This is a genomic window from Nocardia sp. NPDC004654 (assembly GCF_040609595.1).
Taxonomy (GTDB): Bacteria; Actinomycetota; Actinomycetes; order Mycobacteriales; family Mycobacteriaceae; genus Nocardia.
On record NZ_JBEXKI010000001.1, the window covers coordinates 946,813 to 1,058,690 of the forward strand.

Annotated in this window: 114 protein-coding genes (2 of these 114 only partly in view); 65 read left to right on the forward strand and 49 right to left on the reverse strand. The window is 68.1% G+C overall.

Annotation, left to right across the window (positions count from 1 at the left end):
• Together ABZV58_RS04280 and ABZV58_RS04285 are read right to left on the reverse strand one after the other, a co-directional pair.
• Positions 1-329 carry the 5' portion of an FAD-dependent oxidoreductase gene (locus tag ABZV58_RS04280; RefSeq protein WP_354998714.1) on the reverse strand. It extends 1,339 nt beyond the left edge of the window, so only the first 329 of its 1,668 coding nucleotides appear in the window; its start codon is at positions 327-329; the stop codon falls past the left edge of the window.
• A gap of 75 nt (positions 330-404) precedes the next feature.
• Positions 405-599, reverse strand: coding sequence for a hypothetical protein (locus ABZV58_RS04285; RefSeq protein WP_354998715.1), 195 nt, complete (start codon positions 597-599; stop codon positions 405-407).
• Positions 600-806: 207 nt separating this feature from the next.
• Between ABZV58_RS04285 and ABZV58_RS04290 the strand changes: the two genes are divergently transcribed.
• Complete coding sequence (locus ABZV58_RS04290) at positions 807-1,262, forward strand: SRPBCC family protein (RefSeq protein ID WP_354998716.1); 456 nt, start codon at positions 807-809, stop codon at positions 1,260-1,262.
• A 179-nt stretch (positions 1,263-1,441) separates the two neighbouring features.
• Here ABZV58_RS04290 and ABZV58_RS04295 read toward each other — a convergent pair whose 3' ends face one another.
• Positions 1,442-2,470, reverse strand: a complete 1,029-nt coding sequence (locus ABZV58_RS04295) for a beta-ketoacyl-ACP synthase III (protein WP_354998717.1) — start codon at positions 2,468-2,470, stop codon at positions 1,442-1,444.
• A 217-nt stretch (positions 2,471-2,687) separates the two neighbouring features.
• Between ABZV58_RS04295 and ABZV58_RS04300 the strand changes: the two genes are divergently transcribed.
• The 6 genes from ABZV58_RS04300 to ABZV58_RS04325 all read left to right on the forward strand — a co-directional run bounded on the left by ABZV58_RS04300 (position 2,688) and on the right by ABZV58_RS04325 (position 7,691).
• Entirely contained in the window at positions 2,688-2,960 is a 273-nt protein-coding gene (locus ABZV58_RS04300; RefSeq protein WP_067791145.1) for a GlsB/YeaQ/YmgE family stress response membrane protein, read from the forward strand.
• 99 nt (positions 2,961-3,059) lie between these two features.
• A complete protein-coding gene (locus tag ABZV58_RS04305) occupies positions 3,060-3,773 on the forward strand; it encodes a phosphatidylserine decarboxylase (protein ID WP_067791146.1) in 714 nt (237 codons plus the stop codon).
• Entirely contained in the window at positions 3,773-4,675 is a 903-nt protein-coding gene (locus tag ABZV58_RS04310; protein ID WP_354999029.1) for a phosphatidylcholine/phosphatidylserine synthase, read from the forward strand. Before ABZV58_RS04305 ends, ABZV58_RS04310 begins: the two co-directional genes overlap by 1 nt.
• A 67-nt stretch (positions 4,676-4,742) precedes the next feature.
• Entirely contained in the window at positions 4,743-5,624 is an 882-nt protein-coding gene (locus tag ABZV58_RS04315; RefSeq protein WP_354998718.1) for an RNA polymerase sigma-70 factor, read from the forward strand.
• Positions 5,625-5,720: 96 nt separating this feature from the next.
• Entirely contained in the window at positions 5,721-6,806 is a 1,086-nt protein-coding gene (locus tag ABZV58_RS04320; RefSeq protein WP_354998719.1) for an FAD-dependent oxidoreductase, read from the forward strand.
• A 147-nt stretch (positions 6,807-6,953) separates the two neighbouring features.
• Positions 6,954-7,691 carry a Clp protease N-terminal domain-containing protein gene (locus tag ABZV58_RS04325; RefSeq protein WP_354998720.1) on the forward strand — a complete coding sequence of 246 codons (738 nt, stop codon included), beginning with the start codon at positions 6,954-6,956 and terminating at the stop codon, positions 7,689-7,691.
• 245 nt (positions 7,692-7,936) lie between these two features.
• On the opposite strand, the gene ABZV58_RS04330 is transcribed toward ABZV58_RS04325, so the two are convergent.
• Entirely contained in the window at positions 7,937-8,611 is a 675-nt protein-coding gene (locus ABZV58_RS04330) for a suppressor of fused domain protein (protein ID WP_354998721.1), read from the reverse strand.
• Between the two features lie 144 nt (positions 8,612-8,755).
• On the opposite strand from ABZV58_RS04330, the gene ABZV58_RS04335 reads away from it, so the two are divergent.
• The 3 genes from ABZV58_RS04335 to ABZV58_RS04345 all read left to right on the forward strand — a co-directional run bounded on the left by ABZV58_RS04335 (position 8,756) and on the right by ABZV58_RS04345 (position 11,628).
• The gene (locus tag ABZV58_RS04335) at positions 8,756-9,058 is read left to right on the forward strand and encodes a hypothetical protein (RefSeq protein WP_141808449.1); all 303 of its coding nucleotides are present in this window, start codon (positions 8,756-8,758) and stop codon (positions 9,056-9,058) included.
• Between the two features lie 238 nt (positions 9,059-9,296).
• Entirely contained in the window at positions 9,297-10,922 is a 1,626-nt protein-coding gene (groL, locus tag ABZV58_RS04340; protein WP_354998722.1) for a chaperonin GroEL, read from the forward strand.
• Between the two features lie 109 nt (positions 10,923-11,031).
• Positions 11,032-11,628: a Uma2 family endonuclease gene (locus ABZV58_RS04345; RefSeq protein WP_354998723.1), complete on the forward strand. Its 597-nt coding sequence runs from the start codon at positions 11,032-11,034 to the stop codon at positions 11,626-11,628.
• Between the two features lie 99 nt (positions 11,629-11,727).
• Here the strand turns inward: ABZV58_RS04345 and ABZV58_RS04350 are convergent, their stop codons facing one another.
• The 3 genes from ABZV58_RS04350 to ABZV58_RS04360 form a co-directional block, all read right to left on the reverse strand.
• Entirely contained in the window at positions 11,728-12,537 is an 810-nt protein-coding gene (locus ABZV58_RS04350) for a DUF6585 family protein (protein WP_354998724.1), read from the reverse strand.
• Between the two features lie 105 nt (positions 12,538-12,642).
• A complete protein-coding gene (locus tag ABZV58_RS04355) occupies positions 12,643-13,332 on the reverse strand; it encodes a ZIP family metal transporter (RefSeq protein WP_354998725.1) in 690 nt (229 codons plus the stop codon).
• A gap of 84 nt (positions 13,333-13,416) precedes the next feature.
• The gene (locus tag ABZV58_RS04360; protein WP_354998726.1) at positions 13,417-14,391 is read right to left on the reverse strand and encodes a superoxide dismutase; all 975 of its coding nucleotides are present in this window, start codon (positions 14,389-14,391) and stop codon (positions 13,417-13,419) included.
• 109 nt (positions 14,392-14,500) lie between these two features.
• Here ABZV58_RS04360 and ABZV58_RS04365 point away from each other — a divergent pair, with 109 nt between their 5' ends.
• The 5 genes from ABZV58_RS04365 (at position 14,501) to ABZV58_RS04385 (ending at position 18,680) form a co-directional block, all read left to right on the forward strand.
• On the forward strand, positions 14,501-14,962 hold the full coding sequence (locus ABZV58_RS04365; protein WP_354998727.1) for a MarR family transcriptional regulator: 462 nt from the start codon (positions 14,501-14,503) through the stop codon (positions 14,960-14,962).
• 141 nt (positions 14,963-15,103) lie between these two features.
• On the forward strand, positions 15,104-15,979 hold the full coding sequence (locus tag ABZV58_RS04370; RefSeq protein WP_354998728.1) for a DMT family transporter: 876 nt from the start codon (positions 15,104-15,106) through the stop codon (positions 15,977-15,979).
• An 89-nt stretch (positions 15,980-16,068) separates the two neighbouring features.
• Entirely contained in the window at positions 16,069-16,863 is a 795-nt protein-coding gene (locus tag ABZV58_RS04375; protein ID WP_354998729.1) for an HAD-IIA family hydrolase, read from the forward strand.
• 278 nt (positions 16,864-17,141) lie between these two features.
• Positions 17,142-17,747: a TetR/AcrR family transcriptional regulator gene (locus ABZV58_RS04380; protein ID WP_354999030.1), complete on the forward strand. Its 606-nt coding sequence runs from the start codon at positions 17,142-17,144 to the stop codon at positions 17,745-17,747.
• A gap of 72 nt (positions 17,748-17,819) precedes the next feature.
• Positions 17,820-18,680 (forward strand): alpha/beta fold hydrolase, encoded by an 861-nt coding sequence (locus ABZV58_RS04385; RefSeq protein ID WP_354998730.1) that lies wholly within the window; start codon positions 17,820-17,822, stop codon positions 18,678-18,680.
• Positions 18,681-18,685: 5 nt separating this feature from the next.
• On the opposite strand, the gene ABZV58_RS04390 is transcribed toward ABZV58_RS04385, so the two are convergent.
• Positions 18,686-19,159, reverse strand: a complete 474-nt coding sequence (locus ABZV58_RS04390; protein ID WP_354998731.1) for a TetR family transcriptional regulator — start codon at positions 19,157-19,159, stop codon at positions 18,686-18,688.
• Between the two features lie 140 nt (positions 19,160-19,299).
• Here ABZV58_RS04390 and ABZV58_RS04395 point away from each other — a divergent pair, with 140 nt between their 5' ends.
• Positions 19,300-20,655, forward strand: a complete 1,356-nt coding sequence (locus ABZV58_RS04395) for a wax ester/triacylglycerol synthase family O-acyltransferase (protein ID WP_354998732.1) — start codon at positions 19,300-19,302, stop codon at positions 20,653-20,655.
• Between the two features lie 3 nt (positions 20,656-20,658).
• On the opposite strand, the gene ABZV58_RS04400 is transcribed toward ABZV58_RS04395, so the two are convergent.
• Both ABZV58_RS04400 and ABZV58_RS04405 read right to left on the reverse strand, forming a co-directional pair.
• A complete protein-coding gene (locus ABZV58_RS04400; protein ID WP_354998733.1) occupies positions 20,659-22,695 on the reverse strand; it encodes a prolyl oligopeptidase family serine peptidase in 2,037 nt (678 codons plus the stop codon).
• 140 nt (positions 22,696-22,835) lie between these two features.
• The gene (locus ABZV58_RS04405; RefSeq protein WP_354998734.1) at positions 22,836-23,381 is read right to left on the reverse strand and encodes a hypothetical protein; all 546 of its coding nucleotides are present in this window, start codon (positions 23,379-23,381) and stop codon (positions 22,836-22,838) included.
• A 156-nt stretch (positions 23,382-23,537) separates the two neighbouring features.
• Here ABZV58_RS04405 and ABZV58_RS04410 point away from each other — a divergent pair, with 156 nt between their 5' ends.
• Positions 23,538-24,512, forward strand: coding sequence for a membrane dipeptidase (locus tag ABZV58_RS04410; RefSeq protein WP_354998735.1), 975 nt, complete (start codon positions 23,538-23,540; stop codon positions 24,510-24,512).
• A gap of 1 nt (position 24,513) precedes the next feature.
• On the opposite strand, the gene ABZV58_RS04415 is transcribed toward ABZV58_RS04410, so the two are convergent.
• Together ABZV58_RS04415 and ABZV58_RS04420 are read right to left on the reverse strand one after the other, a co-directional pair.
• A complete protein-coding gene (locus ABZV58_RS04415) occupies positions 24,514-25,533 on the reverse strand; it encodes an NADP-dependent oxidoreductase (RefSeq protein ID WP_354999031.1) in 1,020 nt (339 codons plus the stop codon).
• 206 nt (positions 25,534-25,739) lie between these two features.
• Entirely contained in the window at positions 25,740-26,789 is a 1,050-nt protein-coding gene (locus ABZV58_RS04420) for an AraC family transcriptional regulator ligand-binding domain-containing protein (protein WP_354998736.1), read from the reverse strand.
• 271 nt (positions 26,790-27,060) lie between these two features.
• On the opposite strand from ABZV58_RS04420, the gene lpdA reads away from it, so the two are divergent.
• Together lpdA and ABZV58_RS04430 are read left to right on the forward strand one after the other, a co-directional pair.
• The gene (gene lpdA, locus ABZV58_RS04425) at positions 27,061-28,461 is read left to right on the forward strand and encodes a dihydrolipoyl dehydrogenase (protein ID WP_354998737.1); all 1,401 of its coding nucleotides are present in this window, start codon (positions 27,061-27,063) and stop codon (positions 28,459-28,461) included.
• Between the two features lie 66 nt (positions 28,462-28,527).
• Positions 28,528-29,226, forward strand: a complete 699-nt coding sequence (locus ABZV58_RS04430; protein ID WP_354998738.1) for a polysaccharide deacetylase family protein — start codon at positions 28,528-28,530, stop codon at positions 29,224-29,226.
• Here ABZV58_RS04430 and ABZV58_RS04435 read toward each other — a convergent pair.
• From ABZV58_RS04435 to ABZV58_RS04445, 3 genes are all read right to left on the reverse strand, one after another.
• Positions 29,173-29,814, reverse strand: a complete 642-nt coding sequence (locus ABZV58_RS04435; RefSeq protein WP_354998739.1) for a GrpB family protein — start codon at positions 29,812-29,814, stop codon at positions 29,173-29,175. The genes ABZV58_RS04430 and ABZV58_RS04435 overlap by 54 nt on opposite strands.
• 62 nt (positions 29,815-29,876) lie before the next feature.
• Positions 29,877-30,293: a PPOX class F420-dependent oxidoreductase gene (locus tag ABZV58_RS04440; RefSeq protein WP_354998740.1), complete on the reverse strand. Its 417-nt coding sequence runs from the start codon at positions 30,291-30,293 to the stop codon at positions 29,877-29,879.
• A gap of 38 nt (positions 30,294-30,331) precedes the next feature.
• A complete protein-coding gene (locus ABZV58_RS04445) occupies positions 30,332-30,727 on the reverse strand; it encodes a helix-turn-helix domain-containing protein (RefSeq protein WP_354998741.1) in 396 nt (131 codons plus the stop codon).
• 93 nt (positions 30,728-30,820) lie between these two features.
• On the opposite strand from ABZV58_RS04445, the gene ABZV58_RS04450 reads away from it, so the two are divergent.
• On the forward strand, positions 30,821-31,675 hold the full coding sequence (locus tag ABZV58_RS04450) for an NAD(P)H-binding protein (RefSeq protein WP_354998742.1): 855 nt from the start codon (positions 30,821-30,823) through the stop codon (positions 31,673-31,675).
• Positions 31,676-31,850: 175 nt separating this feature from the next.
• Here ABZV58_RS04450 and ABZV58_RS04455 read toward each other — a convergent pair whose 3' ends face one another.
• Both ABZV58_RS04455 and ABZV58_RS04460 read right to left on the reverse strand, forming a co-directional pair.
• Positions 31,851-32,228 carry a VOC family protein gene (locus tag ABZV58_RS04455; RefSeq protein WP_354998743.1) on the reverse strand — a complete coding sequence of 126 codons (378 nt, stop codon included), beginning with the start codon at positions 32,226-32,228 and terminating at the stop codon, positions 31,851-31,853.
• Between the two features lie 268 nt (positions 32,229-32,496).
• The gene (locus tag ABZV58_RS04460) at positions 32,497-33,042 is read right to left on the reverse strand and encodes a carboxymuconolactone decarboxylase family protein (protein WP_354998744.1); all 546 of its coding nucleotides are present in this window, start codon (positions 33,040-33,042) and stop codon (positions 32,497-32,499) included.
• Between the two features lie 152 nt (positions 33,043-33,194).
• On the opposite strand from ABZV58_RS04460, the gene ABZV58_RS04465 reads away from it, so the two are divergent.
• Positions 33,195-34,145 (forward strand): nuclease-related domain-containing protein, encoded by a 951-nt coding sequence (locus ABZV58_RS04465; RefSeq protein WP_354998745.1) that lies wholly within the window; start codon positions 33,195-33,197, stop codon positions 34,143-34,145.
• Between the two features lie 6 nt (positions 34,146-34,151).
• On the opposite strand, the gene urtE is transcribed toward ABZV58_RS04465, so the two are convergent.
• The 5 genes from urtE to urtA all read right to left on the reverse strand — a co-directional run bounded on the left by urtE (position 34,152) and on the right by urtA (position 39,084).
• A complete protein-coding gene (gene urtE / locus ABZV58_RS04470; protein ID WP_354998746.1) occupies positions 34,152-34,844 on the reverse strand; it encodes an urea ABC transporter ATP-binding subunit UrtE in 693 nt (230 codons plus the stop codon).
• Positions 34,837-35,688, reverse strand: a complete 852-nt coding sequence (urtD, locus tag ABZV58_RS04475) for an urea ABC transporter ATP-binding protein UrtD (RefSeq protein ID WP_354998747.1) — start codon at positions 35,686-35,688, stop codon at positions 34,837-34,839. The genes urtE and urtD overlap by 8 nt, the downstream gene beginning before the upstream one ends.
• Positions 35,685-36,854: an urea ABC transporter permease subunit UrtC gene (gene urtC / locus ABZV58_RS04480; RefSeq protein WP_354998748.1), complete on the reverse strand. Its 1,170-nt coding sequence runs from the start codon at positions 36,852-36,854 to the stop codon at positions 35,685-35,687. Before urtC ends, urtD begins: the two co-directional genes overlap by 4 nt.
• Positions 36,851-37,735, reverse strand: coding sequence for an urea ABC transporter permease subunit UrtB (urtB, locus tag ABZV58_RS04485; protein WP_354998749.1), 885 nt, complete (start codon positions 37,733-37,735; stop codon positions 36,851-36,853). Before urtB ends, urtC begins: the two co-directional genes overlap by 4 nt.
• 77 nt (positions 37,736-37,812) lie before the next feature.
• Complete coding sequence (gene urtA, locus ABZV58_RS04490; RefSeq protein WP_354998750.1) at positions 37,813-39,084, reverse strand: urea ABC transporter substrate-binding protein; 1,272 nt, start codon at positions 39,082-39,084, stop codon at positions 37,813-37,815.
• Between the two features lie 432 nt (positions 39,085-39,516).
• Between urtA and ABZV58_RS04495 the strand changes: the two genes are divergently transcribed.
• The gene (locus tag ABZV58_RS04495) at positions 39,517-41,346 is read left to right on the forward strand and encodes an acyl-CoA dehydrogenase (protein ID WP_354998751.1); all 1,830 of its coding nucleotides are present in this window, start codon (positions 39,517-39,519) and stop codon (positions 41,344-41,346) included.
• A gap of 65 nt (positions 41,347-41,411) precedes the next feature.
• On the opposite strand, the gene ramB is transcribed toward ABZV58_RS04495, so the two are convergent.
• Entirely contained in the window at positions 41,412-42,818 is a 1,407-nt protein-coding gene (gene ramB, locus ABZV58_RS04500) for an acetate metabolism transcriptional regulator RamB (RefSeq protein ID WP_354998752.1), read from the reverse strand.
• A 93-nt stretch (positions 42,819-42,911) separates the two neighbouring features.
• Here ramB and ABZV58_RS04505 point away from each other — a divergent pair, with 93 nt between their 5' ends.
• The 5 genes from ABZV58_RS04505 (at position 42,912) to ABZV58_RS04525 (ending at position 46,874) form a co-directional block, all read left to right on the forward strand.
• Positions 42,912-44,486: an ATP-dependent DNA ligase gene (locus ABZV58_RS04505; RefSeq protein ID WP_354998753.1), complete on the forward strand. Its 1,575-nt coding sequence runs from the start codon at positions 42,912-42,914 to the stop codon at positions 44,484-44,486.
• Between the two features lie 129 nt (positions 44,487-44,615).
• The gene (locus tag ABZV58_RS04510) at positions 44,616-45,920 is read left to right on the forward strand and encodes an inorganic phosphate transporter (RefSeq protein ID WP_354998754.1); all 1,305 of its coding nucleotides are present in this window, start codon (positions 44,616-44,618) and stop codon (positions 45,918-45,920) included.
• A gap of 10 nt (positions 45,921-45,930) precedes the next feature.
• Positions 45,931-46,215, forward strand: a complete 285-nt coding sequence (locus ABZV58_RS04515) for a hypothetical protein (protein ID WP_097245304.1) — start codon at positions 45,931-45,933, stop codon at positions 46,213-46,215.
• An 11-nt stretch (positions 46,216-46,226) separates the two neighbouring features.
• Positions 46,227-46,553: a DUF3349 domain-containing protein gene (locus ABZV58_RS04520; protein ID WP_354998755.1), complete on the forward strand. Its 327-nt coding sequence runs from the start codon at positions 46,227-46,229 to the stop codon at positions 46,551-46,553.
• A gap of 18 nt (positions 46,554-46,571) precedes the next feature.
• A complete protein-coding gene (locus ABZV58_RS04525) occupies positions 46,572-46,874 on the forward strand; it encodes a DUF3349 domain-containing protein (protein ID WP_354998756.1) in 303 nt (100 codons plus the stop codon).
• A 229-nt stretch (positions 46,875-47,103) separates the two neighbouring features.
• Here the strand turns inward: ABZV58_RS04525 and ABZV58_RS04530 are convergent, their stop codons facing one another.
• Entirely contained in the window at positions 47,104-47,322 is a 219-nt protein-coding gene (locus ABZV58_RS04530; protein ID WP_354998757.1) for a DUF397 domain-containing protein, read from the reverse strand.
• A gap of 9 nt (positions 47,323-47,331) precedes the next feature.
• Entirely contained in the window at positions 47,332-48,201 is an 870-nt protein-coding gene (locus ABZV58_RS04535; protein WP_354998758.1) for a helix-turn-helix transcriptional regulator, read from the reverse strand.
• Between the two features lie 191 nt (positions 48,202-48,392).
• Here ABZV58_RS04535 and ABZV58_RS04540 point away from each other — a divergent pair, with 191 nt between their 5' ends.
• Together ABZV58_RS04540 and ABZV58_RS04545 are read left to right on the forward strand one after the other, a co-directional pair.
• On the forward strand, positions 48,393-48,671 hold the full coding sequence (locus ABZV58_RS04540) for a hypothetical protein (protein ID WP_354998759.1): 279 nt from the start codon (positions 48,393-48,395) through the stop codon (positions 48,669-48,671).
• A 41-nt stretch (positions 48,672-48,712) separates the two neighbouring features.
• Positions 48,713-49,147 carry a DUF4254 domain-containing protein gene (locus ABZV58_RS04545; RefSeq protein WP_141808485.1) on the forward strand — a complete coding sequence of 145 codons (435 nt, stop codon included), beginning with the start codon at positions 48,713-48,715 and terminating at the stop codon, positions 49,145-49,147.
• Here ABZV58_RS04545 and ABZV58_RS04550 read toward each other — a convergent pair.
• The 5 genes from ABZV58_RS04550 to ABZV58_RS04570 form a co-directional block, all read right to left on the reverse strand.
• Positions 49,123-49,986: a class II fructose-bisphosphate aldolase gene (locus tag ABZV58_RS04550; protein ID WP_354998760.1), complete on the reverse strand. Its 864-nt coding sequence runs from the start codon at positions 49,984-49,986 to the stop codon at positions 49,123-49,125. The two genes, ABZV58_RS04545 and ABZV58_RS04550, sit on opposite strands and share 25 nt — an antisense overlap.
• 16 nt (positions 49,987-50,002) lie before the next feature.
• On the reverse strand, positions 50,003-50,965 hold the full coding sequence (locus tag ABZV58_RS04555) for a 1-phosphofructokinase (protein WP_354998761.1): 963 nt from the start codon (positions 50,963-50,965) through the stop codon (positions 50,003-50,005).
• On the reverse strand, positions 50,953-52,116 hold the full coding sequence (locus tag ABZV58_RS04560; protein WP_354998762.1) for an amidohydrolase family protein: 1,164 nt from the start codon (positions 52,114-52,116) through the stop codon (positions 50,953-50,955). The genes ABZV58_RS04555 and ABZV58_RS04560 overlap by 13 nt, the downstream gene beginning before the upstream one ends.
• A 220-nt stretch (positions 52,117-52,336) precedes the next feature.
• Positions 52,337-53,347, reverse strand: coding sequence for an ROK family protein (locus ABZV58_RS04565; protein ID WP_354998763.1), 1,011 nt, complete (start codon positions 53,345-53,347; stop codon positions 52,337-52,339).
• 85 nt (positions 53,348-53,432) lie between these two features.
• Positions 53,433-54,410, reverse strand: coding sequence for a sugar isomerase (locus ABZV58_RS04570; RefSeq protein WP_354998764.1), 978 nt, complete (start codon positions 54,408-54,410; stop codon positions 53,433-53,435).
• A gap of 90 nt (positions 54,411-54,500) precedes the next feature.
• Between ABZV58_RS04570 and ABZV58_RS04575 the strand changes: the two genes are divergently transcribed.
• From ABZV58_RS04575 to ABZV58_RS04595, 5 genes are all read left to right on the forward strand, one after another.
• The gene (locus tag ABZV58_RS04575; protein WP_354998765.1) at positions 54,501-55,751 is read left to right on the forward strand and encodes an extracellular solute-binding protein; all 1,251 of its coding nucleotides are present in this window, start codon (positions 54,501-54,503) and stop codon (positions 55,749-55,751) included.
• A 16-nt stretch (positions 55,752-55,767) separates the two neighbouring features.
• Complete coding sequence (locus ABZV58_RS04580; protein WP_354998766.1) at positions 55,768-56,634, forward strand: sugar ABC transporter permease; 867 nt, start codon at positions 55,768-55,770, stop codon at positions 56,632-56,634.
• Entirely contained in the window at positions 56,631-57,527 is an 897-nt protein-coding gene (locus ABZV58_RS04585; RefSeq protein WP_354998767.1) for a carbohydrate ABC transporter permease, read from the forward strand. The genes ABZV58_RS04580 and ABZV58_RS04585 overlap by 4 nt, the downstream gene beginning before the upstream one ends.
• Before the next feature lie 271 nt (positions 57,528-57,798).
• Positions 57,799-58,452: a TetR/AcrR family transcriptional regulator gene (locus tag ABZV58_RS04590; RefSeq protein ID WP_354998768.1), complete on the forward strand. Its 654-nt coding sequence runs from the start codon at positions 57,799-57,801 to the stop codon at positions 58,450-58,452.
• Between the two features lie 123 nt (positions 58,453-58,575).
• Complete coding sequence (locus tag ABZV58_RS04595; protein ID WP_354998769.1) at positions 58,576-59,367, forward strand: DeoR/GlpR family DNA-binding transcription regulator; 792 nt, start codon at positions 58,576-58,578, stop codon at positions 59,365-59,367.
• 102 nt (positions 59,368-59,469) lie between these two features.
• Here ABZV58_RS04595 and ABZV58_RS04600 read toward each other — a convergent pair whose 3' ends face one another.
• Complete coding sequence (locus ABZV58_RS04600) at positions 59,470-60,171, reverse strand: nicotinamide mononucleotide transporter family protein (protein ID WP_354999032.1); 702 nt, start codon at positions 60,169-60,171, stop codon at positions 59,470-59,472.
• A 215-nt stretch (positions 60,172-60,386) separates the two neighbouring features.
• Between ABZV58_RS04600 and ABZV58_RS04605 the strand changes: the two genes are divergently transcribed.
• From ABZV58_RS04605 to ABZV58_RS04620, 4 genes are all read left to right on the forward strand, one after another.
• Positions 60,387-61,226: an ABC transporter ATP-binding protein gene (locus ABZV58_RS04605; protein WP_354998770.1), complete on the forward strand. Its 840-nt coding sequence runs from the start codon at positions 60,387-60,389 to the stop codon at positions 61,224-61,226.
• Positions 61,223-61,969: an ABC transporter permease subunit gene (locus tag ABZV58_RS04610; protein WP_354998771.1), complete on the forward strand. Its 747-nt coding sequence runs from the start codon at positions 61,223-61,225 to the stop codon at positions 61,967-61,969. Before ABZV58_RS04605 ends, ABZV58_RS04610 begins: the two co-directional genes overlap by 4 nt.
• Positions 61,966-62,763, forward strand: a complete 798-nt coding sequence (locus tag ABZV58_RS04615; RefSeq protein ID WP_354998772.1) for an ABC transporter permease subunit — start codon at positions 61,966-61,968, stop codon at positions 62,761-62,763. Before ABZV58_RS04610 ends, ABZV58_RS04615 begins: the two co-directional genes overlap by 4 nt.
• A gap of 68 nt (positions 62,764-62,831) precedes the next feature.
• The gene (locus tag ABZV58_RS04620; RefSeq protein WP_354998773.1) at positions 62,832-63,926 is read left to right on the forward strand and encodes an ABC transporter substrate-binding protein; all 1,095 of its coding nucleotides are present in this window, start codon (positions 62,832-62,834) and stop codon (positions 63,924-63,926) included.
• 7 nt (positions 63,927-63,933) lie between these two features.
• Here the strand turns inward: ABZV58_RS04620 and ABZV58_RS04625 are convergent, their stop codons facing one another.
• Both ABZV58_RS04625 and ABZV58_RS04630 read right to left on the reverse strand, forming a co-directional pair.
• Positions 63,934-64,974 carry an XdhC family protein gene (locus ABZV58_RS04625; RefSeq protein ID WP_354998774.1) on the reverse strand — a complete coding sequence of 347 codons (1,041 nt, stop codon included), beginning with the start codon at positions 64,972-64,974 and terminating at the stop codon, positions 63,934-63,936.
• Positions 64,974-65,600, reverse strand: coding sequence for a nucleotidyltransferase family protein (locus tag ABZV58_RS04630; RefSeq protein WP_354998775.1), 627 nt, complete (start codon positions 65,598-65,600; stop codon positions 64,974-64,976). The genes ABZV58_RS04625 and ABZV58_RS04630 overlap by 1 nt, the downstream gene beginning before the upstream one ends.
• Before the next feature lie 194 nt (positions 65,601-65,794).
• On the opposite strand from ABZV58_RS04630, the gene uraD reads away from it, so the two are divergent.
• Genes uraD through ABZV58_RS04650 form a run of 4 tightly spaced genes read left to right on the forward strand, consistent with a single transcriptional unit; the run spans position 65,795 to position 68,881 of the window.
• Positions 65,795-66,301 (forward strand): 2-oxo-4-hydroxy-4-carboxy-5-ureidoimidazoline decarboxylase, encoded by a 507-nt coding sequence (uraD, locus tag ABZV58_RS04635; protein ID WP_354999033.1) that lies wholly within the window; start codon positions 65,795-65,797, stop codon positions 66,299-66,301.
• Entirely contained in the window at positions 66,298-66,615 is a 318-nt protein-coding gene (gene uraH / locus ABZV58_RS04640; RefSeq protein WP_354998776.1) for a hydroxyisourate hydrolase, read from the forward strand. Before uraD ends, uraH begins: the two co-directional genes overlap by 4 nt.
• A 2-nt stretch (positions 66,616-66,617) precedes the next feature.
• Positions 66,618-67,523 carry a factor-independent urate hydroxylase gene (pucL, locus tag ABZV58_RS04645; protein ID WP_354998777.1) on the forward strand — a complete coding sequence of 302 codons (906 nt, stop codon included), beginning with the start codon at positions 66,618-66,620 and terminating at the stop codon, positions 67,521-67,523.
• Complete coding sequence (locus tag ABZV58_RS04650; RefSeq protein WP_354998778.1) at positions 67,520-68,881, forward strand: 8-oxoguanine deaminase; 1,362 nt, start codon at positions 67,520-67,522, stop codon at positions 68,879-68,881. The genes pucL and ABZV58_RS04650 overlap by 4 nt, the downstream gene beginning before the upstream one ends.
• A gap of 45 nt (positions 68,882-68,926) precedes the next feature.
• Here ABZV58_RS04650 and ABZV58_RS04655 read toward each other — a convergent pair whose 3' ends face one another.
• Together ABZV58_RS04655 and ABZV58_RS04660 are read right to left on the reverse strand one after the other, a co-directional pair.
• Complete coding sequence (locus tag ABZV58_RS04655; protein WP_354998779.1) at positions 68,927-69,313, reverse strand: hypothetical protein; 387 nt, start codon at positions 69,311-69,313, stop codon at positions 68,927-68,929.
• A gap of 205 nt (positions 69,314-69,518) precedes the next feature.
• Complete coding sequence (locus tag ABZV58_RS04660; RefSeq protein WP_354998780.1) at positions 69,519-72,143, reverse strand: tetratricopeptide repeat protein; 2,625 nt, start codon at positions 72,141-72,143, stop codon at positions 69,519-69,521.
• Between the two features lie 273 nt (positions 72,144-72,416).
• Here ABZV58_RS04660 and ABZV58_RS04665 point away from each other — a divergent pair, with 273 nt between their 5' ends.
• From ABZV58_RS04665 to puuE, 5 genes are read left to right on the forward strand one after another with little or no spacing between them, the layout of a single operon-like run.
• Complete coding sequence (locus tag ABZV58_RS04665) at positions 72,417-73,274, forward strand: FAD binding domain-containing protein (RefSeq protein WP_354998781.1); 858 nt, start codon at positions 72,417-72,419, stop codon at positions 73,272-73,274.
• Positions 73,271-76,051, forward strand: coding sequence for a molybdopterin cofactor-binding domain-containing protein (locus tag ABZV58_RS04670; RefSeq protein ID WP_354998782.1), 2,781 nt, complete (start codon positions 73,271-73,273; stop codon positions 76,049-76,051). Before ABZV58_RS04665 ends, ABZV58_RS04670 begins: the two co-directional genes overlap by 4 nt.
• Before the next feature lie 44 nt (positions 76,052-76,095).
• Positions 76,096-77,301 (forward strand): aldolase/citrate lyase family protein, encoded by a 1,206-nt coding sequence (locus tag ABZV58_RS04675; RefSeq protein WP_354999034.1) that lies wholly within the window; start codon positions 76,096-76,098, stop codon positions 77,299-77,301.
• A gap of 60 nt (positions 77,302-77,361) precedes the next feature.
• A complete protein-coding gene (alc, locus tag ABZV58_RS04680; protein WP_354998783.1) occupies positions 77,362-78,333 on the forward strand; it encodes an allantoicase in 972 nt (323 codons plus the stop codon).
• Complete coding sequence (gene puuE, locus ABZV58_RS04685; protein ID WP_354998784.1) at positions 78,330-79,223, forward strand: allantoinase PuuE; 894 nt, start codon at positions 78,330-78,332, stop codon at positions 79,221-79,223. Before alc ends, puuE begins: the two co-directional genes overlap by 4 nt.
• Before the next feature lie 70 nt (positions 79,224-79,293).
• On the opposite strand, the gene ABZV58_RS04690 is transcribed toward puuE, so the two are convergent.
• Positions 79,294-80,184 carry a hypothetical protein gene (locus ABZV58_RS04690; RefSeq protein ID WP_354998785.1) on the reverse strand — a complete coding sequence of 297 codons (891 nt, stop codon included), beginning with the start codon at positions 80,182-80,184 and terminating at the stop codon, positions 79,294-79,296.
• 371 nt (positions 80,185-80,555) lie between these two features.
• Here ABZV58_RS04690 and ABZV58_RS04695 point away from each other — a divergent pair, with 371 nt between their 5' ends.
• The 8 genes from ABZV58_RS04695 to ABZV58_RS04730 all read left to right on the forward strand — a co-directional run bounded on the left by ABZV58_RS04695 (position 80,556) and on the right by ABZV58_RS04730 (position 89,802).
• Positions 80,556-80,723 (forward strand): hypothetical protein, encoded by a 168-nt coding sequence (locus tag ABZV58_RS04695; RefSeq protein WP_354998786.1) that lies wholly within the window; start codon positions 80,556-80,558, stop codon positions 80,721-80,723.
• A gap of 19 nt (positions 80,724-80,742) precedes the next feature.
• Positions 80,743-80,967, forward strand: coding sequence for a hypothetical protein (locus ABZV58_RS04700; protein ID WP_354998787.1), 225 nt, complete (start codon positions 80,743-80,745; stop codon positions 80,965-80,967).
• A 492-nt stretch (positions 80,968-81,459) separates the two neighbouring features.
• Positions 81,460-81,786 carry a type VII secretion target gene (locus ABZV58_RS04705; protein WP_354998788.1) on the forward strand — a complete coding sequence of 109 codons (327 nt, stop codon included), beginning with the start codon at positions 81,460-81,462 and terminating at the stop codon, positions 81,784-81,786.
• Positions 81,783-86,378 carry a DUF6531 domain-containing protein gene (locus ABZV58_RS04710; RefSeq protein WP_354998789.1) on the forward strand — a complete coding sequence of 1,532 codons (4,596 nt, stop codon included), beginning with the start codon at positions 81,783-81,785 and terminating at the stop codon, positions 86,376-86,378. The genes ABZV58_RS04705 and ABZV58_RS04710 overlap by 4 nt, the downstream gene beginning before the upstream one ends.
• Complete coding sequence (locus ABZV58_RS04715) at positions 86,379-86,852, forward strand: hypothetical protein (protein ID WP_354998790.1); 474 nt, start codon at positions 86,379-86,381, stop codon at positions 86,850-86,852.
• A gap of 260 nt (positions 86,853-87,112) precedes the next feature.
• Positions 87,113-88,306 carry a MaoC/PaaZ C-terminal domain-containing protein gene (locus ABZV58_RS04720; protein WP_354998791.1) on the forward strand — a complete coding sequence of 398 codons (1,194 nt, stop codon included), beginning with the start codon at positions 87,113-87,115 and terminating at the stop codon, positions 88,304-88,306.
• Between the two features lie 239 nt (positions 88,307-88,545).
• Positions 88,546-88,752, forward strand: a complete 207-nt coding sequence (locus ABZV58_RS04725; protein WP_354998792.1) for a hypothetical protein — start codon at positions 88,546-88,548, stop codon at positions 88,750-88,752.
• A 780-nt stretch (positions 88,753-89,532) separates the two neighbouring features.
• Entirely contained in the window at positions 89,533-89,802 is a 270-nt protein-coding gene (locus tag ABZV58_RS04730) for a hypothetical protein (protein WP_354998793.1), read from the forward strand.
• Between the two features lie 54 nt (positions 89,803-89,856).
• On the opposite strand, the gene ABZV58_RS04735 is transcribed toward ABZV58_RS04730, so the two are convergent.
• Positions 89,857-90,825 carry an Rpn family recombination-promoting nuclease/putative transposase gene (locus tag ABZV58_RS04735; protein WP_354998794.1) on the reverse strand — a complete coding sequence of 323 codons (969 nt, stop codon included), beginning with the start codon at positions 90,823-90,825 and terminating at the stop codon, positions 89,857-89,859.
• A gap of 177 nt (positions 90,826-91,002) precedes the next feature.
• Complete coding sequence (locus ABZV58_RS04740; protein ID WP_354998795.1) at positions 91,003-92,136, reverse strand: lipase family protein; 1,134 nt, start codon at positions 92,134-92,136, stop codon at positions 91,003-91,005.
• Positions 92,137-92,672: 536 nt separating this feature from the next.
• Here ABZV58_RS04740 and aceA point away from each other — a divergent pair.
• From aceA to ABZV58_RS04765, 5 genes are all read left to right on the forward strand, one after another.
• Positions 92,673-93,962, forward strand: a complete 1,290-nt coding sequence (gene aceA / locus ABZV58_RS04745) for an isocitrate lyase (protein WP_354998796.1) — start codon at positions 92,673-92,675, stop codon at positions 93,960-93,962.
• A gap of 156 nt (positions 93,963-94,118) precedes the next feature.
• Complete coding sequence (locus ABZV58_RS04750; protein ID WP_354998797.1) at positions 94,119-95,006, forward strand: 3-hydroxybutyryl-CoA dehydrogenase; 888 nt, start codon at positions 94,119-94,121, stop codon at positions 95,004-95,006.
• Between the two features lie 406 nt (positions 95,007-95,412).
• Entirely contained in the window at positions 95,413-97,716 is a 2,304-nt protein-coding gene (gene metE, locus ABZV58_RS04755; RefSeq protein ID WP_354998798.1) for a 5-methyltetrahydropteroyltriglutamate--homocysteine S-methyltransferase, read from the forward strand.
• 377 nt (positions 97,717-98,093) lie between these two features.
• Complete coding sequence (locus tag ABZV58_RS04760) at positions 98,094-98,519, forward strand: VOC family protein (protein WP_354998799.1); 426 nt, start codon at positions 98,094-98,096, stop codon at positions 98,517-98,519.
• Positions 98,519-99,091: a TetR/AcrR family transcriptional regulator gene (locus tag ABZV58_RS04765; protein WP_354998800.1), complete on the forward strand. Its 573-nt coding sequence runs from the start codon at positions 98,519-98,521 to the stop codon at positions 99,089-99,091. Before ABZV58_RS04760 ends, ABZV58_RS04765 begins: the two co-directional genes overlap by 1 nt.
• A gap of 177 nt (positions 99,092-99,268) precedes the next feature.
• Here ABZV58_RS04765 and ABZV58_RS04770 read toward each other — a convergent pair whose 3' ends face one another.
• Together ABZV58_RS04770 and ABZV58_RS04775 are read right to left on the reverse strand one after the other, a co-directional pair.
• Positions 99,269-100,480: an AI-2E family transporter gene (locus tag ABZV58_RS04770; protein WP_354998801.1), complete on the reverse strand. Its 1,212-nt coding sequence runs from the start codon at positions 100,478-100,480 to the stop codon at positions 99,269-99,271.
• Positions 100,481-100,762: 282 nt separating this feature from the next.
• The gene (locus ABZV58_RS04775; RefSeq protein WP_354998802.1) at positions 100,763-101,818 is read right to left on the reverse strand and encodes an NAD(P)-dependent alcohol dehydrogenase; all 1,056 of its coding nucleotides are present in this window, start codon (positions 101,816-101,818) and stop codon (positions 100,763-100,765) included.
• Between the two features lie 180 nt (positions 101,819-101,998).
• Here ABZV58_RS04775 and ABZV58_RS04780 point away from each other — a divergent pair, with 180 nt between their 5' ends.
• The gene (locus tag ABZV58_RS04780) at positions 101,999-103,099 is read left to right on the forward strand and encodes a trypsin-like peptidase domain-containing protein (RefSeq protein ID WP_354998803.1); all 1,101 of its coding nucleotides are present in this window, start codon (positions 101,999-102,001) and stop codon (positions 103,097-103,099) included.
• A gap of 6 nt (positions 103,100-103,105) precedes the next feature.
• Here the strand turns inward: ABZV58_RS04780 and ABZV58_RS04785 are convergent, their stop codons facing one another.
• The 3 genes from ABZV58_RS04785 to ABZV58_RS04795 form a co-directional block, all read right to left on the reverse strand.
• Positions 103,106-103,672 carry a vitamin K epoxide reductase family protein gene (locus tag ABZV58_RS04785; protein ID WP_354998804.1) on the reverse strand — a complete coding sequence of 189 codons (567 nt, stop codon included), beginning with the start codon at positions 103,670-103,672 and terminating at the stop codon, positions 103,106-103,108.
• Positions 103,669-104,418 carry a thioredoxin domain-containing protein gene (locus tag ABZV58_RS04790; RefSeq protein WP_354998805.1) on the reverse strand — a complete coding sequence of 250 codons (750 nt, stop codon included), beginning with the start codon at positions 104,416-104,418 and terminating at the stop codon, positions 103,669-103,671. The genes ABZV58_RS04785 and ABZV58_RS04790 overlap by 4 nt, the downstream gene beginning before the upstream one ends.
• A gap of 227 nt (positions 104,419-104,645) precedes the next feature.
• Positions 104,646-105,215, reverse strand: coding sequence for a TetR-like C-terminal domain-containing protein (locus ABZV58_RS04795; protein WP_354998806.1), 570 nt, complete (start codon positions 105,213-105,215; stop codon positions 104,646-104,648).
• Between the two features lie 95 nt (positions 105,216-105,310).
• Here ABZV58_RS04795 and ABZV58_RS04800 point away from each other — a divergent pair, with 95 nt between their 5' ends.
• Genes ABZV58_RS04800 through ABZV58_RS04810 form a run of 3 tightly spaced genes read left to right on the forward strand, consistent with a single transcriptional unit; the run spans position 105,311 to position 108,672 of the window.
• Positions 105,311-106,636, forward strand: a complete 1,326-nt coding sequence (locus ABZV58_RS04800) for a carboxylesterase family protein (RefSeq protein WP_354998807.1) — start codon at positions 105,311-105,313, stop codon at positions 106,634-106,636.
• Between the two features lie 23 nt (positions 106,637-106,659).
• A complete protein-coding gene (locus ABZV58_RS04805) occupies positions 106,660-107,793 on the forward strand; it encodes an NAD(P)/FAD-dependent oxidoreductase (protein ID WP_354998808.1) in 1,134 nt (377 codons plus the stop codon).
• A gap of 33 nt (positions 107,794-107,826) precedes the next feature.
• Entirely contained in the window at positions 107,827-108,672 is an 846-nt protein-coding gene (locus tag ABZV58_RS04810) for an alpha/beta hydrolase (protein ID WP_354998809.1), read from the forward strand.
• On the opposite strand, the gene ABZV58_RS04815 is transcribed toward ABZV58_RS04810, so the two are convergent.
• The 3 genes from ABZV58_RS04815 to ABZV58_RS04825 form a co-directional block, all read right to left on the reverse strand.
• Positions 108,643-109,086: a PIN domain-containing protein gene (locus ABZV58_RS04815; RefSeq protein WP_354998810.1), complete on the reverse strand. Its 444-nt coding sequence runs from the start codon at positions 109,084-109,086 to the stop codon at positions 108,643-108,645. The genes ABZV58_RS04810 and ABZV58_RS04815 overlap by 30 nt on opposite strands.
• On the reverse strand, positions 109,083-109,313 hold the full coding sequence (locus tag ABZV58_RS04820; protein ID WP_354998811.1) for a ribbon-helix-helix domain-containing protein: 231 nt from the start codon (positions 109,311-109,313) through the stop codon (positions 109,083-109,085). Before ABZV58_RS04820 ends, ABZV58_RS04815 begins: the two co-directional genes overlap by 4 nt.
• 99 nt (positions 109,314-109,412) lie before the next feature.
• Positions 109,413-110,192: a class I SAM-dependent methyltransferase gene (locus ABZV58_RS04825; RefSeq protein ID WP_354998812.1), complete on the reverse strand. Its 780-nt coding sequence runs from the start codon at positions 110,190-110,192 to the stop codon at positions 109,413-109,415.
• Positions 110,193-110,259: 67 nt separating this feature from the next.
• Between ABZV58_RS04825 and lexA the strand changes: the two genes are divergently transcribed.
• Positions 110,260-110,907 carry a transcriptional repressor LexA gene (lexA, locus tag ABZV58_RS04830; protein WP_354998813.1) on the forward strand — a complete coding sequence of 216 codons (648 nt, stop codon included), beginning with the start codon at positions 110,260-110,262 and terminating at the stop codon, positions 110,905-110,907.
• 73 nt (positions 110,908-110,980) lie between these two features.
• Here lexA and ABZV58_RS04835 read toward each other — a convergent pair whose 3' ends face one another.
• The 3 genes from ABZV58_RS04835 to ABZV58_RS04845 all read right to left on the reverse strand — a co-directional run.
• Positions 110,981-111,172 carry a hypothetical protein gene (locus ABZV58_RS04835; RefSeq protein ID WP_354998814.1) on the reverse strand — a complete coding sequence of 64 codons (192 nt, stop codon included), beginning with the start codon at positions 111,170-111,172 and terminating at the stop codon, positions 110,981-110,983.
• Positions 111,173-111,208: 36 nt separating this feature from the next.
• A complete protein-coding gene (locus tag ABZV58_RS04840) occupies positions 111,209-111,412 on the reverse strand; it encodes a hypothetical protein (protein WP_354998815.1) in 204 nt (67 codons plus the stop codon).
• A gap of 394 nt (positions 111,413-111,806) precedes the next feature.
• Positions 111,807-111,878: the final stretch of a polyphosphate kinase 2 family protein gene (locus ABZV58_RS04845; protein WP_354998816.1), read on the reverse strand. It continues 774 nt past the right edge of the window; the window shows 72 of its 846 coding nt (coding positions 775-846); its start codon lies off the right edge, out of view — the gene reads right to left on this strand; the stop codon is at positions 111,807-111,809.

A 111,878-nucleotide genomic window follows, 5' to 3' on the forward strand; every position in this document is an offset into this window, starting at 1 on the left:
ACGACGTTGATCGCGTCGATCGCGGCGTTGGTGTCAGCGTAGGCGGTCAGCAGGACGCGGCGCGCGTACGGGTGCAGATCCATGGCCTGCTCGAGGAATTCGATGCCGTCCATGCCGGGCATCCGGTAGTCGGCGATCAGCACGGCGACCGACTGGCCGCGCAATTTCATCTCACGCAGGGCTTCGAGCGCCTGCGGGCCGGATTCCGCGCGCAGAATCCGGTAGTCGGCGCCGTAGCGACGGCGCAGGTCGCGGACGACCGCCCGGGAGACGCCCGGATCGTCGTCGACGCTCAGGATTGCCGGTTTCGTAGCAGCGGGTGAAGTCACCCCAGAAGTATCTCGCCTCGGCGTCGGGTGTGTCGCCGAAGTTTCCCGTCCCCCTGATCACCCCCGAGGTGTGGGTCACACCCGGTGTTGGAGCACCATCTCGAGTTCGCTCGGCGTGAGCAGCCGCTCCAGCCGTTCCTCTTGGGCGAGCGCCTTCGCGGCTCGGCGCGGTATGGAACCGGGCGCCGCGGGCCCGTCGTCGGGTTCTAGCGAGGGAAGCAGTGGGACTTGGTCCGGCTGCCGACGATGAAGAAGCGAGCGAAGATTCACGGCCGATCACCTCACGCTGGACGGGAAAGTTGGTGGCTGTGCTTGTGCTTCGTCTATCCGCCATTGTGCGCGGCCCATTACGACGGGAGGTAACCAAAAAGCCAAAATGTGACACAGTTGTCTTCCAACGGCGCCCGTTTAGGATGTCTGTTACTCGTCGTACACATGTGTCCGGTTTGTCCGGACCGCGCAACACCGGAGGCAGCGTTGCCCAACCACCTCGAAGCGTCCGTCGACATCGCCGCACCGCCGGAGCGGGTGTGGCAGATCGTCTCGGACCTGAAGCGCATGCCCGAGTTCAGCCCGATGACGGTCCGGATGATTCCGCTCGGCACGCCCAAGGCGGGCACCTGGACGGTGAACTGGAACAAGGACGGCTGGAAGCGCTGGCCGACGACGTCCCGCATCGTGCGGTTCGAGCCGAACCAGGCCTTCGCCTTCCGGATGAACGAGAACTACACGGTCTGGAGCTACACCCTGGAGCCGACGGCGACCGGCACCCGGCTGGTGGAGCGGCGCGATGTGTCCAACGGCGTCGCCTGGGCGGTGCGCAAGGCCATCGACACCATGCTCGGCGGCGAGCAGGCGTTCGAGGCCAACCTGGTTCGGGGCATGAACGCGACGCTCGCCAAGATCAAGGCCACGGCCGAGGCGGGCGCCTGATCTTCGCTCGATCGGCGGGCGGCACACGAACGCCCTCGCCCCGAGCGGGACGAGGGCGTTGACGCTAGTCATCAGGCGCAGCCGGACGTAGTCCGCCGCGGAGGTGCGCACAGGCGAGGCTGCCGGACGGTAGCCCGCCCTCGGACCGCGCAGGGCCGGAGCGAGGGCGGAGGTACGCCTTACTTCCAGTTCGGCAGCGTGACGACCTGCGCCGCGTAGGAAAGCCCCGCGCCGAAGGCGATGAGCAGCGCGGTGTCACCCGGCTTCGACTCGCCGTTGCGCAGCAGCGCCTCCATCGCGAGCGGGATGGACGCGGCCGAGGTGTTGCCGGTCTCCTCGATGTCGTGCGCGAGCGCGCAGTTCTCCGGCAGCTTGAGCACGCGCGCCATGATCTCGATGATCCGTCCGTTGGCCTGGTGCGGGATCATCGCCTGCATGTCGTCGGTGGTGAGTCCGGCGCGGTCGATCGCGTCGCGGCACACCTTCTCCAGCGAGTGGGCGGCCCACCGGAAGACGGCGGTGCCCTCCATGGTCAGGTACGGCCGGACCGCGTCGAGGCCCTTCTCGTCGATCTCGGCGAAGTACTCCATCCAGTCCTTGTCCTGGCGGATCGCGTGGTGCTGGGTGCCGTCCGAGCCCCAGACGGTCGGGCCGATGCCCGGCTCCTCGGAGGGGCCGACCACCACGGCGCCCGCGCCGTCGGCGAACAGGAACGCCGTGGAGCGGTCGCTCATGTTGATCGTGTTGGTCAGTTTCTCCACACCGATCACCAGCACGTTCTTCGACGTGCCGCACCGCACGAGGTCCGACGCCAGCGCCAGCGCGTGACAGAACCCCGCGCAGCCCGCGGAGACGTCGAACGCGGCCACGCCGTTCATGCCCAGTTCGGTGGCGATACGCGGGGCGGCCGCGGGTGTCAGCAGCAGATGTGTCGACGTGGCGACGATGACGCAGTCGACCTCGTCGTAATCCACGCCCGACGCTGCCAGCGCGTTCTGCGCGGCGGCCACGCTCATGCTCTGGATCGTTTCGTCCTCGGAGGCGAAACGTCGGGTCTTGATGCCCGACCGGGTCTGGATCCACTCGTCACTGGAGTTGATCGGTCCCGCAACTTCGTCGTTGGTGACCACACGGGCCGGGCGATAGACGCCGAGCCCGAGGATCGCGGTGTGCTCAGCCCCGGTGGTCTGGGCGATTCGAGCAGACATGATGCGTCTCCTAATACCTGCGGCGCTGCAGCCGGGGATCCGGCGGAGCCTCGAACTCCTCATCGATGTGCCATGGCTACGAACTTAGACATGAGGCTCCCTCATATTACCCGAGGGTTGGCGCGCGAGTGCGTATTCTCACAATCGCCGGGTATATCGCCGAAAGCACGTCCTTCTACTGCTCGGCGTGCATCCCAACTAGTGATGCGAGGTCACCATGCTCGGTCTCGGGATTATCGGCTGGATCATCATCGGTGGTCTTGCCGGCTGGATCGCAAGCAAGATCATGAAAACAGACGCTCAACAGGGCATCCTGCTGAACATCGTCGTCGGCATCATCGGCGGTTTGCTCGGCGGTTTCCTGCTCAAGTTGCTCGGCGTCGACGTCGAGGGTGGCGGGCTGTGGTTCAGCTTCTTCACCTGCCTCGGGGGCGCGGTGATTCTGCTGTTCCTCGTCGGCCTGGTCACCGGCCGCCGGGCCTTGCGCTGACCGGACGAGTCACAGGCTCCTCCCGTAAGGTGTGATCGCTTGCGCCCGACCTATCGTTGAAGGGCGCAACCGAATGCATCCAGCACGAAAGAGGAGCCTGTGGCACGCCGTCCCACCCCGCCCGGCACGCCCGAAACCACCGGAGTCGGCCACGTCGTCGACTTGGTCAGGGCCGCCATTCCCCCGCTGCATCCCGCGGGTCTGCCCTTCGTCGCCGCGCCGCTCGCGGTCGCGGTGGTGGGCGGCAAGCGCAAATGGGTGCGCCGGACGGGTCTGGTCGCCGCGGCGGCCTGCGCCACCTTCTTCCGGCACCCGAAGCGTGTCCCGCCGAACCGGGCGGGCGCTGTGGTCGCCCCCGCCGACGGCGAGATCGCCTTGGTCGACACGGCCGCGCCGCCCGCGGAGCTCGGGCTCGGCGATCAGCCGCTGCCCCGGGTGAGCATCTTCCTCTCCGTGCTGGACGTGCACGTGCAGCGCACGCCGGTCTCCGGCACTGTCCGCGCAGTGCACCACCAGGCGGGTCAGTTCCGCTCGGCCGATCTGCCCGAAGCCAGCTCGGTCAACGAGCGCAACAGCATGCTGCTCGAGACCCCGGCGGGCAAGCAGCTCGTCGTGGTCCAGATCGCCGGTCTGCTTGCCCGGCGCATCGTGTGCGACGCGCAGGTCGGCGACGTGCTCACCATCGGTGACACCTACGGTTTGATTCGCTTCGGCTCCCGGGTCGACACCTACTTCCCCGCGGGCACCGAGCTGCTGGTGCAGCCGGGGCAGCGCACCATCGGCGGCGAGACCGTTCTGGCCGTGTTGTCATGATGGAAGCGGCTGTGCCCACCCAACGGCGCAGGCGCCGCAGCGTCCGGCTGCTTCCGAGCATCGTGACCATCCTGGCGCTGGCCTCGGGTCTGTCCGCGGTGAAGTTCGCGCTGGACGGCGAGCTCGATATCGCGCTGGCCATGGTCGGCGCCGCAGCGGTGCTCGACACCCTCGACGGCCGCTTGGCCAGGATGCTCGACGCCACCACCAAGATGGGCGCGGAGCTCGATTCGCTGTCCGACGCGATCTCTTTCGGCGTCGCGCCCGCGCTCGTGCTGTACATCGCGCTGCTCGACCAGAACAGCGCGGGCTGGATCGTCGCGCTGCTGTTCGCGGTGAGCATCGTGCTGCGCCTCGCCAGGTTCAACACGCTGATGGACGACGACACCAGGCCCGATTGGTCGCGTGAGTATTTCGTCGGCGTGCCCGCTCCGGCGGGCGCGCTGATCGCGCTCGTGCCGATCGGGCTGTACGTGCAGTTCGGTGACGGCTGGTGGGTCGGCTTCTACGAGGTCGCGGCCTGGACGGTGTTCGCGGCGGCGTTGTGCGTCAGCACGATTCCGACGCTGGCGATGAAGTCGGTGTCGGTGGCGCCGCAGGCGGCGGCCGGGCTGCTCGTGCTCGTCGCGGTGGCGGCGGCCCTGCTGGTGACCTACCCGATCGTGCTGCTGCTGATCCTCGTCGCGCTGTACCTGGGCCACATCCCGTTCGCCTGGCACTCGCAGCGCTGGGTGGCCGCGCGGCCGGAGACCTGGCAGCACAAGCCCGCCGAACGCCGGGCGCAGCGCCGGGCGCAACGGCGTCGTCCGGCGATCCCCTCCGGTTTCCGCGGTTCGACCGCGCGGCTTCGGCTGCGCAGGCCCGGCGGACGCCGGGAACAGGCCGACGACGTTCTGCGCTGACACAGGCACCGCGCGCTGGCCGAAGACTGACGGCGACGCGAGCGGCGAGCGCGGAGGAAGGTGAGGCGTGGAACCCGACGGACTGCGCGAATTCCAGGCGCATCGCCCGCGGTTGTTCGCGCTCGCCTACCGCATGCTCGGCTCGGCGACCGAGGCCGAGGACGCGGTGCAGGAGACCTTCCTGCGCTGGGACGGCACCGACCGGGCCACCATCCGCTCCGCGGAGGCCTGGCTCACCACCGCCGTCGTGAATCTCTGCCGCACCTGGCTGGTTTCGGCGCGGGCGCGGCGCGAGACCTACGTCGGCCCGTGGCTGCCCGAGCCCGTGCCCACCGCGGACGGCGAACTGGGTCCGCTGGAGACCGTCGAGGAACGCGAGTTGGTCTCGCTGGCGCTGCTCACCGCGCTGGAACGGCTGAATCCCGTGGAGCGCGCGGTCTTCGTGCTGCGCGAGGCGTTCGGGTACGCGCACCGCGAGATCGCCGACATGCTCGACCTCACCGAGTCGGCTTCCCAGCAGACCTACCGCAGGGCCGGTCAGCGCGTCCGCGACGGCCGGACCCGATTCGCGATCGAACCCGCCCACGCGCGAGCGCTGATCCAGCGTTTCCTGGACGCGGCGCGTTCCGGCGAGATCGATGAGCTAGGCCGGATGCTCGCCGCCGACGTCACCGCCACGGCGGACGGCGGCGGCCGGATCAACGCCGCGCGGCGGCCGGTGCACGGCGCCGACCGGGTCGCGCGCTACCTCGCCGGTCTGTTCCGCTGGGCGGTCCCCGGCATGGAGATCGGGATCGAAGAGGTCAACGGCGCACTGGCGGTGGTCGTGCGGGTCGCCGGAAATCCCATGCTGATGGTCGGTTTCGAGCTCGACGGCGAACTCGTCGGCGAGTTGTACCTCGTCGTCAATCCGGACAAGCTGGCCTACCTCGCCGCCGTTCGGGCGTAGCCGTTCTCCGGTGTGACGCGGCTCATGCCGCGGACTGTCAGGAAACGGGGGCCTATCCGGTCTGAGTGGTGTCGGCCTACGAGAGGAGCCACCATCATGACCGGGAATCAGCACATCGTCGTTCTGGGAGCCGGGTACGCGGGTCTTGCCGCGGCCAAGCGGCTGGCCGCGGCCGCCGGTGACGCGCGGGTCACGGTTGTCGACGCGCGCGCCGAGTTCGTGGAGCGGGTGCGGTTGCATCAGCAGGTCGCCGGGCAGCGGGTACGTCGCTGGGACTTGGCGGAACTCCTGGAGCGCAAGGGCATTCGATTCGTCCGGGCGCGGGCTACGGGCATCGACACGGTCGGCAAGCGGATCGAGCTGGATCGCGGTGCCGCCGCCGACTACGACATCCTGATCTACGCGTTGGGCAGTCTCGCCGATCCCGTCGGCGTCCCCGGCGCGGCGGAGTTCGCCAAGACCGTTGCCACGCCGGAGGATTCGGCATGGACCGCGAAGGGAACCGTCGCCGTCGTCGGCGCGGGCGCCACCGGCATCGAGCTGGCCGCGGAACTCGCCGAGTCCCAGCCGGATTCGCGCGTGCTGCTGCTCAGTCCCGACGAGCCCGGCGCTTGGCTCTCGGCGACTGCGGTCGCGCACATCCGGAAGGTGTTGGAGCGCTTGGGTGTCGAGATCCGCACGGACGCGAAGGTGGTCGAGGTGACCGCGGACGGGGTCCGGCTGGTGAACGGTGAATTCGTCGCCGCCGACACCACGGTCTGGACCACCGGGTTCGGCGTGCCCGATCTCGCCGCCCGCGCCGGTCTCGAAGTGGACGGTGCGGGCCGGGTGCTGACGGACGAGTCGCTGCGCTCGCTCTCGCATCCGGACATCTACGCCGCGGGCGACAGCGCGGTGGTCGCCGGCCCCGGCGGACGGTCGCTGCGGATGGCCTGCGCGACGGCGCTGCCGACCGGCAAGTACGCGGCCGACGTGGTCGCGGCGCGGATGCGCGGGCGGGACCCGCGTGACCTGCGGTTCCGTTACGTCTTGCAGTGCATCAGCCTGGGGCGGCGGGACGCGGTCGTCCAGTTCGTGCACGCCGACGACACACCGGCTCGGACCGTGCTGCGCGGTCGGCTCGGGGCGGGGGTGAAGGAGCTCATCGTGCGCGGCGCGGCGGCCGCCGCTGGGTTGCGGTAGCGGCCGCTGAGCCGGATTTGCGACGGCGCGGCCTGTGATCGCGTGCTGCCCGACCAGGCGGCGAGGCGGGGCGAGTAGCAGTAGAAGCCGGACCAAGATCGTCAACTAATGGTTGACGCAGAAGTATCGTCAACCTATGGTTGACGCATGACTTCTTCGATTCGTCTCGACGACCTCATCTCCGCCATAAAGAAGGCTCGGCCGGACAACGTGCTCGAACAGCTTTCCGACGCGGTCATCGCCGCCGGTCACCTCGGCGAAGTGGCCGATCACCTGATCGGCCACTTCGTGGACCAGGCTCGCCGCTCCGGCGCGTCCTGGACCGACATCGGCGCCAGCATGGGCGTCACCAAGCAGGCCGCGCAGAAGCGGTTCGTCGCGAAGGGGCCCGGCGATCCGGCCGACGCGGCCGCGATGGATCCGAACGCGGGATTCGCCAAGTTCACCCCCCGCGCCCGCGCGGCGGTGATGGCCTCCCAGCAGGCCGCGCTCACCGCGGGCAACAAGCTCATCGGGCTGCCTCATCTGGTGCTCGGGCTGCTGAGCGAGCCGGAAGGCCTTGCCGCCAAAGAGATGCTGACGGCGAAACTCGACCTGGAGGAGGTGCACGCCGCCGCGACCGCCGCGCTGCCGCCCGCCGAATCCGGCGACGAGGCGCCCACCGGTCTGGTGCCCTTCGATTCCGAGGCCAAGAAGGCGCTCGAGCTGACCTTCCGCGAGGCACTTCGCCTGGGGCACAACTACATCGGCACCGAGCACATCCTGCTCGCCATCCTCGAACAGGAGAACGGCGCCGGCCTGCTGACCGACCTCGGCATGGACAAGGCGAAAACCGAAGCGCACCTGGTGGAACTGCTTTCGGTGATCGCCGCGCAGAAGCCGTGAAGCCGGGGCGTCCCGGCGTCCGAATCGTGCTCGCCGCCCTCGTCGCCGTGGCGCTCCGCACGGTCGTGCCGAAGCGCGGTCCGTGTGCGGATCGAATGATTCTGTCGCTGAGAGCATTTCGGTACGCGTCTGCCGCTCGTGTGCGCCGCCGCCGCGTCGTCCGCGCGGCGGCCCGCCGTGGTCGGGACCTATGCCCGCCCATGCGCGACAGCGCCGCACGGGAGCGGGCCACCCGTCCGCGGGACCTACGCCCGCCCGCGCAACCCGCCGCCCCACCGCGGCCACTGCGCCTGCGGTTTGGGGGCGGCGATCAGCGATTGCCGGTCGATGTCGGTGACGAACAGCGGTAACCGCGGTGCGAGACCGTCCAGCAGCGCGAGCAGCTTCCCGCCCAGCGCGGCCTGGTACTCGGTCATCGTCAGACCCACGATCTGAAGGAAGGCGACCCGGCCGTTGGGGGTCGCGATGGTGCCGAGCTCCGGATCGGCGACGAAGCCGACGGCTTGGATCGCCGAATCCGGCCGGTCCGCGGCGAGGGAACCGTTGGCCTTGATGGTGTGGCCGGGCTCGAACCACTTGCCCGATTGGAAGACGTACCTGGCGAGGTTCTGCAAGAAGTGCGCGGGCCAGATCGGCGCCTGCGCCTCGGCGGGATCGCCCGCCAGCCGGAAGGTGAACTCGAACCCCCACCCGGAGACGTCCGGATCGTCCCATTCCTTCGTGCCGAGCTCGCTCATGCCGTACCCGACGTAGTGCCAATGCGGGACCGGATCGGTGCGCGGGTACGCGCTGACCCCCTCCAGCGGGTCCGGCCCGCCCAGTGACCAGGGGTGCCCGACCGTCCAGTGCACCGGTTGTAGCTCGCCGTACAGCTGTGCCAGGGCGCCATCGATCGCATCCCGGCCGGGTCCAACACTCACCCGGTCACTTTAGGGGGTCGGCGCAGAAGGAAATTCCCGCAGACTCCGCCCCCAGCCACCGATTGCCGGTGACGAGGCCGGGGTGCGATGTGCTGGTCGCTTGCTCTACCGGGGTGTGTCACCGCCGACCGCTAAGCTATAGCGATGGCGGATGAATCGACTGATACGGATTCCGACCTAGTCGCGGGCGAACGCCGCGCCGACTTGTTGCGCGCTCTGTCCTATGTGTCGACGGAATCCGGACCCGACGGCGAGTACATCGTGAACGGTGATCTTCCGCCCGAAGTGGCGCCACCGTTCATTCGGGCCGTCATGCGCATCGAGGCCGAACTGCTGCTGCACGACGCCGAGCTCGTCACCGTGGACAACGAGGAACCCAGGACACCGGAGGATCGTCGCACCGACGCGCTTGTCGCGCTGTTCCTGCGCATCGACGACCGGCACTGAGACGCGGACCGCGGAGCGCACCGGGAAGGCTCGGACCTTGCACTCGGCACCCTCGAGTGCTAGAAATGGCTTTGGCACTCTCGACCTGTGAGTGCCAGGGTCGGGACGGTGAGACCGGGTTTCATCGACACCCCCGGTCGTCCGTCGCGGGCACCGAACCTGGCCAGCGTAACTGGGGCGATCCAACCAGCGGTCGTCCTGTGTGTCAGCCATATACATGGAGGATCTCAACAACGCCATGGCCAAGACAATTGCGTACGACGAAGAGGCTCGCCGCGGCCTCGAGCGTGGTTTGAACAGCCTCGCCGACGCGGTCAAGGTGACGCTGGGCCCCAAGGGTCGCAACGTCGTCCTCGAGAAGAAGTGGGGCGCCCCCACGATCACCAACGATGGTGTTTCCATCGCCAAGGAGATCGAGCTGGAGGACCCGTACGAGAAGATCGGCGCCGAGCTGGTCAAGGAAGTCGCCAAGAAGACCGACGACGTCGCGGGCGACGGCACCACCACCGCCACCGTCCTGGCTCAGGCGCTGGTGCGCGAGGGCCTGCGCAACGTCGCGGCCGGCGCGAACCCGCTGGGTCTGAAGCGCGGCATCGAGAAGGCCGTCGAGGCCGTCACCGCCAAGCTGCTCGACACCGCCAAGGAGGTCGAGACCAAGGAGCAGATCGCTGCCACCGCCGGTATCTCGGCGGGCGACGCGTCCATCGGTGAGCTGATCGCCGAGGCCATGGACAAGGTCGGCAAGGAAGGCGTCATCACCGTCGAGGAGAGCAACACCTTCGGCCTCCAGCTGGAGCTGACCGAGGGTATGCGCTTCGACAAGGGCTACATCTCCGGTTACTTCGTGACCGACCCGGAGCGTCAGGAAGCGGTCCTCGAGGACCCGTACATCCTGCTGGTCGGCTCGAAGGTCTCGACCGTCAAGGACCTGCTGCCGCTGCTGGAGAAGGTCATCCAGGCCGGCAAGCCGCTGCTGATCATCGCCGAGGACGTCGAGGGCGAGGCCCTGTCGACCCTGGTGGTCAACAAGATCCGCGGCACCTTCAAGTCCGTCGCCGTCAAGGCCCCGGGCTTCGGTGACCGCCGCAAGGCCCAGCTCGCCGACATCGCCATCCTGACCGGTGGCGAGGTCATCAGCGAAGAGGTCGGCCTCTCGCTGGAGACCGCCGGTGTCGAGCTGCTCGGCCAGGCGCGCAAGGTCGTCGTCACCAAGGACGAGACCACCATCGTCGAGGGCGCGGGCGACGCGGAGGCCATCCAGGGCCGCGTGGCGCAGATCCGCACCGAGATCGAGAACTCCGACTCGGACTACGACCGTGAGAAGCTGCAGGAGCGTCTGGCCAAGCTGGCCGGCGGTGTCGCGGTGATCAAGGCGGGCGCGGCCACCGAGGTGGAACTCAAGGAGCGCAAGCACCGCATCGAGGACGCCGTCCGCAACGCGAAGGCTGCCGTCGAAGAGGGCATCGTCGCCGGTGGTGGCGTGGCCCTGCTGCAGTCGGCTCCGGCGCTGGACGCGCTGAACCTCACCGGTGACGAGGCCACCGGCGCGAACATCGTGCGCGTCGCGCTGTCGGCTCCGCTGAAGCAGATCGCCTTCAACGCCGGCCTCGAGCCCGGCGTGGTCGCCGAGAAGGTCTCGAACCTGCCCGCGGGTTCCGGCCTGAACGCCGACTCCGGCGAGTACGAGGACCTGCTGGCCGCCGGCGTCGCCGACCCGGTCAAGGTCACCCGCTCGGCCCTGCAGAACGCGGCCTCCATCGCGGCCCTGTTCCTGACCACCGAGGCCGTCGTCGCCGACAAGCCGGAGAAGGCCGCCGCTCCCGCCGGCGACCCGACCGGTGGCATGGGCGGCATGGACTTCTGATCCCCGGATCAGCGAGTTCCCGCTAGTCACGAAGGCCGGTCCACCCTCGGGTGGACCGGCCTTCCGCATAAGATCTGCGGTGCCGCCTGCTCGAGAGCGAGGGGACTCCATGACCACATTGCCCGCCTGGGCGAACGATCCGGAGATGCTGCTCATCACCGAGGACGGCTATGACGCGCTGCCCGACGAGGTGCAGAAGCAGATCGAAGTCATCGACGGACGAGTGATTCTCTGCCGCAGTGGAAGTTCCGAACACAACATAGTGGCCCGCAGGCTGGCCAATGCGTTCGAAGCGGCCCGTCCGCAGGAGCCGTGCATTCGCGTCGTCACCGATTTCGAGATGCACTACCAAAGAATTCGGCCGCATACGCCCGGGTTCTCGTTCCGTAGGCCTGATGTCGTGGTTCACCGACGCATCGAGCGGGGCCGCAAGCTGAGCACCGACAGTGTGCTGCTGGTCGTCGAGGTGGTCTCACCGGGCTCCGAGTACGTCGACACCGTCGACAAGCGCGCCGAATACGCGGCCGAGGGCATACCCGTCTACTTGGTCGTGCATCTCGACGACGAACTGCGGGTAAAGATCATCCAGGAATACCGCCTCGACTGGGCGAGCGCGGCCTACCGCCGCGCGGAGCCACACCAAGAGGTGCTCGTCCTGAACGAACCGTATCCCCTGAAGGTCGAGTTCAGCGCGCTCGACGTCTAGGACCGCCGTTGGGCGCTGTCGGTTCGTCCGGACGTCCGAGGGCACTGGCCGGACGGCACCCGACGGTACGTAAGCCGAGGGCACCCCGGGCAGCGCCTTTCAGGTGGTGGCGGGGAGGCGGAGGCGTTCGGCTAGTTCGTTGAAGATGTAGAAGTTGGGGATGGCGGCGACGGGGGTGAGGGAGATCCAGGTGCCGTCGACTTTGATGCGGACCAGTCCGCTGCGGGCATCGATGAGCTGGATGCGGTCCCAGGGATAGACCTGATTGCGGAAGCTCAGGGCGACCAAATCGAGGCCGATATCGCCGAAGTGGACGGTTTCGCCGTTATCGATTTTGAGGACCGCGCGCGGCAGTTGGGTGCCGGTGACGGCGGACTGGATCGCCCTGCCCCATTCGCGCGCGTCGGCGAACTCGGTGTCGTCGAAAGCCGCGTGCGCGCCGTTGGGTCCGCTCATCTCCAGCGAATACTCGACGCGCGAGGTGTTCTGGAACGGGATGACCTGCTGGCGCACTTCGGCGGTGTCCCAGCGGAATCCGGCGATCTGCTCACCGGATCGGTACACGGTCATGCCGTGGTCGAACAGATCGAGCCGCGCCGAGCGGTTCTGCTGGTTCTGCCGGCCGCGCACCGAGGCCAGCGTGGCGGGCAGCAGTGCGACGACGCCGACCGCGACCCCACCCGCGAAGGATCCGACCGCAGCGCAAATCACACCGACGGCCGCGAGTCCGCCCGCGACGATCCCGCACCCGCGCACGAAGGTGTCGCTCACCGGTGCGGGGAGAAATGTTTGGCGGTGTGTGCCGAGCTTTTCGTACTCGGCCATCAGGTGTATCAGCTGCGACAACGGTATGGCGCGCCGGACGCCGGTTCCGCCTTCACCGTCCTCCGGCATGCTCGGAGTGGTCAATAGTCCCTCCATGAGGCGGTTTTCATCCGCGCGAAGCGTATTCCACCGGACCGAATATCGCTACCGCAACCCCTGGTGAATTGGCGCGCCGGTGTCATCGCGTATTCACCCCGCCAGCACGAAGGCGACCAGAAAACCTGCCGCCGTGGCCATTCCGACCCACCAGCCGCCCTCCCGATAGGCCTCCGGCATGAGCGAATCGGCCAAAACCGCGATGGTCGCACCGCCCGCGAAAGCCTGCACGGTGCTGATATGGGTGTCGGAGAGATTGTCCGAGAGACTGTTTCCCAGCACCGTGACGAGCACGAGAACCGCGCCGGTCGCCGCCCACAGCCCGAACGCCCGAGCCTGTTCGAATCCGTGCTGGCTGCGCATGAGCGCCGCGCCGCCGATGGCTTCTGGCACGTTGCCGACGGCCACCGCGACCAGCAGCACCAGCCCGCCGCCCGAGGTCAGTGAGACGCCGAGCGCGGTGTTCTCCGGCACGCCGTCCAGGATGGTGCCGAGCATCAGCGCCCAACCGATGGCCGCCGCGCCCAATTTCGTCTCGATCAGATGGTTGGCGACCACGTAGACCCCGGCGCCCGCGAACAGCGCCGCCCCGGCGATCACCGCGCCCGCCTGGTGAAAGGCCGGTTCGAACAGTTCCGAGGACACCGCCGCGATCATGGTGCCCGCGCCGAACGCCATCAGCGACGCGAGCAGCGGCCTCGGCAGCGACCAGCGCAGCCCGATGGCCGCGCCGATCAGCAGCGGTACCGCGGTGCCGAGACCGTAGAGCAGTGCCTTCAGCATGCGCCTCACCATAAGCGAAATCGCCGCTTCGGCTTCGCGCCTGCGCCGTCCGAGCCAGTCGAGCGCCCGGACAAGGCAACTCGCTCAGATGCCGGCGACCGAGACGACGCGGAAGGCGCTCGGCGTGCCGGGACCCATCGGCCCGCCCTTGTCGAACTGCGAGGCGACCACCAGCGTGCGCTCGCCGTCGCGCACCAAAGTGGTTGGAATGCTCAATGTCTCGTCGGTGAGGCGTTCGTCGAGCCGCGCGGACGCACCGTCCTCGGTCAGCGTCCAGCGCGAGATCGTGTTGGTGGTGTTGTGGACCGCCCACAGCGTGTCGCCGCGCAGCTCGAGGCCGTCGCCGTTGGTCATATCGCCGCCGTGCAATTCGACTTTCCGGATCGGCGCGTCGGCGGTGAGGTCGACGCGATAGAGGTCGCCGCCGACCATGTCGACCACCAGCAGGTACCGCCCGGACGGGTCCGCGACCAGGCCGTTGAGGCTGAAACCCCCTGGTTCGCGCGGTTCGATGACGCCGCCGAGCTCGAATCGTGGTGTCAGCTCGCCGCGTCCGCCCTGCGCGGCGACTGCGCGCGCCTGCTCGGGAGTCACCCGGTAGACCACGGCGCGCACGCTGTCGGTGAGGTAGGCGGTGCCGTCCGGCGTGAGGACGACGTCGTTGACGAAGCGCGGTTCGGCGCCGGGCACGTCGAAGCGGGCGATCAGTGCGCGAGAGCCGGTGTCGTACACGGCGACTCCCGCGGTCGAGTCGGTCACCCACAGGCGGCCCGACCCGTCGACCTTCAATCCGTTCGCGGTTTTTCGCCCGTCGGCGCCCTCGGGCAGGAACACCTCGGCCCGCTCGGCGTCGGCCGTGGCGCGGTAGATCGCGCCGGTGCTGTAGGAGCCGACGTAGGTGTCGCCGGTGCGGGCGTCCAGTGCGATGCCCTCGGGATAGGCGCGCTCGCCTGGCAATTCGTAGGCGGTGGTCACCCGCGGTGCTTCGTCGGGCGAGCCGCAGGCCGTCAGCGCGGCGAGCGCGAGGAGGGCGATCGGAAGGGTGCGCGTGCGGGACATGCCAGAACCTTTCGAATGTATCCATATTGAAGAACGTCAACGAACGTAGATTAGAGTTCTAATATCCGTCAAGACTCGAACGATGTGACGAGCGGATACCATGCCAGGCATGACCCCTATGCCCGCCTCCGAACGCATCGGCTCCTATGTCAAGCGCGCGGAGCAGGCCCTGGCCACGGCGAAGAACGCCGCACTGAAGCCCGCGGGGGTCACCGTCGCCCAGTACTCCGCGCTGCTGTTCCTCGCCGAGAACCCAGGCATCTCGGCGGCGGCCTTGGCGCGACTCTGCGGCGTCACCCCGCCGACCATGAACACCGTGCTCGGCAACCTGCAGGAGCGCGGTCTCATCGAGCGAACCCCGCACGCCTGGCACAAGAACGTCCTGGAGACCCGCCTCACCGAGCTGGGCGAGTCGGTGATGAAGGACGCCGATGCCCGCGCGATCCGGGTCGAGCGTTCGGTGGCCGCCGCGTTCACCGCCGCCGAACGCGACACCCTCATCGATTTGCTGACCCGCTGCGCCGACGCCTTCGACGCGGCCCGCCCCGAGGACGCGCCCGCGCCGAAGTAGTCGTCGTGACGATGCCGACCTACCGGTGTCGGCGGGCCGATAGTGGGGTGCTGCTCGTCGACGCTCGCTTCCGTCCGCGGTGCAGCAAAGAGCGACGTGCGAACGGCCCGGCGCCGCGCCCGACGTCGGTAGTCTGCGGTGATGGCGCACCTGCATGCGATCGGATTCGCGCTGGTCGCCGCGCTGTGCATCGCGTTCAGCGCGGTGTCGCGGCAGCGGGAGGCGGCGCGGGTGCCGGACGGGGATCTCGGGCGTCTCGGCGCGATCGGCAGCCTGGTGCGTCGGCCGCTGTGGTGGCTCGGGACGGCGGTCGGCGCGGGCGGTTACGTTTTCCAGGCGATGGCGCTCGGTCGCGGATCGGTGCTTCTGGTGCAGTCGCTTCTGGTGAGTTCGCTGCTGTTCGCGTTGCCGCTGGCGGCGACGCTCGCCGGGCGCGTGATTCGGCGCTCGGAATGGTTGTGGGCTTTGGTGCTCAGCGTCGCCATCGTGGTGCTACTGGTCGTCGGCGATCCACGGCAAGGGAAACAGCATGCGGCAGGCTGGCATTGGGCGCTCACGGCCGCGATCGGGCTACCGCTTCTCGCGGCTTGTCTGCTCGGTGCGCGACGACGTCCGGGCGGGCGGCGGGCGCTGTTGCTCGGCATCGCGGCGGGCGCGCTGTTCGGCGTCGCGGCGGTGCTGACCAAAGGTCTGGTCGCGTTGGTCGGCGAAGGGCCCGCCGCGGTGTTCGGGTCCGCGGAGACCTACGCCCTCGTCGTGGTGGGTGGCGCCGCGGTGGTCCTCCAGCAGGACTCCTATCAGGCAGGGGCACTGCAAGCTTCGCTGCCCGCCGCAACGGTGACCGAACCCGTCGTCGCCGCGGCCCTCGGCATCCTGCTGCTGAACGAGTACTTCGACGTCGACGGCCCCCAGGTCGTCCTGCTGGCCCTCGCCCTGGCCGCGATGATCACCGCCACCCTCGCCCTGTCCCGCTCCGCCGCAATCGAACCCGTCCCAGACCCCGCCCCGATCCGCTGACTCGAGTTCAGGTGTCGGTCGTCCCGCCGTCAGCACCCCGTCCGCCCGTTCCGCGGGTATACCACCCACTCCAGCCGTAGGCTGAATTCATGTCACGCGGCGAGATCGAAGGCGTGCTCTACGACATCGACGGCGTACTGGTTACCTCCTGGCGCGCAATCGAGGGAGCGCGCGACGCCGTGCGTGAATTGCGCGAAAAGGGTTTGCGCCGAGCATTTCTCACCAACACCACATCGCGTACCTGCGCCGAGATCGGCAGTCGGTTGAAGTCGGCCGGATTCGAGATCAATACGGCGGAAATCGTCACGGCGGCCAGGCTGACCGCCGAATTCCTGCGGCGCCGCTATTCGGATGCCCGCGTCTGGGTGTTGAATCACGGCGACATCGAAGCGGATCTCGCCGGACTGGAACTGGTCGAGAAAGATCCCGACGTTGTCGTGATCGGCGGCGCGGGAACGGAATTCACGCACCGCGCGCTCAGCAGGGTGGTCGAGCTGATGCTGGACGGCGTGCCGGTCGTCGCGATGCAGGGCGGCCTCACCTGGGCCACCGACGACGGCCTGCGTATCGACGCGGGCGCGTATCTCCCTGGTCTCTCGGCGGCGGGCAACGCGGAGATCGAAGTGATCGGCAAACCCGCACCGACGGGGTTTCGCACCTGCGCGCAGCTCATGGGTCTGGAGCCCGCCGAGATCGTGATGGTCGGCGACGACCTGCATTCGGATGTGCTGGCCGCGCAAGCGGTCGGCATGACGGGTGTGCTCGTCCGCACCGGAAAGTTCCGGCCCGGCGTGCTCGCCGCCTCGGACCTCGCGCCGGACCACGTGATCGACTCCGTGGCCGCATTGCCGGAACTGCTGTCGACCAGCGGCGTCGCCGGGTGAAGATTGGGACCGGTCCGTTCGAAAAAAGTTCTACGAAATTCCTCCAAAAGCCTTCCGGCGCGGCGGATTGCTCGGTATCGTCCGTGTCGGCAAACAGCCAGTGACAATGGAGTTGCGATGGTCGGATCGGAGGAATGTTTGATCTAGCTACCAGGCTGCCAACTTTCGGCTAACGCGCGGTCGGTCGAAGGTTGAGACGAAGGGCCCGATCCATGACGAGGGGATCGGGCCCTTCGGTATTGTCTGCCCCAATGTCACAGGATGCGAATACGGGACGAATGTATGCCGGGCAACCCGTAGAGGACCGGCAACGCCAGCGGCGTGCGCGTTTTCTGGAATCGGGCCTGACGGTCTTTGCGCGCGACGGATACGCCAATAGTTCGGTGGGCGCCATCTGTAAAGACGCCGGGCTCTCCTCACGACAGTTCTACGAGGAGTTCACCGGGCGCGAGTCACTCCTACTCGAGCTCTACGAGCAAATCGACAAGGAGTCGCGCGAAGCGGTGACCGTCGCGCTCGACAAGAAGACCGACGCGTCCGCGCTGGAGCTCATCGACGCCGCGGTGCGCGCCTACGTCGAGTCCATCGGCGCCGATCCGCGCAAGGCACGCGTCGCGCTCGTCGAGGTGGTGGGCGCCGGGCCGAAGGTGGAGAAATTCCGCCTGGAGCTACGCCGCGTGTGGGGCTCGCTACTGGCGAGCGCCGCGGAGGACGCGGCCATGCACGGCGAAATCCCGCCGGGTGACTACGAAATGCGGGTGCTGGCGATCATCGGCGCGGTCAACTACGTGGTGGATTCGTGGAGCGGCTCGGATCCGCGCCCGCCGCTGGACGACGTGATCCGCGTGCTGAGCCGGGTGATCATGGGCGCGGTCGGCGCATAGGCCCTGCCTAGCAGACCGGGTGGTCGGCTGCCGACGCGGCGGTACGTGACGCCGCGCGGTAGCGTGCGCAGCATGGAGACAGTTCCGATCCAGGTGCCGGACGGCAGCACCATTCCGGTGCGGTTGATTCCGGCCGAGGGTCAGCACCGACATCCGGTGACGCCCGACGCGCCGCGCCCCGTCGTGGTGATCGTGCCCGGGCTCGGCGTGCCGGGCGCGTACTACGAACTGGTCGCCCAGCAATTCGCCGCGCGCGGATTCGACGCCGCCATCGGCGAATTGCGCGGCAACGGCGACAGCCGCCCGCGGCCGAGCCCGACCAGCACCTACGGCTACCACGAGCTGGTCTCGGTGGACTTCCCCGCCATGTTGCAAGTGGTGCGCGACCGGTTTCCGGCGAGCACGCCGTACCTGCTCGGGCACAGCATGGGCGGTCAGCTCGCCGCCATGTACGCGGCGCGGGTCCGCGGCAGGCTCGGCGGGCTGATCCTCGTCGCCTCGGGCACGCCGTACTACCGCGGCTATCGTGGATTGTTCAGTCCCGGCATGCTGTTCGGCACCGCCGCCGCCTCGTTGACCGCGAGCCTCGCGGGTTTCTGGCCCGGCGACCGGATCACCGTCGGCGGCTTCGGACCGCAGTCGAAGGTGCTCATCTCCGACTGGGCGCGGCTGGCGCGCACCGGCAGGTTCGTGCCGGTCGGCGCCGATATCGACTACGATGAGCGCATCGCCCGGCTGAAGCTGCCGGTCCTGTCGATCACCATCGCGGGCGACGAGCTCACCCCGCGCGGCTCGGCCGAACATCTGCTCGGCAAGATGCCCGCCGCCGAGCTGACCACCTGGCATCAGCCGGAACGGTTGGGGCACAACGGCTGGATCCCGGATCCGAATTCGACCGTCGACCGCATCGAGAAGTGGCTGCGCGACCGCTGATCGCCTCAGCGGCTGCGCACCGGCCGGGTGGCGAAGACCGGCACCGCGTTCGGATGCCTGCGCGATGTCGACCGCAGCCTGCGGGCGTACGCGCGCAGCAGGTCGCGCCAATCCTCCTGCCACGGTAGGGTTTCCATCTCCAGCTCGGCGAACATGGCCGCCGCGATCCCGTCGAACAGATCCTGCTGATCCGTGAAATGCCGGTACGCCGCCATCGGGTCGGCGCCGAGCGCGACGCCGAGTTTGCGCATGGAGAACCCGTCGAGCCCGGTCTCATCGATGACCGTCAGCGCGACCGCCGCGATGTAGTCGCGGTTCAGCGCGGTGCGGGTGGGCGGTGTGCTCTTGCGCGGCGTCATCCGGCGACCAGCCGCCGCGAAACCTGCCGCGAGACGATGCACGCCGGGGACCGACGCACCGGGATAGCCGGTGAGGACATGGCGGGCATGCGGGTCATGGTAGACGTCGACCGTTCCCATCTACGATGTAGATCACATCTACGGCGTAGACATTTGCCGCGCGATGACCGCGAACACGCAACGGTGCGACCGAATCCGGCCGAGGGCGGAGGACGAAAGCGGTACATTTCTTCGACTCGGGTTCGGCAAGGGACGGGCACATGGTCGAGTTGATATCTCCACCCGACGCGATCTTCCTGGTGAACGAGTCGCGGGAGCATCCGATGCACGTCGGTTCGCTCCAGCTGTTCCAGCCGCCGGACGACGCGGGTCCCGATTTCGCCAGGACCATCCACGAACAGATGCTCGCGATGCCGGTGCGCAAGCGCCTGTTCCGCAAACGTCCGGGCACCGTGCTCGGCGGCATCTCCAGCCTCACCTGGTCCTACGACGACGAGGTCGACCTGGACTATCACCTGCGCCGCTCCGCGCTCCCCTCACCGGGCCGGGTGCGGGAACTGCTCGACCTGACTTCCCGGCTGCACAGCAGTCTGCTCGACCGGCACCGCCCGCTGTGGGAGCAGCGTTTGATCGAGGGTCTCGACGACGGTCGGCTCGCGGTCTACACCAAGGTGCACCACGCGCTGATCGACGGCGTCTCGGCGCAGCTGTTGCTCCAGCGCACGCTGAGCACCGACCCGAACGCGACCGACGTCCAGGTGCCGTGGAGTTCCTCCGGCGCGGGCCGACGCGGCGGTGGTCCGTCGCTGGCCGGGCGCGCGGTGAGCGCGCTGCGCGGTATCGGCGGCATCGCACCGTCGACCCTGGCGCTGGCCAAGCAGGCGCTCGCCGAACACCGGCTCGCCCTCCCGTTCGACGCGCCGGACTCGATGTTCAACGTGCGGATCGGGGGAGCGCGGCGCTGCGCCGCGCAGTCCTGGCCGCTGGCGCGGATCAGGGCGGTGAAGGCGGCGGCCGACGTCACGGTCAACGACGTGGTGCTCGCGATGTGCTCGGCGGCGCTGCGCTGCTATCTGCTCGAGCACGACGCGCTGCCGGATCGGTCGCTCATCGCGATGGTCCCGGTGTCGCTGCGCCACGACGACGCGGACGAGGAGAGCGGCAACAGCGTCGGCACCATCCTGTGCAACCTGGGCACTCATCTGCCCGACCCGGCCGAGCGCCTGCGGACGATCAGCGAGTCCATGAGCGAGGGCAAGCGGTTGTTCGCGCAGATGCCCAAGACGCAGGCACTCGCGGTGTCGGCGTTGATGATCGCGCCGCTCGGCCTGTCCACCGTTCCCGGCTTCGTCTCGGTGACGCGCCCGCCGTTCAACATCGTCATCTCGAACGTGCCGGGGCCGCGGGAACCGATGTACTGGAACGGCGCGCGGCTGGACGGCAACTACCCGATGTCGATCGTTCTGGACGGCCAGGCGCTCAACATCACCGTGACGTCCAACGCGGGCAACCTCGATTTCGGCGTGGTCGGCTGCCGCCGCAGCGTGCCCCACCTCCAGCGGATTCTCCGGCACCTGGAGACAGGGCTCGCCGAGCTCGAGCACGCCACCGCGTGAGTCCTATTCGCCCTTCTCCATGAGCATTTGGGTGAAGAACTCGTAGATGAGCGCGGCCTGGAACGCCATCTGCTTGTTGTCCGCGGCGCCGCCGTGCCCGCCCTCGATGTTCTCGTGGTACCAGAACGTGTGGCCCTGCTCCTCCAGCAGCGCCGCCATCTTGCGCGCGTGCCCGGGATGGACGCGGTCGTCGCGGGTGGAGGTGGTGAGCAGGATGGGCGGGTAGTCGGCGTCGGCGCGCGCGTTCTGGTACGGCGAGTACTTGCCGATGTACTCCCACTCCTCCGGCTTGTCCGGGTCGCCGTACTCCGCCATCCACGACGCGCCGGCCAGCAGCAGGTGGTAGCGCTTCATGTCGAGCAGCGGGACCTGGCAGACGATGGCGCCGAACAGCTCCGGGTACCTGGTGAGCATCACGCCCATCAGCAGACCGCCGTTGCTGCCGCCCACCGCGCCGAGCTGCCGCGGGGTGGTGATGCCCCGGTCGACGAGATCCCTCGCGATGGCGGCGAAATCCTCGTACACCTTGTGGCGGTTGGCCTTCTGCACGGAGGTGTGCCACTCCGGGCCGTACTCACCGCCGCCGCGGATGTTGGTCATCACCCAGGTGCCGCCGCGCTCCAGCCAGCCCATACCGGACGCGCCGCTGTAGGCGGGCGTACGGGACACCTCGAAACCGCCGTAGCCGGACATGACCGTCGGGCCCGGCTCGTCTTTGCGGTCGCGGTGCCGAATCACGAAGTACGGCACCATCGTTCCGTCGTCGGACCGGGCGAAGAACTGCTCGGTCTCCACGCCGTCGGCGTCGAAGAACGCGGGTTCCTGCTTGAGCTGCTCGGTGCTGCCGCCGACCGCACTGGCCAGCAGCGTGGCGGGGGTGGTGAAACCGCTTGTGGTGAGCATGAACTCGTCGCCGCCCTCCAGCGGGTCCAGGTTCATGACGCTAGTCGTCGCCATCGGGGGCGTGTCGGCCAGCGGCTCGACGGCCCACCCGCCGGGGCCGGGGGTGAGCACGTGCAGCTTGGTCTGCACGTCCTGGAGGGTGATGAGCAGCAGGTGGTTCTCGGTCCAGCCGTAGCCGTGTAGCGAGGTGTGCGCGTCGGGTGTGAACAGCGCCTCGAAATCTCTTGCGCCGGAGAGGAAGCTCTCGAAGTCGGTGGCCAGCAGCGCACCTGCCGGGTAGGTCACGCCGCCCACCTCCCACGGCGACTTCAAGCGGACCAGCAGCCAGTCCTTGTACCAGGATTCGCTGGCGTCGGTCGGCACGTCGATGTGGCGCAGCGTGCCGTCGTCTTCGATGAGGTAGACCTCTTCGTTGAAGAAATCGGTGGCGCGGCCGACGAAATGACGTTCGTAGCCGGGGGTGCGGTCGTAGCCCGCCGAGACCGCGACATCCTCCTCGGATCCCTCGAAAACCGTTTCGGCGTCGGCGAGTTCGGTTCCGCGCCGCCAGCGCTTTGCGATGCGCGGGTATCCGGATTCGGTCAGCGAACCCGGTCCGAAATCGGTCCCGACGTACACCGAGTCGACGTCGATCCAGCGGATCTCCGATTTCGCCTCGGGCAGGAAGTAACCGCCGTCCGACTGTTCGATGAATTCTTTTCGCTCGATGTCGAATTCGCGAACAACCTTGGCGTCGGCGCCGCCGCGGGACAGGCTGACGAGCGCGCGCGACTGTTCCGGCCGCAGCACCGCGGCGCCGCCCCACACCCAGTTCTCGCCTTCGACGGCGGCCAGCGCGTCCAGGTCGATCAGCACGTCCCAGTCCGGCGATTCCTTGGCGTACTCGGCGAACGTGGTGCGCCGCCACAGGCCGCGCGGGTGCTCGGCGTCGCGCCAGAAGTTGTACAGCCAGCGCCCGCGCCGACCCGGGTAGGCGATCTTGGTGTCGGTGTCGAGCATGTCGAGGATGCGGCGTTCCAGCTCGGTGAACCGCTCGGTCGAGGCGAAGCGCTCCCCGACGACCTCGTTGTGGGCGCGCGCCCACTCCAGTGGCCGATCGCCGGTCACCTCTTCCAACCACAGGTAGGGATCGTTCATTCTCTGCTCGACGCCGCTCATGCCTCCGCCTCGCTGGCGCTCGGCTCCGGCATGCGCGAGGCGCGCTGGCACATGATTCGGTCACTGCGTTCCCTCATGTCAACTATTGTTGCTGAGCGGCGTCCTCCCTGCGTGCGCGGTTACCAGAAGTGTGCGACGTCGAGTACGACTCGCGATCCGCCGCCGGGGCCGTCCAGCGTGAACACCCGGAACGGCAGCCGCGCGCGCACGCCGACGCCCAAGGTGGTCTGACCTTCGAACGAGCCCGCCCAGGCGACCTGTCGGAAGGTTCGATAGCCGGCGACTCTCGCCAGTTCGCCGCGATCGGCCGGGGCGTAGGTGAGATCGCCCGCGTTGTCGTAGGCCGGAGCGTGCACCGTCACGCTCAGGAACGCGCCGCCGCGCAGCGGCACGGGCGCGCCGGAGGCGTCCATGCTCACCGAATCGACGTAGGTCGCCCGGTAGCCGGTGACCGGACCGGCGACGTCGATCACGAGTCGGTCGAAACACTGGTGGCGACCGGAGCGCACGTTCGTGACAGGCGCGGACGAATGGTTCGGCTCGGTCTTCTCGAGCGAGCCCCAGACCAAGCCGCAATAGGAGGGGGTCGCGTGGGCGGAGTTGGGAATGATCAAGAGTGCGATTCCGGCGGCAAGCGCGGAAATCAGGACGAGGAAGCGACGCACGTCGCACCGCCTTGGGGCAGTTGGGATGAAGCACACGGAAAATCGGTCTGATCCGACAATTCGTTAGGCACCGTTGTGTCGCGGATGCGTCTCGAATTCGTCGCTGCCCGCGCTCATTAAGATCGAAATTCCGTACCGAACGACAGGAGTCCGACCTTGGCCGCCTTCCTGTGGGAACAGCACTGCTGTCTGCCGCTGCTGCCCACCGCCGACATCACGGAGCTGGCCAGGTACCCGCTGGGCTCCTACCTGTCGGTGAACGTCGGTTACTCCAGGCAGAGCACCGCCGATTCGCTTGCGCTGGTGCGGCAGTTTCGTCGGGATGCGCTGGCGGACGGACGGTTTCGCCTGGTTGTCGGTCTCGAGGACCTCGGCGATCCGGAACGCATCGCGCTCGCCTTCGATCTGGAGGACTCGGAGCCGCTCGGCGGCGATCTGGACAACGTCGAGGTGTTCCACGAACTCGGCGTGCGCTCGCTGCTGCCGACCTACAACCACGCCAACGCGGCGGGCTGCGGCTGCCTCGATACCGAGGACACCGGACTCACTCCCTACGGAAAGGATTTGGTGCGCAAACTCAACGAGGTCGGCGTGTTCGTCGACGGCGCGCACTGCTCGCGGCGCACCGGGCTCGACCTCGCCGCGCGCACCGCCGTGCCGATGATCTACAGCCACGCCAATTTCGCCGCACTGTGGGATCACCCGCGCAATATCACCGACGAGCAGGCCAGGGCGTGCGCCGAGACCGGCGGTGTCATCGGTGTCAACGGCGTCGGCATCTTCTTGGGCCGCAACGAACCCGACGATCGGGCCCGGCGCGTCGCGGCCATGGCCGATCACATCCAGTACGGCGTCGAACTCGTCGGTGTGGAGCACATCGGCATCGGCTCGGACTACTCCTTCGACGGCGAGGATTTCAACGCCGAGCTGTTCGCCAACCCAGGCGCCTTTTCCGATTCGTACACCAAATGGGGTCCTTTGCAATGGGTTCCGCCTGAGGACCTGCTCGGGATCGGCGTCGGCCCCGGACTGGACGCCGAGCTGGCCGCGCGCGGGTTCACCGAAGACGAGCGCGCCGCGGTGTTCGGCGAGAACTTCCGCAGGGTCGCCGAGCAGGTCTGGCGAAACTGATTCAGCCGAGGCGCACGAGCATCTTGCCGGTGTTCGCGCCCGACAGCACGCCGAGGAACGCGGCGGGCGCCTGCTCCAAGCCTTCGTACACGGTCTGCCTGGTGCGCAGGGTGCCGTCGGCCAGCCAAGCGGCGGCCTTGGCGATGTACTCACCGAAGACCGGGAAGTAGCTGCTCACCAGCATGCCGCGCAGCGAAATCTCCTTGGTGGCAGCGAGATACAGGTCGGGGCCTTGCTCGCCGGTCGCGCCGTTGTATCCGCTGATCGCGCCGACCAGCGCGACCCGGCCGTTCGGCCGCATGGCAGCCACCGCGACGCGCAGGTGCTCGCCGCCGACGCTGTCCAGATAGACGTCGACGCCCTCCGGCGCGGCCGCGGCGAGCTGCCCTTCCAGGTCGCCCGCGCGGTAGTCGATCGCGGCGTCGAAACCGAACTCCTCCAGTAGCAGAGCGGTTTTCGCCGGGCCACCCGCCGAGCCGATGACCCGGCCCGCCCCCAGCGCCTTGGCGATCTGACCGGCGACGCTACCCACCGCGCCCGCCGCCGCCGAGACGAAGACGGTGTCGCCGGGCCGGACCGGCGCCACGTCGGTGAGCGCGGCGTACGCGGTGAGCCCGGTGGTGCCGAGCGCGCCGAGGAAGTGCTCGGGCTCGGCCGCCGACGTATCGATCGGTGTCGCGAGTGCGTCGTCGAGGATCGAGTGTTCCCGCCACCCCGCGAAGTGGGTCACCGTGGCGCCCACTGGAATCCGCTCCGACCGCGAGGCGATCACCTCGCCGACCGCAGACCCCTCCAACGCCGCGCCGACCTCGAACGGTGCGATATAGGACGGGCGGTCGTCCATCCGCCCGCGCATGTACGGGTCGACCGACATCCAGGTGTTTCGCACCAGGATCTGCCCTTCGGCGAGTTCCGGCATCGGCCGGGTCACCAGCTCGAAGTTCGCCGGGGTCGGCGCACCCTCGGGCCGGGCCGCCAAGTGAATCTCCCTCGTCGTGACCGGCAATGTGGTGGTCGAAATTGCCTGTGCAGTCATCTGTTTCGCACTTCCTCGGAGAACGATCCGGACTGTTCCATCCGGCACCGATCACGCTATGAGCGCCTCGGACGGCTTCCCAGGTCCTGCGCCGCCACCAACCGGTCCGAACACGCCACCGCCCGGTACGCCCGTCGGCTGAAGCGGCAACCCCCTACTGCTCGGTGCGCGTCGCCGGTAGTTGGGCGGCGTCAGGAGTGTCGACGGGCCGAAGGGGAGCTGCCTGTCCAGCGCCGGAAGGCCTTGCGCAACGCCCGGTCGTCGGCGAAGCCGAGGCGGTCGGCGACGGTCGCGGTGGTGAGTCCTTGGTCGAGAAGCCTTTTCGCGCGTTCGTAGCGGGCCAGGTCGACCTCGCGCCGCCATCCGGTGTCGTGCTCGGCGAGTTGGCGTTGCAAGGTGCGCGGGCTCACGGCCAGGCGGTGGGCCACCGAGGCGAGGGAAGGTTCGCCCTGGTCGAGGGCGGCGTCCAGGGCGGTGCGGAACACTTCGAGGGGGCTGGAGACCGGCTTGGCCGTGGCGAGCACCAGGTCGGCGTGGCTGCGCAGTAGGTCGGCGAGCATCGGGTCGGCGCGGGGGAGCGGTGCGGCGGCGTCGGCGGCGGTGAAGGTGATGGTGTCGGCGGGTGCGTCGAATTCGATGCGGTCGGTGCCGAAGGCGGTGGTCAACACCTCGTGGGTGGCCGGGGCGGCGTGACTGAAGGTGAGTCGGGCGGGAACGACGCGTCGGCCGGTCGCCTCGCGGGCGCGCCGCAGGTAGTAGGCCAGCACGTACTCGTTGACCACCGCGGCGACGTCGGGATCGCCCGCGGTGGTGCGGTAGCCGACGGTGAGTTCGCCGGGGTGGTCCAGCTCGAAGCCTTCGGCGGCGGCGGTCACCACCCGGTGATAGGGCTGGGCCGCCCGCAGCGCGTCGGCCAGCGTCGGACCGGTGGTGACGAGATAGTCCCAGGTGGTCAGGGTTCCGAGCGGGGCGGCCCGCGCCACGGCCAGACCGGCTCCCGGCTCCGGCCTCGCCCGCGCGAGCAATTCCCACAGGTCGACCAGCGAGCGCAGCGGAATCCGGTTGAGCTCACCGGCCAGCGCGGCGTCGTCGATCGCGGGAATGCGGGCCAGCCGCGCCGGGTCGACGTCCGATAGCCGAACGACATCACGGACCAGGCGGACGAGATGCGTCGAGGTGGTGCCGTCGATCGGATCGAGCGGCCGGACCCCGTCGTCACCGTTCGATCCGCCGTTCGTCACGACGCCAGGGTAGGCGTATCTCCGCATTGGCTCCGGCCGTGCGCGGGCTTCGGTCGGACTGCGTCCGCCTGCGTGGATAGCGCATACCTCCGCATCCGCTCGGCCATGCGCGAACATCTGCGTCCGGCGGCGCGGGTGAGGCCGCTTCCGCCCAGGTCGGCGCGGCCGTGGCGGCGCTCGTCCGGTCCCGACGATGTCGCGTGTGCCCCGCATCTCACCGAACCGGGACCACGGTGGGTGAACTCCCGGCAACGGAGTTAGGCTCGGTGGCGTGACTTCCCACTACGATGTCGTCGTTCTCGGCGCTGGTCCCGGCGGTTATGTCGCCGCGATCCGCGCCGCTCAACTCGGCCTGCGAACAGCGATCGTCGAGCAGAAATACTGGGGCGGTGTGTGCCTGAACGTGGGCTGCATCCCGTCGAAGGCGTTGCTGCGCAATGCCGAACTCGCGCACATTTTCACCAAAGAGGCCAAGACCTTCGGCATCACCGGTGAGGCGAGCTTCGACTTCGGCGCGGCGTTCGACCGCAGCCGCAAGGTGGCGGACGGCCGGGTCAAGGGCGTCCACTTCCTGATGAAGAAGAACAAGATCGACGAGTTCGACGGCAAGGGCACCTTCGTCGACGCGAACACGCTGTCGGTCGAGCTGTCCAAGGGCGGCACCGAGACGGTCACGTTCGACAACGTGATCATCGCGACGGGCACCGTCACCAAGCTGCTGCCCGGCACCCAGCTGAGCGCCAACGTGGTGACCTACGAAGAGCAGATCATGACCCGGGATCTGCCCGGTTCGGTCCTCATCGTCGGCGCGGGCGCGATCGGCATGGAGTTCGGCTACGTCCTGAAGAACTACGGCGTCGACGTGCGCATCGTGGAGTTCCTGGACCGCGCGCTGCCCAACGAGGACGCCGACGTCTCCAAAGAGATCACCAAGGCGTACAAGAAGCTCGGCATCACCATCACCACCGGTGCGGCCGTGCAGTCCATCGACGACGACGGGTCCAAGGTCACCGTCTCGATCAAGGACAACAAGTCCGGCGCGGTGGAGACCGTCACCGTCGACAAGGTGCTGCAGGCCGTCGGCTTCGCGCCGCGGGTGGAGGGCTACGGCCTGGAGAACACCGGCGTGCAGATCGAACGCGGCGCCATCGCCATCGACGACTACATGCGCACCAACGTGCCGCACATCTACGCCATCGGTGACGTCACCGGCAAGCTGCAGCTCGCGCACGTCGCGGAGGCGCAGGGCGTGGTCGCGGCCGAGACCATCGGCGGCGCGGAGACCGTCACCCTCGGTGACTACCGCATGATGCCGCGCGCCACCTTCTGCCAGCCGCAGGTGGCCAGCTTCGGTCTCACCGAGGAGCAGGCGCGCGCCGAGGGCTACGACGTGAAGGTCGCGACCTTCCCGTTCACCGCCAACGGCAAGGCGCACGGCCTCGGCGACGCGACCGGTTTCGTGAAGCTGATCTCCGACAACAAGTACGGCGAGCTGATCGGCGGCCACCTGATCGGACCCGACGTCTCGGAGCTGCTGCCCGAGCTGACCCTGGCCCAGAAGTGGGACCTCACGGTCAACGAGCTCGCGCGCAACGTGCACACCCACCCGACGCTCAGCGAGGCGCTGCAGGAGGCCATCCACGGTCTCGCGGGCCACATGATCAACTTCTGAGCCGCGCGAAACGGTGGCGTTCGGTCCGAAAGGGCCGGGCGCCATTGTTTTTGGTATACAGCGAAGATGCTTCGCCGATTGCTGGTCGGGACCGCGCTCGCCCTGGTCCTCGTCGTGCTGCTGGGGGCAGGCACCTATTTCCTGATGAACTCGCGCACCTATCAGGTGGCGGGGCGGCTGGTCGATCGGGTCGACACCGCGGACAAGGTGGTCGCGCTGACGCTCGACGACGGACCCTCCGACAACGCGCCCGAAGTGCTGAAAGTTCTTGCGGACGCGGGCATTCCGGCCACGTTCTACCTGAACGGGCGCGATCTCGCGGCCCGGCCCGAGGCCGGTAGGGCGATCGCCGCCGCCGGTCACGAGATCGGCAACCACACCTACAACCACCGCCGCATGGTGTTCGTCTCCGACGAGACCGTACGCGCCGAAATCGAGGACACCGACGCCGAGATCGCGAAGACGGGCTATCGCGGACCCATCACCTTCCGCCCGCCCTACGGCAAGAAACTGTGGTCGCTGCCCGAATACCTCGCCGACCACGACCGCACCACCGTCATGTGGGACGTCGAACCGGACTCCGGCAAGATCGCCACCACCGATGAGATCGTCAGCGAAACCGTCGCTCAGGTGCGGCCGGGTTCGATCATCCTGCTGCACGTCATGAGCAACCCGGACTCCCTCGCCGCCATCCCGCGCATAGTCGAGGAACTACGCGCCGACGGCTACACCTTCCTCCCCATCTCCCAACTCCTCACCCGGTGACGTACGACCGGGAAGCGCTCGGCCGAGGATCTCCTCGACGACGTCGCTCTTGGCATTCGCGTAGTGCTGGACGAACTTCCAGTTACGCCGGGCCAGTTCCCGTTTGACTCGCTCGTAGTACTCCCTGTCGTCGTCATGCGTGCGGAGCCGGTCGCGAAAGGCCACGATGCGTTCGATCTCGGGTGCGCCCGATTCCTGGTCGAAGACATGCAAATTCACGCTCCACTGCGCGCCGTCCTCCACTCGCCGGACGAGACAGCGATGCTGGTACCAGTCCGGCTGCCGGATCCGTAATGCGTAGCCGGTGGCTTCGAGGGCCGGAACGTAGGCGACCTCATCGGCGGCGTCTGGGACGACCAGCAGGATGTCGATCAGCGGTTTGGCCGAGAGCCCGGGCACAGAGGTCGAGCCGGTGTGCTCGATCCGCAACGCGAGCGGACCGAGCGCCGCTCGTATCGCGGCTTCGTCCTCGGCGTACCAGGCGGGCCATTCGGGGTTGTAGTCCTCGATGACGATCTCGACGGCGTACGGCGTCAGCTTGCCGACGGTGGCGGCGGCGAGCTCCTCGTCCGAGTCCAACGTGGCCATACATCACCCTATCGAGGGGACGAGGCTGGGTTCGTGATGGTGGAGTCGCGCCGGTCTCGGGTTCAGAGCATGCCGTAGGCGCGGTCCGGGGTGAAGCGGGCGATGACGCGGTGGTCTTCGACCATGGAGCGGCGGTAGTCGGACCAGTCGGGGTGTTCGCCGGAGGCGGCGCGGTAGTAGGCGACGAGTTCGTCGACGGTGGGGTCGTCGGGGTCGGTGGCGACGGGGGTGAGTTCGACGGTGCCTTCGAGGACGGCGTAGGCGAAGAAATCGTCGCGGGTGACGTGCAGCGCGGCCCAGGGGTCGCGGCGCAGGTTGTGGTATTTCGCGCGGTCGGCGGTGATGGAGATGCGGATGATGTCGTCGTCGCCGACGACGTGCAGCACATTGGACAGCTGGGGCCTGCCGTTGCGGCGGATGGTGGTCAGCACGGAACGGCGAGCGGAGCGGGCGAAATCGACGGCTTCGGAGAGTTCCATGTCACCTGCAACCGATCGGCGGGCGCGGTCGTTCCCGATCACTCGCGGTGGTAGGCGGCCTGGGCCTCGCGGACCCGCGGCATGTTCTTCTCCACCACCTGAATGAGCCCCTCGAGCTGGTCGGCCACCTCGGCGCCGAGTTCGGTGAGGGTGTATTCGACGCGCGGCGGGATGGTCTCCTGCACCTCGCGGTGCACCATGCCGTCGCGTTCCAGCGCCTGCAGGGTCTGCGAGAGCATGCGTTCGCTCACACCGTCGACCCGTCTGCGCAGCGCGCTGAAGCGGTACGGCCCCTCCCGCAGCGCCACCAGGGCGAGGATGCCCCACCGGCTCGCCACTGTCTGCAAAACCGGCCGCGACGTGCAGTTTCGTGCGAATACATCGGCTTCCAGCGTCGGGTCGTCGGCCTCGGCCGAGATGCGCTGGGTGTCCATGGCGTCGATGGTACGCGCCTTGACCGCAGTGGCTGTGGAATGCATAGTGCTTACTAATAGTTAGTACGTGCAGAATCAGCACTTGGAGGAATCATGACCGTCGCCGTCGCCGGGGCAAGCGGACAGCTGGGCAGGCTCGTCGTCGAAGAACTGTTGCGCGCGGGCGTTTCGCCCGTCGCGATCGTGCGCGATCCGGGCAAGGTGGCCGACTTGGCCGACCGCGGCGTCGACGTGCGCGAGGCCGACTACGGCGACGCCGCCGCGCTGGACCGCGCGCTCGCGGGCGTCGACCGGCTGCTACTGATCTCCGGCAACGAGTTCGGCAAGCGAATCGACCAGCACACCAACGTGATTCGCGCGGCAGAACGCGCGCGTCTCCGGCTGCTCGCGTACACCAGCATTCCCCGCGCCACCGAGAACCCGCTGATTCTCGCGCAGGAGCATCGCGGCACCGAGGCGGTGCTGAGCGAGTCGGTCGTGCCCTACGTCTTGCTGCGCAACAGCTGGTACTGGGAGAACTACTTGGGCGGACTCGCGCACGCGGTGGAGTCCGGCGTGCTGCACGGCGCGGCGGGTGCGGGGCGGGTGGCCGGTGCGGCCCGCGCCGACTACGCCGCGGCCGCCGCGCACGTGCTCACCACCGACGGCCACGAGGGTCGCGTCTACGAGCTCGGCGGTGACGAACGGCTCACGTATGACGAACTAGCGCAGGCGATCTCGGAGGCCGCGGGTAAGCCGGTGCGCTACGAGAACCTTGCCGAGGCGGACTACGCGGCTGTGCTCGTGCAGGCCGGACTGCCCGCCCAGTACGCCGAGGCGCTGGCCGACGCGGACACCGGCATCGCCTCGGGCATTCTCGACGTCGACTCCGGCGACCTGCGAAAACTCCTGGACCGCCCGGCGACTCCGGCTGTCGAGGTCTTCCGCGCCGCGCTTCGCCCGAGCTGAGAATCGCTCGGCCCGCAGCTGACCCGAGGACCACGCAGTCCTCGCTCGACCGAGGCTGGTGGCCGAAAGCCTGTCTTGCGTGCGGGTGGTGTTCCCGCGTCGCGGCCGAGCCCGTCACACGCCGCACAGAGTTGTCGGCTCTGTGCGACGTGTGCGAGGAGTTACCCGAACGGGGTCAGACCCACTGCACGAGCTGAAGAATGATCCCGTTCGGGTCGGACATCTGGAAGTACCGCTCGCCCCACTCCTCGGTCTCGATGGGCGTCACGATCGGCACGCCCTCGCCTTGGAGGCGCGCGTACTCCGCGTCGATGTCGTCGACCACGAACACCACGAGCAACCCGTCGCCCGCGCTGCCCGCCGCGCTCGCCGGTTTGAAGGACTTCAGCCCGGTGCGCAGGTAGATGAGGTTCATTCCGGCGTCGGGCCGCTCCAGCGAGACGAACCCGTCGGCGGACATCTTCTCGGTGAACCCGAGGTGGTCGACGACGAACTTCGCCGAGGCCTGCGGGTCCGCGACGTTGAGCGAAATGGCGGAAGCGGTGATGTGCATACGTCCTCCTCGGTAAAACTCTCTACTTAGTACGCTGTACTTTGTAGGGAAATTTCCGCGGGTCTGCACTATGAGCTGGATCACTCGTGTTCGGACGCGCATCACCGCGCCGTCGAGTTCACCGCCGCCCGCGCACCCGACGACCCGGGCACGCTGGATCGTGTGAGCGCTCAGATCCCGTCACGCCGGGATGGCCGTGCGCTGCATGGTCGGGCGCGCGAGGAGCTGTCGCGTCGGGTCGGCCGTGCGCTGGATCGCCCCGAGGCGCTCAGATCCCGTCGCGTTGAATACGCAGCGCGGTGATGGTCGACGCCAATCCCTCGTACTGGTTGACCAGCAGCACGATCTCGATGAGGCCGCGCTCGTCGTAGTGCTCGGCCAACCGGGTCCACGTGGTGTCGTCGATGTCGCGGGTCGTGACGAGCTGGTCGACCGCTTCGAGCAGCGCGCGGTGCTTGTCGTTCCAGTAGGGATCGGCCGGTCCGTTGCGCAGCCGTTCCAGGATCTCCTGCGTGACGCCCGCGCGGCGGCCGAGCCGGATGTGATGGTCCATCTCGTACTCGCAGCTGCGCAGGTGGGCGACGCGAATGATGACCAGCTCGGATTCGTACCTCGGCAGCCGTCCGCCCGGCATCAGGCGACCGGAGTAGTGGAGCCAGCCGCGAAACAGTCCCTTGGTGCGGCCGAGCGTGCTGAACAGATGCGCGTCGGGAGTGCCCGCGGCCCGCGAGAGCACCTGCCAGACAGCCCAATTCACCGGACCGAGTTCCTTGAGCCGTCCCGGTGCGATCCGTGGTTGCGACATCGAAACCATGCTTCCCGCCTTCCGCGCGGTGAGCGCCTCCCCGTGCGCCGCGCCATCGTGGTTGGGGTCCGGGCGCCGGCGCCGGACCGAGAGCCGAGCCTACCCGCGCTTTCCGCCTTTCCAGTGGTTTTCCCGGGTGCGGACCGGCATCATCAGTACCGGTGCGGATCGCCGGGGCCGTGGGCGGGCCGCGCCGCGAGGGCGAACAGGTTGAGCAGGGGTCGAGGCACATGCTGGTGAAGATCAGGCCCGGAGCGCAGCTCTCCGGAGCCGAACAGGAATTCGTGGACTGCCTGCGGTCCTTTCCGACGACCGGTCTCGCCGCGATCGATGCGCACGTGGGGGACAACGGAACCCGTCAGATCGACGCGGTGCTGATCACTCCGCGCGGCATCACGGTGGCCGAGGTCAGGGGTTTCCGGCGGCGGCAGAGCGGCATTCTGCACGTGTCGGCCGACGAGCCGTGGACCATCAGCGACAATCTCGCCGAGCTGGACGACGAGAGCAACGCGAATCCGGCCGAACGCCTGGAACAGAGCGTGTACGCGGTCAAGAGCAAACTCGAACGGGCGCTGCTCGATCCGGGCCACGTGTGCGGCGTGGTCGCGCTTGTTCCGTTGCGCGGCGTTGTGGTGCGGCCCGCGCGGACGAACCTGCGCTCCGGTATCGACGTCGTCGTCGCCAACGTGCCCGACTCCACCGAATTGCAAATATATATCGAGGGTTTCGCGGCGGGACCGCGCAGTTGGAGCGCCGACAAGGTGATCTCGGCGGCCACGGCGCTCGGCGTGACCGCGCCGTCGCGAGCCGAACTGATCGCCGACGGCTTCGACGAACTCGCACCGCACTCGCACATGCCAGTCGCCGTTCCCGTCGCGCCACCGCCGCGCACCCCACCACCGCCGCTTCCGCCGTCGCGCAGCCAGCACGCCGCGACCTGGGCCGTCGTCGCGGTGGCCCTGATCGGCATGCTGGTGGTGTTCGGCGTCGTCGCCACGGCGGTGGCGCGCGACGATCCGCATCCCAGCCGGGAGACCACCTCCACCACGGTGGACCCGACCCCGTCGCCGTCGAGGCCCCGCGACTGCTATCCGTTCCAGACCGACTGCTGAACCAGCTCAGATCGCCATCGCCGCACGGACTTCGGTCTCCGCACCCGCCCCGCCCGCGCCGGTCGAGGTGACGCGGCCGGATTGCAGCACGTGATACCGCTGTGCCGCCTGGAGCGCGAAACCGATGTGCTGCTCGACGAGCAGCACGCTCAACCCGCCGCGACCCGTCAATTCGACGATGGTGCGCTCGATCTCGGCTACCACCGACGGCTGGATGCCCTCGGTCGGCTCGTCCAGGATGAGCAGCTTGGGCTCGGTGATCAGCGCTCGCGCGATGGCCAGCTGCTGACGCTGGCCGCCGGAGAGCAGACCCGCCTTGCGGCTCAGCAACTCACGCAGCGCCGGGAACAGATCCAGCGACTCGTCGATCAGCGCCTTGCCCCGCTTGCGTCCGTCGGCCACCACTTGCAGGTTCTCCGCGGTGGTGAGCTGCGGAAAACTCTGCTGGCCCTGCGGCACATACGCGATGCCGCGCTTGACCCGGCGCGAGGGCGAGAGCTTGGTGATCACGTCGCCGTCGAAGGTGATCCGCCCGGATTTTGTGGCGACCAACCCGACAGCGGTGCGCAGCAGTGTCGTCTTGCCCGCGCCGTTGTGCCCCATGATCGCGACCACGCTGTCGTCCGGAACGGTCAGCGACACACCGTGAATCACCTCGGTCCGGCCGTAGCCGGAGTGGACGTCGACCAGTTCAAGCATCGGCGGACTCCTTGTTCTGCGCTCGTGTTTCGGCGTTGTGCGCGGTGGTTTCGTCTTCGAGTTCGGTGCCGATGGCCGCCGCGGTGCCGAGGTAGACCTCCTGCACCTTCGGATCGGCCTGCACCTGCTCGACCGTTCCCTCGCTGAGCACCCGGCCGCCCGCGAGGACGGTCACCGAGGTGGCGAACGAGCGCATGAACTCCATGTCGTGCTCGACGACGACCACGACGCGTTCGGCGCCGATGCGGCGCAACAGGTTTCCCGTCTCCTCGCGCTCCTCGGCGCTCATGCCCGCGACCGGTTCGTCGAGCAACAGCACCGCGGCGTTCTGCACAAGCAGCATGCCGATCTCCAGCCACTGCTTCTGGCCGTGCGCGAGCAGGCCCGCCGGTTTGTCGCGCAGCGCCGTGAGACCGGTGGTCTCCAGCGCCTCTTCGATACTCGGCAGCACCGACTTGCGCCTGCGCAGCAGCGACAGCGGCGAACGGCCCGCGCCCGCCGCGATATCCAGGTTCTGCAAGACGCTCAGCTGCTCGAACACGCTGGCCGTCTGGAAGGTGCGCCCGACGCCGAGGCGGGCGATCTGGTGCACCTTCTTGCCGAGCAGTTCGGTCCCGGACTTCTGCGCGGAACCCGTCGCCGGGACCAGGCCGGTGATGGCGTCGATGAGCGTGGTCTTGCCCGCGCCGTTGGGGCCGATCAGGAAGCGCAGGTCACCTTGCAGGACCGTCAGATCCACGTCGGTCACCGCTTTGAATCCGTCGAAACTCACGCAGAGGCCGCGGATTTCGAGGTACTCGCTGTCCATGCCCGCGTTGCCGCCGAGCTTGGGTTCGGTTGTCATCGGGATTCCACCTTCTCCTCGGCGACCTGCTGTCGGGCGGGGGCGTCCTCGGGCGGCGCGGTCTCGCGCGCCACGACCGGAACGCTCGAGCCGCCGCGTCGAAACCTGCTCTCCGCTAGCCCCTTCAGCATTGGCCATACGCCCGCGAGCCCCGCCGGGATGAACCCGACGACGACGATGAACAGCACACCCTGCAAGTAGGTCCAGCCGGAGGGGAACTGTTCGGAGAAGGCGGTCTGCGCCCACGCGACGCCGATCGCGCCGAGCACCGGACCGAGCAGGGTGGTGCGGCCGCCGATGGCGACGCCGATCAGGAACGCGATGGAGGGCACCACGCCGATGTCTGCGGGGGAGATGATGCCGACGATCGGCGTGAACAGCGCGCCCGCGATGCCCGCGAAGAAGGCGGCGACGACGTACGCGACGATCTTGATGTTGGCCGGGTCGTATCCGAGGAAGCGCACCCGCTCCTCCTGGTCGCGCACCGCGACGAGCAGTTCGCCGTAGCGGCTGTGCATCAGCTGGCGGACCAGCGCAACGACCACGAGCAGCGTGCCCGCCGCGATGAAGAACAGCATCTGCCGGTTGACCGGGTCGGAGAGCTTGAAGCCGAAGAAGGCGCGGAAATCCGAGAGTCCGGTGAACCCGCCGAGCGCCTGCTGCCCGGTGAGCAGGATGGCGAGCGCCGCGGCCAGCGCCTGGCTCAGGATCGCGAAGTAGGCGCCCTTGACCCGGCGCTTGAACACGCCGTAGCCGAGCAGTGCCGCGACCAGCGCGGGCAGCACGAGTATCGCGAGGATCGCCACCGGCGCCGACCCGAAAGGCTGCCAGAATCCCGGCAATTCGCGAATGCCCGCGATCTCCATGAACTCCGGAACGTCGTTGCCGAGCCGGGCGGCGTCGGCCATCTGCAGGTGCATCGCCATCAGGTACGCGCCGATGCCGAAGAACACGCCTTGGCCGAGGGTCAGCATGCCGCCGCGCCCCCACGCCAGGCCGATGCCCGCCGCCACGATGGCGAAGCACAGGAACTTCGCGAGCAGGTTCAGCCGGAAGTCGCTGAGCACCGCGGGGGCCACCGCGAACAGCAGGATCGCGGCGACGGCGAAACCGCCGAGCGCGGTCAGCGAGGAGTGCTCACGCACGCGTCCGATCAGCGTGGTCATGCCAAACTCCTTGTCCGGACGGTGAACAGGCCCTGTGGACGGACCTGAAGGAAGATCACGATCAGCACGAAGACGACGACTTTCGCGATGGACGCGGTGGTCTCGTATTCGATGTAGGAATTGAGCAGCCCGAGCGCGAAAGCCGCGATCACGGTGCCCTTGATCTGGCCGAGGCCGCCGATCACCACGACGAGGAACGCGTCGATCAGATAGCTCTGGCCGATGGTCGGACTCGTCGAACCGATCAGCGTCAGCGCGACGCCCGCCACGCCCGCGAGGCCGGAGCCGATGAAGAAGGTGCTGATATCGGTGAAACGGCTGGAGACGCCGCTTGTTTCGGCCAGCCCGCGGTTCTGCACGACGGCGCGGATGCGCCTGCCGAGCGGCGTCGCCTTCAGCACGATCGCCAACACGGTCACCGCGAGTACCGCGAGCACCAGGATGAAGATGCGCGTCTTGGGCACGACCGCGCCCAAGATGGTGACGCCGCCGCTGAGCCACTCCGGCGCGAGCACGTTCTTGGCGGGAGCGCCGAAGATGTCGCGGGCGAACTGCTGCAACACCAGGCCGACACCGAAGGTGACGAGCAGGGTGTCCAGCGGGCGGTCGTACATCCAGCGGATCAGGCCCATCTCCAGCGCCGCGCCGAGCGCGCCGCCGACCAGGAACCCGATCACCAGCGACACCAGCAGCGAGACGCCCGCCGAGGAGATCACCTTCTGCACGACGTAGGTGGTGTAGCAGCCGGCCATGATGAATTCGCCGTGCGCCATGTTGATCACGCCCATCTGGCCGAAGGTGAGCGAGAGGCCGAGGGCGGCGAGCAAAAGAATCGATCCCAGGCTCAACCCCGTGAAGAGCTGGCCGATCAACACGTCCATCAGTAATCACCTCGATAGCAGGCCGATACGGGACGGCCGGCGAACCGGCCGTCCCGCGTCGAACGGACGAACAGTTGTCACAGGCCCTTGGCCCAGTCGTAGGACTTCAGGTACGGGTCCGGCTGGATGGGCTTGCCGGAGTCCCAGACCGTGTAGATCAGGCCGTCGGCGCGGATCTCGCCGATGCGCGCGGTCTTGGTGATGTGGTGGTTGGCGCCGTCGATGGTGACCAGACCTTCCGGCGCGTCGAAGCTGACGCCGTCGGCCGCGGCCTGGATGTCCTCGGTCTTGAACGAGTTGGCCTTCTCGACGGTGTTCTTCCACAGGTAGACCGAGGCGTAGGCGGCCTCCATCGGGTCCGAGGTGGGCTTGTCTGCCCCGAAGGCGGCCTTGTACGCGTCGACGAACGCCTTGTTCTGCGGAGAGTCGACGGTCTGGTAGTAGTTCCACGCGGTCAGCTGGCCCGCGATGTTCTGCGCGCCGATGCCCGCGACCTCTTCCTCGGCGATGGACACCGAAACCACCGGCATCTCGGCGGCTTTCAGGCCCGCGTTGGTGTACTCGCGGAAGAACGCGACGTTGGAATCACCGTTGAGGGTGTTGAACACCGCGCCCGCCTTGGCGTTTCGCACCTTGTTCACGATGGTCGAGAAGTCGGTGGAGCCCAGCGGGGTGTAGTCCTCGCCCTTGATCTCGATGCCGTTGGCCGCGGCGTAGGCCTTGATCTCGCGGTTGGCGGTCTGCGGGAAGACGTAGTCGGAGCCGACCAGGTAGAGGGACGTGATGCCCTTCTGCTTCAGGTAGTCCAGCGCGGGCACGATCTGCTGGTTGGTGGTCGCGCCGGTGTAGAAGATGTTCTTGCTGTCCTCCAGGCCTTCGTACTGGACCGGGTAGTAGAGCAGCGAGTTCAGGCTTTCGAACTTGGGCTTCATGGCTTTTCGGCTGGACGAGGTCCAGCCGCCGAACACCGCGGCGACGCAGTCGGAGCTGATGAGCTTCTCGGCCTTCTCCGCGAACGTCTTCGGGTCCGAGGCGCCGTCCTCGAGCACCAGCTGGATCTTCTTGCCGAGCACGCCGCCCGCGGCGTTGATCTGGTCGACGGCCAGCTTGGTGGAGTTGGCGACGGTGACCTCGGAGATGGCCATGGTGCCCGACAGCGAGTGCAGGGAACCGACCTTGATGGTGTCGGTGGAGGTGTCGACGCAGGAGGCGGCGCTGGAGCCGGTCGTCGCGTCGTCCTTGGCGCCGCAGGCGGTCAGCAACAGGCCGGCGAGCGCCAGCGCGGTCGGCGCGACGAGCGCTCTGGTCAGGCGGGAACGATGCCGATGAGCGGCACAGGAATCTGACATGGGGCGGGACCCTCTCACTTCATCAGGTGTTCGGCGGCGCTGGCCGCGCCGCACGCGAATACGCCGTATTTGCCCCGGTCAACGCTGTCGACCGGGGTGTATACAACCGCATATTCGTGGTGCGAAGAGTAGACAGAAGTTGTTGCGCCGGAATATCTCTCGGTGACGAGTCCGTTGCCGATGTTTCCGGCGTGTGAAACCTTTTCGGCTATCGATCGGTGAACCGGCGTGAGGTCCGTAGTTGGTCCGTAGCTACGTCTACGGTCGCGTACCCGGCCGCGCGACTTCGCCTGGTCGTCGGCGGCTGTTCCGGTCCGATCTTCCCTACGGTTGCGTAGCCGATTCCCGGTGCGGCAGGCTGCGATTTGTACATCGTCAGAAGCGCCGGAGCGTCGTGGCGGCGGGCCGCGGCCGCGAGTCGAGGAGGACCAGGTGGGGCACTACAAGGCGAACGTGCGTGACATCGAATTCAACCTTTTCGAGGTGCTGGGCCTGGACAAACTCCTCGATACCGGCGCCTACGGCGACCTCGACTCCGATACCGTGCGGGAAATCCTCGCCGAGGTGAAGCGCCTCGCCGAGGGCCCGATCGCGGACTCCTTCGCCGCGGCCGACCGCGAGCCAGTCGTCTACGACCCGAGCACCTTCGAGATCTCCGTACCCGAGCCGTTGCGCAAGACGGTCGCGGCGGTGCGCGACGCCGACTGGGGCAGGCTGGGCATGCCGGAGGGCATGGGCGGCACGCCCGCGCCCAACGCGGTGGTCTGGGCGGTCAACGAGATGATCACCTGCGCCAATCCGTCGGCCAGCTTCTTCAGCATGGGCTCGGTGATGTCGGCGGTGCTGTTCAACGTCGGCAACGAGCAGCAAAAGCACTGGGCCACGGTCGGTTACGAGAAGGGCTGGCAGGGCACCATGGTGCTGACCGAGCCGGACGCGGGCTCGGATGTCGGCGCGGGCCGCACCAAGGCGATCGCGCAGGAGGACGGCTCCTGGCACATCGAGGGCGTCAAGCGGTTCATCTCGGGCGGCGACGTCGGTGACACCGCCGAGAACGTCTTCCACCTGGTGCTCGCCCGCCCGGAGGGCGCGGGCCCCGGCACCAAGGGGCTGTCGCTGTTCTACGTGCCGAAGTTCCTGTTCGACCACGAGACGCTGGAGCTGGGCGACCGCAACGGAGTCTACGTGACCGGCGTCGAGCACAAGATGGGCCTGAAGTCCTCCCCGACCTGTGAGCTGACCTTCGGCGGCGGCCCGGTTCCGGCCAAGGGCTGGCTGGTCGGCGACGTGCACAACGGCATCGCGCAGATGTTCCAGGTGATCGAGAACGCCCGGATGATGGTCGGCGTCAAGTCCTCCGGCACGCTCTCGACGGGTTACCTGAACGCCCTCGCGTACGCCAAGGAGCGCGTGCAGGGCGCGGACCTCACCCAGATGTCGGACAAGGCGGCCCCGCGCGTCACCATCACGCACCACCCGGACGTGCGCCGCTCGCTGGCGATGCAGAAGGCGTACGCCGAGGGGCTGCGCTCGGTGTATCTCTACACCGCCGCGCACCAGAACGCCGATGTGGCGCAGCATGTTTCAGGTGCCGATGCCGAACTGGCGCACCGCGTGGACGATCTGCTGCTGCCCATCGTGAAGGGCGTCGGCTCCGAGCGCGCCTACCAGTTGCTGACGGAATCCCTTCAGACACTGGGCGGTTCGGGCTACCTCCAGGACTATCCCGTCGAGCAGTACATTCGCGACGCCAAGATCGACTCGCTGTACGAGGGCACCACCGCCATCCAGGCGCAGGACTTCTTCTTCCGCAAGATCATTCGGGACAAGGGCGCTGCGTTGGCCCACGTCGCCGGCCAGATCACCGCCTTCCTCGCCGCCCCGACCGGACGCTTCGAGACCGAACGGGAACTGCTGCGCACCGCCCAGGCCGACGTGCAGGCGATGGCGGCGACACTCACCGGATTCGTGATGGCGGCCCAGCAGTCGCCCGCCGAGCTGTACAAGGTGGGGCTGGGTTCCGTGCGGTTCCTGCTCGCGGTCGGTGACCTGCTCATCGGGTGGCGGCTGTTGGCGCAGGCGGAGATCGCCGCCGCGGCGTTGGGCGAGGGTGCGGACGGTAAGGATCGGGCGTTCTATTCCGGGAAGGTCGCGGTCGCGAAGTTCTTCGCGCGGAACGTGTTGCCGCAGTTGACGGCTACGCGGAAGGTGTTGGCTGGGATCGACAACGACATCATGGAGTTGGACGAGGCGGCGTTCTGAGGGTGGTGGTCTGCGTGGTCACTGTCCTGCCACGATGACACCGACCGGCACCGCGAGCGCGGAATTCACTTCAGCACGTACGGCGACACCGAGCTGCGGTGCTCGCTGATGTCGAGAACCTTGCCGAGCGGAGGGAAGGCGCGCTGGGGACAGTTGGCGCGCTCGCAGACGCGGCAGCCGGCGCCGATGGGCGTCGGCTGCACCACGTCGAGGTCGATGCCGTCGGCGTAGACGACCCGGCCCGCATGGCGCAGCTCGCAACCGAGGCCGATGGCGAAGGTCTTGCTCGGCTGGCCGTAGTGCGTGGCGCGGCGCTCGACGGTCCGGGCGACCCAGAGGTACTTGCGCCCGTCGGGCATCTGCGCGATCTGGGTCATGATCTTGCCGGGATAGGCGAAGGTCTCGTACACGTTCCAGAGCGGGCAGGTGCCGCCGCTGGAGGAGAAGTGAAAACCGGTGGCGGACTGGCGCTTCGACATGTTGCCCGCGCGGTCGACCCGGACGAAGGAGAACGGGACGCCGCGCAGCTTGGGCCGTTGCAGGGTCGACAGCCGATGGCAGATCGTCTCGTAGCTCTGGCTGAAGGACGCCGAGAGCCGCTCGATGTCGTAGCGGTAGTCCTCCGCCACCTCGTGAAAGTGCGAGTATGGCAAGACCGTCGCCGCGGCGAAATAGTTGGCGAGACCGAGCATGGCCAGCTTGCGGGTGTCCTCGGACGCGAAATTGCCCTCTTCGACCAGCTTTTCGAGCAGATCGCCGCATTCGAAGTAGGCGAGCTCGGCGGCGAGCTTGAACGTGCGCTGGCCGCCGGACAGGTGCGGCGCGATCTCCAGCACCCGCGACTCGGTGTCGTAGCGGTGCAGCACGCCCTCGCCGAGATCGATGCGCTCCACGATCTTCACGTCGTGCGAGCGCAGCCTGCGCGCGATCTCGCTGGGCACGTCGCCGCCGTGGAAACGGATGCGGGCCGTGAGTTCCTCTGCGGCTGTGTCCAATTCGTGGATGTAGTTCTGTCGCTGATAGAAGTAGTCGCGCACTTCCTCGTGCGGCTTGCTGATGGTCGCGCTGCCCGCGCCGTCGGCGAAGCGGTCCTCGGTGGCGGCCGCGAGCTGGGCGCTGGTGTTGCGATACCGGTTGTGCATGGCGACCATCGCGCGGGCGATGCTCGGGTGCGCCGAGACCATGTCGGCGATCTCCTGGGTGTCGGCCTCGATGCCGAGTTCCTGATCCATGACGACCTCTTGCAGCTCGGCGATGAGCCGGGTGTCGTCGGCGGAGGAGAAGAAGGTCGCGTCCACACCGAACACTTCGCTGATCTTCAGCAGCACCGGCACGGTGAGCGGGCGCACGTCGTGTTCGATCTGGTTCAGGTAGCTGGCCGAGATCTCCAGCTTCTGCGCGAGCGAGACCTGGCTCAGCCCACGTTCGGTACGCAGCTGACGAAGCCGCGCGCCGACATAAGTCTTGGCCATGTGTCCAGTTTATGGGGATTTTCGCAGCCCTGCCAATGGGAAATTAACAGGGCAGCTGAGCTATATGTCACAGCCTCGGGTTACCGTCGAGGGGTGCTGTTCTCGGAAGTCGTGCAGACGTCGGAGACCGTTCGCGCGACAAGGTCCCGAAAGACGAAGATCGCCGCGCTCGCCGAACTGCTCGGCGCGGCCGCGCCGGAGGAACTCACGCCCGTGGTGGCGTGGGTTTCCGGTGAGCTGCGCCAGGGTCGCATCGGCACCGGATGGCGCACCATCACCGGGCTGGAAGGCACACCGTCTCCCGTTGCGACACTGTCGGTTCCGGCGGTCGACAAGGTGTTCGACGAACTGGCCACCGTCGCCGGAAAGGGCTCGGCCAACCGGCGCAAAGAACTGCTGACCGCGCTCTGGAGCGCCGCGACCTCGGCCGAGCAGTCGTTCCTGCTGCGCCTGCTCACCGGGGAGCTCCGGCAGGGCGCGCTGACCGCGCTCGTCGCCGAGGCGGTCGCGGTGGCCGCCGCGGTGCCGGTCGAGCAGGTCCGGCGCGCGTACATGCTCTCCGGGCAGCTGCCCGTCACCGCCGCCGCCGCGCTCACCGGCGGTTCGGCGGCGCTCGCCGCGTTCCGGCTCGAGGTGGGCAGGCCGATCCAGCCGATGCTCGCCTCGCCGGGTTCCGCGCTCGACGAGGCGATGGACGAGTTCGACGGCGAGGTCAGCGTCGAGCACAAGCTGGACGGCGCGCGCATCCAGGTGCACCGCGACGGCGACGAGGTCCGTGTCTTCACCAGGACCCTGCGCGACATCACCTCCGGCGTGCCCGAACTGGTCCGGCTGGTGGCCGGGCTGCGGTGCCGCAGCGTCGTGCTGGACGGAGAGACGCTGGCGCTCACCGATTCCGGGCGGCCGCGTCCGTTCCAGGAGACCATGAGCCGCTTCGCCACGGCCGAGCCCGGCGAGGAGGCGAAGCTGCCGCCCGGCGCGTCCGCGGGTCCGCTCGTTCCGGCGGTGAGCTCGACCAGAGAACTGCTGCTGCACCCGTACTTCTTCGACTGCCTGCACCTGGACGGCCAGGACCTGCTCGACGCCCCGCTCTCGGAACGGCGCGCCGCGCTGCTACAGGTGGCGGGCGAGCACACCATCCCCGCGCTGATCCGCCCCGACCCCGAGGCCGCCGCCGAATACTTCGATGGCTCGCTCGCCGCCGGGCACGAGGGCGTGATGGTCAAGTCGTTGTCCGCGCCGTACGCCGCGGGCCGCCGTGGCCGCGCCTGGTTGAAGATCAAGCCGACGCACACCATGGATTTGATCGTGCTCGGCGCGGAATGGGGCTACGGCCGCCGCACCGGCTACCTGTCGAACCTGCACCTCGGCGCGCGCGATCCGGCGACCGGCGAACCGGTCATGGTCGGCAAGACCTTCAAAGGCCTCACCGACGCGCTGCTGCAATGGCAGACCGCCGAGTTCCCCCGCCACGAACGCTCCCGCGACCAGCACACCGTCTACCTCTGGCCCGAACTCGTCGTGGAGATCGCCCTCGACGGCGTCCAGGTGAGCCCCCGTTACCCCGGCGGCGTCGCCCTCCGCTTCGCCCGCGTGGTCCGCTACCGCCCCGACAAGAACCCCGCCGACGCCGACACCATCGACACCATCCGCGCCCTGCTGCCGTGAATGCGAGGTGACCGAGCCTCGCACCGCACCGGGCGCCACCTCGGGCGTCCACGCTAGCGCACCGCGAAGTCTGTCCGGCAGGCGGTTACCGCATGGCAATCCGCGGGAGCGGTGCCGCACACTGGAGGCGTGACCGTCGAATTACTGGTTCTGCTGATCGTCATCGTCACGGCACTCGCTTTCGATTTCACCAACGGCTTCCACGACACCGCCAACGCGATGGCGACCTCCATCGCGACGGGTGCGCTGCGGCCGCGGGTCGCGGTGGCGCTCTCGGCGGTGCTGAACCTGGTCGGCGCGTTCCTGTCGGTCGAGGTGGCGGCCACGGTGGCCAAGGGCATCGTGCAGCTGGGTGCGGTGGACGGACACGATCTGCTGATCATCGTCTTGGCCGGTTTGGTCGGTGGCATCCTCTGGAATCTGTTGACCTGGCTGTTCGGCCTGCCGTCGAGTTCCTCGCACGCGCTGTTCGGCGGTCTGATCGGCGCGACCATCGCCTCCCTCGGTTGGGGCGGGGTGATCTGGGCGTCCGGCTCCGACGGCGTGCTCACCAAGATCGTGCTGCCCGCCGTGCTCGCCCCGGTGGTCGCCGCGCTGGTCTCGGCGATCGGCACCCGCGCTGTCTACCGGATCACGGCGAAGTCCGAGGAAGGCAAGGTCAGGGAGGGCTTCCGCTGGGGCCAGATCGGTTCGGCTTCGCTGGTCTCCCTCGCGCACGGCACCAACGACGCGCAGAAGACGATGGGCGTCATCTTCCTCGCGCTGGTCGCGCACGGGACGCTGACCAAGAACGACGAGATGCCGCTGTGGGTGATGGCGGCCTGCGCCGTGGCCATCGCCGCGGGCACCTACCTCGGCGGCTGGCGGATCATCCGCACCCTCGGCAAGGGGCTGGTCGAGATCGATTCGCCGCAGGGCCTGGCCGCCGAATCGTCGTCGGCCGCGATCATCCTCACCTCCGCCCACTTCGGTCTTCCGCTGTCCACCACCCAGACGGCCACCGGCTCCATCCTCGGCAGCGGGCTCGGCAAGGGCGCCGAGGTGCGCTGGTCGGTGATGGGACGGATGGTGGTCGCGTGGCTGCTCACGCTGCCGATGGCGGGTCTGGCCGGCGCGGTCTGCTGGGCCATCGCGCACTTCATCGGCGGTCTGCCCGGCGTCCTCGTCGTGTTCGGGATCCTGATCGTCCTTGCCGCGCTGATGTGGCTGCGGTCCCGGCGCAACCCGGTCGACACCACCAACGTCAACGAGTGGCCGGGCGGCGACGCGGATCGGTCCTCCGACACGCCGACGGCTGCCTCCGAGGTTGCCAAGGCCGACCACGGACCGCGCTCTACCGACGATCCGCGCGGGGATCAAGCGCTCGGCACCGATCCGCGCAACGCGGGACCTCCGGCGCAGGCGCATCCGCCCACCCGTTCCGCCCAGCTGTAGAGGAGCCGCCGTGCACACGCTCGTCACGAATTTGAACTCCCTCTGGAAGGTGGTCGCGGTGTCCCTGGTGCTCGGCGCCGGGCTGCCGATCGTCTTCGCCGTCGGGGTGCGGCTGTGGTCCGCCGCCGATACCGTCGACGGCGAGGGCGGCGTCGCCCGCCGGAACTATCCGGCGCTGGCCGGCGCGTACGCCTGTTTCGCGCTGATCGTCGTCGCGATCGTCACCGGGATCCTCTACACGGCGAAGGCGTTCCTCGCCGCCAAGTTCGGCATCCACCTGTTCGGACAGTCCTGAAGGGCGCTGCATTGACCGACCACACCCAAAGCTCACGCCCCAAGGTCCTCGGCCGCGTCCTCGGCTGGTTGCGCGCCGGATATCCGCAGGGCATCCCGCAGTCGGACTACGTCGCGCTGTTCGCGGTGCTGCACCGCCATCTCACCGACTACGAGGTAGCCGCCGTCGCCCAGGAACTGGCAGCGGGCAATCCCGACTCCGAGATCAGCCACGAGGACATCGTGGCCGCGATCGCCAGGGTCGCCAAGGAACAGCCGGACGAGCACGACGTCGCCAGGGTCGCCGCGCAGCTCGAGGCGGGCGGCTGGCCGCTCGCCGAACCGCTGACCGACGACTGAATCGAAAAGCGTTCCGCGATGCCGCCTTTCCTGAACGCCATCATCGAGTGGCTGCGGGCCGGATATCCGGACGGTGTCCCGGAGTCCGACTACATCCCGCTGCTCGCGCTGCTGCGCCGCCGCTTGTCCGACGACGAGGTCAGGCAGATCGCCACCGAGCTGGCGATCACCGGTGCGCTGCCCGCCGACGAGACCGACATCCAGGTCATGATCACCAAGGTGACCAACGAGATGCCTTCGGAGGACGACGTCGCCAGGGTGCGCGCCCGCGTCGAAGCGAAGGCAGGTGAGCCTTTTCATGGCTGGGGTTCTCCGCACTAGCACCGGCAACGGGAAGGCAGGGGCTGCTCGTGTGCTGTCTCCGCACAGGAGGACCTGCTAGGGAGGATTAGGTGGGGAATGTGGGCCGACCGCCGAACAGGACTCGACCTGAGCAGGGTGCCCACCAATGGCGATCCGCGCCGAACCCGGCTCGCGCCGGTCGGCATCCGCGCCGAGGAGAGCTTCGCGCCGACCGGGTCCGCCGAAGAGTGTCCGCGCCGACGAGCACTCAGGGGCTGTCGAATTCGCCCGCGCGAATGCCCGCGGTGAGCGCCGCCCAGTCCGCGGGCGAGCAAGCGAGCATCGGCCGCGCACTCGCCTCGCCCCGGTACTTGGTATCCCGGATCAGCACCCGCCCCGGCTCGAACTTGACCTGCACGCAGGCCACCGAATCGCTGGAATACGACGACTTGAACCAGCCCGTCTCGGCTGACGACACGCTGCTCATAGCGCGATGCTACCGGCCGGGCGCCTCGGACATCTTGCGTTCCAACGCGGCAAGCGATTCCTCGCGCGAAAGCGCTTGTTCGGCCAAGGCGTTGGCGAACAACGTGTTGAGATGCCGCACCGGCTCGGTGTCCTCGATGACGCCGTGGTGGACCAGCGTCTCGGTCCACGCGACATCCGGCAGCACCGACTTGTCGAAGCCCAGCAGGTGGAACGTCGCGCCGCCGAGCAAGCCGCCCCCGGTCGCCTCGAACGGAATGATCCGCAGGTCGATGGTCTCCATGTGCTCCTCGAGCAGCGCGGTCAGGTGGCGAACCTGATCGAACATGACCTCGGGACCGCCGATCTGCTGAGTCAGCGCCGCCTCGTTCACGATCGCGGTGACACGCAACGGATCTGGGCCCTGCAGGCGCTGCTGGCGGCGCAGCCGGATCTCCACCAGCCGGTCGATCTCGACCTGGCGAATCCGCGCGCGATCGTTCGCGATCAGCGCGCGGGCGTAGTCGGCGGTCTGCAAAAGGCCGGGGATCAGGATGCTTTCGTAGGTGCGCACGCTGTCGGCGCCGTGTTCGAGTCCGTACAGGCGGCCGATCTCGTCGGAAAGCAAGCCGGAATAGCTGGTCCACCACCCGCGCTGCCTGGCGATGTCGCGAAGTTCGTGCAGCTCTTCGCGTTCGGCCGCGTCGAAGTCGAGTAGCTTCATCAGCTCGTCGAGTTTGGATTCGGCTAGGACGCGTTCCTTCTCCACTTTCGACCAGTAGGAGATGGAGAAGCCGAGCTCCTTGGCGATCGCGGACACGCTGACGTCGTTCTGCTTACGCCTCCGCCCGATGCGGAGCATCAGTTCCCGACGCGCGACCGTCGGCGAGAGTGGTGCCATCGTTGGATGGTGTCCTTCCAGCTCTAGCGATGCGTGGAGATGACCGTACTCCCCGCGGTGACCGGGTCGCACAACGCCGTTTCATTTTGTCAACTTGACGTACAACGCGACGCTAACCTAGCCTCCTTGTGTCTCATGTCACATCGCGGGGTATGTTCCGGCCGGTCCCGCCCGGCGGGATCGAGGGGTGGATGTCTGTGCATGTTGTGGGTAACTGCTTGATGGTCGGTGACCGGACGCCGCATCAGGCGCGGCGGGTCGGTGACGACACCTGGGTGGTGTCCTATCTGCGCGGCCGGATGTTCACCACCGAGCAAGCGGTCGCCGCGATGCAGGCGGCGGACACCGTCGCCTTGATGGACGATCTGGCCGCGCGGGTCGGGCTCACCGCGCTGGAGGCCATCGGCCTCGCGGTCAACGAAAGGCCTTGGGAGAAAGCGTTACCGCGTTTCGGGCGATACGCCCGGTAAGAGCGTTGTCCTGCACCACGATTCGAACAGGGGAATGCGCGGTGGAACCACTGCCATCGAAAAAGCAAGTGCTCAAGGCGTTTCGCGCCAAGCCGAGCGAGGAACATCCGGTTCTGCAATCCGCACATACGCTCGGTGAGTTGCACGTGCGGCGACTGCGCACCGAGGCCGACGCGACCGGGGACATCGATCAGAGCCGAGTGCACCTGGTGCTCGGCATCGATCGCTGGGTCGCCACCGAGCTGCCGCCCGCGCACGGCGGCGCGCACATGCACACCGAATCCGTCGGCATGGTGATCGATCGCCTCGCCCAGTTCTCCGCCCGCGCCTTCGCCTCGCTGGTGTCGGAACCGGATTGGATAGTGCACGACGACTGGGAGCGCCTTGCCGAATTAGCGCTCGGCTACCAGGATTTGGCGCTCGAGGTCTCGGCCGGTATTCGTCGGCTGCCCTACCTCGGCGGCCCGTGCCGGTGAGGGTCGCGTGGTCGGTCCGCGAGGAGACGGAGGAAGTGCTCGACCTCCGCGCGCACGGCGGCGCGGCCGGGAGCGAGATACTTGCGCGGGTCGGACAGGGCGGCATCGCGCGTGACGGCGGACCGGACCGCCTCGGTCATCAGCACATTCAGCCGGGTCGCGATGTTGACCTTCGTCATACCGTGCTCGACAGCGGCGCGCAGGCCGGCGTCCGGCACGCCGGACGAGCCGTGCAGAACCAGCGGAACAGGGACTTTCGCGGCCAGCTTGGCGATCAGTTCGAGGTCGAGTTCGGCGGTGCGGTCGTGCATGGCGTGGGCGGAACCGACCGCGACGGCCAGTGCGTCGACGCCCGTCGCGGCGACGAATTCGACGGCCTCGTCGGGGTCGGTGCGGACACCGGGAGCGTGCGCGCCGTCCTTGCCGCCGATCTCGCCCAGTTCGGCCTCGACGAACACGCCGCGCTCGCGACACCGGCGCGCGACCTCGGCGGTGGCGGCGACGTTGGCGGCGTAGTCGAGCGTGGACGCGTCGAACATGACCGAACGGATGCCGAGTTCGACGGCGGCGGTGACGAGTTCGGTGGAAGTGGCGTGATCGAGGTGCACCGCGATGGACGCGGAGCTGTCCGCGGCGATCCGCAGGCACGCCAGCGCGAGCGGGGCGAGGGATCCGTGATAGCGGACGGTGTTCTCCGAAATTTGCATGACCACGGGACGTTCCGCGTACTCGGCGGCCGCGGCGATGGCCTCGGCGTGTTCCAGGGTGATCACGTTGAACGCGCCGAGGCCGCCGGGTCTCGCGGCCGCGATCAAGTCCGGTACGGGGGTCAGCGGCATGGGTGGGTCTCCGCGGTCATGGCGTGGTCTCTTCGGATTCCGGGGCGGCGAGCTTGTCGACCCGGACGGTCGGTGCCAGGCGGGTGCGCAGGCAGCGGTCGATCTCACCGGCGACCGGGATGACGACGGCCGACGCCGCGGTGGCCACGGCGTCGGTGAGGATGGCCGCCCAGTCGGGTTCCGCGCGGGTGGACAGCGCAGCGATCACCGCCGCGGCGGCGGAATCGCCCGCGCCGGTGGGGTTTCCGGCCAGCGGCTCGGGCAGCGTCGCGAACCACGCGCCGTCGGCCGTCACCGCGATCATGCCCTCGACGCCGCGGGTGGCGACGACGGCTCGCACGCCGCGATCGATCAGCGGGCGGGCGGCCGCAACCACCTCCTCCGGCGTAGTCGGCGTGCGACCGGAAAGACGCTCCAGCTCTTCGGTATTCGGCATCAACACCACACCGGGAACCTCCGCCGCCAGTCGCAGCGCCTCGCCGTCCACATCGCAGATGGTCGGGACCCCCGCCGCGACCGCCGATCGGGCGAGCTCGGCGGGTAGGCCGGGATCTATCCCGCCCGGTAGCGATCCAGAGACGACAAGGCCGTTGATGTCGGGCAGCAGGCCCGCGACCCGGATGGCTAGTTGCTCGGCGGCGTGCGGGTTCGAGACGCGGGCGCCGGGCTCCCAGAGCGCGGTGGCGGTGCCGTCACGGGACTCGCTGATCACCACCGTCCGCCGGACCCACGGCAGCGCGTGCACGAAGTCGACCGGCATCTCCAGCTCGGCGGCCGCGGCGAAGGCGTGATCGGAGAAGCCGGTCGCCCTCGCGTACTTGCCGAGCTGGTTCAGCACCCGCGTCACATTGATGCCCTTGCCGCCGATGCGCTGCTCGACCGAGCGGACACGGTGCGCCTGCCCCCGCTCGAAGCGCTCGACCCGGTAGGTCATGTCGTAAGCGGGATTCATTGTCACAGTGAGGATCACGTCAACCACTGTCCACGTCTGAGCACCCGGCGCAACTGCAGGTCGTCATCGACAATCAGCAGGTCGGCGTACTGGTCGGTCCGGAGATCGCCCACGTCGGTCAGGCCGGCGGCGGCGGCTGGTACGGCGGTCGCGGCGCGCACCGCGTCGGGCAGCGGCACACCGCAGTCCCGGACCGCCCACGAAAGGCATTGCGCGAGAGTCGCCGTGCCGCCCGCGATCGACCGGTTGGCCACCCTGGCCACCCCGTCGATCACCCGGACGGACTGCGGCCCGAGCCGATATTCGCCGTCCGGCATGCCCGCGGCCTGCATCGCGTCGGTGATCAGCGCGACCTGTCGCGGAGCCGCCGCGAAAACCATCGCGCCGAAACCGGCGTCGACGTGCACGCCGTCGCCGATCAGCTCGACCACCACGTGGCCATGGACGGCGGCCGTCAGCGCCGCGGCGACCGGTCCCGCGTTGCGGTGGTGCAGCGGCGGCATGCCGTTGGCCAGGTGGGCCACCAGCCGCGCCGATCCGGTCGGGGCGAGCGCCTGCCGGAAGCGCGCGAAATCGGTGTCGCTGTGGCCGAGGGAGATCACCACGTCGTTGTCGGTGAGGAGCCGCGCGACCGCGTCATAGCCGGGCAACTCCGGCGCGATCGTGCAGACGCGCAGGTATCCGTCGGCCGCGGCCAGCAGTTCTTCGGTCAGTCCTGGGTCGGGGTCGCGCAGGTAGCGGACGTCCTGGGCGCCGCAGCGGGCGACCGCGAGAAACGGTCCCTCCGCGTGGATTCCGCCGATCGTGCCGTCGGCGGCGAGCGCGCGCAGTGTCGCGATCTGGGCGACCATGTCGGCCGCGGGACCGGTGGCCACGCTGGCGAGCACCGTCGTCGATCCGCGCGAGTGGTGGAACTCGGCGGCCGCGCGCGCGTCGTCCGCGTCCACGGTGTCGAATCGATGGCCGAAGCCGCCGTGGTTGTGGATGTCCACCAGGCCGGGGACGATCAGGCCCGAGAACTTCGGCGGGGCCGAATCCGGGTGGAAGGCAAGCCATTCGGTCATCGGCCGGACCGCGACGATCCGGTCGCCCTGTACGGAGATCACGCCGTCGGTCAAGTCGAACGACGCCGACAAGATACGACCGCGGATTTCCAGGCCGGTGGAGTTGTCAGTCATCGAGCCTCCGTCCGTTGGTCCGTACCTACCGTGGTGCTCGCATGAGGGCTTCGTGCCCGGAGGTATCGCGTCTCCGTCGAGAGCGCTGGGCCGCGCCCGCTCGCATGAGGGCTTCGTGCCCGGCGGAATCGTATGTCGGTTGGGCGTCCCGGGCCGCGTCGCGTGCTTCGTGTCCGGCGGAATCGCGTCTCGGCCGGGCGTCCCGGGTCGCGCCTCCCGGTCATATCAGTGCTCCGTGCCGGGCGAAGAGCGTGGCGCCCGCGAGCCCGGCGCGCGCGCCGAATTCGCCGAGCACCACCTTCGGCACCGGCACCACCCGGAGACGCTGCGCCAATGCCGCCTGCAATCGTTCACTGAGCGCGGCGCCCGCACCGGCCAACCCGCCGCCGAGCACGACGAGCTCGGGGCAGGCGGCATGGATGACGCCGAGCAGTCCGTCCGCGAGCGCGGCCACGCCGTCGTCCACCGCACGCACCGCGTCGGGATCGTCCGGCAGTCGTCCGAAAACGGCTGCCGCGCCGCTGACTTCGCGCCCGGACAACCGAGCGTAGTTGCGTGCGATGGCCGCGGCGGAGGCGAGAGTTTCGACGCAGCCGACATTCCCGCAGGGACAAGGCAACCCGTCGGTGGACCGCACGGGAATGTGGCCGTATTCGCCCGCCTGCCCGAAGGCGCTGCGCACCAACCGGCCGCCGGCGGAGAGCGTGCCGCTGACGCCGGTGCCCAGCACGATCACCAGAACGTCGCCGTGATCGCGCCCCGCGCCGAAACGCCATTCGGCCCAACCCGCCACGGCCACATCGTGTTCGATCAACACCGGAACGCCCCAGCGCCCGGTGAAGCGGTCGCCGACGTGCACGTCGCGCCAGCCGACGTTGCCGCTGAAGACGGCGATCGATCGTGCGGTGTCGACGATGCCGGGCAGTAGGACGGCGGCCCGGCCGAGCCGGTCGCGCAGATCCGCGGGCAATTCGGCGAGCAAGCTGTCGCCGAGATCGCCCATCGCCTCGAACGCCGCCTCGCCACGCGGGGTCGGCACCGTGCCCGACGCGAGGATCGTGCCGGACGCGTCGGCGATCTCGCCTTTGATGGTGGTGCCACCGACGTCCAAGCCCAATGTCAGGGCATCAGAACCTGCCGGATCCGAACCGAGGGCGCGTCCGCCCGCCTCACGGCAGTCCGCGCCGGGCGCAGGCGCGGGTGCGCTGCCGCCGACGCGATGCGTGTCCATCTCCGGGAGCGTAGTTACTCTCAGCAACCTTGTCGTCGGCGGCTCCGGAATGCGGGGCGGGGGCGCGGACACGGCGGCGTACCGGTCACTGGTCCAGGACGACCGAGCGGTTCAGGCTGCGCGGGTGGTCGGGGTCGAGGCCCAGGTCGGCGGCGCGCGCGACGCAAAGGCGGTGCACGCGGACCAGTTCCGCCATCGGATCGATGTCGCGGTGTTCCAAGTGCGCTCCCGTGGCGGCGACGTCGGCGGCGAAATCCGGGATCAGCGGCCCGAGCGCCCAGACCGCGCGGCCGGGGGCGGCGATGCTGATCGGGCCGTGCCGGTACTCCGTCGCGAGGTAGGACTCGGCCCACGACTGGCAGGATTCGCGCAGTTTGAGCCCGGCCTCCTCGGCCAGCGCGCCCGCGAAACCCATGCCGACGAACGTGATCTGCTCGGCCCCGCGCACCCCGGCCAGCGATTCGGCGGGATCTTCGGCCAGGACGGCGCGCGCCTGTTCGACGGCGGGACCGAGGTCCTCGCCGAGATGCCAGCGCAGGATCGCCAACGTGGTCGTGGCGAAGCGGGTCTGCACCACGGACTTCTCGTCGACCTCGTCGATGAGGATCGGATCGCCCAGCTCCAGCACCGGGGTGCCCGGGCTGCTGCAGATCACCGTGCGCGGGACGTGCGACGGGATCTCGCGCATCGCCGACACCACTTCGGTGGTGGTGCCCGATCGGCAGATGACGAGATAGCGGTCGTAGTCCCGGCCGCCGCGCACCTGACTGGCAGGCCACGCGTCGGTCAGGCCCTGGCCCGCCTCCTCGCGTAGCGCGGCGATGGCCCGAGACATGAACAGCGAAGTGCCGCAGCCGATCACAGCGACGCGTTCGCCGGGTTGCGGCAGCAGGGCGCGGTGTTCGGCGGCGATCGCGGCGGAGCGCGCCCAGTCGTCGGGCTGGGTGGCGACTTCGACGGCCAGGTGGGATGCGGGGGCGTGGTCAGCGGACGGCACGACAACAGAATCGTCTCGATGATCGTTCATGTCAAATATCTGCGCGAAATGGTCATGTTCGATCACTATTCGCGCTAGATTCAACCGGTCGACACGTTTTGCTTCATCATCGGCGGTCGGTAGGCGCCGGGGGTGCAGATTCGAAAGGTTCGCTTCGTGAAACGACCACTCCGCCGCCTGCTCACGGGCGCCGCGCTGGCCACCGGCCTCGCCGTCGCGGTCGCCTCGTGCGGCTTCGGCTCCAACGATTCCGCCGACTCCGACACCACGATCAACTTCCTGGCCCCGGTCTACAGCGACGGCGCCACCGGAACCAAGGCGCTCTGGGACGGGATCATCGCCGACTTCGAGCGGAAGAATCCCGGCCTGAAGGTGAATCTCCAGCTGGAATCCTGGAACTCGATCAACGACGTGGTGCGGACCAAGCTCCAGTCACCGTCCACCACGCCCGACATCCTGAACATCGACGCCTACGCCAGCTTCGCGGGCGACGGAATGCTGTACCCAGCGGCCGAGATCGTCTCGCCGCAGGTGCTCGCCGACATCCAGCCCGGCTTCGCGAAGAACGCCTCGCTCGACGGAACCCAGTACGCGCTACCGCTGTTCGCCTCCACCCGCACGCTGTTCTACAACACCGACCTGTTCGCGCGCGCCGGTGTCGCCGCGCCGCCCAAGACCTGGACCGAACTGACCGAGGCCGCGGCGAAGATCCAGGCGCTCGGCGACGGCGTCTCGGGTTACGGTCTGCCGCTCGGCAGCGAGGAGGCGCAGGGCGAGACTTCGATCTGGACCTTCGGCGCGGGCGGCGACTGGTCCAACGGCGGCGAGATCACCGTCGATACCCCGGCCAACCTGGAGGGTGTGCGCGCCATGCGCACGCTCATCGATGCCAATGCGACACAACCTAATCCGGGCGCGACCGACCGCAAGGACGTGATCAACGCCTTCATCCAGGGCAAGGTCGGGATGATCGAGGGCCTGCCGCCCACCATCGGCCAGATCGCCGCCAAGAATCCGGAGCTGAAGTACGCGACCGCGCCGTCTCCGACCAAGTCCGGCCAGCCGGTGACCCTCGGCGTCGCCGATCACCTGATGGCTTTCAAGAAGGACGGCGGGAAGACCGAGACGATCAAAAAGTTCCTCGATCACTTCTACTCCGCGGGCGTGTACGCGAACTTCGTGAAGCACGAAGGCTTCATCCCGATCACCCAGAGCGGCGCGGCCGAACTGGCGCAGGACCCGGTCACCAAGGCGTTCGCCGCGACGCTTCCGGTGGCCAAGTTCTACCCGAGCAACAACCCGAAATGGGCTGCGGCGCAGGGCGCCATCCGCCAGCAGATGGGCACCATCGCGCAGGGCGCGGACCCGGCGCAGGTGCTGACCCGCATTCAGGAAGCCGCGAAATAGCGTGCGGCGCAATGCGATGCTGAGGGCGGTCCCGTGGCTCGGGCCCGCCCTGCTGCTGATCGTGGCCATCGTCGCGTTCCCGGTCGGCTACATGCTGTGGACCAGCACCAGGGACCTCAGCGCCTACGGTCAGGACCGCGGGCCCGCCGGGCTGGCGAACTTCCGCGCCCTGTTCGACATCGGCGAACTCGGCACGGTGCTCGCGCACACCGTGGTCTGGGTGGTCAGCGTCGTGCTGATCACCCTGGTGCTCTCGGCCGGGCTCGCCCAGTTCCTGAACAAGGACTTCCCCGGCCGCACCGCCGTGCGGATGGCGATCCTGGTGCCGTGGGCCGCCTCGGTGGTGATGACGACGACGATCTTCTACTACATGCTCGATCCCGACGTCGGCATCGCCAACCGGTTCCTCGTCGACATCGGGCTGCTCGATCGCGGTTACGGGTTCACCAAGCAGCCGACGCAGGCCTTCCTGGTGGCGATCGGCGTCGCGGTGTTCGTCTCGATACCGTTCACCACCTACACGATTCTGGCTGGGCTGCAATCGATTCCGGCCGAGATCGAGGAGGCGGGCCGGGTCGACGGCGCGGGTCCGTGGCAGCGGTACCGCCACCTCACGCTGCCGCAATTGCGCCCGGCCATCGCGGTCGCCACCGTCGTCAACATCATCAACGTGTTCAATTCGCTGCCGATTCTGCAGGTGATCACCGGCAGCATCGCGGGTTTCTCCGCGGACACCACGACGACGCTGACGTTCAAGCTGATCCGGCAGAACCAGCAGATCGACACCGCCGCCGCGATGAGCGTGCTGAACTTCGCGCTGATCGTGGTGATCATCGCGATCTACGTGAAACTGGTCCGGCCGACGCGGGAGGTCGACGCATGACCGCCGAGACCGAGATTCGCGTGCCGCACCGAAACACCACCACCGCGACGAAAGAAGCGCCGGTAAGGGCGAAGCGCCGTCGCTGGGAGTTGACGGCGATCGGCGTCGTGATCGCGCTGATCTTCCTGACGCCGTTCGTCGTGATGGTGCTCGGCTCGCTGAAGAGCCGGGCCGAGATCCTGCGCATCCCACCGACTTATCTGCCGCAGACCTGGCATCCGGACAACTACGCGACGATGTGGGACACCCCCGAGACGCCGCTGCCGTTCAACATGGTCAGCACCGTCGTCATCGCGGTGAGCGCCACGGTGCTCGTGCTGCTCGTCGCCATCCCGGCCGCGTATCACACCGCGCGGCACCGTTTTCCGGGACGCGCGGTGTTCCTCGGTCTGGTGTTGATCACCCAGATGTTGCAGCCCACGGTGCTGGTGACCGGCCTGATCCGGCAGTTCTTCGCGCTGGGCATCAACGACACCTGGCTGGCCATGATCCTGGTGAACGCCGCGTTCAACCTGTCGTTCGCGGTGTGGATCCTGCACAGCTTCTTCGCCGCGATCCCGGTGGAGATCGAGGAGGCGGCCCAGCTCGACGGGTTGAACCGCTGGCAGATCCTGACCAAGGTCAGTCTGCCGCTGGTCTGGCCGGGCATCGTCACCGCGACCATCTTCACGATCGTCGCCTGCTGGAACGAGTTCGCGGCCAGCCTGGTGGTGCTGACCACGCCGGAGAATCAGCCGCTTTCGGTGGCGCTGACCAAGTTCGTCGGCCAGTACGACACCGCATGGCAGTACGTGTTCGCGATCTCCACCGTCGGCATCGTGCCGGTGGTGATCCTGTTCGCGCTCATCGAGAAGCGGTTGGTCGCGGGATTGACCGCGGGCAGCGTGAAGTGAGCAGTTGTCACGCAGCCGAGCGTCGAGGAAGGTACGCCGGGCACTATCGAAACAGCCTCCTGCCCAAGTGATGTCGACGTCGTCCGCTACCCCGTGACCAACGGCGGGCACAGTCGGCCCGGCGGCCACGAGCGTCTGCCCGAGTTGCTGGCGGCCCGGTCAGCCGTCAGATCGACGCGGCGGAGACCATCTGGCAGTTCTTCGCCGCTCACCGACATCGCCCTACTCTCGAGCCCCCGCCGGCAGGCCCCCGCGGCGGTAGCATCGATTGGTGGCACGGCAGGACGGCGCTCCCAAGGACGGCCGCAATTACGCGGGCCTGTCCAAGGAGCAGCGGGTGGCGCAGCGGCGGACCAGGTTGATCGACTCGGCCCTGGAATTGTTCGGCACCCAGGGGTACGCGACCACCTCCATCGAGCGCCTGTGCACCCTCGCGAACGTCTCCACACGCAGCTTCTACGAGGATGTCGGCAGCCGCGAGGCGCTGCTGATCGCCCTGGTGGATCGAGTCACCATGCAGGCCATCGACCGTGCCGCGGAGGCGCTGGCGCGCACCGCGAACGAGCCGCTGTCGAGCAGGGTGACCGCCGGTTTCCGTGCCTACCTCGAAGTGACCTGCGCCGACCGGCGAACCGCGCGGGTCTGCTACGTCGAAGTGGTCGGGGTCAGCGAAGCGGTGGAGGAATGGCGCAGGGAACAGCGCGGGCGTATCTCCTCGATGCTGATGGCCGAGGCCGAGCGCGCCGTCGAGCGCGGCGAGACCAAACCACGGCGCTTCGACCTGTTCGCGCTCGCGGTGATCGGCGCGGTGAACTCGTTGGCGCAGGAATTGGTGCAGACCACCCAGCCGGACGCGCGGATCTCGCTGGACGACATCTGCGAGGAAATCGCCTACGTGGTCAATTCCGGACTCGCCGCGCCGTGAGTCCGCGCGCGGTCCACGTTGGCAACCGGCGCGTGGAATCTCTACGGTTTGGCATCGTGGCTGTGGTCAGATTGTTCGCGTGCATGCAGAAACGGCACGTCGTCCGGGTCGGGGCGGTGTGAGATGACCGGACCGACGGATCGTCCGCAGCGGTGGAACCGGCTGCTCGAGCTGCTCGCCGAATCGGGGCGGCTCTCCGTGGAGGAGGCCGCCGAGCGGCTCCAGGTGTCGCCCGCGACCGTGCGCCGCGATTTCACCGCGCTGGCCGAACAGCAGCTCGCCACCCGGACCCACGGCGGGGTCGTGGCGACGACGGTCGCCTACGACCTGCCCGCCCGCTACCGGCAGACCGGCGGCGAGGCCAAACAGCGCATCGCCGAGCACGCCGCCGCGCTGGTCGACCCGACCGCGGTGGTCGGCATGAACGGCGGCACCACCACCACGGCGGTGGCGAGGGCGCTCGCGGGTCGCACGGATCTGGCCAATTCCGGTGACGATCAGCTCACCATCGTCACCAACGCGCTCAACATCGCGGGCGAGATGGTGCTGCGCCCGCACCTGCGCACCATCTGTCTCGGCGGGGTGGCGCGCCGGGAGTCCTACGAACTGCACGGCCCGCTGGCCGAGCGCGCCCTAGCCGAATTGCGTTTGGACACGGTGATTCTCGGCGTGAACGCGATTTCCGCCGAGGGCGGCGCGCAGTGCAGGCACATCGACGAGGCGGGCGTGACCACCGAGATGGTGCGCCGCTCCGGCCACGTCATGGTGGTCGCGACCTCCGACAAACTCGAACGCTCCGCCCTCGCCCGCATCTGCGGCATCGACCAGGTCCACGTCCTCGTCACCGACACCCACGCCGAAGCCTCCGCCGTCGCCGCCATCCGCGCCGCAGGCGTCCGCGTGGACCTCGTGTAGTTCGGTGCGGCATGCGGACGTGATGAGTTCTCCGCGCCCAGCACGCCGCCACGGACGTCGTGCTTGCACTGGCCCTGAACCAGGGCGGCGATTCCCGCGTGATCAGTCGGACGGGACGTGTGTCGCCGCCACGGGTACGGATGCGGCGGGCCGCGATTCGGTGCGCATGGTGCGGACCCAGACGGCGAAACCCCAGGCGACGAAGCCCGCGTAGACGAGGTAGAGGGTGGCGGAGGGGTAGTAGGCCGCCCTCAGCAGGAGCGGGACGCCGACGATGTCGACGGCGATCCAGATCAACCAGAACTCGGCCAAGCCGCGGGCCATGCCGTAGGTGGCGAGCACCGAGCCGGTGAAGATCCAGGCCTCCGCCCACGGGCCGTAGGAGCCGATCCAGGCGAACAGCTGCGCGAAACCGGCCGTGCCGAGGAGCATGGCGGCGACAAGCAGCCATCGTTCGCGGGCGCTGGCCCAACGCGGCACCACGCCGCGGTGCTCCAGCCCGGTTTCGAGGCGGGCGTGCCGATGCCACTGCCACCACCCGAACACGCTGACCGCGATGAACATCAGCTGCCGCCCCGCCTGCCCGGCCATGTTCAACTGCTGCGGTGTGTTGAAGACGCCGCCGACGAAGACGGTGAAAAGCAGCGCGTTGCCCGCGATGCCCACCGGCCACGCCCACACCCGCCGCCGCATGCCGCCCACCGCGGCGGCCAGCCCGAACCCGTTGCCGATGATCTCGCGCCAGAGGATGGCCGAGCCCGCGATGTGCAGTTCGGCGTCGAGCAGGGTGCTGAGCGGGTCCACCTGGTGTGCAACGAGCGGGAGGAGCGATCTCATCCGCGAGGAGCGGGTTTCGCTCGGCGTGATACGAAAGGTCCCAACCCGGGCGGCGCTCGTCTGGCGCACGGTCGGCCACCGGTTCGCACCCGTCCGCGAAATACCCTCGGCGCGTAACGATTGCGCAATCTGGCCACGCGAATCGCAATGTCGGTGCAATCGAGCCCTTCTATCGTGACCGAATGAACACCGAGCACGCCGGGGGGACCGGTATCCACATCAGCGGGCTGAGCAAGTCCTTCCGTGCCGGGCGGCGCACGGTGCACGCGCTGGACGGCGTGGATCTGCACACCGAGCAGGGCACGTTCCTGTCGCTCCTCGGTCCTTCCGGCTGCGGAAAGTCCACCGTGCTGCGGATTCTGGCCGGATTGGAGAAGCCGACCGCGGGCACCGCGCTGATCGACGGCCAGACGCCCGCGCAACTGCGTGGCCGCCACGAACTCGGCATCGCGTTCCAAGATGCGGCGTTGCTGCCGTGGCGCTCGGTGGAATCCAATATCAAGCTGCCGTTGCAGGTGGCCGGTCTGAAACCGGATCCCGCGCAGATCGCCGACCTCGTCGCGCTGGTGGGATTGGAGGGCTTCGAGAAGGCCAAACCCGCGCAGCTGTCCGGCGGCATGCGGCAGCGCGTGTCCATCGCGCGTGCGCTGGTCGTGCAGCCGACTGTGCTGCTGCTCGACGAGCCCTTCGGCGCGCTGGACGACATGACCAGGCAGAAGCTCAATCTGGAGTTGCTGCGGATCTGGACGGAGAAGCCCGCGACCACGTTGATGGTCACGCACGGCATCGCCGAGGCGGTCTTCCTCTCCGACGTGGTGGCGGTGCTGAGCCCGCGCCCGGGCCGCGTGCTCGAGCTGGTGGAGATCGATCTGCCGCGGCCGCGCCTGCCGGAGATGATGCGCACCCCGGAATTCCACAAGTTGTCCGACTATCTCTCCGAACTGCTGTTCGGCAAGACCGGTGCGGGCGGCGTCGCTTTCGAACGCGGCGTCCAAGCCCCCGACGCGGGCGGTGCGTCGTGAAGCGGCTCGGCGGGCTGCTCGGCATCCTCGGCCTCGTCGGGGTGTGGTGGCTCGCCGCGGCGCTCGGCCTCGCGGGCGGCACCATCCCGAGTCCGTGGCGGGTCGTGCACACGATGTATGTCGACGGCTGGCAGCTGTACGGCCCGAACTTCGAGATCACCGCGATCGGCGCGCTGAAGGGCTTCCTCTGGGGCAACGCGCTGGCCATCGGCCTCGCGGTCACGGTGGCGCTGATCCCGCAATTCGAATCGCTGGCCACCCAGCTGGCGATCCTGTCCTACTGCACGCCGCTGCTCGCGCTCGGCCCGATCATTCTGGTCGTCTTCGGTGGACGCTCGCCAACAGTGTTCCTCGCCGCGATGTACTGCTTCTTCACCACGATGGTCGGCACTCTCGCCGGTCTGCGCTCGGCCGATCGGGCGAGCCTGGAGCTGGTGCGCGCCTACGGCGGCGGGCGCTGGCAACGGCTGTACCGGGTTCAGCTGATCGCCGCGCTGCCGAATACGTTCGCGGCGTTGAAGATCGCCGCGCCCTCGGCCGTGCTCGGCGCGATCATCGGGGAGTATCTGGGCGGCGTGGACAGCGGGATCGGCGTCGCGCTGACCGCCGCGCAGACCGCTTACAACGTGCCGCGTACCTGGGGGATGGCGCTGGCCGCCGCGGCGCTGGCCGGTCTCGGCTACGCGATCGTGGCGCTGGTGGCGCGGCTGGTCACGCCATGGACCGGGGAGGAGGTGCGATGACCGTCCTGCGTCGCCTCGGCGCGTTCCTGTTCCCGCTCGTCACCTCGCTGCTGCTGATGCTGGTCATCTGGTGGGCGTTCCTGGCGGCCTTCCCGCAGGTGGGTCCGCGGGTGGGCAAGACTCCCGGCGATGTGTGGCGCTATCTGGTCACCTCGCCCGGCGCACCGCAAGCGCGCGCGGCCATCCTCGACAACCTCCAGATCACGCTGCGCGACGCGGCGCTCGGCTTCGGCGTCGGCATGGCGGCGGCCATCGCGCTCGCCGCCCTGTTCGTGTCGTTCCGCACCGTGGAGCACACGTTCATGCCGGTGGCGATGCTGCTGCGTTCGGTGCCGCTGGTGGCGCTCACGCCGATCATCGTGCTGGTATTCGGCCGCGGGGTGGGCGGGGTGACCGTGATGGCCGCGATCGTCGTGCTCTTCCCGGCCCTGGTGATGATCACGACCGGACTGCGCAGCGCGCCCCGCCAGGCGATGGAACTGATTGCGGCGTACGGCGGTTCGCGTTGGACGGCGCTGCGGATGGTGGCAATGCCCGCGGCGCTGCCCGCCGTGTTCGCGGCCGCGCGAATCTCGGTGCCGGGGGCGCTCATCGGTGCGTTGATCGGCGAATGGCTCGGCAGCGGAACAGGTCTCGGAGCGAGCCTGATCCGCGCGATACCCACGTTCCGGTACAACGAGCTGTGGGCGTCCATCGTGATCGTCACCTTGGTGTCGGTGCTGCTGTACGCGATCGTGGGCGTCGTCGAGAACCTGGTGCTGGCCCGGTTCGGCCCCGATGCCGGACGCGACTGATCGTCGCGATTCGGTATTGGGAACCTGAAAGCAAAGAAAACGAAACCGAATCCCCCTAAATTCAGCCCATGACACCCGCGCAACGCTCTTCGTTCGGGGCGAACCTGAACCGCAGGTCCTTTCTTCGTTATTCGGCACTCACGGGAGCCGCACTCGGCGGCGTCGGCGCGCTCGCCTCCTGCGGCGACGACGCGGGCGGCTCGTCGAGTGGTTCCATCCCGGACGGCTCCCGCTTCGGCACCGTGGCGATCCAGCTGTCCTGGATCAAGAACATCGAATTCGCGGGCGAGTATTTCGCCGATTCCCGCGGCTATTTCCGGGAGGCCGGGTTCGGCTCGGTGAATCTGCTGGCGGGGGGCGCGGCGAGCACGTCGGTGGAGGCCGGTCTCGACACCGGAAAGGTGTGGCTCGGGCTCTCGGCGCCGCAGACCACCGCGCCCGCGATCCTCGAGGGATTGCCCGCCAAGATCGTCGCGACCACCTACCAGAAGAATCCGTTCGCGATCGTCAGCTCCGCGGCCAAGCCCATCAACTCCCCGCAGGACATGAAGGGCCGCAAGATCGGCGTGCAGGACACCAATCAGCTCATCTTCACCGCGTTGTTGACCGCCAATGGCATGAAGCCGGGCGATGTGACCATCGTGCCCGCGCAGTTCGACCCAACGCCGCTGGCCAACGGCGAGGTGGACGGCTGGGTCAGTTACGTGACGAACGAGCCGATCACGCTCGCCGCCAAAGGTTTTCCGAACGCGCACTTCTTGTTCGCCGATTTCGGCCTGCCGCTGGTCGCGGAGACGCTCACGGTGAAGCAGTCCACCATCGACAACGAGCGCGAGAAGCTGAAGGCGTTCCTCACGGCGGAGATCAGAGGGTGGAAGGACGCGGTCGCCGCACCGGCCGAATCGGCGCGCCTCGCGGTCGAGACGTACGGCAAGGACCTGAACCTCGACCTGGCCGAGCAGACCGAGGAGGCCATCGCGCAGAACGACCTGGTGGTCTCCGCCGACACCGCCGCGAACGGTCTGCTCACCATGACCGACGCGCTGATCGAACAGAACATCGCCGCGCTGCGCACCGCGAAGATCGACATCGAGGCCGACCAGCTGTTCGACCTCTCGGTCTTGCGCGAGGTCTACGCGGAGAACCCCGGACTGAAGGGCTGAGCGCCCGTCACAAGCCGACGGTGGCCCTGGCGCCGAACGCCTGCTCTGCGTGGATCACCTCGGCGTTCCCGGACTGCTGACGCCCCGATCGCCCCGATCGGGCGGCCAGCAGTTCGGCGGCGATGGCCACGGCGGTTTCGGCCGCCGTGCGCGCGCCGACGTCCAGGCCCGCGGGGGAGTGCAGGCGCGACAGCGTCGTCTCGTCGAAACCGCCCGCCCGCAGGTCGTCCAGGCGCCGTGCGTGCGCCGAGTACGAGCCCGCCGCACCGAGGTAGCCGAGCTCCGGCAAGCGCAAAGCCACGGTGAGCAACGGGATTTCGAACTTCGGATCGTGCGCCAGCACGACAATGCCTGTGGTGGAGTCGATTTCGCCCGCTGCTGACAGGGTGTTCAGGTAGCGGTGCGGCCAGTCCACCACCACTTCGGCGCCGGGGAAGGCGTCGGGCGTGGCGAACTCCTCGCGCGAATCGCAGATGGTGACGCGGTAGCCGAGCAGTCGGGCCTGCACGGTCAGCGCCGCGGCGTAGGAGTTGGCGCCGAAGATGATCAGCCGCGGCGGCGGGGCGAAGGACGAGATGAACACGTCCGATTCGGGCAGCGCCACCAGTTCGGTGTTGTGCCGCTGGCCGGTGATCAGGTGCTGGCCGATCACGTCGGGGTCTGGGTTCCATACCACGGTGAACACCGTAACTCGCCGGTGCGCCGCGATTTCGGATGCGACAGTGGGGAATTCGGGAAAGTCCCGCCGGGAGAACGGCTCGGCGAAGACGTCGATCATGCCGCCCGCCTCCATGCCTGGTTCGCCGGGCGGCACGGGTAGGCGGTGCATGGCGCGCTGCCCGGTGCGCGCCGCGGTCACCGCGGCCTCGTGCATCGCGGCCTCCACCGAGCCGCCCAGTCCGGATCCGTAGACGGCGCCGTTGGCGTCGACCAGCATCGCTGTGCCCACCGGCAGCCGCCCCGAACCCACGGTCCGCACGACGGTGGCCAGGCCACCGATCCGGCCCGAGTGCCATACCCGCATGAGGTCATCGACGATGTCGCGCATCAGTTTCCGCTCCGATCAGCGTGCGTCGAGGCCGGGAAGTCATGATCCCTTCCCGTCGCCAAATCGTCGCACGTGACGCACACCATATCGTCTCTACTGGACAAATAGGTACGCGCTCCCGAATCTCTTACGGCTTCCGCATGCACCGAGGTCCAGTGCTTGTGGTCGATCACAACGGGGTGGCCGGGTGTGGTATGGAACACAGCGCGGGCCAGCCCGCTCGGCGCCGCCCGCTCCGCCGCGAGTACCCGCGCGACGACGTCGGCGCCGACGTCGGGGGTGTCCACCGGCATGATCGCGACGGCTCGCGCCCGGGTCCGCTCCGCAGCGCGCAGCCCGGCCCGTAGTGAGGCGCCGATGCCGGTCGCCCAGTCGGGCGCCCAGACGGGCACCGCGTCCGGGGGCAGATCGACCGTCTCCGGTGCGGGTCCGGTGGCTCCGAGCACCACGATGACCGGATCGCAGCCGCCGTCCCGCAGTGCGCGCACCGCGGCGCGCAGCCAGGCGCCGCCCTCGGCCAGCGCCTTGGGGCGGCCGTAGCGGGTGCCCGCGCCCGCGGCGAGCACGATGCCCGCGCAACCCGCGCGGGCGACCGGAGCGTTCCCGGCGTGATCCGATGCAGCCACGAGTCCCACGCTAGACCGCGCGAGTTGCCGGTGGGTTACCGGAAAGTGCCGGACAGCTGGGGTGCGGCGTAACCGCGAGAGGCGAGCCCGCCCCTTCGCTCGGACGGCGACGGCGGCTGCGGTCGTCCGACACGCCGACGGTGATCTCCGTCCTTCTGGTGGCGCGCGGGCTCGCCGTATTCGATGCTGGTTCGGTGACGGACGAGGCGGCCGGAATCACCGGATTCGACGCGCTGTCCAACGCGGCGGCCACCGACGCGTTGCTGGCTTGTTGTGCCTCGCCCGCCTGGGTTCGCGGAGTGCTCGCCGGGCGGCCGTACCGCAGCGCCGAGCGCCTGTACGAGACAGCCGACGCCGTGCTCGCCACCCTTCCCGAGGACGAGATCGACCGCGCGCTTGCCGGGCATCCGCGCATCGGCGACCGGACGGACAGCGCGGACTCGGCCCGGGAGCAGTCCGGGGTGGCGGAGGCGGCCGATTCGGTGCGCGCGGCGCTGGCCGAAGGCAATCGCGCCTACGAACAGCGCTTCGGTCACCGGTATCTCGTCTGCGCGACCGGCAGATCCGGCGCGGAACTGCTCGACCTGCTCACCGCTCGGCTGCACAACGATCCGGCTACCGAAAGGGCTGTGATGCGAACCGAATTGGCGAAGATCAACCGAATCCGGCTGCGGCGATTGTTGGGCGAGGTGCAGGCATGAGTACTTTGAGTACGCACGTGCTGGACGCGGTGCGCGGTGTGCCAGCAGTCGACCTGGCGGTCACCCTGTATTCCGGCGACGCGCTGCTGGGCGCGGGCGCGACCGACGACGACGGCCGGATCGACGGCCTGGGAGCCGATCTCGCACCGGGCGTCTACCGCATCGTCTTCGACACCGGAACGTACTTCGGGCACCAGCGAATCGACACGTTCTACCCGGAGGTCTCCATCGCGTTCGTGGTCGCCGAAGAGCGGCACTATCACGTCCCGCTGCTGCTCTCGCCGTTCGCCTTCTCCACCTACCGAGGGAGCTGAACATGACACTGTCCGGCCCGATCGTGCTGTCCGACAACCGATACGGCAAGGCGGAGAACCGGATCGTCCGGATCTACCGCGACGGTCCGCGCCACGAGATCCGCGACGTGAACGTCTCCACGGTGCTGCGCGGTGATTTCGCCGCCGCCTACACCGCGGGCGACCAGTCCAAGGTGCTGCCCACCGACAGCCAGAAGCAGACCGCCTACGCCTACGCGAAGAAGCCCGGCCTGCAACCCGTCGAGGATTACGCGCTGGCGCTGGCCCGGCATTTCGTCGACGACATCGAGCCGGTCGACAGCGCCACCGTGGAGGTGGACGAATATGCCTGGCAACGGGTCTCGGTCGATGGCGCCGAGCACGACTTCACCTGGACGCGGCAGGGTCCCGAGGTCCGCACCGCGCGGATCACCGTGGCCGGTACGGGAGATTCGCAGCGCGCCTGGGTGATCGGCGGCGTCAAGGATCTGATCATCCTGAAGTCGACGGATTCGGAATTCGCCGACTTCCTCACCGACGAGTTCACCGTGCTGGAGCCGACCCGCGATCGCATGCTTGCCACCTCGTTGTTCGCGCGCTGGCGCTTCGCCGACACCGAGGGCGTGGACTGGGACGCGGCCTACACCGGTATTCGCGCGCGGCTGGTCGCGGTCTTCGCCACGCACTATTCGAAAGCCTTGCAGCAGACGCTGTTCGAGATGGGCAAGGCGGTGCTGGAGGCGTTCCCGGTACTGGCCGAGATCCGCCTCAGCGCGCCCAACAAGCACCACTTCGACTACGACCTGGCCGGATTCGGCATCGAGAACCGCGGCGAGGTGTACTACGCGGCCGACCGTCCGTACGGCCTCATCGAGGCGACCGTGGCGCGCGCGGACGCGCCGGACGCCGGGCAGGCGTGGGCGCCGTGAGCCAGGCGGCGACCCTGGTGATCGACGGCTGCGCGGTGGCCACCGTGGACGCGGCGGGCACCGAGTATCGGCGCGGCCACGTGGTGGTGCACGGCAACCGGATCGGCGCGGTCGGGCCGGGCGACGCGCCCGAGGTGGACGCCCCGCGCATCGACGGCCGCGGCTGCCTGCTGACTCCCGGCCTTGTCGACACTCACAACCACCTCTACCAGTGGATCACCAGGGGTCTGGCCGCCGACGAGAGCCTGTTCGACTGGCTGACCGCGCTCTATCCGATCTGGGCGGGCATCGACGAGGAATCGGTGCGGATCGCCGCCACCGGCGCGCTGGCCGCCCTCGCGCGCACCGGGTGCAGCACGACCGCCGACCACCACTACCTGTTCCCGCGCGACGGTGGTGACCTGCTCGGCGCGGAGATCGCCGCGGCCGCGACGGTCGGGTTGCGTTTCCATCCCTGTCGCGGGGCCATGGACCTCGGCGCGAGCGCGGGCGGTCTGCCGCCCGACTCCGTGGTCGAATCGCTGGACGCCATACTCGCCGCGAGCGCCGACGCGATCGCGCGCTGGCACGACCCCTCCTTCGACGCCATGGTCCGGATCGCGCTCGCGCCGTGTTCACCGTTCTCGGTGACGGCCGACCTGTTGCGCGAGTCCGCCGCACTGGCCAGGGCCGAAGGGGTGCGCCTGCACACCCATCTGGCCGAAACCATGGACGAACAGGACTACTGCGCCGCCACCCACGGCTGCACTCCCGCACAGTATTTGGAGCGGCTCGACTGGATCGGCGCGGACGTCTGGTACGCGCACGCCGTCCACCTCGACGACGCCGCGATCGCCACCCTCGCCCGCACCGGCACCGGCGTCGCGCACTGTCCCACGTCCAACGGACGCCTCGGCGCGGGCATCGCCCGGGTTCCCGATCTGCTCGCCGCGGGCGTCGCGGTCGGACTCGGCGTCGACGGTGCCGCGAGCAACGAGGCGGGCTCGATGATCGAGGAGCCACGCAACGCCCTGCTCTACTCCCGCGTCGCCAACGGCCCCCGCGCCATGACCGTGCGGACCGCGCTCGAGCTGGCCACCATGGGCGGCGCGCGGGTCCTCGGCCGCGCCGCCGAGATCGGCTCGCTCGAACCCGGAAAGCTCGCCGACCTGGCCCTCTGGCGCATGGACACCCCGGCCCACGCGGGCATCGACGACCCCGTCACCGCGCTGATCCTCGGCTCCCCGCCCCCGCTGGCCGCCCTGATCGTGAACGGCCGCGAGGTGGTGCGCGACGGGAAGGTGCGCACGGTGGACGAGGAAGCGGTGGGCCGCGCCGTGGCGTGCGCCCAAACCGCCCTCATCGCCAAGGCTCGGTGAAGCATTGGGCGACAACGGGATCGGGTGGGCTGCCCGATCCCGTCGTCAGACCGCGGACACTGCCGTCCCCTCCGCGACGGTGGGCGCGGAGTCGCAATGGCCCGCGTCGTTGGGCGGGCACCACAGCGCGTCGGCGTTCCCGTCGGCACGCAGCGCGAGCAAGCACATGACCTCGTGCAGCGTCAGCCCGAGCTGCGCGGCGTGCAGTCGGCCTACTTCGAGGTCGAAGTACTCCCCCGAATGCGGTTGGTCCAAGAGGATCATCTCCGCGAGCGCGACGCCGACCAGCGCCTGCTCCCTGGTCACCCGCCAGTCGGTCGGGAGGTAGGACAACACCCAGCGACCCCTGCTCGGTTCCGGAACGTCCACCCGGAACGCCGCCTCCAGTGCGACGTCACTCGTTATCAGCCATTCGGTAGCGGTAATCGCCATCGCGCGAACTCCTTTCGGTCGCCGCGGCTCCTTTCGTCCACTGCCCTCAACGATGTCACGGGCGGGCCATGCGAAGCGATCCATTTCCGCGGGCGGATTCTTCCGGCCGACTCATCGTGCTGACCAGGCGAAACAGGGCTGAAGATAATGAAATATCACAACGGTGACCGCAGCTCTGCCGTTCGCGTCCTTCGAGCGGAGCCGTTCACCGGCAGTCGAACCTGCCGATATCGGCGCGAGTTCGTTCGGTCAGTTGTACACCCAATTGTTCGTACAGTGCCAGCGCGGCGCAGAGGTTGTCGCGAGCTTCCGCTTCGCTGCCCATGTCGGCGAGCACATTCCCCAGGCTCTGCAACGCGTCCGCCTCGCCGTGCGGGTCGCGGATCCGCTGGGCCAGTTCGCGCGATTTCGCGTAATAGTCACGCGCCGATTCGTATTCGCCGAAACGGCGTTCGACGTGACCGAGGCCGCGTAGCGTGTCGACCTGGCAGAGGGCATCGTTGATGTCCGCCGCGATGCGGTACGCGTCGATGAAATCCCCACGTGCGGAGTCGTATTCACCGGACTTCCGGGCGATATTGCCGAGTCCCCACAGCGACCAGCATTCGCCAGCGCGGTCGCCGATCCGCCGCGCGATCCGCAGCGCCTCCTGATAGTGCCGTTGCGCCGCGACATGGTTCCCGGTCATTCGTTCGATGTGTCCCTGGCCCCGCACCGCGTCGCCGTGCAGTTTGGCGTTCCCGGTGCGCAGCGCGATGACAGCGGCGTCGGAGTAGTTCTGCCTGGCCCGTTCGAAATCGCCGGTACGCCGGATCACTTCGGCATAGCCCCAGATGGTCACGGCCAGCCGCTCCGGATCGCCGAGGTCGCGCGCGATGGTCAGAGCCCGTTCGAAATAGTCGTGCGCGGTGCGATACGCGCAGGCCATTCGCTCCACGTGGCCGAGGCCGTTGAGCGCGTCGCACTCGATGGCCGGGTCCGCGAGTGCGGTGGCCATGTCCAGCGCTCGAAGGTAGAGCCACTGCGCGTCCGACCAGTGGCCCTCGCCGAACAGATCGGTCCCGAGCAGGATGGCGAGTTCGGCGGCCGCGACGGTGGGTCCGGTGGCGCCGATGCAGCCGAGCAGCATTTCCCGCTCTCTGGTCAGCCAGGCCACCGCCTGCTCCACCGCACTGCCGCCCCCGTTCGCGGCCGGATAGGTGGGACCCCACCGCGAGACGGACGAACGCTGCGGGCCGACGCGGCGGGCCACCGCGAGGCCCGCGGCGATCAGGCGCTCGAGCACGACCGCGTGTTCGCCGGGCGCGGCGTCGCGTTCCGCGTGCAGCCGGGCGAGCAGCCGGGTCAGGTCGTGCATCCGGTAGCGCGAGCCGCCGGGCCCGCCCTCGGCCGGGTCGAGGAACCCCGCTTCGAACATCTGCCTGATCAGCGTCTTGGCCTCGCCGAGTGTCGTTTTCGCCATCGTGGCCAGCGATTCCGCTGTGATCTCCGGCCCGGGGAACCAGCCGAGCATCCGCACCCCGCGGCGCTGCGCAGGTGTTTGCAGTCGCTGGTAAGAAGTCTCGAAGGCGGCGCGCAGGGATTCGTCCTCGGCGGCGAACCGGTCCAGGATGTAGGCGGCGACCGATTCCCCGAATTCTTGCGGGCCCTGGGTGGCCTTGAGTTCCTCTGCCCTGGTGGCGAATTCGGCCGCGCTCTCGGCGAGCAGATCCACGCCGTGGTGCGCGATCTGGCCGCCGATCAGTCGGATCGCCAGCGGCAGTCGGCCCGATGTCTCCAGAATCTGGCGGACCGCGTCGCGGTTGTATCGCGACGGCAGATTGCCCAGCTTCACCAGCAATTCCTCGGCTTCGCGCCAGCCCATCACGTCCAGATGGAGCGGCGCCGCCTCGGCGAGACCGGTGAGCTTTCCGCGGCTGGTGATCAGGACGAGACAGCCGGGGGCCTGCGGCAGCAGTAGTCGCACCTGCGCGCTGTCGAGCACGTTGTCGAACACGATGAGCATGCGGCGCTGGTGCATGGCGGCCCGCCACTGCGTGGCTCGGCCGGTGAGATCGTCCATGATCCGTTCGCGCGGGATCTCGATCTCGAGCAGCAGCTGTTCCAGCACGTCGGTGGCCAGGCGGGGATCGCGCCCGACCGTATGGCCGTGCAGGTCCGCCCAGATCGTGCCGTCCGGGTAGTGCTCGGCGAAGGCCACCACGGCATAGCGGGCCAGCGCGGTCTTTCCGATGCCGGTGAGTCCGTCGATGACGTGCACCGCGGGCCCCTCGCCGCGCAGATGCCGCTGGACACGATCGCGCAGCTCCTTCTTGGGCCCCGCGCGGCCGGTGAAATGCGGGACCTCCGGCGGTAGGCCGGTGCTGACCGACGGACGCGTCCGGTCGTCGGAGCGACGGGCGACGGCCTTCTGGAATTCGAGGCGTTCGGCGGCGGGCATCAGTTCGAGATCGGCGAGATCGACCAGTTGTTCCCAGCTGGTTCCGTAGATGGTCGAGAGGACCTCGAGCACGCGGAGAGTCGGCCGGGCAACGGACGCGCCGGCCGCGGGCCAGGCCTCGTACTCGGAGATCCGGCTCGCCCGCATGGTGGCCTGGGGGTTGTCGGTGATCCGGTTGTAGTGGTCGGCGACGGCGCTCTGGGTCAGTTCGTTGGCGAGTCGCCAAGCCTGGCGCGGACGGCAGCCGCGCTGGCGCAGCTCCGCCGCCAGCGGTTCCAGCAGTTGATGCTCGGTCAGCCCGAGACCGGCCAGAAAGGCCCTGATCCGGCGGCGTTCGGCGGCGCCGTACCCGCCTCCTGGCCGTGGTTCCGGTCGGACGGCTCGGTCCACCGAGCACCTCCCCGCTGCTGTAGGTGTCCGCCCGGACCGTAAGGCTTTCGCGCGTGTCGCCGATCCGGACAACTCCTTGGTAGCAGCGGCTTTTTCCCATGGTCAAGTACGTCGCCGCCGGTCGCGCCGCGATCCGGCCGCCGCGTGCGCCTTCGCCGCGCCCACGGAGGACCATCGAGGTAACGGCCGCGCAATCCGAGACGGGTGTCGCGCAACACCGCGGCAACTCCGGGCGCTTACTGTGGCGGCAGGTGCTGTGGAGCGAGGTGAGACGTGGACCTGGACACGATCCGTGCGGTGGTGGTGGCCCGGGAGCGGGCCGACCTGGCGAGTGTCGGCGGGGCGACCGGGGTGCTGGCGGGGGGTACGTTCCTGTTCTCGGAGCCGCAGCCGCAGCTGCACCGGTTGGTGGATATCACCGCGCTCGGCTGGCCTGCCTTCACCCCCACCGCCGGAGGGTTGGAAATCGCGGCGACCTGCACGTTGGCCGAGTTCGCCGGTGCCGCGCCGGGCCGCGAGCTCGGTGGCGACGCGCGGTGGCCGCGGTGGCCGGGGACCGCGCTGTTCGCACCCGCCTGCCGGGCGCTGGTGGCCTCGCACAAGATCTGGCACAGCGCGACCGTCGGGGGGAACGTGTGTCTCGCCCTGCCCGCCGGTGCGGTGCTCGCCGCGCTGACCGCGCTCGACGGAGTCGCACTGGTGTGGGCGGCCGACGGCGGCGAGCGCCGGATTCCGCTGCGGGAGTTCGCGATCGGGCCGGGACTTTCCGCGCTGCGGGCGGGCGAGGTGCTCCGCTCGGTCGTCGTGCCAGAGCGGGCGCTGCTGGCGCGCACGGCCATTCGAAAAATTGCGCTCGCGCCGCTCGGGCGCTCCGGTGCGCTGCTGATGGGGCGGCGCGAGGCCGACGGTCGGTGCGTGCTGACGCTCACGGCGGCGACTACCCGTCCGGTCGTGCTGGATTTCCACGCCGTGCCGGAGGATCGCGAGGTGGTGGCGGCGGTGGCGGGGATCGATTCGGCGCTGTGGTTCGACGATCCGCACGGGTCGCCGGACTGGCGCAGACATGTCGCGGGACTGCTCGCCGTGGAAGTCGCCGCGGAGCTGCGCGCCGAATCCGGTGGGCAGCCGTGAGATTCGAGATCGACGGCCGCACCGTCGACGCCGAACCCCGCCCGGGACAGTGCCTGCGCACGCTACTGCGCGAGCACGGGTTCTTCGCGGTGAAGAAGGGGTGCGACGCGGGCGATTGCGGTGCGTGCTCGGTGCGGATCGACGGAAAGACGGTGCACTCGTGTCTGATTCCGGCTTACCGCGCGGCCGACCTGTCGATCATCACGGCGGCGGGGCTCGGTGCGCCGGATCGATTGCACCCGGTGCAGCGGCGAATCATCGAGGAAGCGGGGTTCCAGTGCGGGTTCTGCACGGCGGGCATGGTGGTGACGGCCGCGGGATTGGGATGCGGGACCGAGGCCGGGCCGGATCCCGAAGACCTGCCGGAGTTGTTGAAGGGAAATCTGTGTCGCTGCACCGGTTATAGGCCGATTCGTGCGGCCCTGACCGAAGGGCAAGTCGAGGCTGCCGAAGTGGTTGCGCCCGATCGACTTCGGCGGGTCGACGGCGGCGGGGGTGGACCGGGAGGGCGCGGCTACGGCGCTCCGGCCGGACCTCGAATCGTCACCGGCGCCGAGCCGTTCACTCTCGATGTCCTCCCCTCCGCCGACGACCCCGCGGCGCCTCCGACCGCACCACTGCACATCGCGGTACTGCCGAGTCCACACCCGCACGCGCGCATCATCTCCATCGATACCGCCGCCGCCGAGGCGATTCCGGGCGTGCACGCCGTCTTGACCTACGCCGACGCCCCCGCCGTGCCGTTCTCCACAGCAAGGCACAAGTGGCGCGCCGACGACCCGGACGACACCTTCGTCCTCGACCGCACGGTGCGTTTCGTCGGCCAGCGCGTGGCCGCCGTGGTCGCCGACAGTATGGAGATCGCGTCGGCGGGATGCCGCGCCCTGCGCGTCTCGTACCAGCCGCTGCCCGCCGTGTTCGATCCGGCGGAGGCGCTCACCGAGGGCGCGCCGAAACTGCACGGCGACAAGCCGGATTCGGCGCGGATCGCCGATCGTGACCGCAATCTGGTCGCCGAATTACACGGCGGCGTCGGCGATATGGACGCCGGTCTGGCCGCCGCGGCGCGGGTGGTGCGCGGGACGTGGCACTCGCCGCGTGGACAGCACGTGCACCTCGAAACACACTGCGGCATAGGTTGGCTGGACGAGGAGGGCAGGCTCGTCCTCCGGTGCAGCACGCAGGTGCCCTTCCTGGTCCGCGAGGAGCTGTGCCACATCTTCGGGCTGGCGCCGGAGCGGGTGCGGGTTTTCGCGGCCCGGGTCGGCGGCGGGTTCGGCGCCAAACAGGAAATGCTCGTGGAGGATCTCGTCGCGCTGGCGGTGCTGCGCACGGGGCGTCCGGTGCAGTACGAGTACACCCGCTCGGACGAGTTCATCGCGGCGACCAGCAGGCATCCGATGCGCGTCACCGTCACCGCGGGCGCGGACGAGGACGGCGTGCTCACCGCACTGGCCATCGACGTGCTGTCCGACGCGGGCGCGTACGGCAATCACAGCGCGGGCGTCATGTATCACGGGGTGAGCGAGTCCATCGAGGTGTACCGGTGCGCGAACAAGCGCGTGGACGCCAGCGCGGTCTACACCAACAACGTGCCCTCCGGCGCGTTCCGCGGCTACGGCCTCGGGCAGATCATCTTCGCCGTCGAGTCGGCGCTCGACGAACTGGCCCGAGAACTCGGCATCGATGCGTTCGAATTCCGCAGGCGCAACGTGGTCGTGCCGGGTGACCCGTTCACCGGCGCGAAGGTGGAGGCTGGCGATCTGGTGTTCGGCAGCTACGGATTGGACCAGTGCCTCGACCTCGCGCAACGAGCTTTGCTGCGCGGCAACGGGACAACTGCTCCGGGCCCGGGGTGGTCGGTGGGCGAGGGGATGGCGTTGTCCATGATCGCCACCATCCCGCCGCGGGGCCATCGCTCGACAGCCGTCGCCGTATTGCGAACCGACGGGCGCTACGAAATTCGAGTCGGTACAGCGGAATTCGGCAATGGAACCACCACGGTGCACGCGCAGCTCGCGGCGACGGCCTTGGCTACCGAGCCCGCGCGGATCGTTGTCCGGCAATCGGACACGGACCTCGTCGACTACGACACCGGAGCGTTCGGCTCGACCGGCATCGTGGTCGCGGGTAGCGCCGGTTACCGCGCCGCGCTCGCGCTGAAGGACTCGATGCTGGCCAGGGCAGCCGAGCTCACCGGGACACCGGTTCGCGACTGCGTCCTCGGCCCGGACGGGGTGCGGTGCGGCGACCAGCTGGTCCCCCCGGCGAAGCTGGCCGCGGCGGGCGAGCTGGTGGCGCACGGTGAGCACACGGGCCTCCCGCGCTCGGTCAGCTTCAACGTGCAGGCCTTCCGCGTCGCGGTCGAGCGCGCGACCGGCCGGGTCCGCATTCTGCAGTCGGTGCAGGCCGCCGATGCGGGCACCGTGCTCAACCCGGTGCAGTGCCGCGGGCAGGTGGAGGGCGGGGTGGCCCAGGCCATCGGCACGTCGCTCTACGAGGACATGCGCTCCGAAGACGGCGTCGTGACCACCCGGACATTGCGGCATTACCACATTCCGCAGCTCGCCGATCTACCCTCGACCGAGGTCTACTTCGCCGACACCGCCGACGAACTCGGACCGCTCGGCGCGAAATCGATGAGCGAATCACCGTACAACCCGGTCGCCCCGGCACTGGCCAACGCCATCCGCGACGCCGTGGGAGTGCGCATCGATCGACTGCCGATGACGGCCGACCGGGTTTGGCGCGCCATGCAGGAGGGAGAGGAACGGTGACCGCGACACGGCTGCCGGAGAACGTCCGGGCCAGGATCGAGGCCATGCTCGAGGCCGTCGACGCCGATCTGCGGGCGCGCTACCCCGGGTCGGGGGACCGGACGCAACCGATCCACACCGTCTACGTGCCCGCCGACCGGGCGAGCGCCGACACACCGGCGGAATGGGGCGCGGCGGCGGTCGAGCTGCTGGACGTCCACCGCGAGTCGCTCGCCGAACTCGACACCGCGTCGGCGCTGCCCGCGGTGCGGGAGCGGCTGCTGCGCGAGCCGGTGCAGGATCTGCGGATCGATTTCGAGGACGGCTACGGCTATCGCTCCGACGAGGAAGAGGACGCGGCCGCCACCGCGACGGGGGAAATACTCGCCGGGTGGGCCGCGGGCGGCGGGGGACCGGCCGGTTTCGGCATTCGGGTCAAAGGACTCGGTGGCCTCGAGCGTCGCAGGGCCGTGCGCACCCTCGAACTCGTGCTGGACGCCGCGGGCGGTGTGCCGGAGGGATTCGTCTTCACCGTGCCGAAGATTCGTGCCGCCGAGCAGGTTTCGGCGCTCGTCGCGTTGTGCGAGGGGTTGGAGCGCGGGTCCGCGCTCGCCGACGGCACGCTGCGCTTCGAGTTGCAGATCGAGAGCCCGCAGGCGATCGTCGGCGCCGACGGCAGTGTGCCGGTCGCGAAGATGATCAAGGTCGCCGGGCGCCGTTGTGCCGGACTGCATTTCGGCACCTACGACTACACGGCCGCGTGCGGGATCGCCGCCACCGACCAGGCCCTCGACCATCCCGCCGCCGACCACGCCAAGGCCGTCATGCAAGCGGCCGCGGCACAGACCGGCGTCTGGGTGTGCGACGGCTCCACCCAGATCGTGCCGGACGTGGAACCGGAAGCGGCGCTGCGCGAACATCATCGGCTGGTCGCCCGCGCGCTGCGTCGCGGTTACTACCAGGGCTGGGACATGCACCCGGGACACCTGATCACCCGTTGGCTGGCGACCTACGAATTCTTCCGTGGCGCGATGGACGTCGCGGTTCCCCGGCTGCTGGCGTACCTCGAGCGGCACGACGCCGAGTCGGGAGTCGTCGATGAACCCGCCACCGCCGAGGCGCTCGCCGCGACGGTGCTGCGCGGCCTGCGCTGCGGAGCGCGTTCGGAGGCGGAATTGAGTTCCGAGGCGCCGGAACTGACCAGGGAGGTGCTGGAAGCGCTTGCGGCGCGCGAGCCGATCGGTGATCTCGGTGTGAAGGAGAAGCGGTGAGCGATTCTTGTGCCGGTGTGCCGCGCGCGTGCCGGAGCCGAGCGCTGGCGAGGCACAGTCATGAGTGAGTCCGACGGGCACTTCACGCTGCTGCCCGATCTGGCGGTCCGGCCGCTCGGCGGCGCGGTGATCTGGGCGAACGACGAGTTCTTCGCGGAGAAGGAGAACTTGATCGACCCCGGCGTGCCGGAGTATCGACCGTCCACCTTCGGGCACAAAGGGCAGGTCTACGACGGGTGGGAGACCCGCAGGCGCCGCGGCATGCCAGGCGACGACGCGGCCATCGTGCGGCTCGGCGTGCCGGGGGTGATCCGCGGCATCGTGGTGGACACCGCCTGGTTTCGCGGCAACTATCCACCCTCGGTGTCGGTAGCGGCGCTGGAGGTCGAGGGTTATCCGACCGCCGAGTCGCTCGCCGCTCGAACCGACTGGGCGACGCTGATCGACCGCGCGCCGGTCGCCGGAGACGCTCGCAATCCGTTTCCGGTGGACAGCGAAAACCGTTGGACCCACGTGAAACTCACCATGCACCCCGACGGCGGGGTCGCTCGACTTCGGATCCACGGCGAGGGTCGGCCCGATCCCGCGCTGCTCGGCCTCGGCCCGCTGGATCTGGCGGCGCTGGAGAACGGCGCGCTGGTACTCGATTGCTCCAACCGCTTCTACAGCTCGCCCAACCAGCTGCTCTACCCGGGATCGGCGCGGTCGATGGGCGACGGCTGGGAGACCGCGCGCCGCCGCGACGACGGAAACGACTGGGTGCGAATCCGTCTCGCCGGGCCGGGGCTCATCCGGCTCGCCGAGATCGACACCTCCTACTTCCTCGGCAACAGTCCCGGTTCGGCGCGGCTGTCGGGGCGCACCAACGACGGCACCGACGTGGAGCTGTTGCCGCGCACCGAATTGCTGCCCGACACCAGGCATCGCTTCCCGATCGCACCGATGGCGGCGTCGGTCGAGGAGGTGCGCTTGGACATCTATCCCGACGGTGGACTTGCCCGGTTGCGGTTGTACGGGGAGCTGGGCGCATGAGGGATTTCGTCGGGTATGGACCGAATCCGCCGGATCCGCGCTGGCCCGGCGAGGCGAGTATCGCGGTCCAGTTCGTGCTGAACTACGAGGAGGGCGGGGAGAACTGTGTGCTCGACGGCGATCCGAGCTCGGAGACGTTCCTCTCGGAAATGACTCCGGCCGAGGCGTTTCCGAACCGGCACATGAGCATGGAGTCGCTCTTCGAATACGGTTCCCGCGCCGGATTGTGGCGGGTGCTCCGAATTTTCGAACGGCGCGACCTTCCGCTGACGGTGTTCGCGGTGGCCAGGGCACTGCAACGGAACCCGGAGGCGGTGGCGGCCTTCACCGAGCTCGGGCACGAGATCGCCTGTCACGGACTGCGCTGGAAGTCCTACCAGCTCGTCGACATCGAAACCGAACGCGCCCATCTCGCCGAAGCCGTGCGCATCCACACCGAACTGACCGGCGCCCCGCCGCTCGGCTGGTATACCGGCCGCGATTCGCCCAACACCCGCGAATTGGTCGTCGAGCACGGCGGTTTCGTCTACGACTCCGATTCCTACGCCGACGACCTGCCCTACTGGGTCACCGTGCACGGCCACGACCACCTCGTGGTGCCCTACACCCTGGACACCAACGACATGCGCTTCGCCTCCCCGGCGGGCTTCCCCAGCGGCGAACAGTTCTTCGCCCACCTCCGCGACGCCTTCGACGTCCTGTATCGCGAAGGGGCCGAGGGAAGTCCGAAAATGCTCTCCATCGGCCTGCACTGCCGCCTGATCGGCCGCCCCGCCCGCACCGCCGCCCTCGACCGCTTCCTCGACCACGTGCAATCCCACGACCGGGTCTGGATCACCCGGCGCATCGACATCGCCGAGCACTGGAGATCGGTCCATCCGCCGGAATAGAACGGGCCGGACCGCGCGGGTCGCGCGCGTTCGAATACCAGGTAACCAGCGATCCGGGGGTCCGACACGATCAGATGGGTAGCGCGCCTCGGTGTCCGCAGCCTTGCCGCCCACGCTCGGTCAGCGCGACTACTCCGTGGCCTGCCATCCGGGTGTGCGGACCCAGGGTGAGCGGACCCACAGATGCGCGTTCAGCGATACGCATGGGGGTCATCGCATCCGGAATTGCGGTTCGCTGCTGGAACTCCGCCCACTGCGCGTCCCGTATCTCGGCGAAAGGGACACCGTCGGACAGATTGCCGATGCGGTCCATGAAGATGCCGTCGACGATGTCGTCCCAAGCGTCGGGTGCGAAGCCGTGGTCGAGCAACCACTCCGACACCGGCTCGGCGCGCAGACCCTCCTCGGACGGGTGGGGGTCGCCATGCAAGGTCAGCTCCTCGTAGACGCAATCGTCGAGGTGGGCACTACGAATCGTTTCGCCGTTTTCCGCGATCCCCCAACCACCCCATTCGTAGTCACCCGCTTCCTTGTACCAGTGTGCTGCGCCGAATCGACCGCTCAGCTCGGCGCAACGTTCATCCCTGGACGGGCGCGACATCCGTGTGAGCCATGCCTGCTTGACGTCATCCGGCTCGTTCACCATGAGCGTCTCCCAGAAATAGGATTCCTGCGACTCCTGGATCCGATGCTCGTCGCGGGGGTAGTGCGACGCCGGATCCCCGAATACGAGCGTCCAGCCATCGAGCACAGCGCTGACGTAGACCCGTTCACACTCCTCGATCGGATGTCGTCGGTTTTCCGCGGCCACAACGGCGCCCATCGCGACGGTTGCCGGGACCGGATCCGACAGCCCGAACGCGTCGAGTACCGCGGCTTGGTCATCGGTGGGTAGCGCCCACCACAAGCACTCTTTTGCTGCTCGGAGGGGTTGAGGCCGCTCGCGTGCGAGCTTGCTCATGATGAACCGATGCAGCAGCGTGACGTCGGCTGGTTCGATGCTGGCGGATCAGCGCCGTGTGCTCTGGGCATGGAGACCGAGTGGGCGCGCGGTGTGCCCGAAGCGATCGCCGACAACTCGTTCGCCGAGCACACGATAAGGCCGTCCGGCAGAACCCCCATCGAGTAGCCGACTACTCTAGTCACCCGGTTTCTCTGTATCGAGGATTGCTCCTACTGCCACAAGTAAGGAGCGCCACCATGGCCAACATAAAAGTCTTGAGTTCGCCGGAAATATTCCTGGCGCCCGGTACGCCGCGCGGATTCGCGTTGACATTGCCGGCCGGGACACTGAATACCGCGGTCTTTTCCCTCGCGTTTCCGAGCAGGCCGATGGGAACGAAACAGTCCCTGTGGACCATCATGCACGGCGTCCACACGGAAGGCCGGACCGGCGGCGAGTTTCCCGCCCACAAACTGGTGATCTACTGGGTGACCGTTCAGGTCGCCGATCCCCAGGTGAACACACCGTTCACCATCGAGACCGTGACGTTCGTCTAGGTAAAGAAAGGAAAGGGAGATGAGCAAGCTTCTGGTAGTCGCGGACAACGACGGCACAGTCAAGGCCGCGGCGAAAGTAGATTCGGAGAACGAGCATTCGGTGATGACCATCGAGCTGCAGTCCGAGGACGAGTCGATTTACGAAGTCGAGCTGCCGAGCGAACTCGAATCGGGTCTGGACGGTCTCGTCGACTACCGGCTGGAGTCGGGTGCTCAGCAGCCGCAGCTGGTGAAGCGGACGTAGTTTGTCGCGCCGAGCCGCCTGGCTCGCGCGCCGTGCCACACCTCCGTGCCGAACTCCACACATCCCGCCGACCTCTGGTTTCACCTGATCACCGGAGGCCGGCGAATCACGTCGACCACGACGTCGCGGATCGTTCCCGTGTCCGGCGCCGAGAGCAGCCAGTGCCGGGCTGACCGAACCGATTCACCAGGGGAGTGTCGGAGCCCCTCGCGAGTCGGTCCAGGTCCTCGGCAACAGCCCAAACGTCAAGTGGTTGCCACCCTATGTGACCCCTACCCGGCGACAGCGCTCGTAACCTGTCAGCGGCCGAAGAATTCGATGGAAACGACCGGCCTACCAGCGCGTCGAAAACAGTAGCTGACAGCTGCTGCCGCGCAGGGTTTGTCGGGCGCCTCGGGCAATATCGGCGTCTGGCTATGCTGATCGTGGCACTTGCGCGGTGCTGCAAAGCGTTTCGACCTGGGTGTGCCCGGGTGGGGGAGGTGGTGCGTCGTGGCCGAGAACTTGAACGTCGATCCGGAGTGTGTCCGCGCGCACGCATCGAACGTGGAGAAGTTGGCGGCGCCGTTGGGGCAGGCGTTGGAGGCGGCGAAGGCGGTGTCGGCTCCGACGGAGGCGTTCGGGAAGATTTGTGCGTTTCTGCCGCCGTTGTTCGTCGATTCGGTCGAGTCCGATGGGATCGCGGCGTTGGAGGCCGCGGTGGCGGCTGTCGGTGTGGACGCGGGGAAGTTGCGGACGGTGGCCGATGGATACGAGAGCACCGACAGTTCGAATGCGAGCAAGCTGAAGGCGGTTGAGCCGAACGGGCCTGCCGCGTGAGTGATGGCCAGTCCAATCCGCTGATCGCACAGGTGGAGGACTCCACCGAGTGGTACTCGGGTGTCACGCTGTTGGAGACGGTGTCGGATACCTACGAGGCGATCTCGTCCGGTTCGTGGGTCGAGGCGGGGCTCGGCATCGTCGGTGTCGGACTCGAGGTCGCCGCTGTGGTGGTCGACCCGTTCGGCACGCTGGCCGGTTTCGGTGTCGGCTGGTTGATCGAGCATGTCGAGCCGTTGCAGGAGGCGTTGAACTGGGTCGCCGGTGACCCGGATCAGATCGAGGCGTATGCCAAGACTTGGAGCAACGTTTCGGAGAAGATCAACGAAGCAGCCGAGGCGCACAAGCAGGCCATCGAACAGGATATTTCCGAGTGGCAGGGCGCGACGGCCACCGCCTATCGGGCGCGTGCGGCCGAGACCGCTGATGCGTTGGCTGCCGCGACGAAGGCGGCCGAGGCCGCGTCGCAGGCCATCCAGATGGCCGGTGGTGTGGTGGCCGCGGTGCGGATGGTGGTGCGCGACATCGTCGCTCAGACCGTCGGGCGCCTGGCCGTGTGGGCGGCGGAGGCGATTTTCGCCCTCGGTCTCGGCACACCGGTGGTGGCTACGCAGGCCGCGGTCTACGTCGCCAAGACCATGAACACGATCTCGAAGCTGTTCCGCAAACTCGCCTCGACGATGGCGAAGCTGACCCCGCTGTTGCGGAAGCTGTCCGATGCGTTCGCCGCGATCATGAAGAAGCTGACCGGGAAGGGCACCAGCCCAGCGGGTGCTCGTCCATCCAAGAAGACCACCGACACCGACACCACACCGGCCAACACGGATACGAAACCGGCCAACACCGACACCAAGCCTGCCGGTACCGAGACCAAGCCCACCGATAATCCATCGAAACAGCCTGATACGCCTAGTAACTCGCCCGACAGCACCAATCCGGCGGGCACCAACTCTCCCAGCAACACCGACAAGCCCAACAGTCCGTCGAAGTCGAACGAGGGTGTGGGTGATGAAGCGCGGAACAACAATCCGAAGGACACCCAAAAGCCAGAGGACGTCAACTCCTGCGGTGACCCGGTCGATGCCGCGACCGGTGAGTTCCTGCTTCCGGAAACCGATGTGGAGTTGACCGGTGTGCTGAGCCTGGTGTTGCGGCGCAGACATCGGTCGAGCTACCGGTTCGGACGCTGGTTCGGCCCGTCCTGGTCGGCGAGTTTCGACATGCGCGTGGTAGTCGACCAGCAGGGTGTGAGTTTCGTCGGTGAAGACGGAATCCTGCTGGCCTACCCGCACACCGCACCCGACATCGCCGTGCTCCCTGCGGGTCGTGGACCGCGTTGGACGATGACCCGAACCGAATCCGGCGGGTACCGCGTCTTCGACCCCGACCGCGAAATCACTTGGCACTTCACACCCGAGCCCACACACACCGCCCTGCCCACGCTGCTCGGCGACTACCCGATCACCGCGATCACCGACCGCCACCGCAACGAGATCCGCTTCCACTACGACACCGACGGCACCCCAACCGAAGTCATTCATTCCGGTGGCTATCGACTACGAGTCGACACCGCCGACGGACGCGTCACCTCGCTGTCGGTGCTCGGGCGCGACGCCTACGGCACCGAAATCGTCACCCGCGTCCGCGAATTCGGCTACGAAGCGGGCGAGTTGGTGTCGGTCACCAACGGCGTCGGCGCCACGACCTGCTACACCTACGACGACCAGCATCGGATGTTGTCGTGGACCGACTCCAACGGCAACCAGATGCACAACGTCTACGACTGGGCCGGACGTGTCATCCGCCAGCACGGCACGGGCGGCATCATGTCGGCCGAATTCGACTACGACACCCTTCCCGAAGGGTCGGGAACCCGCACGACTTACACCAATTCCCTCGGCGCGGTCACCGTCTTCGAGTTCGACGCCGATCTGCGATTACGGAACACAATCGATCCGACCGGAGCCCGCACCCAGACCGACTACAACGACGACCGCAAGCCGGTCCGGGTGATCGCCGCCGATGGCGCGGTCACCCGATACGAGTACACCGACGACGGCGACCTCAGCGTGGTCACTCGCCCAGACGACGCATCGATCACCATCGAATACCAGGCCCGGAACCGGCCCGCCGCGATCAGCGATGTCGATGGTTCGGTCCGGCGCTTCGAGTACGACGAGAGGGGCAATGTTGCCGCGATCGTCGACAGCGCGGGTCTGCGCACCGTGCACAGCCACCACCCGTCCGGCGCTGTCGCCTCGATCACCGAACCCACCGGCGCACGCACGGTGATCGAAGTGAACGCGGCGGGCCTGCCGATCACCATCGTGGACCCGCACGGCGGCGTATCCCGGATCGTTCGTGACCATTTCGGCCGACCGGTCACCGTCATCGACGCCCTGAACGCGATCACCCGCTATCAATGGTCGCCGGAGGGAAAGCTGCTGTGCCGCACCGACTCCGACGGCTATACCGCTACCTGGGAATACGACGGCGAAGGCAACCTGCTCACTCACATCGACCGCGCGGGTGGACAGACCAGCTTCACCTACGGCGGGTTCGACCTACTGACCGCGCGCACCGAGCCCGATCAGACCGTCACTCAATACGCCTGGGACACCGAACGACAGATGGTCGCGGTGGTCAACCCACTCGGCCACACCTGGCGCTACACCTACGACCCGGCCGGTCGAATCGTCAGCGAAGTCGACTACACCGGCGCGCAGACCCGATACGACTTCGACGCCGCCGGGCGGGTCACGGCCATCACCGCGGCCACCGGCGTCACCAGACGCAACCGTTATGACCTTCTCGGACGGCTTGTCGAATCGCGCGCCGACACCGGCGAATGGGTGCGGTATTCCCACGATCTGGTCGGACGGCCGCTCACCGCGATATCCGGCGTCGGCAACGACCGCACGCACACCGTCGAATCCATTTACACAGCCGAAGGCCGCCTCGCGTCTCAACGAGTCGACGACCGCGCCGCGATGCATTTCCACTACGACGACTTCGGTCGCCGCATCGGTCGAACCAACCCATCCGGCGCGACAACCACCTGGCAGTACGACCCAACCGGCCGCACAACCGGGATCATCACCGACGGCCACTCCATCGCCTTCGCCCACGACGCGGTCGGCCGCAGCACCGGTTGGCGCCTCGGCGCCATCACCGTCGAGCAGACGCTCTCATCCCACGGCCTCGTCACCCAGCAGCAGGTACACGCCGACCCGGCGCCCACCCACGATTCATCGACCCCACACAATCCGAGCCTGCTGCGCCGCGACGACTACACCTGGCGCCCCGACGGATACATCACCACCCACACCACCACCCGCCCCGACACCGGCCCCCTCGTCCGCGACTACACCCTCGACGCGATCGGCCGCATCACCACCATCACCGCCAACGGGCAAACCACCGAGCGATACACCTACGACGCGCTCAGCAACATCACCAACAGCCAACTACCCGAGAACATCTCGACCACACCTGATCCGACCGCTACCGCTGTCGCCGACAGAACCGAATTGATCACCGACGGCCGTCGCGAGTACCGCAATAACCTGCTCATCCGAGACGGCCGCACCCGCTACCACTACGACCAAGCCGGTCGCCTCGTTCGCAAGGAAACCACCCGCCTATCCCGCAAACCCGACATCTGGCACTACCGCTACAACGCCTTCGACCAACTCACCGACGTCTACACACCAGACCGACAATGGTGGCACTACACCTACGACGCACTCGGTCGCCGTACGACCAAACAACTCCTCGCTGATGACGGCACCATCCGCGAACGAACCGACTACACCTGGGATCGCACCCAGCTGATCGAACAAAGTGCACCGCAATCGGTAATGCGCTGGAATTACGAGCCCGATAGTTTTGCCCCGATCACTCAGGCAACTGATCAGGCCGAGATCGACAGCGCATTCTTCGGCATCATCACCGATCTCGTCGGCACACCGCTCGAACTGGTGGATCCGGCTGTCGGGCACAGCGTGGGGCGCGCCACGCCAGGATTATGGGGAAACGTCACTTGGCAGGGATCGGCCGATACACCGCTACGCTTTCCCGGGCAGTTCCATGACGCCGAGACGGGACTTAATTACAACCTCCACCGGACTTATGACCCATGCACAGGGCGGTTTCTTACCCAAGACCCGCTCGGGCTGGCGCCGGCACCGAACCCCAACACTTATCCACACAACCCCACCGTGTGGATGGATCCCTCTGGGCTGCAATGCCTCAAGGAAAACGAAATCTACCTGTACCGCGCGGTGCAGCAAAGGGAGCTCGCCCAGATACTCGAGAATCGGGCGTTTGATAATCCTCCGGGCATCGAGACGAAGTACTTCGCCTTGTCCGAGGAGGCTGCGAATTCCTATGCGAGAGAAGCATTCCGAAACTGGCCTGGCGAGGGTCCGTACACGATCGTCCGTACCACCATCGATAGAAGTCTTATTCCTGATATCAGCCGGGTAGAGTTGTCGGACAAAGGTGTCGGAGAAGCGGTTGCCTTGCCGACCGAGGTTCTGTCGAAGCTGGGCAGACCGAGAATTTTGCCGCATGGTTTGACGGGAGACTAAATGATTGCTGTCAGCGTGATCGCCGCACCATCGGAGGTGGTTATTTCACCATGGCGTGAAGTGCTCGAGGGAGTTCCCGGGATCGAGTTCCGGATCGCTAAGATGCCTGCTGCCGCCGATGGTTGTGATGCGGCGATCGTGCCGTCGTATCTCGCTCTCGATCGATACGGCGGACGTCCCAGGTCCGACGCGCAAATACGGGAGAACCACCGAGTGGACGGACTTCCGGACTTCATCGTCGTAACTCCTTCGTACGGCCCAGTCGTCGGCGACGTCGACAGCCACGCTCTCGCGGATCCGATTTACGAAATTTTCGTCTCTTGCCTGAGGTCGATTGAGGATTTCAATCGTACAGAAATTGACAGGTCTATCGTGCATCTCCTGGTACATGTCGTCGCCCTGGGATTCGAGGCGGTTGACGACGTGGTTGTAGCAACCGCTTTCCGCCGCGCCTGGCGGGAATTCGGTCATTGACCCCGTTGGAGTGCCTGCATGCTACTGGCCTGGCAAATACATTGGAGGCAGGGAAATTGGATACGAGTCGGGAACTGACGACTACGACCCTGTGGCGTCCGACCGGGCTCGAGGAGTTGGGCTGGTCGCTGACTCGGGGCGGCATGCGTGGCCGCCTCGTTTGCCGGATCAGCCGATCTTCCACCCGGTGTTGACCGAGGAGTACGCGGTCATGATCGCGCGAGACCGGAACGTTCCGGCACAACATCAGTACCGGCCGCATGGCGTCCGTCGAAAAGCTCACGGCGCAACCGCAATTCACGCTCCACCTCGCCGACGTAACCGATCCTGGTGTCTTCGCCGACCTCGTAGACGTCACCCACATCGCGTACGTTGCGGGCTCGGGCGGTTCCGCCGCCCGGCGGCCGATCGAGATGCTGCGGGCGGCGTCGACCGGTACCCTCGCCGCTCTGGATCTGGCAGCGCGGTGCGATGCCCGCATCGTCATCGTCACCGGCGTCCCGGAGGCGTTGACCGCGCCAGCTGTCGCGTCCTATGTGCTGGGCCATCGTGATCTCGAAAATAACTGTCTGGCAGTCACTTTCGATGCTACTGCGTCAGGCTATATCGTAGCCGAGGCGGCCGCCTGCTATTGCGAGAGTGCGAACGTCGGCATCGTCCGGCCGTTCGAGGTGTACGGCCCGCACCTGTGGCCCGGCGACGGCCGCGTCACCTCCACGATCTGTGCCGCCGCGGTGCGCGACCAAACACTCGAGCTCGCCGACGGCGACCGGCGCTCGTTCGTCTACGTCACCGATGCCGTCGAGGCCGTGATCGCCATGCTCGACAGTGCGGCATTCGGACCGGTCGACATCGGCGGCCCGTACCCGCTCACCACCGCGGCGTTCGCCCGTACCGCCGTCGACATCGCCGGCAGCGGTTGGGTCGAGGTCGCTCCGGCGGGCGGCGCGAATGTCACCCGACACCCGGATCTCACCCGCACCCAGTCGCTCTTGGGCTGGCGGCCCACCACACCCCTGCACGACGGACTGCATCACACACTCGATTGGATGCGCACCATCCTGACCCAACACCCCAGCGAGGAGCGGCTTGGTGGAAGCAACGATCTGGTCAATTACGCAGGGGTGTCCGGTGATGCGAACCCGATCCACTGGCACGACGAGGTCGCCGCTCTCGCGGGTCTTCCCGATGTGATCGCCCACGGCATGCTCACCATGGGCCTGGGGGCCGGATTTGTGACCGGGTGGCTCGGTGACCCCAGCGCGATCACCAGGTACGGGGTCCGGCTGTCGAACTACACGGTCGTCGAAGCCTCCGCCGCCGGGAGCGTCGAGTTCACCGGGCGCATCAAGTCGATCGATCCCGAGACCAAGAGCGCTGTCGTCGTCATCGTCGCGAAGTCGGCGGGACGCAGGATATTCGGTCTTGCCACCGCGGATGTTCGCTTCACGTAGTCACTTCCTTGGGCGCTCGATCGCTCGGACAGAGCAGGGTGTCGCATGTCGACGTCGACATGCGCAGCGAACGCGGTGACAGGCCTGGGATGTGATGTGCGCGTAGCTTGTAGCCTCGACATGTGAAACTCGGAAGGCTTTCTTGCATAGGCGCTCTCACCATCACCGCGGTGTCCGTAGCCGCTCCTACCGCCGCAGCTTTCCCCACCGGCTCCTTCGGCGGTGGGGACGGGCGACAAGTGGTGATCATCGACAACACACTGGAACTGAGCAGTCTGGACGAGTGCTGGGCCAGCGGCTTCCCGCGCGATATTCACTTCCACAACCGCAGTGCGCGCAACTTCCTCGTGTACGCATCCAACGACTGCACCGGCGAGCCCACCGCAACCGTGGCTCCGGGTGGAGTCGCGACGATCTTCGGCTGGTCCGCCAAAGCGGCCCCGTAGAACACTGTTGCCAGGCGCCTCCAGAGCCAATCTAGTTGGCTTCGGAGAGCGCTCATTTCGTCCGCAGGCTTGCTCTCCTCGTAGGTCGGCTGGGCGCGGCGGCCGACTACTCGTGTGTCGCACCTCGATGGCCGAACGAACGACCTCCGCCCCACCCGTCGCCCGGATCGGTCACGGTATGGCCGCCAAACGGCGATGGTATGGATACACGGCTTCGATTCCCCTTGTAATTGGGAACTCTTGGGCAACACGCTGAGCGGAGGAACGAGGAGGCCGATATGAGCGAGTTCGCCTGCGGCGATTGCTGGCGCCGCGAGAACCTGACTTTCGCGCAGCGACTGGACCCGGCTTACATCCGGCGCGGGAATGGGCAACTGTGCGAGGAGCATCGGGCCAGCAGGAACGAATCGCGGGCCTTGGCGCCGCTCGCGAAGCGCTCGTGTCGACCGAGATCCATATCTGGAAAAGAAGGCAGTCACCCGTTGCCGTAGTTTCACCGGGCAGAAATCGTGCGGTGCGTGCGGTTACGAAGCGGCGTGGCGGGCGACGAGCGACCGCCGCGCGACAACCGAAACTTGCCCACTCCCAAGCGTTCAACTCAGAGCGCGTCTGCCCGACGGACTACACACCACCATCGACTGGATGCGCACCACCCTGGCCCATGTCGAGTAGACCACGACGCCATGTCATGGGCTGCTGTGCGCGCGAAGCTTGTAGGGTCGGCTTGTGAAACTCGGAATGCTTTCTTGCATAGGCGGTCTCACCGTCGCAGCGGCGTCCGTGGCGGCACCCACGGCCGCCGCTTTCCCCACCGGCTCGTTCGGCGGCGGGGACGGGCGACAAGTGGTGATCATCGACAACAAGCTGGAGCTGAGCAACCTGGACGAGTGCTGGGCCAGCGGCTTCCCGCGCGACATCTACTTCCACAACCGCAGCGCGCGCAACTTCCTCGTCTTCTCCTCCAACGACTGCACCGGTGAACCCATCGCGACCGTGGCGCCCGGCGCGGTCGCGACGTTCTACGGCTGGTCGGCCAAGGCGGCCCCGTAACACGTTCTCAATCGGCGATCGCACCCAGCGATGATGACAACGCGGGCACAGCGGTCAGGCGAAGACCTCGTCGAGGGTGGTGGCGGTCAGGACGCGGACGGTCCAGGTTCGTACCTGCGTCGGGTCCGCGGCGTGGATGGTGTCGGCGATCCTGGCCGGGATCGGTCCGAACTTGCTGGTCAGCAGATCGATCAAGGCGTTCGCGCGACCTTCGGCGCGACCTTCGGCGCGGAGCCGTTCGGCGGTGGTCACAATGGCCTCCTTGGCTCGTGGACCGAGTCGGTCGATGAGCGGTTGCAGATCGGCTTGCTGGGTGTCGCCGACAATAAGAATGTACGACGCGACGCATTGAAATTCATCTGTGCCGCCAGGACCGTCCAGGATGGCGTGCAGATCCTCGATCAGTGGCAACAGATCGACACCGAGGTGGGTGTTCCCGGGGACGATCTTGTGTAAGGCCAGCATTACGCGGGCTGCGGGGGTGAGATCGCGGGCACACAATGCGGGCAGGTCGAGGGCGGCGACGTCGTCCAGCAGGAACCTGAAACGCGGCAGGTATGGATCCAGAGCCTCTCGGGTGGTCGAATCCAGATCGATGAGCTCGGTCAGTTCGGTGGGCGCTTTCCATCGGCGGCCGGTGTGGTTGCTGTGTACGACCAGCGGGACCACCGCGGGCAGGGTGCGAGTGTCGGGGTGCTGGCGGACGTAGTGGTTCCAAATGTTGACGAGATAGTCCAGCATGCGCAGTGGCATAAGCGGGTCGCTGCGGCTTTGGTGCTCGATGAGCAGGTAGAGGTAGGCGTCGTGCCCGTCCAGACGGGTCCGGAACAGGAGATCACTGTAGCGGGAACGCAGGTGCTTCGACACGAAACTGCCGGACTGGAGTTCGAGTCCATTCCAATCTACCCGTGCAGCAACATCTTTCGGCAGCACCCCGCGTAACTCGGAGGCGGCATCGGCGGGACGGCCCATGACGTGCCGGAAGTACGCGTCATGCGAGTTCGATCGCGGCGCTGCGGACATGCCCGCAAACTACTCGTGACCGGTGTCGCTCGGCACCCGAATGTCCTCAGTTCTATTGCGCTGACAGCGAATTCGGACAAATAGGGGACGGGTGCCGCAGTGAAACCGCTGAACCGCAGCAATCGCAGTAGTCGGCGCTTGCCGGTCTCGCGCGGCGCCGTGCCCTCTCGGTTCGAGTCAGGAGAACAGGTTTCGCACGAATGGTAGGGAATCGGGTAGGGAGGCGTTGACCGTTCCGCTGTGGTCCTGCGGGTAAGTCCGCAACGTGACCGGCTGCCCGTTGGCCTGCAATGCCGCGGCGAAGGCGAGGGTGGCGGGGGTGATGACGTCGGTGTCGCGCAGGCCCTGGCCGAGGAAGAGGGGACGGTCGTAGCCGGATTCGGGGAGACCCATGGTCCGGGTGAGGACGCCGCGCAGGTCGGGGATCTGGGCGAGGGGGCGGGTGAAGAGGTCGCCGAGGACGACGTTGGCCGCGCCGAGCTCGTCGCCGAATTCGTTGATGCACGCGGTGCGGGCGCGAACGAGCCAGTCGCGGCCCGCGTCGGTCAGGTAGGACTCGATGTCGAGTTCGGGGTAGGTGGTGCGCAGGCCGTTGAGGATGTACAGCACGTAGGCGGTGCTGTGCGCGCTCAGTTCGAGCGGCGGCATGCCGGGGCCGAGCGGCAGCAGGATGTCCTCGATGTAGGCGGGCACGCCGGTGCCGACGGCGCCGCGGTAGTCCAGGTCGGGCCCGCCGAACTCGGTGGCGTAGCGGGCGGTGACGACGGCCGCGCCGCCGCCCTGGGACTGGCCGACGACGACCCACTTCCTTGCCAGCGAGGGATACCGGCTGGTCGCGGCCTTCACCGCGTCCACGACGTTGTGCGCCTCGACCTTGCCGTTGAGATAGGGGTGCTCGCCCGGCGTCCCGAGTCCGGCGTAGTCGGCGGCGACCACGGCGTACCCCTGCTTCAGCCAGGTGCCCAGGTAGGCCCAGTCGCGTTCGCGGGCGCCTGGGCCCGCGATGCTGTAGGCGCAGTCGTCGCCGAGACCGACGGTGCCGTGTGCCCACGCGATCACCGGCCACCCGCCCTCGGGCGGCGTTCCGGCCGGGAAGTAGACCGCGGCGCTGGCGGTGGTCGGAGCGTCGCCCGCGGTGGTGGAGCGGTACAGGAGGCGGGCCGCGTCGGCGGCGTCCGGCGGTGTCGCGACCGCGGCGAGCGGCGCGACGGATTCGAAAGTGCCCGCCGCGAGGTCCGCGCTCGCGGTGGACGGGTACAGCAGGGCGGTCGCGCAGGCCGTCACAGCCGCCGCGAGGCATAGCTTCCGCATGGGGCTCCTGTTCGCTGAGCGTGGGGACACGTTGGATGTGTACACGCCGATGTGTTCATTGGGCGCCCTCTCTACCCTTCGACGCGCGTGGGGCACCTCGGTGGAGTTGGACGCTTGCTCGAGAATGGCTCTCCGCCCAAGTCTGCCGCATTCCCGCGGCGCGGGTGTCCTGGCCCACACGGAGGGCGGCCGCCCCACCCTGTGAATCGACTCACAGACCGGATCGCCCCGGCGTGTTGCCGAGGGGGCGGACGCGGAACGCAAACAGTACAAGCGTTACGCTAAAACCCCACGTCAGGGCTACCCGCGGGTAGGTTGAATGCTTGCAATTCGCCCGCAAATTTCGCAGAGTTAGCAAACGGTAGGCGAAACCTAGCTGAGATTCACATTAGCAACAGGTAGACGGCTATTTCCCGGTGTGCCATCGTGTGGAAGTACACCCCAAGGGCCTAGCAACCCTGCAAATCGCCGCTCCAGCAGATCGAGTGAAATCTCGGCAAGCGCGGCACCGACCGACCAAAGAAGTGGAGTCAGAGATGTCGACCACCGGCACCCCGAAGACCGCTGCGGAAATCCAGCAGGATTGGGACACCAACCCGCGCTGGAAGGGCATCACCCGTAACTACACCGCGGACCAGGTGGTGAAGCTCCAGGGCACCGTCGTCGAGGAGCACACGCTCGCTCGCCGCGGCTCGGAGATCCTGTGGGATCTCGTGAACAACGAGGACTACATCAACTCCCTCGGCGCCCTCACCGGCAACCAGGCCGTGCAGCAGGTGCGCGCCGGCCTGAAGGCGATCTACCTGTCGGGTTGGCAGGTCGCCGGTGACGCGAACCTCTCCGGCCACACCTACCCGGACCAGTCGCTGTACCCGGCCAACTCGGTGCCGCAGGTCGTGCGCCGCATCAACAACGCGCTGCTGCGCGCCGACGAGATCGCCAAGGTCGAGGGTGACACCTCGGTCGCCAACTGGCTGGCTCCGATCGTCGCCGACGGCGAGGCGGGCTTCGGTGGCGCGCTCAACGTCTACGAGCTGCAGAAGGCCATGATCGCGGCCGGTGTCGCCGGTTCGCACTGGGAGGACCAGCTGGCCTCCGAGAAGAAGTGTGGCCACCTGGGCGGCAAGGTGCTGATCCCCACCCAGCAGCACATCCGCACCCTGACCTCCGCGCGTCTGGCCGCTGACGTCGCCGGCGTGCCGACCGTGGTCATCGCCCGCACCGACGCCGAGGCCGCCACCCTGATCACCTCCGACGTCGACGAGCGCGACCGCGAGTTCCTGGACGGCACCCGCACCGCCGAGGGCTTCTTCGGTGTGAAGAACGGCATCGAGCCCTGCATCGCGCGTGCCAAGGCCTACGCCCCGTACTCCGACCTCATCTGGATGGAGACCGGTGTGCCGGACCTCGAGGTCGCCCGCAAGTTCGCCGAGGCCGTCCGTGGCGAGTTCCCGGACCAGCTGCTGGCCTACAACTGCTCGCCGTCCTTCAACTGGAAGGCGCACCTGGACGACGCGACCATCGCGAAGTTCCAGCGTGAGCTCGGCGCGATGGGCTTCAAGTTCCAGTTCATCACCCTGGCCGGCTTCCACTCGCTGAACTACGGCATGTTCGACCTGGCGCACGGCTACGCCCGCGAAGGCATGACCGCGTTCGTCGACCTGCAGGAGCGCGAGTTCAAGGCCGCCGCCGAGCGTGGCTTCACCGCCATCAAGCACCAGCGTGAGGTCGGTGCCGGCTACTTCGACTCCATCGCCACCACCGTCGACCCGAACACCTCCACCGCGGCGCTCAAGGGCTCCACCGAAGAGGGTCAGTTCCACTGAGTTGACCAGCCCGCAGTGATGCAGGCCCGCAATCCTCTACTCGAGTAGGGGTGTACCGCCCTCCCCGCCGAACAGCCCCGGCGGGGAGGGCATCCCTATAACTTGGACCAGAACCCCCAAGCCATCCCAGCCACACCAGACCAGCAGGAGCGGGACGTGAGCAGCGAGAAGATTCAGCGTGTCGGCGTCATCGGCGCCGGACAGATGGGTGCCGGAATCGCGGAGGTGTGCGCCCGGGCGCACGTCGACGTGCTCGTCTACGAACAGACCCGGGAACTAGCGGCCGCCGGCCGCGCCCGCATCCTCCGCTCGCTGGATCGCGGTGTGAGCAGCGGCAAGATCACCGAGCGCGAGCGTGAGCAGGCCGCGTGGCGGCTGCGCTTCACCTCCGACCTCGGCGATTTCGCGGATCGTCAGCTGGTCGTCGAGGCCGTGCTGGAGAACGAAGAGGTCAAGACCTCGATCTTCGCCGAGCTCGACAAGGTCGTCACCGACCCGAACGCGGTGCTGGCCTCCAACACCTCGTCCATCCCGATCATGAAGATCGCCGTCGCGACCGCGAACCCCGAGCGCGTCGTCGGCATGCACTTCTTCAACCCCGTGCCGGTGCTGCCGCTGGTCGAGCTGGTCACCACGCTCAAGACCAGCGAGGCGGTCGCCAAGCGCGCCGAGGCCTTCGCCGGTGACGTGCTCGGCAAGCAGGTCGTCCGCTCGGCCGACCGCTCCGGCTTCGTCGTCAACGCGCTGCTGGTGCCGTACCTGCTCTCCTCCATCCGCATGGTCGAATCCGGTTTCGCGACAAAGGAAGACGTCGACAAGGCCATGGTGCTCGGCTGCGCCCATCCGATGGGCCCGCTGGCGCTGACCGACCTGGTCGGGCTGGACACCGTGAAGTCGATCGCCGACTCGATGTACGCGGAATTCAAGGAACCCCTCTACTCCGCGCCCCCGCTGCTGATGCGCATGGTCGAGGCGGGCCTGCTCGGCAAGAAGACCGGCGCCGGTTTCTACCAGTACAACTCCCCCGCCTCGCCGCGTAACTAGCGGGCGGCGCGAAGCCGTCGGCGTCGGGCGCCGGTGCCGGCGGTTGGGTGTCGAACCGATTTCGGTCGTACCCGGCGAGTTGTCCGGCCCTCGCGAGATCGGTTGTCGCGTCGGGCGAAGGAGTTCGCCGGGCCTTCGTCCCTGACGCTCAGCAGCGAGACGGCCGCGAGCGGGCTCGTAAGACTCGCCCAGGGGGTGGCTGGGAGTGTTCAGATGATCGACAGGTGGGCCGGCTGAGCTGGGGGCAGCTGCTCATCGCTTCGCAGTGATACCAGTAGTAACGGCATAAGCTGCAAGGACGCCGAGTCGTTGACGCGGCTCGGCGGGACACCGAAAGCGCAGCGCTGCGCGTCGTCCGCCGTGCGGAGCGGATATCGCGCAGGTGATCGAAAGGGAGTTCCCGCGCATGGTCAACGTCACGGATGGCTACGGGTCGAGCATTCTGGGTTATCCCAGGATCGGGCCGCACCGGGAACTCAAGCGGGCACTGGAGTCCTACTGGCGCGGTTCGCTCTCGCGTGAGGAGCTGCTCGCGGTCGGCCGGGACATCCAGGAGCAGCAGTTCAGCGAGCTGGCGGCCACCGGACTCACCCAGGTGCCCGGCAACACCTTCTCCTTCTACGACCACGTCCTGGACAACGCGCTGATGTTCGGCGCGGTGCCGAAGCGGTTCCAGCCCTACCACGACGTGATGGAGCCGCTGGACTTCTACTTCCTGATGGCGCGCGGGCGGCCCGATCTGCCGCCGCTGGAGCTGGTGCGCTATATCGACACCAACTACCACTACCGCCAGCCCGAGCTGGACGGCGAGACCGAGTTCTCGCTGCATCCCGAGGCCCTGCTCGACGAATTCGACCGCGCCAAGGCACAGGGCATCGAGCTGCGGCCGGTCATGCTCGGTCCGCTGTCGCTGCTGCTGCTTTCCAAGGCAGGGCAGGTGCCCGGCGAGCCGGAGTTCGACACGCTCACCCTGTTGGACAAGCTGCTCCCGGTCTACGAGGAGCTGTTCGAGATTCTCGCCAAGCGCGGCGCCACCTGCGTCCAGCTGGACGAGCCGATGTTCACCAGCGAGCGCAGCGACGCCGAGCTGGCCGCCTTCGAGCGCGCCTACCAGCGGCTGTCCCACGCGCCGCTGCGTCCGCGCATGCTGGTCACCGGTCAGTACGGCGACTTCGGTCCGGCGCTGGCGATTCTGGCCGCGTCCAATGTCGAGGCCATCGGCTTGGACCTGGCCAGCCACCGGATCCGCCCGGAGGATCTCGCCGAGGTGCCGGGCATCCGACGCAAGCGGCTGTACGCGGGCGTGATCAGCGGCCGCAACGTGTGGCGCGCCGACCGTTACGTCACGCTGGAATACCTCAACGAACTGGCCAAGGTGTGCCCGGATCTGGTGGTCTCCACCGGTAGCACGCTGCTGCACGTGCCCTACGACCTGCTCGTCGAATACGACATCGAGGGCAACGTCGCCGACCGCCTCGCCTTCGCGAAACAGAAGGTGGGTGAGGTGGTTTCGCTCGCCAAGGCGCTCACCGAGGGCCCCTCGGACAAGTGGCGCAAGCGGCCGACGGAGGTGCACTTCAAGCAGAAGCACGCGGTGCGCCAACGGGTTTACGCGATCACGCCGCAGATGCGCGAGCGCGAACCCTACGCGGAGCGCCGAATCGCCCAGCAGGCCAAGCTGAATCTGCCTCCGGTGCCCGCCACCACGCTGGGCTCGTTCCCACAGACCGACCGGATCCGCCAGGCCCGTTACGAACTCGGCGAGGGCAGGTTGTCCTACGAGGAGTACCGCAAGCGCATCGAGGCCGAGATCGAGACGACGATCCGGCTGCAGGAAGACATCGGCCTCGACGTGCTGGTGCACGGCGAGCACGAGCGCAACGACATGATCCAGTACTTCGCCGAGCTGCTGGACGGCTTCGCGACCACCCACTTCGGGTGGGTGCAGGTCTACGGATCCCGTTGTGTGCGCCCGCCGATCATCTACGGCGACGTCTCGCGTCCCGCGCCGATGTCGGTGGAGTGGATCACCTACGCCCAGTCGCTCACCGACAAGCCGGTCAAGGGCATGGTCACGGGTCCCGTCACCATGATCGCGCGGTCGTTCGTGCGCCAGGACCAGCCGCTGCACGAGACGGCCGACCAGGTGGCGCTGGCGATCCGTGACGAGGTGGTGGATCTGGAGCGCGCGGGCATCTCGATCATCCAGGTGGACGAGCCCGCGATCCGAGAAATGTTGCCGCTGCGGAACATCGGGCGTGCGGAGTACCTGCGCTGGGCGGTCGGCGCGTTCCGGCTGGCCACCTCCGGCGTTCGGCCGGAGACCCAGATCCACACGCACATCGGCTATTCCGGCCGCGCCGAGGTCGTGGAGGCGATCGAACAACTCGACGCCGACGTCACCGCGATCGTCGCGACCCGCTCCATCGAGTGGGTGCTCAAGGCGCTCAAGGAGGACTGCGCCTCGGGTCACGGCCTGAGCCACGGCGTGGGTCCCGGTGTGTACGAGAGCCGATCGGCCCGTATCCCGGACATCGATGAACTCGACGAGCTGCTGACGGCCGCGGCCGCGGCCGTCACCCCGGAACGGCTGTGGGCCAACCCGGACGGCGGACTCAAGACCCGCCACTACTGGCAGCTGGAGCCCTCGTTGCGCAACATGGTCGCGGCTGCCCGGCGTATCCGTCGGCGCATCCCTACGGCCGAATAGTCCGATCGGCACGGGCTGCCTTTCCGTTGCGAAATGGGAAGGCGGCCCGTTGTTTTCGGTGCGACTTGCGCGCGGTGTCGGTCGGCCGTCGACGATCCGTACTGAGCGGCTGAGCGGCTGAGCGGCTGAGCGGCTGAGTGGCTGAGTGGCTGAGTGGCTGAGCGGCTGAGCGGCTGAGCGGCTGAGGCCTGGCTCCCGGCGTCGTCAGCCGTCGGAGGATGGGCTGTCGTATGGTCCCCGACCGGGTGGGCGATGAGGAACGCGCGGACGAAGGCGGGTTCGTTCAGACGCGGCCCGCGCAGCGCCGCAGGCGCCTCATCGGCGGCGGGTGCAGTACGTCTGTCATTTCGGTACGGTTCGTACCGTATTATTTGTGCATGACTGTGGATGAACGAGCGTGGCCAGATTCGCTACGGGTGGCCCAGGTGCGGGTCGCGCGGCCGACGGATCGGCTCGACGAGGTGGTGCGGTTCTACGTCGACGGGGTCGGCCTGCGCGAGCTGTACCGATTCGAGAACCACGCGGGGTACGACGGTGTGATGCTCGGGCTGCCCGGCGCCGACTATCACCTGGAGTTCACTTCCCATGTGGACGGAAGTCCCGGTGACGCACCGACTTCCGAGAACCTGCTGGTCCTCTACTTCGAGGGCGAAGCGCAGATGTACGACGTGGTGCAGCGGCTGGGCGAATACGGTATCGAGCCGGTACCGCTCGAGAATCCGTACTGGGCGGCGAACGGCGGCTTGGGCTTTCCCGATCCGGACGGTTGGTTGGTCGTGTTGATGCCGCGGCCGGTGTTCTGATGGCGGGGCGGGCGCGCGACGATCGGATCGATGTCGCGGTCTTGACGGCCGCGCGAGAACTGCTGGACGAGAACGGATATGCCGAGCTGACGATCGGCGGTGTGGCGACGCGGTCAGGGATTCACCGTCCCGCGATCTATCGGCGCTGGCCGTCCAAACGGCACTTGGTCGTGGCGGTGGTCGCCGACTTGCTCGGTCTGCGGCCCACCGCGAACACCGGCGACCTGCGCGCCGATCTGTTCGCGGCGATGCGCGATCTCGTGGCCGCCCTGCGCGATACGTCGCTCGATCGGGTACTTCCCGCGCTGCTCGCGGATCTCGCCAACGACCCCGAACTGCGCGAGCATTTCCTTGCCGTCGTCTTCGAGCCGCGACGACAGACCACCGAGACTGCGCTGCGCGCGGCGATCGACCGCGGCGAGGTGCGCCCCGAGATCGACATGGACTTCGTGCTGGACGCCGTTGCGGCGCCTATCTATTTCCGCGCGCTGTTCGGCCACCTGCCACTGGACGAGGAACTCGCCGAGTCCTCGGTCGACGCCGTCCTGCGCCTGATCGTCCCGGCCGGATGACCCGGTAGCTTCGATGCGATCAGGGTCGTTGCGACGCGAACCCAGGTCGCTTCCGGCGAACCTGGTCGTTTCGGCGCGGACGGGGTTGCTTCGACGCGAACCGGGTCGCTCCGGCACGCGGAGTCGTTCCGGTCGTGACAAGCCGATCGCCCGGCGCCATGACTCGCGGAAAACTGGTCAGTGCTGGGTGCGGGTGAGCCGAAGCATCAGTTCGCGCATTCTTTTCCGGCCGTTCGGCTTGGTCGGTTCGGGTGCGGGGGATTCCACGTCGGTCTCCACCTCGTAGCGGCGGATGTACGCGCCCGCGAAGGCCTGCACGGTGGCGGTGACGGGGATGGCGAGCAGCGCGCCCGTCGGGCCGAGTAGCGCGGCGCCCGCGATCACCGCGCCGAAGGCGACGGCGGGGTGCATGTCGAGGGTGGTGGCGGTGATGCGCGGTTGCAGGACGTAGTTCTCGAACTGCTGGTAGAGGACGATGAATCCGAGGATCCACAGCCCGTCACCGGGACCGCCGTTCACCAGGGCGACGATCACCGGAAGGGCGCCGGCCAGGTAGGTGCCGACGGTCGGGATGAACTGGGAGACGACGCCGACCCACAGCGCCAGCGCGAACGCCGACGGCACGTCCAGTACGCGCAGCACCACGTAGTGCGCCAGAGTCGAGCAGACGGCGAGCAGGCCGCGCGAGTAGATGTAGCCGCCGGTCTTGTCGACCGCGATGTCCCAGGCGCGCAACACATGTCGCTGGCGGTGCGGCGGAAGCAGCGAGGACATGGCGTTGCGGAAGCGCGGGCCGTCGGCGGCGAAGTAGTAGGTGAACAGCAGCACGCCGAGGATCTGGAAGAGCGCCCCGATCGCGGCCGTGCCGATGCCCCAGGCGTTTTCGGCCAAGCCGACCAGGTAGCCCTCGAGCTGGTCGCTCCACTCCGTCGCGTATTTCTGAATGTCGGTGCCGGAGAGCTCGGTGTTGAAGGTTTGGTTGACCCAGTCGACGACGCGGTCGGCGTATTCGGGCGCGTTCTGCACCAGCGTGGTCACCTGGTCGACGAGCAGCGAGCCGAGGGTGTAGACGAACCCGACGACGATCATCAGCAGGCCGAGGAACACCACGCCCGTCGCGAGTCCGCGTCGCACCCCGCGCGCGGCGAGCCAGTTGACCGCGGGTTCGATGGCGAAGGCGAGGAACAGCGAGACCATCAGCACGGTGAGCAGACCCTGGAGCCGCTGCAACACCCAGAATCCGAAGATCAGGCCCGCGACCGTCGCGGCGGCGAGCAGGAAGGCGCGCAGCAGCCACGGGGGCGGACCGGCCGAGAGGTCGGTGAGCACCCCGCCGCCGCGATCCGAGTCGGGCTCGCGCTTCGCCGATCTCGGCGCTCCGGGTTTCACTGCCTCCGAACGCGGCTTCTCGAACCGGGGTGCCCCGGGGCCCGGCTCCTTCGAGCCGGGTGCTCCGGCACGTGGCGCACCGGTCCCGCGCGCGGCGGAATCTCCCGCATCGGACTTCGGGTTGGTCGAGTCTTCGTCATCCGCGGACACAAATCCACGGTACTTACGCGAGAGGAACCCGCGCCCGCAACATGCCACGCTGTGGGCCGAGGGATGGGTGCACGGCCGCCGCGAGTGCGCTGATCCGGCCCCGTCGGACGGAGCCTGTGGACAACTCTCGCCTTACATCGTCGCCGTATCGATGACGAACCGGTACCGCACGTCGCTCGCGACGACACGGTCGTAGGCGCTGTCGATCTCGTCGGCGGAGATCAGCTCGATCTCCGCGCCGATGCCGTGCTGGGCGCAGAAGTCGAGCATCTCCTGGGTTTGCGCGATGCCGCCGATCATCGAGCCCGCCAGCGACCTGCGGTAGCCGGCGAGCGTGAACGGCTTGACCGTCATCGGGTTCTCGGGGAGGCCGAGGATGACCAGCGTGCCGTCGAGGTTCAGCAGCTTCATGTAGTCGTCCAGCGGCAGGTCGGCCGAGACGGTGTTGAGGATCAGATCGAAGCGGCCGCGCAGGTCGCGGAAGGTCTGCCGGTCGCCGGTGGCGTAGTAGTGATGCGCGCCGAACCGCTTGCCGTCCTCCTGCTTGCTCAGCGAGTGGCTGAGCACGGTGACCTCCGCACCCATCGCCGCGGCGATCTTCACGCCGACGTGCCCGAGCCCGCCCATGCCGATGATCGCCACCTGCTTGCCCGGCCCGGCCTGCCAGTGCCGCAGCGGCGAGAACAGGGTGACGCCCGCGCACAGCAGCGGCGCGGCCACGTCGAGGCCGATGCCTTCCGGGATGGCCACCACGAAGTTCTCGGTCACCACCACCTGCGTGGAGTAGCCGCCCATGGTGTAGCCGCCTGGCTGCACCGCGGGGTCCACGGTGGAGTTGTAGGTCATGGTGGCGCCGACCTGGCAGTACTGCTCCTCGTCGGCCAGGCACGGCGCGCACTTGCCGCAGGAGTCGACCATGCAGCCGACGCCGACTCGGTCACCGACCTTGTACTTGGTCACCGCCGAGCCGACCGCGGCGACGAGGCCCGCGATCTCGTGGCCGGGCACGCAGGGGTAGCGGGTGCCGCCCCATTCGTCGCGCGCGGTGTGGATGTCCGAGTGACAGATGCCCGCGTACTTGACGTCGATCAGCACGTCGTGCGGACCGAGTTCCCTGCGCTCGATGGTGACCTTCTCGAAGGCTCCGTCCGGAGCGGGCAGGGCGTAGGCGGCGGCAGCGGTGCTCATGGATACATGCCTACCGTCGCATGCTCGGGTTTGTCGAGCCCAGAGGTTTGTCGAGCCCAGCGCCGGGGATGCCCATACCGTCCGGTTCTCCGATCCGCAGCGGGGACCGGAATTCCTGATCTACGAAGAAGATCTCCGGCCACAATGGAATTCGTCAGGCATAGCAAGGCGGGAGTGCCCATGGACGACGGACGGCGCGGTAGCGGCGGCGGGCGAGCGCTCACGCTGATCGTCGTCGCCGTGCTCGGTCTGGCGGGCTTTCTCGGTTATCGCGGTGAACTGCCTGGCTGGCCGCTGTTCACCGGCCCGGGCACCGCCATCGCGCCGATGCCGCCCGCGCAGACGCCGCCGCTGGACCGTGCGGCGGTCGCGGCCGCGGTGGAACCGGCCATGGTGCACATCAGCACCGCCACCGAGACGTTCGGTCAGGGCGCGGCCGGATCGGGCATCGTGCTCAGCGCCGATGGCCAGGTGCTGACCAGCCATCACGTGGTCAAAGGCGCCGATACGGTCACCGTGACCTCGGTCGGCACCGGGCAGATCTGGTCGGCGACCGTGCTCGGCTACGACTCCGGCGTCGACATCGCCCTGCTCGAGTTGCCCGGCGCCGCCGGACTCACCGTCGCCCGGCTCGGCAGCTCCGCCGATGTGCGGCTGCACGACGAGGTGCTCGCCATCGGCAACGCGGGCGGCGCGGGCGGCACGCCGACCTCGATCACCGGGAACATCACGGATCTCGACAGCACGATCGTCGCGCTGAACTCCGCCGATCTGTCCCGCAAGGCGCTGTCGGGGATGCTGGAGGTCGCCGCAGGGGTCACCTCCGGGCAGTCCGGGGGAGCGCTCGCCGATTGGCGCGGCGCGATCATCGGCGTGATCACCGCGGCGTCGGGTGAGCACGACCCCGAGGTCGACAGCCCCAACGGGTACGCGGTGCCGATCGACACCGCCATGCGGGTGGTGCGCCAGATCCGTTCCGGAACGCCGACCGACACGGTGCACATCGGCCCGACCGCGACGCTCGGCGTGCTGATCTCCGACGGGAGACCCAGTGGCGCGCGCATCGATGTCGCGATCTACGGCAGCCCCGCCCACGCCGCGGGACTCGCCGACGGCGAGGTGATCACCTCGATCGACGGCCGGGCGATCACCAGCGCCCGCGCCCTGCGCGCGGCGATCAACGTGCGCAAACCCGACGAGACGGTGCGCCTCGGTGTGCTCGGTCCCGGCGGCGTCGAGCGGACGGTGACCGTGGTGCTCGGCAAGGGCGCGCCGAACTGACCCGGCTCAGAACAGGCTCAGCCAGTAGTCCTGGAAACGCAGGAAGATCAGCAGCAGCACCACCGCGTAGAAGAGCGCGACGATGGTCCAGCGCCATTCCGCGAGCACGTGGAGCGGGCCGCTCGAACGACCCCACAGCTGATCGGTGGCCACCGCGAACAGCGGGGTGATGATCGCCCAGACCACCATGCAGTACGGGCACAGCGCGTTGATCCGATACAGGCTCTGGAAGACGAGCCAGCAGACGAAGCCGATGCCCACCACCGTGCCCAGCCACAGGCCACCCCAGACCCACTTCGGGAACCCGAGCCCGGCGACCGCGAGGACGCCGAGAGTGACGACCACGGAGAAGCCGACGATGCCCATCAGCGGATTCGGGAATCCGAACACCGACGCTTGATCGGTCACCATGACCGAGCCGCAGGACAGAATCGGATTGATGCTGCACGAGGGCCGGTAGTCGGGATCGGTGAAGAGCTTGAACCGCTCGATGGTCAGCGCCATCGAAGCGAGCCAGCCCGCCAGGCCGCAGATCAGCAGCAGCCAGGCGGACCGGGGTGGCGCGGCGATCACTGTCCCGCGGCCGCCGTGGCGATGGCCTGCTCGAGCGCGCTCGGGTTGACCTGCTTGCCGTCCACGAACACCGTCGGCGTGGACTGGATGCCGCTGTCGAAGGCCTGGTTGGTGGTCGACGCAACGTACTTGTCATAGGTGCGGTCGGTGATGCAGCTCGCGACCTCGTCGGTGTAGCCGACCGACTTCGCGATATCGATGAGCTGCTGGTCGGTGAGGCCGTTGCCGCCCTCCGGCGGCTGCTGGGCGAACATCGCCTTCAGCCACGCCTGGTACTTCGTCGGGTCCTGCTGGGCGACGCAGTAGGAGGCGTTGGCCGCGCGGGTCGAGTACTCCGTGGTGGAGGCCTTGTCCAGGAACGAGATGATGTTGTATTCGACCGCGGCGCTGCCGTTGGCGACCGCGTCCTCCAGCACCTTGCCGTAGGCGGCCTCGAAGGCCTTGCACGCCGGGCACTGCAGGTCGGCGACGACCCGGACGGTGACCTTGGCCTCCGGCTTGCCGACGCGGATGGAACCGTTGTCGGTGAGGGATCCGGTGACGGCCCCCGGCGCCTGCGCGGCGGCGATGCTCGGGGTGGGGCCCGGGTCGTCCTTCTCCGCCTTCTTGATCGCGATTCCGATGCCGATCGCGGCGATCAGGCCGATCAGCACGGCGGCCACCGCCACCTGAATGAGGATCCTGCGGTTACGGTCGGCGCGCTCCGCATTCAGCAGCGGATTCTTCCGTCCCGGGTTGTTGCTCACCGTGCGTTCACCACGCCTTTCGCTCGCCTGCCGGTTTCGCCTGCCGCCACGATCGTAGTTCCGGAACTGTTCGCGGAGCGGTCGGGCACGGCCACATCATCGTGGGTCAACCTGAGAGATTCCGAAATTTCCCACTGGCCCACTCAGTAATTCGCGCGGGCGGGCTCGGAAGTTTCACAGACGCGGTCAGGAGTTTCACGCGCGCGTGCGAAGGGGCGCGGGCCTGCTCAGCGCGTCGCGGCTCCGCTCAGCACCAGATCGACGGCGTCGCGGGCACAGGCGGCCGGAATCGCGCCGCCGAGGTGGGTGACCTGCAAGTGCACCAATCCGCCGAGCGTGAGCATGATCAGCCTCGGGTCGGTGGTCGGCACGAGTTCGCCGCGTGCCATCCCGCGGCGCACGATCTCCTCCGAGGCGGAGAGCCGAGCCACCCAGAATTGCCTGCGCGCCTCGGCCACCTCGGGATCGTTGTCGGCGATGGCGGTGCCGCGAATCAGCGCGGCGCCGGAGGGCGTCTCGGCGAACCGGATCAGATCGGCGAGGAAAGCCTCCAAATCGGCGCGGGCCGAGCCGGTGTCGGCGATCGGCACCTCCGCGTCCAAGCGCGCGAGCAGTGCGTCGAGCAGCAGTTTGGGCAGCGTCTTCCAGCGGCGATAGATCGAGGTCTCGTGCACGCCCGCGGCGTCGGCGACGTCGGCGACGCGCACCTGCTCGATGCCGACGGACTCGATGCGCGCCAGCGTGGCGTCGAGCACGGCCTGCCGCAATCGCGCGCCGCGGATCTGAGGGTTCGCCATATCTCGATTATCGCAAGTCGTCTTGCGTTATTTCCATGCGGGTCCTACCGTGTACCCACAACGCAAGTCGACTTGCGTTAGAAGGCGAGAGTGACATGGACGATGTGGTCCGCGGGGGTCTGCGTGGCGAAAGCGCCGACGGCGTGGTGGCGTTCCGGGGCATCCGGTACGCGCGCGCCGAGCGATTCGGGCCGCCCGAGCGGGTACCGGCGCACGACGGGACGCGTGACGCGACGAGCCGGGGTCCGAGCGCGCCGCAACTGCCCGCCCGGCTCGCGTCGGTGATGGGCACGCCCGCGCCGTTCGAACAGTCCGAGGACTGCCTCACGCTCACCGTCACCGCGCCGGTCCGGGCCGTACCCGGTGGCTGTGCCGTGCTGGTCTGGTTGCACGGTGGGGCGTACCTGACCGGTGGCGGCGAATGGAATCTCTACGACGCGGACCGGCTGGTGCGCGAGACCGGAATCGTGGTCGTCTCCGTGTCCTATCGGCTCGGCGTGCTGGGTTACGCTCGCGCACCGGGGGTTTCGCCGGGCAACCTGGGCCTGCTGGATCAGCTGACGGCGCTCGAATGGGTCCGCGACAACATTCGCGCCTTCGGCGGTGATCCCGCGCGGGTGACCGTCGCCGGTCAGTCGGCGGGCGCGCAGTCGGTCGTCGCGCTGTTGGGCATCGTCCGGGCCGAGGGGTTGTTCGGGCGGGCGATCGTGCAGAGCGCGCCGTTCGGCGTCGGCTTCCATCGGCCCGCTGACGCCGAGCGGGTCGGTGCGGTGTTTCTCAGCGAGCTCGGCGGCGATCCACGGTCCGCGGCCGTTGCGGAAATTATTGCCGCACAAGGACGTACAGCGATGCGTCTGGCGGGACTCGGCGGCCTGAACTCGGCGCCGCCCTTCCTTCCGGTGTGCGAGACCGAGGTACTGCCCGGTGACGAGGACTGGCGTCGGCTGGTCCGCGAGCGCGCGGCGCGGACGCCGGTGCTGGTCGGCAGTACGGCGGCGGAGATGCGGGCGTTCTACGGCGGGCCGCACCCGGTGTTCGACAGGGTGCGGCGCATGCCGGTCGTCGGGGCGCGCCTCACGGCCGCTGCCGAGCGGATCGTCGGCCGAAAGATCTTCGAGGACGGCGTATTACAGTTCGCGGACCTGCTGACCGAATCCGGTGGCACGGTCTTCTGCTACCGGTTCGGCGCGCTGCATCCGGACGGCCCGTTCGGTGCGTGTCACTGCGTCGAACTGCCGCTGCTGTTCGGCGCGGCCGACGACTGGCGCGCGGCGCCCATGGTGCGCCCGCTGGACCCGGCTCGTCTCGACGAGCTCGGCGCCCGAACCCGCCGCTACTGGGGCGAATTCGTGCGAACCGGAAGTCTCGGCGACCAGCCGCGTCATCGCCCCGGTTCGCCTGCCGTTCTGGAGCTCCCGTGAAAGGACGCGAGCGGAACCGGTCGGTGGGACGACATGCGGAAGTGATCGGCGGAGGCATCGGCGGGCTCACCGCGGCCACCGCGCTGGCCATGGACGGATGGACGGTGCGGCTGCACGAGCGGCAGTCCGCGATCCGCGCCGTCGGAGCCGGAATCTACGTGTGGGACAACGGTTTGTCCGCGCTGGAGGCGATCGGCGCCTATCGCGAAGCCACGTTCGGCGCGCACATCGGACCGGCCGTGCAGGCGCGCTCGCGGACCGGCCGCACGCTCTACCGGATCGGCATCAACGGGCCGGGTCAGCCACGGTGCTACACGCTGCTCCGGGACCGGCTGATCGATGCTCTGGTGCACGCGGCCGAGCGTGCGGGCGTGGAACTGGTCACCGATTCCCGCGCGGTGTCGGCGGACCCGGACGGTACCGTCGCGTTCGACGACGGACGCACGGAGGCAGCGGACCTCGTCATCGCCGCCGACGGTGTGCACTCCCGGCTGCGCGACCGGCTGGACATGGCGACCCGGTGGGTGCGGATGCGCCAAGGAGCGGCGCGGCTCATGGTGCCCGCGTCGGCGGACTACTTTCCCGCCGAGGACCTGGTCCAGCACCTCGAGTACTTCCAGGGGCGGCGCCGATTGCTCTACACGCCGTGCACCCCCGAACACGTCTATCTAGCACTGGTTTCCGATGTGGACGACCCGTCGACGCGCGGCTCGAGCATCGACTTCGAGTCCTGGGCGCGTAGCTTTCCCGGCCTGGAGAACCTGCTGCGGCGGGCCGAGGGCATTCCGATTCGCTGGGACACCTTCGAATACATTCGCCTCCGCTCGTGGTCGTGCGGCCGGGTCGCATTTCTCGGCGACGCCGCGCACGCCCAGCCGCCGTACCTCGGGCAGGGCGGCGGCACCGCGATGACCAACGCGGTCTCGCTGGCCGCGACGGTGAGCAGGCCGGGACTTGCCCTGGGTGACGCGCTGGCGGCCTGGGAGCGCGAGCAGCGGCCGGATGTCGAACGCACACAGCGGACTTCGTACCGGATGCGACTGCTCAACACCGTGCCCGACGCGGTGCGCGACCCGTTGCTGAGCCTGGTCGGGCGCACCTCCGGGTTCACCGACAGTCAGCTGGCCGCGACCAAGCTGCGCCCGACCGCTTCGTGAGAACGCTCGCCGAACAAGAAACAGGAGAAGAGAATGCTCAACACCTATCGGATCAACGGCGTCGAGATCGGTTTCGACGACCAGGGTTACGCGCCGGGGCGGCCCGCGATCGTGCTGCTGCCCGGCTGGGGCCACGACCATCGCGCCTTCGACCGGCTGCTGCCGTACCTGCGCCCGCACCACCGGGTGGTGCGGGTGTGCTGGCGCGGCCACGGCGTCGACCGCACGCTCGTCGGTGATTTCGGCGTGGCCGAACAGGTTTCCGACACCATCGGCCTGCTCGACGCGCTGGAGGTGGAGTCTTTCATCCCCCTCTCGCACGCGCACGGCGGTTGGGCGGCGATGGACATCGCCGAAAAGCTCGGTGCCGAACGGGTTCCCGCGCTACTGCTGCTCGACCTCATCATGACCCCGCCGCCACCGGAGTTCGCCGCCGGACTCCAGGCGCTCCAGCGCAAGGAGACCTGGCGGGCCGCCCAACAGGCGCTGGTGGACAGCTGGCTGGCGGGCAGCGTCGACCAGTCGGTGCTGGACCACGTGCGCTACGAGGCGGGCGGCCACGGTTTCGACATGTGGGCGCGCTCGGGGCGCGTCATCGAAAACGCCTACGCCACGTGGGGTTCGCCGATGGGACGCCTCGACAAACTCACCGAGCCGCGCCCGGTGCGCCACGTCTTCTCGCACCCGAAGTCCCTGGACTACGACGCCGTGCACGAGGAATTCCGCCGCACCCACCCGTGGTTCGGCTACACCCGCCTCGACGGTCACACCCACTTCCCGGGCATCGAACTCCCGGACCGCGTGGCGGCGGAACTCTTCGACTTGATCGGCACCGAGCGCGCGGCAGGCTCAGCTGTCCTGGAGGAGCAATCGAAATGAGACGTGGGCAGGCGTGAGGGGCCTGATGGCACGAAAATCCTTCTCGTCCAACGTCAGGATGTCGTTGGTGAGATAGCGCTCGGCGAGCACGACGTTGACCGCGTCGGCGAGATCGAGTCGCAGTCCGCGGTACTGCTCGATGAGTTTTTGCGACACGCGGAGATCGTCGCGGTCGATCGCCGGGATCAGTACCGCGCCTTCCTCAGCGGAGGCGAGGAGGTCGTCGAGGACGAGATCGGCGACGCGACGGTCTTTGCCGAATCGGGCGATCAACAGGTGATCGATCTCATCGAGCACCAGCGGCGAGACAACGGCCACCGAGGTGGCAAGGAAGTCGCGGGCACGCTCTCGCATTTCGGCGGCGCGGTCGTAGGCCGCGAGGATCGCCGAGGTGTCGGCGATGAAGAAGCTCACCGCCCGTAGGCCTCGCCGAGCGATTCCTCACTATCGGCGGCGAAACTCGGATCGCCGGAGTCGAACGACGGCCACGGTCGAGTTCGGCGGACCTTCTGTGTGCGGAGCAGTACGAGGTCGATCCCTTCTCGGATGAGATCGGCTTCCGATCGGCCCGATTCCTCCGCGACCTGCTTGAGACGGGCCGCCTGCTGGGATTCGAGGTACACGCTCGTCTTGGTCTTCATGCAATGTAGGGTACTACGTAGGGTATCAACTCGTCACGGCTCGCTCGCTACGGTTCCGCTCTGTCCGGTCGACTGTCGTGCGGACGAAATCGGCGGATCTCAGGCCGGTCCCGAGCGGTGTGCGGTGAGCACCGGCTGGAAGAAGCCGGTTTCCTCGGGGGTGTGCCAGGTCGGCTCGACGAAGCCCGCCTCCGTGACGAACTCCGTGAGTTGTGCCCTGGTCAGCGCCCAGTAGCGCGCGCCGCCGACCCGGACGGCCCAGCCGTCGCCGCCCTCGGTGAGCCGGAACATCTCGAAGTCGTACCGCTCGCCGTCCTCGTGCCAGCTCCAGAGCTGGAAGGTGACGGTGCGTCCCGCGCTGGAATGGATCGACTTCGGCGGCATCCCAGCGGGTTTCGCGGCGCGCAGCGCGTCGTAGTCGCGGGTCGTCAGCACCAGCAGACCGCCTGGTCGCAGCACCCGCCACATTTCCCCGAGCGCGGTGCCGACCTCGATGGCGGTGAGCAGATGCGGCAGCGCGTTGTCGGCGCACACCACCGCGTCGGCCCACCCGCCCGCGAAGGGCAGCGCCCGCATATCGCCCGCCACGGTCGGCAAGCGCAAACCCCTGGTCCGCGCCTCCTCGGCCGCCCGCGCCGCCGCCACCGGACTCAGATCCATCCCCACCACGGTGTGCCCGCACGCCGCCAACCCGATCGCCTGCGTGCCGATCCCGCACGCCGCGTCGAGCACCGTCGACGGACCCGCCCCCAACCGCCCCCGCAATACCCGATCCAACGCCCGCCCCTGCCCCGCGACCGCCGCGGGCCAGTCTTGATAGAGCAGGTGATACTCGTCGGCCAAGTGGTCGTAGAAGTCCCGCGCCGCATCTCCGGACATAGTCCAACCGTAGAGGGCGACCGAGTCGCGAGCCGAATTGTCCGAGCGCGCCTCTAGCATTCCCGAGGTGACCGGATACGACTTCGAGCATCTCGATACTTCGACGCTGCCGCCGCGCCAGCAGCGGATCCTGGCCGTGATTCGGGACTGGGTGGTCGAGTACGGGTATCCGCCGAACGGCAGGCAGATCGGTGACGCGGTCGGGCTGTCGGCGTCGACGGTCTCCAAGCACATGAAGAGCCTCGAGGAGCGGGGATTTCTGCGGCGCGGCTCCGGGATGGCGCGTCCGATCGACGTGCGGTTGTTCCTCCAGGGCACGTCGCGGGCGGAGACCTCCGATGCCTCGGTGACCGTGCCGGTGGTCGGCGACATCGCGGCGGGCACGCCCATCCTCGCCGACCAGCACGCGGACGACACCTTGACGCTGCCGCGCGAGTTGGTCGGTCGAGGAACGGTTTTCGCGCTCCGCGTGCGCGGCGATTCGATGGTCGACGCCGCCATCTGCGACGGCGACACGGTGGTGGTGCGCCAGCAGAACGAGGCGCACTCCGGCGACATCGTCGCCGCCATGATCGGTGAGGAGGCGACCGTGAAGGTGTACCGCCGCCGCAACGGTCACGTCTACCTCGAACCGCGCAACCCGGCTTACGACGTCATCGACGGCGACGAGGCCGTGATCCTCGGCAAAGTCGTCTCGGTGATGCGCCGGATCTGACGCGCGCGGGCCCCCGCGCGGGGATCGACCCGCGCAGAGGCCGTTCCCGCGCGCAGCCGTGGTGCGGGTACGACTACGCCGACTGGCTGATCAAGCACCACAGCCCGATAGCGGGGTGGGCGTCACAAAGCCCGCCCGCGACGGACTCGGTCGCCGCCGGAGTGAACGGTTCGAGCGGAAGCGGTTCGGCCGTAGCGGCGCCGCTGCCGACAAGTGTCGCGGCACCGATCAGCGCGCCGACGAAGATTCCACGCAGTGCGGACATTCGAAACTCCTGAAATGTTGGGGGGTAGTGATTCCGTCAGAACGAGCAGTCGGCGGGACGGCCCGCCCAGCCGCCCTTCAGGAACTTCAGAACGGCGCAGAACACATCCGCCGACGAGGAACCCACCGGAGACGCGGCCGACGTCGTAGCGGCAGGCGCGGCAACGGTTTCCGCGGCGGCCGAACCCGCGGGCGCTACGAGCCCTGCGAGCACGGCGGCGACAACTACGAACTTCTTCATCAGGTGTCCTGTTCTGTGGTTGTGGATGGCGGCCCGAAGTGTTCCATATTTGACCGATCGGTCGCAATAGCTCCGCCGTTACGAAAAAGTGCGCACACCAAGGAATCTCGACAGGCGCCGTCGACGCGCGAGTCGCGGCGGACCTGGACCGGCGCTGCCCGCGATCAGCGGACCGCTCGACCGATTCGTGAACGCCTCGACCCGCACCCACACAGAGGCGACCCCCGCCGGGAGGGGACCGACGGGGGCCGCGTTGGGCACCGAGGTGAAGCGTTACGGCGGCCCGATTCAACCTCGGCTGCTCTGTTATCTCCGCGGACGCCGATTTCGCAGCAGTGTGCTCGAATCGGCGACCCGCAAGCTCCCGCTGCGCGAGCGGGATCGGGTCCGAACTTCAGGACTCGTCCAACCGGCGAAGTTGTTCGGCTACATCGAAATTCGCCGGTGGCCAGTCCAGATTCAACTT

Excerpts from the sequence above, each read along its gene's own strand:
- ABZV58_RS04295 (WP_354998717.1), bottom strand. The coding sequence starts at position 2,470 with ATGTCTGCTCGAATCGCCCAGACCACCGGGGCTGAGCACACCGCGATC.
- ABZV58_RS04300 (WP_067791145.1), top strand. The coding sequence starts at position 2,688 with ATGCTCGGTCTCGGGATTATCGGCTGGATCATCATCGGTGGTCTTGCC.
- ABZV58_RS04310 (WP_354999029.1), top strand. The coding sequence starts at position 3,773 with ATGGAAGCGGCTGTGCCCACCCAACGGCGCAGGCGCCGCAGCGTCCGG.
- ABZV58_RS04320 (WP_354998719.1), top strand. The coding sequence starts at position 5,721 with ATGACCGGGAATCAGCACATCGTCGTTCTGGGAGCCGGGTACGCGGGT.
- ABZV58_RS04325 (WP_354998720.1), top strand. The coding sequence starts at position 6,954 with ATGACTTCTTCGATTCGTCTCGACGACCTCATCTCCGCCATAAAGAAG.
- ABZV58_RS04335 (WP_141808449.1), top strand. The coding sequence starts at position 8,756 with ATGGCGGATGAATCGACTGATACGGATTCCGACCTAGTCGCGGGCGAA.
- groL (WP_354998722.1), top strand. The coding sequence starts at position 9,297 with ATGGCCAAGACAATTGCGTACGACGAAGAGGCTCGCCGCGGCCTCGAG.
- ABZV58_RS04345 (WP_354998723.1), top strand. The coding sequence starts at position 11,032 with ATGACCACATTGCCCGCCTGGGCGAACGATCCGGAGATGCTGCTCATC.
- ABZV58_RS04355 (WP_354998725.1), bottom strand. The coding sequence starts at position 13,332 with ATGCTGAAGGCACTGCTCTACGGTCTCGGCACCGCGGTACCGCTGCTG.
- ABZV58_RS04360 (WP_354998726.1), bottom strand. The coding sequence starts at position 14,391 with ATGTCCCGCACGCGCACCCTTCCGATCGCCCTCCTCGCGCTCGCCGCG.
- ABZV58_RS04365 (WP_354998727.1), top strand. The coding sequence starts at position 14,501 with ATGACCCCTATGCCCGCCTCCGAACGCATCGGCTCCTATGTCAAGCGC.
- ABZV58_RS04370 (WP_354998728.1), top strand. The coding sequence starts at position 15,104 with ATGGCGCACCTGCATGCGATCGGATTCGCGCTGGTCGCCGCGCTGTGC.
- ABZV58_RS04375 (WP_354998729.1), top strand. The coding sequence starts at position 16,069 with ATGTCACGCGGCGAGATCGAAGGCGTGCTCTACGACATCGACGGCGTA.
- ABZV58_RS04380 (WP_354999030.1), top strand. The coding sequence starts at position 17,142 with ATGTATGCCGGGCAACCCGTAGAGGACCGGCAACGCCAGCGGCGTGCG.
- ABZV58_RS04385 (WP_354998730.1), top strand. The coding sequence starts at position 17,820 with ATGGAGACAGTTCCGATCCAGGTGCCGGACGGCAGCACCATTCCGGTG.
- ABZV58_RS04390 (WP_354998731.1), bottom strand. The coding sequence starts at position 19,159 with ATGGGAACGGTCGACGTCTACCATGACCCGCATGCCCGCCATGTCCTC.
- ABZV58_RS04395 (WP_354998732.1), top strand. The coding sequence starts at position 19,300 with ATGGTCGAGTTGATATCTCCACCCGACGCGATCTTCCTGGTGAACGAG.
- ABZV58_RS04400 (WP_354998733.1), bottom strand. The coding sequence starts at position 22,695 with ATGAACGATCCCTACCTGTGGTTGGAAGAGGTGACCGGCGATCGGCCA.
- ABZV58_RS04430 (WP_354998738.1), top strand. The coding sequence starts at position 28,528 with ATGCTTCGCCGATTGCTGGTCGGGACCGCGCTCGCCCTGGTCCTCGTC.
- ABZV58_RS04435 (WP_354998739.1), bottom strand. The coding sequence starts at position 29,814 with ATGGCCACGTTGGACTCGGACGAGGAGCTCGCCGCCGCCACCGTCGGC.
- ABZV58_RS04440 (WP_354998740.1), bottom strand. The coding sequence starts at position 30,293 with ATGGAACTCTCCGAAGCCGTCGATTTCGCCCGCTCCGCTCGCCGTTCC.
- ABZV58_RS04445 (WP_354998741.1), bottom strand. The coding sequence starts at position 30,727 with ATGGACACCCAGCGCATCTCGGCCGAGGCCGACGACCCGACGCTGGAA.
- ABZV58_RS04450 (WP_354998742.1), top strand. The coding sequence starts at position 30,821 with ATGACCGTCGCCGTCGCCGGGGCAAGCGGACAGCTGGGCAGGCTCGTC.
- ABZV58_RS04455 (WP_354998743.1), bottom strand. The coding sequence starts at position 32,228 with ATGCACATCACCGCTTCCGCCATTTCGCTCAACGTCGCGGACCCGCAG.
- ABZV58_RS04460 (WP_354998744.1), bottom strand. The coding sequence starts at position 33,042 with ATGGTTTCGATGTCGCAACCACGGATCGCACCGGGACGGCTCAAGGAA.
- urtE (WP_354998746.1), bottom strand. The coding sequence starts at position 34,844 with ATGCTTGAACTGGTCGACGTCCACTCCGGCTACGGCCGGACCGAGGTG.
- urtD (WP_354998747.1), bottom strand. The coding sequence starts at position 35,688 with ATGACAACCGAACCCAAGCTCGGCGGCAACGCGGGCATGGACAGCGAG.
- urtC (WP_354998748.1), bottom strand. The coding sequence starts at position 36,854 with ATGACCACGCTGATCGGACGCGTGCGTGAGCACTCCTCGCTGACCGCG.
- urtB (WP_354998749.1), bottom strand. The coding sequence starts at position 37,735 with ATGGACGTGTTGATCGGCCAGCTCTTCACGGGGTTGAGCCTGGGATCG.
- urtA (WP_354998750.1), bottom strand. The coding sequence starts at position 39,084 with ATGTCAGATTCCTGTGCCGCTCATCGGCATCGTTCCCGCCTGACCAGA.
- ramB (WP_354998752.1), bottom strand. The coding sequence starts at position 42,818 with ATGGCCAAGACTTATGTCGGCGCGCGGCTTCGTCAGCTGCGTACCGAA.
- ABZV58_RS04525 (WP_354998756.1), top strand. The coding sequence starts at position 46,572 with ATGCCGCCTTTCCTGAACGCCATCATCGAGTGGCTGCGGGCCGGATAT.
- ABZV58_RS04530 (WP_354998757.1), bottom strand. The coding sequence starts at position 47,322 with ATGAGCAGCGTGTCGTCAGCCGAGACGGGCTGGTTCAAGTCGTCGTAT.
- ABZV58_RS04535 (WP_354998758.1), bottom strand. The coding sequence starts at position 48,201 with ATGGCACCACTCTCGCCGACGGTCGCGCGTCGGGAACTGATGCTCCGC.
- ABZV58_RS04540 (WP_354998759.1), top strand. The coding sequence starts at position 48,393 with ATGTCTGTGCATGTTGTGGGTAACTGCTTGATGGTCGGTGACCGGACG.
- ABZV58_RS04550 (WP_354998760.1), bottom strand. The coding sequence starts at position 49,986 with ATGCCGCTGACCCCCGTACCGGACTTGATCGCGGCCGCGAGACCCGGC.
- ABZV58_RS04560 (WP_354998762.1), bottom strand. The coding sequence starts at position 52,116 with ATGACTGACAACTCCACCGGCCTGGAAATCCGCGGTCGTATCTTGTCG.
- ABZV58_RS04565 (WP_354998763.1), bottom strand. The coding sequence starts at position 53,347 with ATGGACACGCATCGCGTCGGCGGCAGCGCACCCGCGCCTGCGCCCGGC.
- ABZV58_RS04580 (WP_354998766.1), top strand. The coding sequence starts at position 55,768 with ATGCTGAGGGCGGTCCCGTGGCTCGGGCCCGCCCTGCTGCTGATCGTG.
- ABZV58_RS04585 (WP_354998767.1), top strand. The coding sequence starts at position 56,631 with ATGACCGCCGAGACCGAGATTCGCGTGCCGCACCGAAACACCACCACC.
- ABZV58_RS04595 (WP_354998769.1), top strand. The coding sequence starts at position 58,576 with ATGACCGGACCGACGGATCGTCCGCAGCGGTGGAACCGGCTGCTCGAG.
- ABZV58_RS04605 (WP_354998770.1), top strand. The coding sequence starts at position 60,387 with ATGAACACCGAGCACGCCGGGGGGACCGGTATCCACATCAGCGGGCTG.
- ABZV58_RS04615 (WP_354998772.1), top strand. The coding sequence starts at position 61,966 with ATGACCGTCCTGCGTCGCCTCGGCGCGTTCCTGTTCCCGCTCGTCACC.
- ABZV58_RS04620 (WP_354998773.1), top strand. The coding sequence starts at position 62,832 with ATGACACCCGCGCAACGCTCTTCGTTCGGGGCGAACCTGAACCGCAGG.
- ABZV58_RS04625 (WP_354998774.1), bottom strand. The coding sequence starts at position 64,974 with ATGCGCGACATCGTCGATGACCTCATGCGGGTATGGCACTCGGGCCGG.
- uraH (WP_354998776.1), top strand. The coding sequence starts at position 66,298 with ATGAGTACTTTGAGTACGCACGTGCTGGACGCGGTGCGCGGTGTGCCA.
- pucL (WP_354998777.1), top strand. The coding sequence starts at position 66,618 with ATGACACTGTCCGGCCCGATCGTGCTGTCCGACAACCGATACGGCAAG.
- ABZV58_RS04655 (WP_354998779.1), bottom strand. The coding sequence starts at position 69,313 with ATGGCGATTACCGCTACCGAATGGCTGATAACGAGTGACGTCGCACTG.
- ABZV58_RS04675 (WP_354999034.1), top strand. The coding sequence starts at position 76,096 with ATGCTCGAGGCCGTCGACGCCGATCTGCGGGCGCGCTACCCCGGGTCG.
- alc (WP_354998783.1), top strand. The coding sequence starts at position 77,362 with ATGAGTGAGTCCGACGGGCACTTCACGCTGCTGCCCGATCTGGCGGTC.
- puuE (WP_354998784.1), top strand. The coding sequence starts at position 78,330 with ATGAGGGATTTCGTCGGGTATGGACCGAATCCGCCGGATCCGCGCTGG.
- ABZV58_RS04690 (WP_354998785.1), bottom strand. The coding sequence starts at position 80,184 with ATGAGCAAGCTCGCACGCGAGCGGCCTCAACCCCTCCGAGCAGCAAAA.
- ABZV58_RS04695 (WP_354998786.1), top strand. The coding sequence starts at position 80,556 with ATGGGAACGAAACAGTCCCTGTGGACCATCATGCACGGCGTCCACACG.
- ABZV58_RS04700 (WP_354998787.1), top strand. The coding sequence starts at position 80,743 with ATGAGCAAGCTTCTGGTAGTCGCGGACAACGACGGCACAGTCAAGGCC.
- ABZV58_RS04715 (WP_354998790.1), top strand. The coding sequence starts at position 86,379 with ATGATTGCTGTCAGCGTGATCGCCGCACCATCGGAGGTGGTTATTTCA.
- ABZV58_RS04720 (WP_354998791.1), top strand. The coding sequence starts at position 87,113 with ATGGCGTCCGTCGAAAAGCTCACGGCGCAACCGCAATTCACGCTCCAC.
- ABZV58_RS04735 (WP_354998794.1), bottom strand. The coding sequence starts at position 90,825 with ATGTCCGCAGCGCCGCGATCGAACTCGCATGACGCGTACTTCCGGCAC.
- ABZV58_RS04740 (WP_354998795.1), bottom strand. The coding sequence starts at position 92,136 with ATGCGGAAGCTATGCCTCGCGGCGGCTGTGACGGCCTGCGCGACCGCC.
- aceA (WP_354998796.1), top strand. The coding sequence starts at position 92,673 with ATGTCGACCACCGGCACCCCGAAGACCGCTGCGGAAATCCAGCAGGAT.
- metE (WP_354998798.1), top strand. The coding sequence starts at position 95,413 with ATGGTCAACGTCACGGATGGCTACGGGTCGAGCATTCTGGGTTATCCC.
- ABZV58_RS04760 (WP_354998799.1), top strand. The coding sequence starts at position 98,094 with ATGACTGTGGATGAACGAGCGTGGCCAGATTCGCTACGGGTGGCCCAG.
- ABZV58_RS04765 (WP_354998800.1), top strand. The coding sequence starts at position 98,519 with ATGGCGGGGCGGGCGCGCGACGATCGGATCGATGTCGCGGTCTTGACG.
- ABZV58_RS04775 (WP_354998802.1), bottom strand. The coding sequence starts at position 101,818 with ATGAGCACCGCTGCCGCCGCCTACGCCCTGCCCGCTCCGGACGGAGCC.
- ABZV58_RS04780 (WP_354998803.1), top strand. The coding sequence starts at position 101,999 with ATGGACGACGGACGGCGCGGTAGCGGCGGCGGGCGAGCGCTCACGCTG.
- ABZV58_RS04795 (WP_354998806.1), bottom strand. The coding sequence starts at position 105,215 with ATGGCGAACCCTCAGATCCGCGGCGCGCGATTGCGGCAGGCCGTGCTC.
- ABZV58_RS04800 (WP_354998807.1), top strand. The coding sequence starts at position 105,311 with ATGGACGATGTGGTCCGCGGGGGTCTGCGTGGCGAAAGCGCCGACGGC.
- ABZV58_RS04810 (WP_354998809.1), top strand. The coding sequence starts at position 107,827 with ATGCTCAACACCTATCGGATCAACGGCGTCGAGATCGGTTTCGACGAC.
- ABZV58_RS04820 (WP_354998811.1), bottom strand. The coding sequence starts at position 109,313 with ATGAAGACCAAGACGAGCGTGTACCTCGAATCCCAGCAGGCGGCCCGT.
- ABZV58_RS04825 (WP_354998812.1), bottom strand. The coding sequence starts at position 110,192 with ATGTCCGGAGATGCGGCGCGGGACTTCTACGACCACTTGGCCGACGAG.
- ABZV58_RS04835 (WP_354998814.1), bottom strand. The coding sequence starts at position 111,172 with ATGTCCGCACTGCGTGGAATCTTCGTCGGCGCGCTGATCGGTGCCGCG.
- ABZV58_RS04840 (WP_354998815.1), bottom strand. The coding sequence starts at position 111,412 with ATGAAGAAGTTCGTAGTTGTCGCCGCCGTGCTCGCAGGGCTCGTAGCG.